This is a genomic window from Variovorax sp. 01N429, assembly GCF_056399425.1.
This window is the reverse complement of record NZ_JBFTRG010000004.1, coordinates 1-115,343: the sequence shown is the minus strand read 5'-3', so window position 1 is coordinate 115,343 and position 115,343 is coordinate 1. Positions and strand designations below refer to the sequence as shown.

The window sequence follows — 115,343 nt, the reverse complement described above, 5'->3', positions numbered from 1 at the left end:
CCGGCGACTTCGAGGCCGGAGGCGTTGATCTCCTTGATCGCCATTTCCATGCCGTTGACCACGTTCTTGCCGTACAGCGCCGCACCGCCGCTCAGCGGTCCGGTGAAGCCGATCTTGACGGTGTCTTGCGCCAACGCGCTGCCGGCTCCGAAGGCACCGGCGAGTGCGGCGGCTATCGGCAGCAGGGCCAGGCGACGACGGGGAAATGCAATTGCGTTCATGAGGGAATGTCTCCGGTTGATGGAAAGGAAAGATGGAAGCGGCTCACGCGCCGATGTAGGCAGCCCGCACCGCTTCGTTGTGCAGCAGCGATTCGCGATCGCCTTCGAGCGTGATGTGGCCGCGCTCGATCACGTAAGCCCGATCCGCAATCGCCAGTGCCGAGTACGCGTTCTGCTCCGCCAGCAGCACGGTCGTGCCTGCCTGGTTGATGCGCTGGATGACTTCGAACACCTGCTTGACGATGAGCGGCGCCAGCCCGAGCGAAGGCTCGTCCAGCAGCAGCACCTTGGGTCGGCCCAGCATGGCGCGCCCGATGGCCACCATCTGCTGCTGGCCGCCCGAGAGCGAACCCGCGGGATCGTTCTGCTTCTTCTCGAGGATCGGAAAGAGCTCGAAGACTTCATCGATCGAACGCTGGATGCCCGCCTTGTCGCGCCGATGCACATAGGCGCCGAGCGCGAGGTTCTTTCGGACGGACATCATCGGGAACAGCTTGCGACCCTCTGGACAGTGCACGAGGCCGGCGCCGACGATCTGCGCGGGCCGCTGGCCGACCAGTTCGCGATCGCCGAAGCGGATGCTGCCGGCGCTGGGCTTCTGGATGCCGCTGGCCGCCATGAAGATCGAGGTCTTGCCAGCGCCATTGGCCCCCAGCAGCACGACCAGTTCGCCGGGGCTTGCGTGCAGCGTGACGCCGCTCAGCGCACGAAAACTGCCGTAGTGCAGGTCGACGCCTTCAAACCGCAGCATGGTCCGCTCCCAGGTAGGCTTCGATCACATGCGGATCGCGCCGGATCTCGGCGGGCGTACCCTCGGCGATCTTGGCGCCGTTGTTGAGCACGACGATCTTGTCGGCCAGTCGCATGATCATGTCCATCTTGTGCTCGATCAGGCACACGGTCTTGCCGTGGTCCACCAGCTTTCGGATCAGGGCCGCGAGACCCACTGTCTCTTCGGGATTGACGCCGCCGGCCGGCTCGTCGAGCAGCAACAGTTCGGGGTCGGTGGCGAGCGCCAGCGCAAAGGCCACGCGCTTGCGCTCTTCCTGTGTGATGTCGGCCGCAATGCGATTCGCGACGTGAGAGAGCCCGACGAACTCGAGCGCCTCGCGCGCCTTCTCGCGGCACAGGCGCTCTTCTTCCTTGAGGCGCTGTGTATTCGCGAGCACGTCCCACAGGCCGGACTTCGTGCGCAGGCGATGGCCCACGATCAGGTTGTCCAGCACCGTCGCGTTGTCGAACAGGTGCGTGGCCTGGAAGGTGCGCGCGATGCCTAGCTTGGCGACGTGATCGGGCCGCATGCCGGTGACGTCCCTGCCGTTGAAAGTGATGCGGCCGGAGGTCGGCTTGTGCGTGCCTGCGACGAGGTTGAAGAAAGTGGTCTTGCCGGCGCCGTTCGGGCCGATGATGGCGCTGACCTGTCCGCGCTCGAAGCGTGTCGACACCTGGTCGACGGCGGTAAGGCCAAAGAACTGCTTCGTCAGTGCATCGATTTCAAGCATTGCCCTGCGCCTCCCTTGCGCTTGCATCGTCAGCCGTCGTCTCGCCCGGCTGCCGCCCTGCCCTCGCCGCATCGGCACGCTGCGCACGCCGCTTGAGCCACGTGCCGACGATGCCATCGGGCAGGAAGATGATCAGCGCGATCAGCACGGGGCCGAACACCACCATGCGGTAGTCCTGCAGGAACTGCAGGCTCTGCGTGAGCCACGTGACGAGGAAGGTGCCCACGAGCGGCCCGAGCAGCGTCCCGATGCCGCCGACCAGCACGAACATGATCAGGTCGAAGGTCACTGTTTCGCTTGCGAGATCCGGCCCCAGGAAGCGGACCTGCCCTGCGTACAGCGCGCCCGCGAATCCCGCATACACGACCGACAGCACGAAGGAAAGCGTCTTGGTGCGCATCAGGTCCACGCCGAGCGCTTCGGCCAGATCGTCGCTGTTGCGCACCGCCATGAAGCTTCGGCCGAGCAGCGAACCGACGATGCGCGACATGATCCAGATGCCCAGCGCGAGAAAGGCCAGCACCAGGTAGTACTGCGACAGCGGCGTTCCGAACTGCACCGGGCCGATGCCGGTGGGCGCGGGGATCCCCATGATCCCGACCGGTCCGTGGGTCAGGCTTTCCCACTTCTCGATGAGCAGGAACATGATGTAGCTCACGCACAGCGTGAAGATCGAGAAGTAATGGCCCCTCAGGCGCAACGAAAGCAGCCCGATGAAGTAGCCGAGGATGCCGGTCACCACGCCCGCCAGAGCGAACGCAATCCAGAAGGGCACGTGATGATCGACCGTCAGGATGCCGACCGTGTACGCACCGACCGCCATGAACGCGCCGTGCGCCAGGTTGAACTGGCCGGTGTAGCCGGTGATGAGGTTGAGCCCGAGCGCGGCGATGGCCATGATGAAAGCCTGCGTCGCGACCGAGATCAGGTAGTTGTTCTGCGCGAAGAGCGGAAACACGAGCGCCACGGCGGCGAGAAGCGCCCAGCCGGTCTTGCCTTGAAGCCACTTCATCAGCGCGCCCCCTTCGCCGTGAAGAGGCCCTGCGGCCGGAACGAAAGGATCACCACCAACAGCACGAAGGCGATGATGTCCTTGTAGTCCGTCGAGAAGTAGAAGCCGCCAAAGCTCTCCGCCATGCCGATGATCAGCCCGCCCACGATTGCGCCCGGAAAGCTCCCCATGCCACCCAGGATGATGATGACGAAGGCCTTGGTGATGACCAGATTTCCCATCGCGGGATAAACGAGGTTGATCGGCGCATACAGCACCGCGGCGATGGCCGCGAGCGCGCCAGAGATGGCAAACACCAGCAGCGTCACGCGCGTGGCGTCGATGCCCACAAGCGCGGCGCCGTCGCGGTTCTGCGCCATGGCGATGATGGTCGAGCCGAGCACCGTGTGGTTCAGGAACAAGTGCAGCAACACCATCAGCCCGAACGCGCCGGCGATGATCAGCAGTCGCTGCAGGGGCGCGGTGAGTCCGAAGATCTCCACCACCTGCCCGTAAGGCGTCGGCATGCGATGAAAGTCCGCACCGAACAACGCCTGCGCGCCGGCTTCGAGGAAAAGCAGGATGCCGATGGCGGCGATCATGTCGTGCAGTTCGGGGGCATTGCGCAGCGGATGAAACACCAGCCTTTGCGCGAGCATCGCAATCACCGCGACGATGGCCGCCGCTCCGGCCATCGCGAGCCAGTAGTTGACGCCCAGCTTGGCCATCAGGTAGTAGCCAGCGAATGCGCCGCTCATGTAGAACGCGCCGTGCGCGAAGTTCGGCACGTGCAGGATGCCGTACACCAGCGTCAGCCCCAGCGCGACGAGGCTGTAGACACCGCCGATGGTGAGACCGTTCAGGAATTGTTGAAAGAAGAGTTCCACATGCTTCCTCGGGATGGCCCGGGATGGCTCCGGGTTGAGACAGCGGTCATTGTGGAAGCGCGGGCTGCCGCGCGGGCTCAAGGTTTGTCCGGAGAGCGCGTCACTTGAGAGACACCCAGGAGACAGTCACTCCTACCGGCCGGTAGGTTGGGCACGGCGGGAACGGCGAATATCCCTGCAACTTTCGGGAATTGGCCCGCCCCGGGCCTGAGCCTGCTGGAAAGGCGAAAGAGGCTCAGCCGGGTGCGGCGGGGTTCCCGCTCCAGCGTGTCGCTGGCGGAATGCTTTCGCCCTTCATGACCAACGTCATCGGCCCCAGTTGCGCGCCATCGTTCACGGTCGCCCCATACAGCACCGTGCTGCGCGGCCCGATGCTCACTTTCGAACCGATGTTCACGTGATGGATCTTCATCACCCGGTCTTCGAACAGGTGGGTTTGCGGACACGTCATCGCGTTGAGTTCGCTGTAGTCGCCGATGTGGACGCAATCGAATTCGGTGAAGTCGGTAGTGTCCAGATAGACGCCGCGGCCGATGCGCGCGCCCATCAGATTGAAGGCGATGGGCAGCCAGGGCGTGCCGCGCAGATAGTGCATGAAGTTCGGCACCGCGAGCCCTTCGTACAAGTTCGTCGCCGCTTCGGAGAGCCAGACGAAAGGCGTCCACATCGGCACCGCCAACGGCCGGTAGCGGCGCAAGAAGAGCCACTTGAACATCGCCACGAAGACGAAGGTGGAGAGCCCGAAGATCAGCCCGTCGACGGTGAGATACCACGCGACGGCGCCCCAGTGCTCGGCAGCCGCGGACGGCATCACGGCCAGCACGATGCTGTAGCCGGCGGCGATCACCATCGCGTGCGGCGCGACGATGCGGAAGGCTTCGACCATGCCCCGGCCCAGGCGGCGCAGTGGCGAGGGCTTGAAAGTCAGCGATTCAGGATGGCCGCTGACGATCTCGCGCGCCGGCAACCGCAGCGCGGGCGAGCCCACCCAGGTGTCGCCACTGCGAAGCGCCGATGCTTCCGGCGCGCGGCCCAGCACCCCGATCAGCACGTTCTCGGGCAAGGTGGTGCCATCGGGCAGATAGGCGCCGTTGCCGACGAAGCTGCGGCGGGAAATGACGGTCGGCCGCATCGTCATCCAGCCGCCGTCGATCTCCTCGTCGCCCAGAAGCACCGCGTCGGCGATGAAGGTGTCGTCGCCAAGCGTCAGCATGTCAGGCACGACGCCAAGCGCGGTCGAGATCTCCGCGTTGCGCCCCACCTTGGCGCCGAGCAACCGGTACCACATCGGCGCGAAAAGCGTGGCGTACACACCATGCAGCACCTGCAGGCTGGATTCCTGGATCTGGTTGACCAGCCATTTGCCGCAGTAGACATTGCTGTGCACGGGCCAGCTCCCGCTCTTCAGGCGCGGCAAGACGCTCCAGCGGATGGCCGCGGAAATCAAGGCCGTGAGCACGATCATCACGGCCCCTGCCGGCAGCGCGAGCACGAAGTACTTGAACAGGCGCAACACCGTCGAACTCGTTTCGAGCCACGGAAACCGTTCGGTGTCGTCCAGCACGTCGATCAGCATGAAGGTCGGAAACACCGGCAGGAAGAACAGGGCCGCCACCAGCATCGCACCGCCCAGGAAGAACACGCCTTCGCCCGCGAGCCGCCGATTGCTGACCGGTGGGCGGGGACGCAACCCGGCAGCGTCGAAAGGGCCGACGTCGCGCGCGGGTGAACCGCTCCAGATGCGCCCTGCAGGCACTGTCTGCCCATCGGCGAGCGCCGACTGCCCGTCCAGATGGCCCCAGCTCCCGACGCGCGTGTTGCCTTCCAGCACGGCGTAGGAGCCAATGTGCGCCTCTGCGCCGATGTCGACGGGACCAATGATCAGTTCGCCGCGCTGCACGCGCGCGTTCTCGAAGTTCACGGCATTGCCGATGCTCGCGCGGTCGCCGAGCGTGAACAGGTCGGGTGCGCGCAGCTTGATCGAGCCGATGCTCGCGTCCTTGCCGATGCGCGCGCCCAATGCGCGCAGCCACCAGGCATGCAGCGATGAACCGCTGATGAAGTACGTCGGCGCGGCATCGACCAGCCGGTCGGCCAGCCACCAGCGGAAATAGGTCAGGCCCCAGAGCGGGTAACGACCCGGCTTGAGCCGGCCTGCGATGAGCCATTTGCCGGCGACGGCCAGTGCGAATTCAAGCAGCGTCGCGCCCAGGAACACCACGACCGACATCACCACCGCAAAGGGGATGGAATCCCCTGCCCCGCCTGTATAGAAGTGATACGTGAAAAACGGGGCGAGCCACTGCATCATGCGGATCGCGACCAATACGGGGATTGCCGCGGCCTGTGCGACTCCGCAACGCCAGCGGCGCCATGCCGAAGGCGGCGTCCAGTCCGGCACGGGCTGCGCTTGCCGCGCACCGCATGATTCGAGCGCTGCGGCAATGCCGTCCACTGTGCGGCGCTGGTAGATATCGCGCACCGTGATCTGGGCAAAGCGCCGATCGGCGCGCAGCAGGGACGCGAGGCGTGCCGCCAGCAGCGAGTGGCCGCCGAGTTCGTCGAAAAAATCCGACGTACGTCGGATCGCCAGGCCGGGAAAGAGCCCTGCCAAAGCGGCGAAGAGCGCCACTTCGACCGGAGTCTCCGGTGCATCCGAGCCTTCGGATGGCCCTTTCGCTTCGGGCAGAGGCTGCGACTTGAGCGTCTTTCGGTCGATCTTGCCGGAACTCAGGCGCGGCATTTGCGCCAACACCTCGTAGCGGCTGGGCACCATGTAGGGTGGCAGCCGCGCGCCCAGCGCGGAGCGCAACGATGACGCTGAAAGCGCCGTGCCACTGTCCGCCACGAGAAAGGCGATCAACTGGTCGACGCCCTCCACCTGACGCAGCACCACAGCGGCTGTGCCGACACCCGGCTGCTGCGCCAGCACAGCTTCGATCTCGCCGAGCTCCACCCGAAAGCCGCGGATCTTGATCTGGTCGTCCGTGCGGCCCAGGCACTGCACGCGCCCGTCTTCGTCGATGCGCGCCAGATCACCCGTGCGATAGAGCCGATCGTCGTGCGCACCGCTTGACCAAGGGTTGGGGAGAAACTTCTCGGCCGTCAGCTCGGGGCGCGCGAGATAGCCCGCAGCGACGCCGGGACCGGCAATGCACAGTTCGCCAACCTCGCCACGCGGCAGCAATTTGAGCCCCTGCTCCACGTCAGGCGCAATGACCAGCAACGCGTAATTCGGCAACGGCAGGCCGATGGTCACGCGATCGCCAGCACGCAACTCAGCCATGCTCGCCGAGACGGTTGCCTCGGTCGGGCCGTAGCTGTTGAAGATCTGCCGGTCGGCCCGCGCCCAGCGTTCGACCAGCGATGCGGGGCACATTTCGCCGCCCAGGTTGATCAGGCGCAATCCGGGGACATCGCGATCGAACAACGCAAGCAGCGTCGGTACGGCATGCAGCACGCTGATGCGCTGTTCGATCAGCGCCTTCGGCAATGCTTCCGGATCGGACGCAATGGCTTTCGGCGCAATCCAGAGCGTCGCCCCGACGAGGTAGCTCAGCCAGATCTCCTCGAAGGACATGTCGAACGCAACCGAGAAGCCCTGGTAGACGCGGTCGTCCTCCCGCACGCCCAACACGGCGTTCTCGCTGCGAAGGAAGTGGCAGATGCTTTGCTGGCTGATCCCGATTCCCTTGGGCTTGCCGGTGGAGCCGGAGGTGTAGATCACGTACGCCGGGTGATCCGGCGCTGTGCCTTCGCGGCGACGCAGCGTCTCTCGTTGAACGCCGCCCAGGAGCATCTCGTCCGTCCAGAGGGTCCGCTCGGTCGCCAGCCGCTCGGGCCCCAGGGCTGCGCAACCCACGACGCCGACAGCATCGGCGTCATCCAGGCAAGCAGCGATGCGCTCGGGCGGCGTGTCGGCATCGAAGGGCAGCCAGGCAGCGCCGCTCTTGGCGATGGCGAGCTGCATGACCAGCAGCTCGACGCCGCGTGGGAGCCACAGGCCGACGATGTGCCCCGGCCGAACGCCGGCATCGATCAGCCTGGAAGCGGCCCGACTCGCCTGGGCATCGAGTTCTCCGTAGCTGATCTCCCGCTCGCCGAAGATCAGCGCAGTACGTGCGGGAGCCCTCTCGGCAGTGGCCTCGAACAGGTCGGCAAGGGTCTCGGATCGGAGCAACTCAGGCCGGTCAGGGCCATGAATGATGTCGGGAGAATCTGCGGAAGCGGCGTGGGGACTGGGGTCGGAATTCGGGCGGAACATCGGGCGTGCGGGCTTGGCAGCGCGGCAATGCGTCTGCCGGCGACCGGGTCTGGATTGTCGTTCAAGCTTCGCCAGAGAAGGCAGCCGCCGACACCCATACAGTGCAACTTATGGCAACGCGTCGAACAATTGGCGGTCGACCTTCCATTCCGGACCGTAGGTCGCATCCGCATATGCATACACAACGGCGGAACCCAGCATTCCATGGAGTACATCGCCCTGCGCCGCGCGTCGGCTGATGACTGCGGTCAGCGCGCCCTTGCGCGCCAGGTCCTGCAACGCCAGGTCGACCCAGCGCTTCAGTTGTGCCGGTTCGAGGGCGGCGACTTCCTTCTTCATCGCCTGGATCTGCTCTCGAAGCCAAGTGCCGCTGTCCACGCTCGCGACAGCCGGCGCGGCGGGGGGATCATCCGGAGGCGGCGCCTGAATGACCGGTGCGCTCGCCGGCCGTGCGCCCTCCCCCGCGCCGTCGTGCACGGGCTCGTTGCGCAAGAGGGAACGGAGGTACGAAAAGGCGTTGTCGATGCTCCGCAACGACTTGTTGGCAGCGCGTCGTTCCAGCACCTCGATCTGCATACGCACACGCTCGTCGCCGAACTCCTTGATGAGCCCTTCAAGCTTGATTTCGCGGATGCCGAGCGTCTCGGCCCGCAGCACGAGCGTGGCATCGACGGGTTCGCCCGCAAGCTGCCGCGGCGCGATCGCCTGGCGCTTCTTGCGCACCGCAAATTGCACTTCGGTGATCACCCTGCCCTGCTTGTGCTCGACCAGGTCGATGTCGAGATCCGTCTCGGCGTTGATTTCGGCAATGGCGTCCTTGACGCGTTCGTTCTTGAACTTGCGCCATTCACGACGATCAGGCCCGGGCCCGTTGCTCAAGGCGTCCACCCACCAGTTCACGGGCTTGCGGCTGGTCACCCCGCTTGGATTCTCGCGGTAGCGCGCGCAAATCTCGTAGAGCGCGACGGCGGTGTAGGAGCCCAGCTTGGCGAGGACATCGAGGTCGATCCTCGCCCAGCGCTGCGGCTCTCTCAGCGCGGCCATGATCGTGGGGGGGTAGGACCAGCTCACCCAGTTTTCGCCGCGGCGCTGTTCCAGTGCCACTTCCGACAGCATCGAGAAGCCGCGCCACTTGACGCCGTCGCCGGGCGCGGTCGACTCCCAGTCCACCTCCAGGCTGCGCATCTCGATCAAATACTTCTTCGCTGCGGTGCGCTCGCTGCCACTGGAACCGGTCGTCCTCAGGATGGCCGCCAAGGGCGCCTCGAACATGAAGTCCGCCGCGGGCATCGCCGGCAGCGCGACCAGTCGGGTCTGAGCCACCTGCAGCAACGCGCTGTAGATGCGCCGGCCCGTGAGCGTCACGCGCGCGGAGCGAGGCATCATCACGATCATCTCGTGCGGCTTGCGCAACTCCAGGATCTCATCGACGCCCGGTCCGATGGCCGGTTTGTCGACAGGTGTGGCGGAGGGTGTGCTCATGAAGGCGAGATCTTATGTCCAAGAGCTGTTGGACACAAGATCCGCAGAAGTTCAGCGCTAAGGCGATGGAAACCTGGACAGTTCGCACGCAAAGCTGGCGCGCGACCCGATTAAAGGCTGGACATTCTCTGTTTGCTGGCGCCCGTCCATGGCTCCAGACCGCGATCAAAACCCGGACATTTGACGTGCCGGGTGCGGCTCGTACCCTCCAGCGGCCAAAAAGCAGCCGATAAATACCTGGACAGTTGCTGTTTTGCACGCCGCTGGGGCGGCGGCATGCTTTGTGGATAACCTTCGGCGGAGGCGATCAGATTCCGGACAGCGGGCGATGGAAAGTCGGACACATCCGATGAAAACCCGGACACATGCGATGAGAAGTCGGACGTAAAGGATCGAAAAAATCTCGTAAGTCATTGATTTCAATGATAAATTTCACTTCGACGGGAGTCCTTAATCTCTTAAGGTATTCAAGATGCTTTCTTAATCTCGGAGGTTTTCTGTCAAAAAAGGCATGAAAACCCGCCGATTGCACGCTTGTTCTTGCAGTGTCTACGCGATTCTTCGTTTTTTGAGGTGTGATGGGCATAATCGCACGACTGCAAAACTTTCAAGGCACAAACGCGTGGACATCAAACAAACAATCCGGCGACAGAATCTCGAAGACATCGAACAGCAAGCGCAGAAGATCGCCGGCATGATGGACCGGATCCGCGCTGCCATGCTGGCGCCGACCGCGGTGAAGTCTGCACCGACGCTCAAGGCGGTGCAATTGGCTGAGTTGTGTGGGGTCGACAAATCCAAGATCTCTTACCGATTGACCCGAGGCGACCTGCCCGCCGGGGAAATCCACGGAAACAGCCGCGAATGGTCCATGGGCGATGCGCAGCGTTGGGCGCGTGAATTGCGGTCCGAGCACCTTCGGCCGAACGGCGCCGCCGGCATCACCATCACTGTGGCCAATTTCAAGGGGGGCGTGGCCAAGACGACGTCGGCTGTCACGCTGGCGCAAGGGCTTTCCATGCGCGGGCACAGGGTGCTGCTCGTCGATCTCGATCCCCAGGGTTCTGCAACGACGTTGTTCGGCGTGCTCCCTGACGCGGAGGTCGAGACCGAGCACACCGCCATGTCGCTGTTCACCGGCGAACAGGAAAACCTCAAATATGCGGTTCGTTCGACTTACTGGCCCAACATCGACCTGGTTTGCGCGGCGCCCCTGCTTTATGGCGCGGAATTCCATTTGCCGGCCCGGCAGGCCAGGGACCCGGGCTTTGAATTCTGGCGCGTGCTGGATCGGGGCCTGGATTTGCCGCGGGAGGAGTACGACGTGATCGTGATCGACACGCCGCCCTCGCTGAGCTACGTCACCATCAATGCGCTCATGGCCGCGGATGGAGTCATCATGCCGCTGCCGCCCTCGGCCCTGGACTTCGCCAGTTCCGCCCAGTTCTGGGATCTGTTCTCGGATCTCTGCAATCAGCTGGTTCGCAGCCGAGGCAAAGACAAGAGCTTCGAGTTCATCGACGTGCTGTTGTCCAGGGTTGAAGCATCAGACACCGCGAGCTCGGTGGTCCGGCAATGGGTGCTCGAGGGTTACGGCGACAAGGTGCTGCCGATCGAAATTCCCAAGACGGCCGTGGCCGCAACGGCGAGCGCCGAATTCGGAACCGTCTATGACTTGCCTCGCGGCTCGGTCAATTCGAAGACCTTTTCGCGCGCGCGAGTCGCCTACGACCGTATGTGCGAATTGATCGAGCAGCAAATCGAAGCCGTCTGGGCGCGACAGGTGGCCGAACGGCAAGTTCTGGAAACGGCGGTTTGACATGGGACTCAAGGACAAAGCATCGAAGATCGATTTCGCCTCGCTGATGCCGGCGTCGGCGCCGAATCCGGAGGCTGCGAAGCCGAAGACGGCCCCCGGAGCCATGATGGCCCTTGCAAACGACCAGCGGTCCGAACTTCTGCGCGAAAACGACGAGTTGCGCCAGCAAGCCGCAAAAGCCGTCGAACTGGAAGGACGCCTCAGCGAGGCGGTGACCGAGCTCAGCGCTTGGGACGGCGCCAAGGCCACCCGGCTTCTCGATCCTCATCTGATTCGCCGCAGTGATTTTGCCAACCGCCACGAGTCGAGCTTTCAGAGCAGGTCGTTCGAAGATCTGAAACGAGAGATCAAGGAGGCGGGCGGCAATATCCAGCCGATCAAGGTGAGGGCGATCGCGAACTCGGGTGAGGGGCCCAGGTATGAGATCGTGTTTGGTCACCGTCGCCACGAGGCGTGCTTGCAGTTGGGATTTCAGGTTCTGGTTTTCGTCGACAACCTCGACGATCGGGCGCTGTTCGAGGAAATGGAGCGCGAAAACCGGGAGCGGGCAGACCTGTCGGCCTGGGAGCAAGGCGTGATGTACGCGCGGGCGCTGGACCGAGGGCTCTATCCATCGTTGCGCCAGATGGCTGCTGCGATCGGTGTCGATGCAACCAACTTGTCCAAGGCATTGGTGCTGGCGCGCTTGCCGGACGCCGTGTTGCGCGCCTTTGCGTCACCCCTTGATTTGCAGTTTCGGTGGTCGACCGCCTTCAAGGCTGCGCTTGAGCGCGACCCGGCGGTGGTGGAGTCGCGAGCCGCGGAGATTGCCATGAACCGTGGCTCAATGAGTGCGAAGGACATTTTCGCAAGGCTCACCTCCACCAGCGAATCGGTCATGCGTGCTCCTTCACACCCATCGATTCAGTCCTTCGCCAAGGACGGCGAGACCGTGGCGACCATGAAGATCGACAAGGATGGACGAGCCTCGGTTCGCATTCATGTGGCGCTGAGTGCCGCGCGCCAAGTGGAACTTGCACGGCTTTTAGAAGACTTCGCGGCTGCCGGTTGAGCGATGAAACCCAAAGGAAAAGGCGCCGCTTGGCGCCTTTTCTTTTGGGTTGGTCAGGTGTAGTACCGTACTACGGCGCTTCCGATCGACCGGCGCCTGCAGCGCGTAGTACCGTACTACACCCCTCAACGAGATCCACGGTTTGATGTCTCGATCCGTTCGAGCGTCGATCGAATTTGATCGATGGTCGACTTGAGGACACCCATGTCTCTGTCGCGCCGAGCTTCGACGATCGGGTCAGTGCCCGCTTCTGCTCGCGGCCCCGCAAGCAAGGACTCCCGAGAACGTGCGACCACTTCATCCAGCCGTGTGATCAGGTTGTTGCGCAAGGCCGTGAACTGCGCCATCTCGCGGCGCAGTTCACGCATGTCCCGACCCAGCAACGAAACCGCCTCTTCGATGCGCTGCTGCCATTCTTGGCTGGCACTTTGGTGCGGCGCACCGAGTCTCGGGTGTTCAACTCGTGGTGTTTGCGACGTTGAAGATGCATCGTGAATCAACGGCCGAATGGCGGCGACGAGTTGGTCCGCCGTTCGAGCGACTGCTTGCTCGAAGACAGCAGCAGGGGAAGAACTCTCCACCAATTGTGGCCATAGTTCATAGACACGCGCGATCGCTCTATCGGTGCTTAGCCGCAGACCCGGGCGCCCGGGACGTGCGCGCGGAGATGTTCCTTCCCTCTCCGTACGCGCGGGGTCTGTACGTCCTCCGAATGCATCATCTGCAGTTAGCAAGCAATTTCGAAATTCGCCGCTGGCGCTCCATTTCTTGAGCGTGGCCATCGATGGGGCATTGGCCCCATGCAGGAGCATGAGAATTCGGCCGAGGTCGACGATGCTGATCACCGGCGCCCAGGAGGGATTCTCAACCCCAGGATTCGGTCCGTTTGGAGATGGCATAGGAGCAATAGGTTATTCAGTAACCAAATTATGGACTGAACTTGGACCCATGTCCCGGCAAATAAGGTATTTGCGTGAAACATCGCCAGCGGAAAATCAAAATTGAGTGCTAACTCGTTGTTTTTGTTCAGAAAACAGCCTCATTAACTTGCCTACCGGGGCACGGAAATTGTTTCACGGCGTTGGCTTGGAAATGTCCAGCTTGTCGTGCTGTCGTGCGACATCATTCCCGTGCGAGTCGGCCAACATTCCACCTCGTTTTTTCACAAGGCGAAATCGCCGCGAGTGACATCCCACAGGGGCATCGATCACGCTGATTGGCGATCAATTCCGCTCCCCCAAACACTGAAGTAACCACGAACATCAAAGAATCCTCGATGCGGCGAGTTGAATCCTTTGGACTGACGAGTCCGGTGCCTCATACAGACGGTCCAAGGGCATCGGGTCCCAATGCCGCAAATCTGACGAGATGGTGAACTCAGGGGCTCGAACGGGCGACTAGAACAGGCGTGGTACTTTTAACCTGGCGCCAAACGAAAGACTTTCCTAACGCGGATGCCGAAGTCTCTGCCCAGACGGCGTACTGACAAGCGGCAGCTCAACTGTCCAGGTTTTAATCGGTATCATTTTCCGAATGGCCAGTCTGCCCACGTCGCGCGAGATCGCCAGTCTCGACGGGGAGCGCCGGAAACAACTCGCCGCCGCTTGCCGCGCGCAGGCGCTGCGGGGCGACAAAAACCCGTTGATGAGTGCGCGTGTTTCGAAGTCGAACGCCGAAGGCGCCTAGCGAGAGAGCGAGTTGCAGCAGCTAGAACCGCGGCAACGATCGCGCCCGTTAAACCGTCGTGAAAGTTCTTGTGAGCTGCCAAGGAGGGCGGATTCTTCAAGCAAGAAGAGTGCACGGCTGATCCCGGCCGATCCGAAGTGGTTGCCTTTCGCCGCCGCAGGCGCTGCCTGGCAGTGTCAAACGACGCGCTGAAGGCGTTCCGAAGCGAAGCAGAGAAGCGATAAGGCCGCGTAGCTTGCAGGGGCGGGGAGGGCGAGCCCCAGTGCCTCAGCCCGGCGATTGAGGCTCGCATGTTCTTGCTCACATGATGCCGATGGTGGCCACGAGGTGATTCGCTTGGTCGAGTTCAAGGCAACCGAGCAAAACCCAGCGCCAAGCGTTGGCACGTTGCGCTCATGTTGCGCAGCCGAGATCACGAACGCTGGTTGCGAAGGCTGGGTTGCCTTGGATTCGATCGAGGAATCAATGACAGTTACTGCTTCTGTTCATCGACAAGGAACCCGACACGGCCCAACCTCTTCGAATTGATGACGACGAGGTCGGCGATGAACGCGCGCGACACTACTGCTTCAAGCGGCAGGGCTAACTCAAGCTAGGCGCCCATATTGCGGCAAGCCTCGAAGCCAGATTGAAAATCAGTCCAGCTGGCCTTGGGACTCGTACGTGAAGATGAACGCGACGAGGGCTCTGCTGATCGATAGCGAATCGGCAACCAAGGTCAGAAAAACGACATGGACAAAATGCGGGATGTTGCGAAGTGAATCGCCCCGGATTTTCAGGAGGCTCAACACTCTGAGAGGATTGAGCCATGAAGAAGTCGAACAAGTTCTCACCCGAGGTCCGTGAGCGGGCGGTGAGGCTGGTGCAGGAGCACCGTGGGGAGTACCCGTCGCTGTGGGCGGCCATCGAGTCCATCGCGCCTAAGATTGGCTGCGTGCCGCAGACTTTGAACGAATGGGTCAAGCGCGTAGAGGTCGACACGGGCGTGCGCGAAGGCGTCACGACCAGCGAGGCCCAGCGGATGAAGGAGCTGGAGCGCGAGGTCAAGGAGCTGCGCCGGGCCCGGCGAGCGCGTTTTTCGCCCAGGCGGAGCTCGACCGCCGGCTCAAGTCCTGAAGGACTTCATCGACAAGCATCGCGATGCCTTCGGGGTCGAGCCGCTCTGCAAGGTCTTGCAGGTCGCCCCGTCGGCATATCGACGACATGCGGCGCTGCTGCGCGAGCCCTACAAGCGCTGCGCCCGGGCTCATCGCGACGAGATGCTGATGCCACAGATTGAACGTGTCTGGCAAGCCAATATGCAGGTCTACGGCGCTGACAAGGTGTGGCGGCAACTGGCACGCGAAGGCGTTGTCGTGGCCCGCTGCACGGTCGAGCGATTGATGCGCAAGCTGGGACTGCGCGGTGTAATGCGCGGCAAGGTCATGCGCACCACCGTCAGCGATGCCAAGGCGCCGTGCCCGCTGGACCGGGTCAACCGGCAGTTTCGTGCCGAGCGGCCGAACCAGTTGTGGGTCAGCGATTTCACCTACGTCTCGACCTGGCAGGGTTGGCTGTATGTGGCCTTCGTCATCGACGTGTACGCCAGGCGAATCGTTGGCTGGAGGGTGAGCAGTTCGATGCGAACGGACTTCGTGCTCGATGCGCTGGAGCAGGCCCTCTACGCCCGGCAGCCTGAGCGCGATGGGAGCCTGATATGCCACAGCGACCGCGGGTCGCAATACGTCAGCATCCGGTACTCCGAACGGTTGGCAGAAGCGGGCATCGAGCCATCGGTGGGAAGCAAGGGCGACAGCTATGACAACGCCTTGGCCGAGACCATCAACGGCCTGTACAAGGCCGAATTCATTCATCGCCGAGCACCGTGGAAAACGAAGGAAGCCGTGGAGCTCGCAACGCTTGAATGGGTGTCGTGGTTCAACCACCATCGCCTGCTCGAACCCATCGGCTACATCCCGCCCGCAGAGGCTGAGGCAAACTACTACCGGCAACTCGCCAGTCAGAACACCAAGGCGGTAGCCTGACTTAAACCAAACTGCCTCCGCGAATCCCGGGGCGATTCAGTCGGTCGATAGTCTCATCCAGCGCAGGCGTGTCACTTCATCTTCAACTTTAAAGCGCACGCGGACGTGTCATGCGCCAGGCGCTCAGCTTCAGTCTCGGGGTGCAGGGCTCAATTGGCCGCTCTCGATGCGATCAGCCTCCGGATTCTGAACCAATGTCCGCGGCACTGGCCGCCGCCTTGCGGGCGAGGGGGGTCGTTGAGCCGGATGCGAGCCTCCTCATGAATTTGTGCACCGCTGTCCTCCGCCTGGCAAACAACGCAAATGTGTGAAAGGGCGCGACGCCTACGTCAGGGCGTGGTGCGCGGCAACTTGGAAAAGCCCAATGTGAGCGATTTGGGGTCGATTTCGAATGAACGTTGCCGCGACGAACAGCATCCTCCAAGTCCGCCTTGGTAGCCGGATTTCCGTCGACTCGGATTGTCCAGAAAACGGGGTCGACGTCGCGGGGATCGATGTTAGGACGGAAGAGTTGTCAACTGATGTCTGGACCGGATGCATTGCTACAGCTGTGATTCGGCCGATGTGCGGAAGCTTTCCCTCGTCGTCGCAGAAGGGACCTCGCGGGTCCAGATACACACATCAGTCAAGCCGAGGTGGAGCGGCCGGCAGCACACTGTGCAGGGAACGCAGACCGTTCAGACGGAACTGGCCCGAAGATGCGCCCCGCCCACAGCGCCGGGCTTTCATACGGTTCTGGCGCTCTTCCCAGCAGGGGCGCGACCGATACGCGGTGGTGGTGCGGGCGGGGCATCCGCTCTCATTCTGAGCCTTTCGCGTCCTGCAGCAGCGGCCGTGATGGAAGGCTGGTGCTGAACTCGCCGCACTTCCTCGCGCTCTCATCATCGCGCGCACGGACTTTGCCGCTGCCATGCCGCAGGCGATCGCGCGCAGGTTCATCGCCGCGGTTACCGAAAGTCAGCCGACACCTGTACGGCTGTTGTGGCGAACTTCATGAGAATCGCGTGAGCATCGGGCGTAGGCGCAAGGTTGAGGAGCAGCCGTTCGACGCCTGCGCCTTCTTGTTCGAGGATGGTTCTGCGTCGCTGGATGCACAACGACATGATCTCCGGCGTGAATTCCGGATGAAACTGAATGGAGAAGGCATTCGGGCCGTAGCGAAGAATCTGATTTTCGTCATGTTCCGACGCGCCTAGGACCACAGCGCCGGGTGGTTTGACCAGCACTGTCTGTGAGTGCGTCAGTAACGCCGGAAACTCGCCGGGGATATGTGCCAGGAGGGGGTCGTCGATGCTCTCCCGCAGCAGTCGAATGGTCTGGAGGCCCAGTTCCCGACCTCGCGGGTGGTAGCCTACAAGTCCGCCAAGGGCGTGGGCTATGAGCTGATGTCCGTAGCAGACGCCGAGCAGCGGCACATCCGCAGCAACCAGCTGGCGGATCCACTCGGCCGTGTGTTCACTCCAGTCATGGAGATCGGTCACCATGTGCCATGAGCCAGTAACGACTGCGCCTGCAAAGCTGCCCGGTTGCGGCAACGGCTCGCCCATGTGCGGGCGCACCACCAGCACGTCGAGGTTCGCCGGAGCGAGGGCGGCGAGAAACCAGTCCGGTTGTTCGCCCAGCCTTTCACTCACGTCGTGCGGCGGGCGTCCCATCTGGACGATCAAGATCGGCAAATGGGCGCTCATTGCCGCAGGCTCAGTTGAACTCGACCGGGCGCTTCTGCCTTGTGTCCACGCTCAATGTGAAAAGGTCCGGTCGTGCGTAGTGCCCTACCACGTCGAAGTCGTAGCGCGCGCGCACTAGTTCCTCGGTATCGATCTCAGCCGCGACCAGCCCCACCGCGTTGAAGAGGGGACCAGCCAACACATCGCCGTACGGTCCGACGATCAGGCTGCCTCCGCGAATCAGGGGGCGGGATGGCTCCCAATTCGGCACCTCGATTCCAAGCTGGGATGGGGACTGCTGCACTTGACACGCACTGATCACGAAGGAGCGTCCCTCGTGCGCGATGTGGCGCATGGAACATTGCCAAACATCGCGCTCGTCCACGGTCGGTGCACACCAGATCTGCACTCCCTTCGCATACATCGCTGTACGCAGCAGTGGCATGTGGTTCTCCCAGCAGATGGCAGCACCCAGGCGACCTGCGGCTGAATCAACGATCGGAAGCGTTGAGCCGTCGCCTTGGCCCCAGATCAGGCGTTCGGTGCCGGTCGGCATCAGCTTGCGATGCTTGGCCATCAGCCCGCCCTCAGGCTCGAAGAACAGGGCGGAACAATAGAGGGTGTTGCCGCCGCGCTCGATCACGCCGACCACCAGACTCGCCTTTGTCCGGCGCGAGAGGTCCGCAAGCGCATCTGTTTCCGGCCCAGAAACGTCGATGGCATTGTCGTAGTAGCGACCATAGGCCTCACGCCCCTCCGGAAGCCGATAGCCCAGGCGCGTGCCGAAGATCTCGCCCTTCGGGTAGCCCCCCAGCAGTGCTTCCGGCATCACCACCACGGACGCGCCTGATTCAATGATCTTTCCCTCGAAGCCCAGCACGAGGTCGAGGGTGGCTTTTTTGCCAGTGGGAAGAGCGCCGATTTGAAGCGCGGCTACTTTGGTTTTGGCCATGGGAAATCGAAGTGTGCGGGAATATTGCGAGTATTGAATCCGCGGCAAAATCAATCAACACCGCTGTGCTTGTGATTGATATGACTATGATTGATATCAGGGCTGTTGACTTGAACATTCTGAAGGTCTTCGAAGCCCTGTACGAAGAGGGCGGCGCTACGCGAGCGGGGGTGAGGTTGGGGCTGACTCAATCTGCTGTGAGCGCGGCGCTTGCGCGGCTGCGCAAGACCTACGGCGATCAACTCTTCACTCGCACCGGCCGCGGGCTGGTGCCGACGCTGAGGGCGCAAGAGCTCAAACCTTTGATCAGCGAGGGGCTCAACAAATGTCGCCAGAGCTTGTCCATTAGCGGCAGCGGTGGCAATGACTACCATGGCCGCTCGATCGTTGTCGCCTTGTCAGACGACTTCGAGGTTGCGTTCGGACGGTTGTTAATCGATGCGGTGGCGGCTCGGGCAACCGGATTGCGTTTGGCGTTCCGCCAGACGCACAGCCTGATGGTAGGCAACATGCTGCAAGCGCGGCTCGCCGACGTCGCCGTGGTGTCGGGCGGCCTATCCTCGCGTCTGCTTAGCCACGAGGCGATTGGCCAAGGCCGCTACGCGTGCCTTTTGGATCCCGCGTATGCACCGTCCACACGAGACCTGACCTTGGTGGAGTACGTCCGCAGAGACCACTTGCTCGTTTCCTCCGGCGGCTTTATCGGCGTGGTGGACGAGGTGCTTGCCGCCGTCGGGCGACAGCGTCGCGTGGTTGCCTCGACTACGCACTTCGCCGCGCTTCCTCATCTTCTGTTTGGCAGCGACGCCGTCGCGACGATCCCCAAACATGCTGCCGCTGCGATCGCGGCACGAACTGGACTGCAGATGTTTGCCTGTCCGTTGACTATGCCGCGTTATGCGGTGGAAGTCGGGTGGCGAACCGATGCTCTGCGCGATGCAGCCATCGCAGAAGTGCGACACGTAGTGCTTGAGGTCCTTCAGGCCGCTCATTGGTCCTAGGCGCTGTGACGTGGACTGTCGATAGTGAGACAACTTCTTTTTTTACTCCAAAAGGGCCTGCCGGGCGGGTGCCCGCGAAAGGGTGAACGTCAAGCTCAATACGTGGGTTTGTGTGCCGCTGAGCGGCTGACTCTAGGTAGTAGCTAAACCATATTGCGCCAGCGGTGATTGCCCTAGCCAATCTCCCCGCCCTCGTCGCAGCAACAGCTTCGTGCCCGTTGGGCGGCGGCGTGGTGATCATTCCGCTACGCCTCAGTGTGATTTCTGATGGGAGACGCAGCCGTGCGCGGCAGACCGCAGCGCCCGTCGCCTTGCGCTCGGCTGCGGCGCCCCAAAGAAGAGAGCGCATCTCTTTGGCGGTACCAAATAAAGTCATCTGTCAAGACGCTGTTTTCCCTCTGCTGCCGAAAAAGATAAACTTTATAGTAATGTGCGTGGCAAGACGAATACCTCCCGTTTGCCAGCGCATTTGCACTCCGCTTCCCGAGGGCAACCACCATCGAGAGATTCCGCATGAACACCCTTGTTGCTGCGAACCGTCGCGACTTCCTCGGGGCTGCAGCCTCGTTGGCTGCGCTGTCCTTCCCCATGTCATCGGCCTTTGCTGCCGGCCCGCAAAAACGCGGCGGTACGCTGCGCGTCAGCATCAATCAGGCAGTCAACAAGCTGAACCCCTTGGTGGCGCGCGTGACGCCGGAGTACTTGGTTGCCGAACTCTTGTACTCTGGGCTCACGCGGATTGGCCCGACCATGGCCCCCGAGGCCGATCTCGCCCAGTCCTGGACCAGTTCTCCCGATCTGACCCAATGGACCTTCAAGCTGCGCCCAGGACTAGTTTTCCATGACGGCTCGGCATGCACTTCTGCTGATGTTGTCGCGAGCTTCCAGGCCATCCTGGATGCAAAGACCGCCTCGCCGGGCCGCCAGAACATCGGCCCGATCGCGAGCGTCAGCGCTCCTGACAAGAGCACCGTGGTGTTCGTCCTGTCGTCGCCCTACGCGGACCTGCCTGTCGCCCTGGCATTCCCGAGCGCCAAGATCGTTCCGGCTTCCGTGCTGCAGAAGGGTCTGGACCGACTTAATCGCGAAGCCATTGGCACCGGGCCCTTCAAGCTCGTGACCTTTGAGCCAGAGCGTATCGTGGTTGTCGCACGCGACGAGGCTTACTACGACAAGGCTCGTCCATACCTCGATCGCATTGAAGTCCGGGTATATCCAGACGCGACAGCCGAGGGCTCCGCGCTGATCGCCGGCGATACCGATCTGATGGCGCTGGTGCAGCCCGCTGAGTTCGCGCGTTTGAAGGCTGCATCTGGTGTGAATGCCCTGAAGCTGCCGTCCGGCGTGTTCTGCAACATCAATCTCGGCTGCAACCAGAAGCCATTTAACGACGTGCGGGTCCGGAAGGCGCTCGCATTGACCGTCGACCGCCCCGCAATGGTGGACTTCGTTGCCGAAGGCTACGGCACCGTTGCGAACGACAACCCCGTCAGCGCGTCCTATCCCTTCTATATGGAACTGCCCCAGCGCAAGCGGGACATTGCGCAGGCGAAGAAGCTGCTGGCAGAAGCGGGCCACGACAAGGGCCTCACCCTCACACTGATCGCTTCCGACAATCCGTCGATCCGCACGCAAATGGCCGTCGCCCTGCGCGAGATGGCCAAGCCCGCTGGATTCAACATCAATGTGCAGACGATGCCGCATGCCACTTATCTGGAGCAGGTCTGGAAGAAGGGCAACTTTTATGTCGGCTTCTACAACATGCAGCCGACGGTCGATTCGATCTTCTCCCTGCTGTATACCTCGAACGCTTCCTGGAACGAAACGCACTGGAACAATGCGACCTTTGATAAGCTGGTGGCCGACGCTCGCGCAACGGCTGACGTGAAGAAGCGCACCGAGCTGTACGCCGAAGCGCAAAGACTCATGACGGAGGAAGTGCCCTCCATCATCCCGGTGTACTTCGACCTGCTTCGCGCCAAGCGCAGCTATGTCGACGGCTACCAGGTCAATCCGCGTGGCCTGGTCTACCGTCTGGACTACGTTTCGCTGGGCGACGGCGCCCCGAAGCGCGCCTGAAGCGCGCCCTCGGTTGGAGCAACCATGTCGCTAAGCTACTTCCTCAAACGGATCGGTCTGAGCGTCTACACGCTTCTCGTCGTGTCAATCCTTGTCTTCGTCATTACGCAGGTGTTGCCCGCCGATCCTGCGGTGATGATGCTGGGTGAAAACGCCACACCCGATGCGCTGCAGGCGTTGCGAGATCAGTTGGGCCTCGATGCCCCGCTTTGGCAGCAATACCTGCAGTGGTTCACCAAAGCGATCCGGGGTGACTTCGGCGAGTCGATGCGTACTGGGCAAGCCGTCGCTCCGGTGATGATGGAGGCGTTGGGGCGTTCGCTGACCCTGGCCTTCCTGTCGATCAGCTTCATGCTGATGATCGCCGTCCCGCTGGGCATCATCGCGGCCGTGCGCCGCGGCAAGATTGCCGACGTACTTGTGAGCGTCGTGTCGTACGTCGGCGTGTCGCTTCCAGAGTTCGTGACGGCGACGCTGTTGGTGCTGCTCTTCGCCGACTTCTGGCAGATCCTTCCCGCGACAGGCTACATCCCGCTCTCGGAGAGCGTTTCCGGCGGACTGCGGCATCTGACGCTGCCTGTGATCACGGTCTCGGTCATCTTGATTGCGCACGTGTCGCGGATGGTCCGCTCCGAGCTGGTTGATGTGCTTCACATGGACTACATCCGGTCGGCCCGTCTCAAGGGCCTGTCGAAGCATGCGGTGCTCTTCAAGCACGGCTTGCGCAACTCGCTTCTACCCACGATCACGATCGTTGCCCTTGATGTGGGCTACCTCCTAGGTGGTGTCATCGTCGTTGAAGAAATCTTTGCCCTCCCTGGCATCGGACGCCAACTGATCGTTGCCATACAGAACCGTGATCTGCCCGCCATCCAGGCCGGCGCCCTCATCATGGCCGCGACCTATTGTGTCGTGAACTTCGTCGCTGATATGGCCTACGCGGCGCTTGACAAGAGGATTCAGTATGAGTGATATCGCCACACCGCTCCAAAGCGAAAAGCCCAGCGCCGCGTCCGCTTCGGCGGGAAAGCTCGGATCCAACCATTTCTTCGCGCGCCTCATGCGCTCGCCGCAAGGCAAGCTGGGGATGCTGATCATCGGGATCGTCATGGTGATGGTGCTGTTCGGCCCCTATCTGGCGCCTCACAGTCCCGACGACATGGCACCGCTGTCGCGCTACAAAGGACCCAGCGCGGAGAACTGGCTCGGCACCGACCAGTACGGCCGAGATCTTCTGAGCCGGGTTCTCTACGGAGCTCGCTCCACAGTCCTCTTGGCGTTCATGGCCACTGCGATCGGCAGCTTGATAGGCGCCTTTATAGGAACCTTGTGCGCCTTTCTCGGTGGCCGATCCGACGAAATCGTGATGCGCACGGTCGACGCTGTGATGGCCATCCCGAGCCTGCTGTTCGCGCTACTCATCGTCAACCTGATGGGCAAGGGCGAGATCAACGCAGTACTGGCCATTGCCGTCGCGTTCGTGCCGAGCATGACCCGCATCACGCGCTCCGTGGCGCTGGCGATCCGCAAGCAAGACTTCGTCAGTGCCGCGATTGCACGCGGCGAATCAAGCCTGTACGTCGTGCTGCGTGAGATGTTGCCGAACGTCGTGGCGCCCGTCGTGGTCGAGATGACGATCCGCGTGGCCTTCGCGGTCATGCTTTTCGCGACGTTGAGCTTTCTCGGCTTAGGCGCACAACCTCCCGCGTCCGAGTGGGGCCTGATGGCCGCCGAGGCTCGCAAGTTCATGCACTTGAGCCCTTGGATGATCCTCTGGCCGAGCGTCGCCGTGGCGATGGTCGCCATCGGCTTCAACCTTCTGGGCGATGGTCTTCGTGATGCCCTCAACCCGAAAACCTGAGGCCTGTCATGGATCACGTCCTTGAAGTCAAAGACTACTCGCTCGATTACGCGACCCCGAACGGTCGCTTCCATGCACTGGCCAATCTCAACCTGACGATCGATCGCGACGAAGTCCTCGGCCTGGTTGGCGAGTCCGGTTCCGGAAAGACTTCGCTGGCCTGGTCGATCATGCGCTACCTCGCGGGTAACGCCATCGAGACGAGCGGGAGCATCAAGCTGGTCGGCGAAGACCTGTTGAAGGTCGCTCCGAAGCGAATCGATTCTATTCGCGGGCGCCGCATCAGCATGGTGTTCCAGGACCCGAGTACCTCTCTGAATCCAACCCTGTCGCTTGGGGAGCAGCTGACGGAAGTGCTGGTCCGGCATCGCAACCTGACCCGCAGGCAGGCAGCCATGGAGGGCATTGCCATGCTCGACCGCGTCGGCCTCAAGGACCCAGCGGGGATGATGCGCCGCTACCCACACGAAGCGTCCGGTGGTGAAAAGCAGCGCGTCGTGATCGCCACAGCCTTCGCTTGCAGGCCGGAATGCATCATCTTCGACGAGCCGACCACCGCATTGGATGTCATCACTGGACGGCAGATCCTTGATCTTTTCGCCGAGCTCCAGGCCGAGACGCACGTGGCCTCGCTGTACATCTCGCACGACCTTGCACTGGTTTCCCAGGTGGCCGACCGGGTGGCAGTGATCCACAAGGGCGTCATCGTCGAACAAGGCGACGTGGAGCAGGTGTTCACCCATCCCGCCGATCCCTATACGAAGCGGCTGATCGGCGCCGTGCCCCGGCCCGATCACCGTCTCGTCGACGCCCCCGCGAAGACAAACGGCCAAGCGTTGGTCGAAGCCAAAACGCTGAGCGTGACCTACGGCGGCGTTTCGGCATTCGCCAGGTTGCTCGGCAAGCGCAAAGCCAGCATCGTCGGCAACCGTGCTATCAGCATTGCCATCAAGCCCGGTGAGATTCTCGGCGTGGTGGGTGAGTCCGGTTCTGGCAAGTCGACGCTGGCCAAGGCCCTGACCGGCCTCAATCCCTTCGAGGGCCAGCTCTTCTTTGCAGGCAAACAGATCGACGGCGCGAAGGACATGGGGAAGCACTACCGGCGGGATGTGCAGATGATCTTCCAGCACCCCGACGCCTCGCTCAATCCGCGCCAACGCGTCCGTGACATCCTGTCGCGCCCGTTGAAGCTGTACACCGACACGCCGTCAGGCCAATACACACAGATCATCGGCGACCTCCTGGAACAGGTACGCCTGCCGCGTGAGTACATGAACCGCTTCCCGCATCAGCTCTCGGGCGGTGAGAAGCAACGGGTCGCCATTGCCCGCGCATTTGCCTCCCGTCCCAAGCTGGTTATTTGCGACGAGATTACGTCGGCACTCGACGTTTCCGTTCAGGCGTCGGTCGTCGAGCTTCTCATCGAGTTGCAAAAGCAGTTCGGCACCGCCTACCTGTTCATCACGCATGACCTGAACCTCGTGCGCCAGATTGCCCATCGCATCGCCGTCATGTACCGGGGCGACCTGGTCGATCTCCTCGAAACCGCCGAGGTGGATTCTCCATCGCGGCATGCCTACACGCGCTCCTTGCTCGACGCTGTACCCACTCCGGTTGGCGACTACGCCAGCCTTGCTCTTGAATTGGAAGTTGCCCCATGAATGTTGATCAGTTGCTGGACCGCGTTGACGAGTCCGCTGCCCTCGAGTTTCTCTCCAAGATGGTGCAGCACAAGAGCTATCCCGAAACCGATGATGAGCGCGTGCTAGCGAGATACATGGTCGAGCAGATGCGTGCCATCGGCTTGGAGGCGGCGCTCACCCCTGTCAACGAGACCCGCGCAAACGCAATCGGAACCTGGAAGGGCACCGGAGGCGGAAAGAGCCTGCTTTTCAACGGTCATCTCGACACGAACCCCGTCTCGGAGGGGTGGACGGTCGATCCATGGGCCGGCAAGGTGGACGACAAGTTCATCTATGGCATCGGTGTGTCGAACATGAAGGCCGGCGATGCTGCGTACTTCTGCGCGGTGAAGACGCTGATCGATGCAGGCGTCAGGGTCGAGGGCGATGTCGTGCTCACCTTCGTGGTCGGCGAGCTCCAGGGCGGCGTCGGGACACTGGCGGCCATTCAGCAGGGCGTAAGTGCAGACTACTTCATCAACAGCGAGCCGACCGACCTGTCCGCGGTAACGATGCACGCAGCTTCGCTGTCGTACACGATCGAGTTGACGGGTGTGACTCGCCATCTGTCCAAGCGCGAGGAAGCAGTGGATGCCATTGCGGCAGCGTGCGTGCTGATCCCGCGAATCAATGCCATGACCTTCAGCAACGCAAAGAGCGAGGAGCATCGATCTATCAACCGCGGCCATGTCGGTATCGTCAATGGCGCACTGGGCAAGGACTTGCACGGATGGCGTCCGCCGCAGGTGTCGGACTTTGTTCGCTTGCGTGGCGTGTGTCGCTACGCACCGGGCCAGACCGAAGCCGATGCCTTGGGTGACCTGCGGCGATTGCTGGACACGCTCGAAAAAGAACACCCTGGCCTGAAAGCCACCGTCGTCGCCGAGAAGCACACGGGACGCCCGACCATGCCGCCCTTCGAGGTCGACAAGAACTCTCGCATCGTCAAGGTTGTCAACGAAGCGTTCAGGAAAGTGCGCGGCATGGAGCAACCGACTGGCGCCATCAAGCCCGCTGGCTTCTTCGGGACTGACGCGGGTCATTTGTATGCGGCAGCCGGAATGGAAGGCGTGGTCTGCGGTCCCGGCGGCCGCTATAACACGATGCCTGACGAACGTGTCGACATCTCCGATTACCTGGACATGATCCGAATCTACATGATCGCAATCCTCGAGATCTGCGGAACCGAGTAATTCACGATTTCCGATCGATCCCGATGACTTCACCGGAAAAAAGCTCTCCAAGGCGGAATCGCGACCAAAAAATGGCAGTTCTGGATTGACCGCGGGGGCACCCAAACAGGCCCCACGCCCGAGTCGGCCCCCGAGGGGCTAGGCCATCGACCGGGCACAAACGTGCGACCTATTCCTGGCAAAATATAAACATTACAGTTGAGCCACCGGACGGGAACAGATGCTCGAAGTCGAAGAACGATCCGCGCAGGCGGCAGGCGACAACTCGCCTGTGCAGCGCATCACTGAACTGTCGAGTTCGCCGCTGCACGAAGTCGTCAAGCGCCAGATTTCCGAGGCCATCGACCTGGGGGCTTGGCCACCAGGTCATGTGTTGCCCAGCGAGATCTCGCTGGCCAACACCATGGGTGTCGCAGTCGGAACGGTGAGGCGCGCTCTGCTCGATCTCGCAGCAGAGGGTCTGTTGAGCCGTCGACGCAAGACGGGAACGGTCGTTACCGGGCGCACTGCACATCGAGGACTGAGGTACTTCTTCAAGTACTTCCGACTGCACAGACGAGACGGCTCGCTGGTCCATTCCGAAGCTCGGGTGCTTGCTGTAGTGCGTGAAAAGGCGAACTCCGTGGTGCAGGAAAAGCTTGGACTCGACGCCGGTGCGGACGTTATTCGACTCGAGCGTCTTCGCTTGGTGAACGCGCAACCGGTAATGCTCGACACTTTCATTCTGGCGGCTGAACGCGTGCCGGATTTTCCCCTTAGAAACGAAGACGTTCCTCAACTCGTCTATACCTTTCTTGTCGAGCGGTATGGGATCAAAATTTCGGCAGTGAGAGAAGAGCTCAGCGCCGAACTCGCCTCGGCTGACGATGCTCGGCTTCTTGGTATACAGACACCTGCTGCCATCATGATGATCGAGGAAGTTGCTTTCGATCAGTCCAACGTTCCCACTATCGTGGGCGTGCGACGTGCGTTAACAAAGGACCACGTCTACATCAACGAAGTGCGTTAGGTACCATACGCGACTTGCGTCGTTGCGCCTCTTCGCGCTTGGCGCCGGGCAGAGCGCTCTTCGTTGATTGCCGCCGTAAATTGACCCTCGAGGGTCAGAGATCGGCGGAATCCAACAATCGTGAGGATCCTTGGCTGACATCTCAAGCATACGCCCAGCCACGCCTTAGCGTCTGTGAAGGCGCCTCGCCAAATTGCCGCCGATACGCCCCGGCAAAGTCGCCGACGTGAGCGAACCCGTACTCGAGAGCGATGTCGGCCACGCGAATTCCGCCGCGGCTCGGTTTTTGCAGCGCGCCCCGCACCGCTTCCATCCGCCTTTTCCGTAGCCAGGTCATCGGACCTGTGCCGTGGCAAGACTGAAAGGCGGCGAACAGCGTGCGGCGAGACACGCCGCATTCGATGCAAAGGTCGTTCACCGAGACGTGGGCTCGCAGCCGCCGCAGCATGAACTCCTCGGCCTGCGTGACGATCCGCGGCGAGGCCATGCAGGTTGCACCTGCGTCGAGCGTGGACTGCTGGTTGTGGGCATGCTGGGTCAGCAGAAGCGATGCCAATGCGTCTGCCAGCGATGCTTGTGCGAATTGACGCGCCTTGCCGGCTGGCGCGAGCGCCGACGCTATACCGGCAAGGGCGACGATGCCGTGCCACGCCTGGGTCAGCTGCGGGCGCGCGGGCAGGGAGGTTTGGAAGATTAAAGGTGCTATCAGCGGTCGGCCGGTCAGCCCCTGCCAAGCATCCGCAATCAATGAGCTATCAACGCGGATCAGCAGTTGGTCATATCCCTCATGCACTTCCATTGAGAAGGTGCGAACTGGACTGAAGACGCCTGGACTCTGTGCAACCAGCTGGTGCAATTCGTCGCCCTGGCGTACTTGCGCTGCTCCTCGAGTCGGCAGGCTGATCAGGTAGTAGCCCTGCAAGGCCTCCGATACAGGTTGAAGCGAAACACGCGCGCCCCAGCGTGTGCGATTGAATGACACCGGCCCCATGGGAACGCAATCGAGCGTGCCATGGAACACGTCGTCACGCCGCAGCCGCTGAAGCCGGCATTCACCAAAGAAGGGCGCGGTTTGCTTGGGTGATTCATCAACATCATGGCTGTCCGCCACACGGAGGCCGCACAGGCCTGTGCCCCCATGATCGAACTCGATGGGAGGGAAGGGTGTTATGGAGTTCACTGGAAACGACGATGGTCCGGCAGTAGTCGACTCACAAGAGGGAAAATCCCGAGTCGACGATTTGCACGCAAACCGCCGAATTGCACTGAGGCAGTAGGGCCAATGCCGCACACCACCGATGCTCCGGAACCAAATCCCACGGAGACATCGCGATGCTTCCTTCTCGACGCGCCATCATCTCTTCAGCCCTTGCGGTCTCGGGCGCGGCCCTGGCCGGGTGCGGGGGAACGCAGGCAGCACCGACGCCAGCACTCTTGCCAAAAAGCCCATACCTGCTGGTTCACGGCGCCTGGCATGGCACCTGGTGCTGGGGCAAGATCAGCCTATTGCTCGCTGCCGCCGGCCACCCGGTTCTGGCAATCGACTTGCCGGGGCATGGCCTCAATGCGGTATTCCCAGCGGCGTTCGACGTTCAACCCCGGACAGCGGCACTGGCGACTGAACGCTCACCGATCGCAGGTATCACGTTGGCCGACTACGCTCGGGCCGTGGCCGATGCTGTCGAATCCCTGCTCGCCGCCGGCTTCCCGGCGCCGATCGTCGTGGGCCACAGCATGGGCGGTGGTGCAATCCATGCTGCTGCTGAACTGCTGGGCCCCGGCAAGATTGCGCGCCTGGTCTACCTCGCGGCATTCATGCCCAAGGACGGCCAGCCGATGGTGGAATTTCCCCCTGATGAACAGGCACCGCCATCGCTTTTGACACCGCTGCTGCGCAGCGACCCTGGTGTTACCGGCGCCCTGCGACTCGACCCCGCATCCACGGACGATAGCTATCGCGCAGGGCTTATCAATTTGTTCTACGGGAAAGTGGACGCTGCAACAGCGCGCGCCGCTCTCAATCTGCTGTCGCCGGATATTCCGATCGGTGCGATGGTCACGCCAATTGCCACATCGGTTCAGCGCTGGGGAGCCATCCCGCGTACTTACATCCGGACCAGCGCGGACAACACCATCCCGCCGGCGATGCAGGACCTGATGGTGGCGCAGGCAGACGCCGCCACGCCTGCCAACAAGACGCAGGTGCTGCAACTGGACTCGGATCACAGCCCGTTCCTGTCGATGCCGCAGCAGTTGGTTCGAGCGCTGCTCTCGGCGGCTTGAAGCGGAGGCGCAAACGATGCTCCAGGGCCGAATGCATCTCCCGATCATCAATGCCTACAATGGATGTCGACCGTCATCCAGATGGTCGGATTGCATGGGGGCATTTGCCTTGGGACATTCGCAGGCCGAAAAAGCGCAAAGTCGAGAGCGGATCCTGAAGGAGGCCGCCGACCAGATTCGAGACGGCGGACTCGAGTCGGTGAGCGTGGGCAAGCTCATGAAGAGCGTGAACCTCACGCATGGCGGCTTCTACGGCCATTTTGCATCTCGTGCGGACTTGCTCGCCCAGGCGCTCAGGCGCGCCCTGGATGATGGTGTGCGTCGGTCGGCGGTAAGGCAGAAATCAGCGCGTCCGCTCGGCTTCGCGGGCTTCGTCAGCGACTATCTGAGCACCAGGCATCGGGACTCCCGCAGCACTGGGTGCGCAGTCTCGGCGTTGATCTCCGATGTCGGACGCGCCGACGCCCAGGCCAAGTCGATCATGGCGGGCTCCATCGAGGACTATATTGCCGCCGCTCGGCGACACCTTGGCGACGACGACGATTCCAGAGCGATGTTAGCCGTCAGCGCCATGGTGGGTGCTCTGGCCCTGTCGCGGGCGATGACTGACGCTGCCCGCTCGGACGACCTGCTCCGCAGCGTACGCGAGCAGCTGGTGACGCTCAACGAGCCCAATGAGCGGGCGCTCTCAGGCAACCAGGACGAAACCTGAGTCGCAGCCTTGGCCTTGCGCCTTGCCGCGTTTCCCTTGGCGCGCGCTCAGCAACTGCGGAGCATGTCAGGTCCTCGCGCTCCACGGCGAGCGCTGGCGGGTTCTCGCCGCAGGTGATGCAATTCAAACTGCCTGAGTGCTGAGTGCTGAGTGCTGAGTGCTGAGTGCTGAGTGCTGAGTGCTGAGTGCCGAGTGCTGAGTGCTGAGTGCCGAGTGCTGAGTGCCGAGTGCCGAGTGCCGAGTGCCGAGTGCCGACTCCGAGGTGCTGACCGGCACGCCCGTCCAGCTTACATAGCGCCTCCCTGTACGGTCGGCGCTCCAGCAATGCGCCCTGCCGGGGTCATGCCTTCGCATCCTGCTAGATGAATCCCGTCTCCGGGTAAACCAGTGCAGTTGAAACATCTTCTGGCGAACCAATGTGACAGACAGGATGATGGTTGTCATTCAGAATGGGGCATGAAACAGTAGACGGTGTCGGCAGTCGCCGACCCCACAGCCCACTGGACGAACAAAACTGCGCCGCCTGCTTGACGGCGCACCATGGAGTCAGCGCAATGGCCGAGGTGCGGATCTTTTCCTACTTGCCCAATCCTCGCGTGTGGAAGGCAGTCATCGCCGCGCGCATCGGCGGCGTCGAGTTGGAGGTGCGGGGCGCCGCGGGCGCCGAACTCGTAGACTGGCTCTGGCTCTGGCACTTCGACGCCCGTCCTTTGAGCGAAGTGTCCGCCGAGGAACGCGCCGCCGCTGAGCGCATGGGCCGCATCGGGTTCAAGGGCCGCAAGCTCTACAAGACCAACGCCTTTCTTATTGCGCAGCCGTTCGGAACGGTCCCCACGGCTTTCAACGGGGACGGGCAGGTCGGCATCTTCGAGTCCAACAGCATCATGCGCGCCGTCGCCCGCCAGGCGAAGCAGAGCGGTCTATATGGCCGCGATCCATTCGAGGCCTCGCGGATCGACAGCTTTCTGGATGTCAGCCTGGTGTTCGGTCGCGACACGCAGATTTACCTCCTCGCCATGCAAGGCTCCGAACTCGCAGCGGACGTCCACGCTCGCGCCGACGAGGCATTCACGACCTACATGACCGGGATCGACCGGGCCCTGGAGCCGGCCCGCCTGGCGCTGGTCGGCGAGGGGGTGAGCTTGGCCGACATCTGCTTCGCCTGCGAACTCGCCCTTTTACATAATGAACTGGACCATAGCGAAGCGCTCATCGCGCTTGGCGAGGCGCCGATCCTGGACAACGCCCCTGAGCGGTTTCCCCGGGCGATGGCGCACTTCGACCGCCTTGCGAACCATCGGGCCTTCGCGCCGGAGTTCGGCCCCATCTCGTGAAGTTCGCAACCAAGCGCGGAGCCAGCCGCAGACGCTAAACATCATTCACAACCACGGACTCTCAAAGGAACCGCCAATGAAAACGATCGACTTCTACTTCGACTATCGCAGCCCCTACAGCTTTCTTGCACTGTCTCAGGTCCGGAAGATGGATGTCGAGATCGCCTTCCATCCGTTCGAAATTGGGGCGCTGATGAGAGCGGTAGGGAACGTGCCGACGAGTATCACCTGCGCCCCCAAAGGGCGCTACGTGATGACCGACATGGGCCGATGGGCTGCCCACTATGGGGTTCCACTCAACCGGCATCCCCAGGGTTCGGAGATCGACGCCAGCCGCCTGCTGCGCGCCACGCTCGTGGCTGGGCAACTGGGCGCCATGCCCGCGGCGGTGCACGCGATCTTCAACGCGTTTTGGTCGACTCCGGCGCCGCTGGCGACAGCGGCCGAGGTCGCAGCCCTGCTGGGTGTCGCGGGGTTCGACGCTGAGGCGCTTGAAACGCAAATGGACTCGCCGGCCGCGCAGGCCCTCCTGGACGAGGCAACAGCCGGGGCAGCAGCGCGGGGCGTGTTTGGCGCGCCGACCCTGTTCGTGGAGAACGATATGTTCTTCGGCAATGACCGCCTGCACTTCGTGCAAGCTCGCCTGGAGCAGGCCGCATGAGGCCGCTTGTCATCATCACCGGCGTAGGGCCTGGCACCGGCTCGGCAATGGTCCGGCGGTTCCACGATGGCGGCTATCAGGTGGCCATGCTCGCGCGCACCGTCGAGCGCTTGACCGATCTCGAGGGCGAACTTCCAAACGCCTTTGCGGTCCCCTGCGATGTGGCCGACCCTGCGGCACTCACGGCCGCCCTCGATGTCATCGAGCAACGTGCCGGCGTCCCCAAGGTGGTGATCCACAACGCCGTGGGTGGCGCCTTCGGAAACTTCCTCGACATCGAGCCGCAAGTCCTCCAGCAGAATTTCCAGATCAATGTCATGGCGCTGCTGCACCTTGCCCAGTGGGCGGCGCCGCGGATGGAGGCAGCAGGGGGCGGCGCCTTGCTGGTGACGGGCAACACCTCGGCCGTTCGTGGCAAGGCTGCTTTTGCCGGCTTTGCGCCGAGCAAGGCTGCGCAGCGCATCCTGGCCGAGTCCATCGCCCGCGAGATGGGGCCGCGGGGCGTGCACGTGTCCTTCATGATGATCGACGCGGTCATCGACGTGCCTTGGGCCCGCGCGCGGATGGCCGACAAGCCGGATGAGTTTTTCATCAACCCATCCGACATCGCCGAAGAGGTCTGGCACGTCACCCACCAGCCGCGTTCGGCCTGGTCGTTCCTGACCGAAGTGCGGCCGTTCCGCGAGTCCTGGTGATCGGAGGCGTTCAGCTTCCATGAACCCGCTTTCGTCCAACTCACGAGACACCCCCATGCCACTGCAACTCCGCTCCATCGTCCGTACCGGCGGCGAGCTTGAACTTTCGCTCGCCGAGGTGCCGATGCCCGAACCGAAAGTCGACGAGGTGCTCGTGCGCATCGACGCGGCCCCGATGAATCCGTCGGACCTGATGGTGCTATTCGGCATGGCCGACATGTCGACCGCGAGGGCCTCCGGCACGGCCGACCGGCCGGTCGTCACTGCCACCGTGCCGCCGCGCATGCTGCCGGCCGTGGCGGGCCGTCTGGACGAGTCGGTGCCGGTCGGCTACGAAGGCGCCGGCGTCGTGGTCGGCGCCGGGCGCTCACCGGCCGCGCAGGCCTTGCTCGGCAAGACTGTGGGCGTGATCGGCGGCGCGATGTATTCGCAGTACTGCGCGGTCAACGTCGCGCAGTGCCTGCCACTGCCCGAGGGCACGACAGCCGCCGAGGGTGCCTCATGGTTCGTCAATCCGGTCACCTCCCTGGGCATGATCGAGACGATGAAGCGGGAAGGCCACACCGCGCTGGTCCACACCGCGGCGGCGTCGAACCTGGGGCAGATGCTCAACAAGGCTTGCCTGAAAGACGGGATCGGCCTCGTCAACATCGTGCGCAAGCCCGAGCACGAAACGCTGCTGCACGAACTCGGCGCGAAGTACGTCTGCAATAGCACCTCATCGGCCTTCATGGACGACCTGACGAACGCGCTGGCTGAGACCGGCGCAACACTGGCCTTCGACGCCATCGGCGGCGGCAAACTGGCGGGCCAGATCATCATGGCGATGGAAGCCGCCGCGAACCGCAGCGCGAAGGAATACAACCGCTACGGCTCGACCGTTCACAAGCAGGTCTACATCTACGGCAGCCTCGATCGGGGGGCGACGGAATTCACCCGTGGCTTCGGCATGTCATGGGGCATGGCCGGCTGGCTGCTGTTCCCGTTCCTGCAGAAGGTCGGCGCGGCCACGGTTGAGCGACTGAAGCAACGCGTGGCATCCGAACTCAATACAACGTTTGCAAGCCACTACACGCGCGAGGTGTCGATGAGTGAGGCGCTGCAGCTCGACGCTATCGCGGCCTACGGCAAGGCGTCCACCGGCGAGAAGTACCTCGTCAATCCGAACAAGGATCTGGGCTGACCAAGACTGCAACCATCTGGTGCCAGCGACCGGGGGCTTGGAGCATGATTCCGAGCCATCGCAGGAACTGCAAGCTGTCCATGGGGGGAGAAGGGCAAAGAAAAGGCCGCAAGCGCGGGTCAACAACAGCCCCGAGCACGAATGGTGGCGAGCGGCGAGGCAGCCGCTGAGTGATGCGGACGAGCGTGTTAGGTTCTCAGCCGCCGAACTCGTCACCCAGTTCCGTGGCGCGCTGTTCCGCCGCCCGCATCGCCGCAATGAAATGAGCCGCCACACCGCTGGCGTGCATGCTTTCCAACGCGGCATGGGTGGTGCCCCCTTTGCTGGTGACGCGCTCGCGCAGCACGCCCGGCGGCTCGCTGGCATGCGCCGCAAGATGCGATGCGCCGACGAAGGTCGCGACAGCCAACTGGTGCGCCTGGTCGGCAGACAGGCCCATGTCTGCACCTGCTTGCGCCATGGCTTCCAGAAAGTAGAAGACATACGCCGGACCGGAGCCAGACAGCGCGGTGACCGCGTCCAGATGCGCTTCATGCTGCACCCACAGGAACTGGCCGGTGGCGCCGATGACCTGCTCGACAAGCAGCTTCTGCACATCGCTCACGCCCGCACGGGCGAAGAGCCCGGTCATGCCCGACCCGACCAGGGCGGGCGTGTTCGGCATCGCTCGCACGATGTGCTCCGTGCCCAGCCACTGCGCCATGCTGCCGGTTCGAATGCCAGCGGCCACGCTCAGATGCAGGGCATGCGGTGTGTACGGCGCAACCGCAGTTGCAGCGTCATGGAACGCTTGCGGCTTGATGGCCCAGACCACCATGGCAACGCCGTCCAGCGCGCTGCTGGCCGATGCCAGCAGCCGTACGTCGAACTGTTCGCGCAATCGCTGGCGTGCTGCTTCGAAGGGCTCGACCACCGTGATGCAGTCGGCAGGTAGGCCCTGTCGGACCAATCCGCCGACGATGGCGCTGCTCATGTTGCCGCCGCCGATGAAGGCGATGGAAGGGAAGGAGTCGGGGGCTGGCTCGTGAAGAGGGGGTCGTCATGGGTGGCAGGCAGGCTGCGTGATGGGGGGCGCGGTCCCAAGGCCTTTCGACGCCGGGACTCGCCCCAGCGCGGCGGATGGCTTTCTATCGTCCTCTGAAGACCGGTGGCCGCTTCTGCGCGAAGGCTTGCGCCGCCTCGCGGAAATCTTCACTGCGGTCGGCGCGCAGGACCATGGCGTCAAGGCGCTCGCGCTCCCGATCGACCTGGCCGGCCAGCACGGCATTGAGCTGCGCCTTGGAACCCGCGATGGACAGCGGCGCGGCCCGGGCCATGCCCACACCGAAGGCGAAAGCGGCTTGCGTCACGTCGCCGTCGGTGAGCGCGTCGAGGTAGCCGACGCGGTGCGACTCGGCGGCGCCGTACAGCGCGGCCTCGTACACCCAGCGCCGCGCATTCGACGCGCCGATCAGCCACGACAGTCGTTGCAGCTGGATGGTGGGATACACCAGGCCGAGCTTGGCCACGGGCACGCCCACGCGCGCCGTGGCGTCGCCCACGCGGAAGTCGCAGCACATGGCCAGGCTGCACCCTCCGCCCACGCACACGCCGGAGATCGCTGCAATGACCGGCTTGGGCGCCGACTGCACCGCCGCGTAGCACGCCTGGATGCGCGCACGCCAGACGTCTTTTTCCGCCTCGTCGGTGACGGCCGAGAAGGCGACCACGTCGTCGCCCGCGCAGAAGTGCCCGCCCGCGCCGGTGAGCACGATGAGCTTGACCGCCGGATCGGCGCCCAACGTCTCGAAGGCGTTTTTCAGGTCGGTCCAGGCCGCGAAGTTGCAGGCGTTGCGTCGAAGCGGCCGGGAGATGGTGACCAGGGCGTGGCCCTCACCGCGTTGTTCGACATGGATGTCGGAGGAAGAAGAGGAAGGAGAAGGCATGCTGTCAATCCACCTTGACGGAACTGTCTTTGATCGCCTTGCCCCACTTGGTGAGCTCCTGGCCCAGGCGCTGCGTGGCCTCCTCGGGCGTGGAACCGGCGCGCTCGATGCCCAGAACCTGGAAACGCGCCTGCACGTCGGGCATCTGCAGGATCTTGGCGATTTCCTGGTTCAGGCGCTGAACGACGGGCCGGGGCGTGGCTGCCGGTGCAAGGATGGCGTAGGTGGATCCGGCCTCAAGACCGGGATAGCCCGCTTCGCGCGCAGTGGGCACATCTCGCAACGCGCCGATGCGCTCGGGCGTCGTCACGGCCAGGACGCGCAGTTTGCCGCTCTTCAAGTTGGCCACAGCCGTGGGCACGGTGGCAAACATCAGGCTCAGTTGCCCGGCCATCACGTCGGTAATGGCGAGCGACGCGCCGCGATAGGGAATGTGAACCATGCTAATGCCGGCTTGTTGCTTGAACATTTCGCCCATCACATGCTCGATAGAGCCGTTGCCTGATGAGCCGTAGTCCAGACCGCCGGGCTTGGCCTTGGCCGCCTTCACCAGGTCGGCCACCGAACGGGCGGGCAGCGCATCGTTGACCACGAGCACCAGTGGCAGGTAGCCCACGACCGAGACGCCTGCGAAGTCCTTGTCGAGCTGGTAGCCCGCCGTGGCGGGGTAGAGCAGCGAGTTCATCGCATAGGTGGTGACGGGCGCCATCAAGAGCGTGTGGCCGTCCGGCTGAGCCTTGGCCACGAACTGGGCGCCGATGTTGCCCGAAGCCCCCGCCTTGTTGTCCACCACCACGGGCTTGCCCAGCGCCTCGCCGAGCTTCTGCGACAGCAGGCGCGCCACGGCGTCCACCGCGCCACCGGCCGAGTAGCCCACGACCATCGTCACTTGGCGGGCCGGGTAGTCCTGCGCGGAGGCCGACACGCCGGCCAGGGCCACCGCGCAGGCGACCATGCAGGGCTTGATGTACTTCTTCATCATCATCAGGGTTGTCATGCTCAGCTCCGGGGTTGCTCGGCGTCCCATGCGCCAGAGAGATTGCGGGGCAGCTCGTTCTTGCGGATGCGCTGCGTCGGGGTCTTGGGAAACTCTTCGATGAAGGCGATGAAGCGAGGCACCTGAAAGGCCGGCATGCGCGGCTTGCACCAGTCCACCAGCGTTTGCGGCGCAAGCTGCGCACCGTCGGCCAACCGCACGAAGAGCTTCAGCTCTTCATCGCCCAGTTCGCTCGGCACGCCGACCACCGCGCACTCGGCGATGGCGGCATGCTCGCCAATCACGCGCTCGACCTCCCAGGCCGAGATGTTGATGCCGCGTCGGCGCACCATGTCCTTCTTGCGGCCGGCGAAGTAGTAGTAGCCGTCACTGTCGCGCCGTGCCAGGTCGCCGCTGCAGAACCACTCGCCGCGCTGCGCGGCCTGCGTGGCCTCCTCGTCGCGGAAGTAGCCCAGGAACTGCAGCCCTGGTACACGCGAGCGCACGCAGATTTCGCCCGGCTGACCGACGGGAACCTCGTGGCCGGCTTCATCCGTGAGCTGGAGTTCGAAGTACGACAGCGGCTGGCCGATGGAGAACTTCGGCCCCTGCGGGTTGACCGTGACGAAGGTGATCATTTCCGACAGGCCATAGCCCTCGCGAATCTCCACGCCGAAGCGATCGGCGAACACGTCCCAGACTTCGGGCGGGCAGCCGCCACCCCAGGCGATCTGCACCTGGTGATCGCGGTCGTCTTCCCTGGGCGGCTGCTTGAGCAGCATGGGCAGCACACCGCCGAGGTAGTGAACGTGCGTGACGCCGTACTGGCGGCACTGGTCCCAGAACCGCGAGGCGCTGAACTTCTCCACCATTGCCAGCGTCAGCTTCTGCAGGATGGCGGCAATGCACACCGCCACGCCCGCGCCGTGGTGCAGCGACTCCCAGAGCAGGAACACATCGCCCGGCTGCGCGCCGGTGAGGCGCAGCGTGCCCATGGGACCCGCGCGCAGCGTGCGGTCCGACTTGTTCACGCCCTTGGGAGCGCCGGTGGTGCCCGAGCTGGGGGTGAGGGCGATGATGTCGTCCGGCCCCGGCTCCACCGAAGGCGGCGAGCTGTCGGCGTGCGCCAGCAGGGCGGCGAAGTCGTCTGCCGCGCCGCCGCGCCACAGCGTCATCTCGACTGCGTCCGCGGGCAGTGCCTCTGCCAGCACGTCGGCGTGGGCGTTGTCGGCGATCAGCGCACGCGGCGCGAAGGCTTCGAACGGATAGGCAAGCGACGCGCCCTTGAAACTGGTGTTGACCGGCACCCGAACCAGTCCGACCTTAGCGAGCGCCAGAATCGCCACCAGATGGTCCGGATGGCTGGGCAGCATTAGCGCCACGCGGTCGCCGGGCACCAGGCCCCGAGCCAGCAGGGCGTTGGCCACGCGGTTGACCTGGGCGTCGATCTCGCCGAACGTGTGGTCGCGGTCCTGGAACTTCAGCAACACGTGGCCCGGATCTTCCAGGGCCCTGCGGTCCATGATGCGGCGCAGCGTCTCGTCGCCCACGGGCGGCATCTCGATCATCGCTGGGCTCCTTCCAGCGCGTGGCCACGCGCAGCCATGAAGGCTTCCATCTTGCGCGCCGGCTCGCCGGATGCATACGACTCGCGGTGCGCGCGAATGGCCGCGTTGATGGTCTCGCGGAAGCCCGCCTCGGTCATGTCGGCGAACCAAGCGCGGTCAAGGCGCATGGCCAACGGCGCCTTGGCCGCAAGTTGCCCGGCAATCTCCAGCGCCTTCGCCAGCACCTGTTCGCGTGGGACGAGGTGGTGGATCAAGCCGATCTCGCGGCACTCCTGCGCGGGCATCATGCGGCCGCTCAGGGTCAGTTCGATGGTGCGCGACATGCCGAGGATCTCTTTCATGATCCATGGCCCCGTGATGCTGGCAATGCCCGAGTTGATCTCGGGCTGGCCCATCGTGACCTGGTCGTGGCCCACACGGATGTCGCACAGCAGCGCCACCTGGAAAGCCGACCCCGCGGCCACGCCATTGAGCGCGGCCACGATGGGCTTGGTCAGGCGTCGCAGCGTGCCGTAGAAGGTCTCCCACTCACGGATCCATGCCTCCGCCCGGTCGGCGTCGAAGTCGTGCGCCTCGGCGAAGTCCTGGCCTGCAGAGAACGCGCGCTCACCCGCGCCGGTCAACACCACGGCACCGATGGCTGCGTCGGCGTCGAATGCACGAAGCGCCGCCACGATGGCGTCACGCATGGGTTGGTCCCAGGCATTGAGCTTGGACGGCTTGTTGAGCGTGATCAGCCCCACGGGTCCGCGGTGCTCGATAAGGATGTCTGAAGATGTCATGGGATGGCTCGTCTGGATCGAAAGGTTGTTGCGTTTCACCGAAAGAATAGAAGCCGCATGGCATATCGGCAAATGAGAGTTTTTGGTAGGTTAATATCCATTTGGATATGCTCTCTCCTCACAAGCAAGGAGCCGAAAACATGCGCTGGAAACTGATCGAAACCTTCCGGGCCGTGATGCTCACGCGGTCGATGACGCTGGCTGCGCATGAACTGCACACCTCCCAATCCAACGTGAGTCGGGCCATCGCACAACTGGAAGCAGCGGTTGGTTTCCGGCTGTTCGTGCGGCTCAGCGGTCGCCTGGCGCCCACGCCCGAGGCAGAGGCGTTCTTTCAGTCGGTGCAACGCTGGTTCCTCGGCATGGAGGCACTCACCGACAGCGCCAAGCAGATTCGCGAAGTCGGCACAGGCACGCTGCGCATCGGCGCCGTTGCTTCGCTGGCAATGACCGTCATGCCAGAGGTCATGCGCGCATTTCGCCGCCGGTACCCGGACACGCCCGTCTCGATTCACACCGGCGACTCGCCTACCGTGGCGAAGTGGACGGCAAACCGTTATGTGGACCTCGGTTTGGTGACCAACCTGGACGACGCGCCAGGCCTGCAGTCCACGCTGTGGGCAGAGGAAAACGGCGTGTGCATCGTTCCGTCAGGTCACCGGCTGGCGCGCAAGCGCGTGGTCTTGAGTTCGGATCTTGACGACGAGTCTTTCATCTCGCTCACCAAGGGTGACGGCACGCGCGTGCCGATCGACGCGGCGTTCAACCCCGACAGAAGACGCCAGACGATCGACGCACCCTACTCAGCGGTCATCTGTCGCATGGTGAGCTTCGGACTGGGCGTGAGCGTGGTCAATCCACTGGTGGTGCGACACCTGGATCTGGCGGGCGTCAAGGTTCTGCCCTTCAAGCCGGAGGTGAAGTTTGCACGGTACATCATCTCGGCGCAGCAGCAGGCGCAGTCCGCGTTGATGAGCGAATTCGTGGCGTGCTTGGACGGGATATAAGGCAACAATCCGGCCAGAAGGAGTCGCTGGAGCAGGCTCGTGTCGTTCAAGCGCATTGCGCAAGCGCCCAACCCATCTGCGCAAGCGGCCGCGCACCGGCGCTTGCTTGCTTTGCCTGTGCGCTCGATGCCGTCCCCGTCTCCACACGTTTGGCAATTCCTTGCAGGATGCCGGCGAGGCGGAACATGTTGTAAGCGAGATAGAAGTTCCAATCGGCCATCACTGCGTCGGGGTCGGCGCGGCCAGTCCGCTCGCAGTAGCGGCGTACATAACTCTTCTCATCGGGGATGCCGAGAGCAGCGTGGTCGAGACCGCGAATGCCTAGGGTAGGGCCCGGCTGGATGTGCCACGACATGCAGTGGTAGCTCAAGTCGGCCAGCGGATGGCCGATGGTCGAGAGCTCCCAGTCGAGAACCGCGATCGCACGTGGCTCGGTGGCGTGGAACATCAGATTGTCGAGCCGGTAGTCGCCGTGCACGATTGACACCTGACTCTCGTCGCGCGCGCTGGCCGGTATGTGCACAGGGAGCCAGTCCATCAACCGATCCATCTCGGGGATCGGCTGCGTGATCGAAGCCTGGTACTGCTTCGTCCAGCGGCCGATCTGGCGCTCGAAGTAGTTGCCCGGCTTGCCGTAGGTCTCGAGACCCGCCGCCTTGATGTCTACGTTGTGCAGCGCCGCGATCACGCGGTTCATCCCGTCGTAGATTCGGCTCCGTTGCGCGCGGTCGGCATCGGGGATCGATTGGTCCCACATCACGCGGCCGGCCATGTACTCCATCACGTAGAAGGCGCAGCCGATCACGGATTCATCTTCACACAGCAGGTACATGTCCGGGACCGGCACGTCGGTTGCGCGCAGCGCCCGCATCACGGCGAATTCACGATCGATCGCATGCGCCGAGGCCAGCAGCTTCGCCGCCGGGCCGGGCTTGCAGCGCATCACGTAAGAGCGCTCCGGCGTGTTGAGCTTGTAGGTCGGGTTCGATTGCCCGCCCTTGAATTGCTCGACCGTGAGTGGGCCCTGGAAGCCATCGACCCGCGGCTCGAGATAGGCCCGCAGCGCAGTCACGTCGAATGCATGAGACTCGGGGATGGGCTTGGTGCCGGTTTGAGCTTCTGTCATGTCTATAGTCTCGTGGTCACCGTTCATTCAGGTAGGTGCTGGGGAGCAGCTTCCAGGAAGGCAGTTCAGCCTCAGGTCGTCCGAAGGTAGACGCCCGGCTCGGCCGACAAGCCCTGCTTGACTTGCCGGGTGATCTCGTCGGCCAGCACCTCCTCGGCCCCGGCTTCGAGGGCATCGAGGCTGCGGCGCACCACCTCGTCCGGGCTGGACTTGGGCTGATCGTTGCCGCGCGCCATGTCGGTATCGACGAACCCCATGTGCAAGCCCAGCACTTGGGTGCCCTGGGCGCGCAACTCATGGCGCAGGCTGTTGGTCAGTGACCAGGCGGCCGATTTGGTGGCGGCATAGGTTGCGAGGCGGGGCGCAGTGATCCAGCTCGCGAGCGACAGGACGTTCAGGATCGCACCGCCGCCGCAGCCGGCGAGCACCGGCGCAAAGGCGAGCGCCATGTGCAGCGGCCCGAAAAAATTGGTCTCGAATTGGGCACGGGCGGCCTCGACGCTGCCCTCGGCAAGGAAGCCGCCGAGCGTCGCGATACCGGCGTTGTTGATCAGCAGCGTAACGTCGCCGCAATGGCGTGCCGCCGCGGCAATGTCATCGGGCTGAGTGACGTCGAGGCGGATCGGTTCAACGCCGGCCAACGTGACGCTGGCCGGGTCGCGCGCTCCCGCGTAGACCTTGCGCGCGCCGCGGGCCAGAGCGGCGCGGGCGAAGGCGAGACCGATGCCGCGGTTGGCGCCGGTGACGAGGACGGTGGCGTTGTCGAGTTTCATGGTCGAGTCCTTGCAGGAAGTTGAAGAGGCTGCGATGCAGCGGTAGAGCGCCAGATGGATACGCTATTCGTCATATTCCGTGTCCGAAAGAAGTTGGGAGCCTGCACGAAAGGATCCTCCGGCCACGAGGTTCAGGCCAATCCGATGGGCGACAACGGTTGCTCTGCAGCCGACCAATAGCGTGCACCCGAGGAAAGTCGGTTGCCTGGCCGACATGATCGAAGTGGTAGTGACCGGCCTCGATCGTTCCGCCGCGCTCGGGCCTGAGGCCAATGAACTTCAATCGGTAGACGAAGCTGGCGCACTCGGCCGCTGCCACCGAAAGTGCAGTCTGGCCGAGTCCGGGCGCTGCAGCCAAGGCCTGCGCACTGAACAGGTTCAACAGCTTCATTGCCCTAGATCTGCGCGATGCCGCCGTCGACGAACAGCTCGATGCCGGTGACAAAGCTCGACGCGTCCGAGGCCAGGAAGACCGCGACCTTGCCGATTTCATCCGGCTCCCCGACTCGGCCCATTGGGACCTGAGCGGCAAAACCATCAAGCAACCCCTGCTGGTGCTCGACTGGCACCAGGCCTACCAGCCCAGGCGTCTTCGTCGGTCCGGGACTGAGGACATTGATGCGAATGTTGCGACCTTTGAGGTCCAGAATCCAGCTACGAGCGAAGTTCCGAATTGCCGCCTTCGTTGCGCTGTAGACGCTGAATGCGGGTACGCCATGTATCGAACTGGTTGAACCGACCAGGATGACCGCCGCGCCATCCGCGAACAGGGGAAGTGCCTTCTGAACCGTGAAGAGCACCCCCTTCACATTGGTGCTAAACGTCTTGTCAAACAGCTCTTCCGTTATCGCGCCAAGAGGAGCCATGCTGCCGCCTCCCGCGTTCGCGACCAAGACGTCGATGCGTCCATGTCGTTGCTTGACGGTATCGAACAGGGTATCGAGATCCTGCAAGCTGGAGGCGTCGGCGCGCACGCCGGAGGCTTGATCCCCAATGTCGGCGACCGCGACGTCAAGTTCTTTCTGGCGTCGACCGGTGATAACGACGCTTGCGCCTTCGGCTGCAAACCGTTTGGCAATGGCCAAGCCTATGCCGGTGCTTGCGCCAGTCACGACGGCGATCTTGCCTTGAAGGGAGAGGGGCATTTTTTGGGCCTTTGTAAATGGTCCGGCTCGGGATGCGCTGGACGGGATAGATGAAGCGCGAGGTGGGGCACTGAGGGCGCTATCGGACGAAGTACCGACCATGGCGGCCTGACCGCGCGGTGTGCTCATCCCGTGTACCGTGATGGTCAGTAGCGCATTGCCTTTCACCTGCAAGGCGCTGAGAAGAGGGGACCCAATCCACCGCTGCCCAAGCTTTGGCCCTAGCCAAAGTTGACGGGAGCACCGCTTTCGAGTCACCACCGCACTGTGTTGATGCGTTTATCAGGAAAGGCTTTACTCGATGGCCTTGCCCATGTCCTCGACGACCTTCTTGGCGTCGCCAAAAACCATCATGGTCTTGTCCATGTAGAACAGCTCGTTGTCCAGGCCGGCGTAGCCCGCGGCCATGGAGCGCTTGTTCACGATGACGGTCTTGGCCTTGTAGGCCTCCAGAATCGGCATGCCGTAGATGGGGCTGCCCTTGGTGTGCGCGGCAGGGTTCACCACGTCGTTGGCGCCCAGGATGATCGCCACGTCGGCCTGGCCGAACTCGCCGTTGATGTCTTCCATCTCGAACACCTGGTCGTACGGCACCTCCGCCTCGGCCAGCAGCACGTTCATGTGGCCGGGCATGCGGCCCGCCACCGGGTGAATGGCGTACTTCACGGTGATGCCCTTCTCGGTGAGCTTGGCGGCCAGTTCCTTCACCGCATGCTGCGCGCGCGCCACCGCCAGGCCGTAGCCCGGCACGATCACCACCGTCTCGGCATTGCCAAGCACGAAGGCCGCGTCGTCGGCGCTGCCGGTCTTCACCGGGCGCTGCTCCTTGGCCGCGCCGCTGTCCGTGGAAGCCTCGCCGCCGAAGCCGCCCAGGATCACGTTGAAGAACGAGCGGTTCATCGCCTTGCACATGATGTAGCTCAGGATTGCACCTGAAGAGCCCACCAGCGAACCGGCCACGATCAGCATCGCGTTGTTCAGGCTGAAGCCGATGCCCGCGGCCGCCCAGCCCGAGTAGCTGTTGAGCATCGACACCACCACCGGCATGTCGGCCCCGCCGATCGGGATGATGATGAGCACGCCCATGACGAACGCCAGTGCCAGCATCGCGAAGAAGGCCGGCCAGCTCTCGGTGAAGACGAACGCCAGGCCCAGTGCGACGGTCAGGAGACCCAGCACGAGATTCAGCATGTGCTGGCCCGAGAACTGTACCGGCGCGCCTTGGAACAGGCGGAACTTGTACTTGCCCGAGAGCTTGCCGAAGGCGATGACCGAACCGCTGAAGGTGATGGCGCCGATGGCTGCGCCCAGGAAGAGCTCCAGCCGGTTGCCCGCGGGAATGGCATAGCGCACGAAGCCGTCGAGCACGACCGCGCCGTCCGGCGTCTGCGCGCCGATGAGCGCGGCCACGGGCGCAGCGGCGATGCCGAAGGCCCAGGGCTCGGCCACCGCGGCCACGCCGATGAAGACCGCAGCCAGGCCGATCATGCTGTGCATGAAGGCGACCAGCTCGGGCATCTTGGTCATCTCGACCTTGTTGGCCATGAAGGCCCCCAGGCCCCCGCCGACCACCACGGCCGCGAGCAGATAGGCGATGCCCGTGCCGAAGTCGACGTTGAGCGAGCGCGCCTGTCCGTGGATGAGCGCGATGGTCGTGAGCACGGCGATGGCCATGCCGGTCATGCCGAAGACGTTGCCGCGGATCGAGGTGGTGGGATGGGAGAGGCCCTTCAAGGCCTGGATGAAGCAGACGCTGGCAACGAGGTACAGCAGCGTGACAAGGTTCATGCTCACTTGGAAGCTTCCTCTTCAGCCTTGGACGCAGCCGCTTTCTTGTCCTTCTTCTTGAACATCTCCAGCATCCGCCGCGTGACGAGGAAGCCGCCGAAGACGTTCACCGCGGCCAGGACCACCGCGAGCACGCCCATGGTCTTGCCCAGCGGCGTGGTGGTGAGCGCGGCGGCCAGCATGGCGCCCACGATCACGATCGCCGAGATCGCGTTGGTCACCGCCATCAGCGGCGTGTGCAGCGCGGGCGTGACGGTCCACACCACGTGGTAGCCCACGTAGATGGCCAGCACGAAGATGATCAGGTTGATGACGGTATGGGAAACGGGGTCCATGGCGCTTGTTCTCCTCGCGTGTTCGCTGTTCGCTTTATTTCTTCGTGACCTGGCCGTCGTGCGTGACGCGGCAGGCGGCGACGATGTCGTCTTCCAGGTCGATCTTGAGTGCACCTTCCTTCGTGACGATGAGCTTGAGGAAGTCGAGCACGTTGCGCGCATAGAGCGCCGATGCATCGGCCGCCACGAGCGCCGCGAGGTTGGTTTCGCCCACGATGGTCACGCCGTGCTTGACCAACGTCTTGTCGGCTTCAGAGAGGGGGCAGTTGCCGCCGACGCCACCCTGGCCCTTGCCGGCGGCGATGTCCACGATCACCGAGCCGGGCTTCATCGACTTGACCATGTCCTCGGTGATGAGCGTGGGCGCGGCGCGGCCGGGAATGAGCGCGGTGCTGATGACGATGTCGGCCAGCGCCACGCGCTTGGCGACCTCGACCTGCTGGCGCGCCAGCCAGCTTGCGGGCATCGGCTTGGCGTAGCCGCCCACGCCGACGGCGGCTTCCTTTTCTTCATCGGTGTCGTAGGAGACCTCGATGAACTTGCCGCCGAGCGATTCGATCTGCTCCTTCACGCTCGGGCGAACGTCGGAGGCTTCGATCACGGCGCCCAGGCGCTTGGCGGTGGCAATGGCCTGCAGGCCCGCCACGCCCACGCCGAGGATGACCACGCGTGCCGCCTTCACGGTGCCGGCGGCGGTCATGAGCATGGGGAAGAAGCGCTGGTACTTGTCGGCCGCGATCATCACGGCCTTGTAGCCCGCGATGTTGGCCTGCGAGGAGAGCACGTCCATGCTCTGGGCGCGGGTGGTGCGCGGCGCCGCTTCGAGCGCGAAGGCCGTGAGGCCGGCCGTGGCCAGGCGCTGCAGGCCGGCCGCATCGAAGGGGTTGAGCATGCCGATGACCACGGTGCCGGGCTTCATGAGCGCGGTCTCGGCATCGGTGGGCGTGCGCACCTTGAGCACCATGTCGGCCGCGCAGGCGGCGTTCATGTTGACGATCTCGGCACCGGCGGCCTCGTAGGCGGCATCGGTGACGTTGGCTGCAATGCCGGCCCCGGACTGCACGCGCACGGTGTGCCCGGAAGCGGCCAGTTTCTTCACCGTCTCGGGCGTTACGGCCACGCGGGTTTCGCCGGCCATTGTCTCGGCAGGCACGCCTATCTTCAACCTCACAGCGCGGCACCCAGCGAGGAGCGAAGCAACTTCCCAACTACTGACCGGGGGAGCTTTGTCCGAAATTCAATGATCTTCGGGCGCTTGTACGCAGTCAGGTTTGCCTTCATGTGTTGTCTTATCGATTCTTCGGTTAACGCGTCACTTCGAGGCACCACAACCAGTTTCACGGCTTCTCCAGTGAGCTCATCAGGAACGCCAACGGCCGCGCACTCAAGCACTTGTTCCATTTCGATAGCGACAGCCTCAATCTCGCTCGGATAAACGTTGAAACCGCTCACCAGCATCATTTCTTTCTCGCGGCCAGAAATGCACAGATAGCCTTGTTCATCAATGCAACCGAGATCACCGGTAAGGAAAAAACCATCCTTCGTCATGAAACGAGCAGTTTCCTCGCCGCGCTGCCAATAGCCCTTGAATAACTGCGGGCCACGAACCGCAATTTGTCCAATTTTTCCCAATGGGAGGGCTTCAAATTTCTCGTCAAGGATCAACACTTCTGTTGACGGTGCTGGCGGGCCGACGGTCCCTTGGCGAATATTGCCGTGAGGTGGGTTGCAGCTCACCGTTCCGGATGTCTCGGAAAGTCCATACCCCTCACTGATGGCGCAACCCGTTCTTTCGAGCCACCGCGCGGCGACTGGACGCTGGGTCGCCATTCCGCCAGCTGTTGTAACCTTCAGATGTTTCCAATCGACTGTGTCGAACTCAGGATCATTCATCAAGTTGCTAAATAGCGTATTGATGCCAGGCAACATGTGAAAGGGAGCTTCACGCAACTTCGCCAACATCTTCGTCGAGTCACGAGGATCGGTGATCAAGAGCATAATCCCCCCCAATTTAATGCTCGCCAGGAGTGTTATGAAAGAGACTATGTGGTACAGAGGCAATGCACACGCGAATACCGGGATGGGTATGTCTGCCAATGCGGGGTAGAACCAGGCGGAATTTTGCGCAGTGTTGGCCAGAAGGCTTTCATTGGAGAGCATTGCCCCCTTGGAAACCCCCGTGGTCCCGCCGGTGTATTGCAGAACCACGGTGTCACCTTTGGCGAGCTTGGGCGTCGAATACGTCGCGGACAACCCAAGCGAGAGCGCCTCAGGCATATCGATGACCGATTTGGCGACATTGTTTGTCCCATGGCGTTCTCGCCAAGACTTCAAATCACTGCACAGGTTGCACAGAATTGAATGGTCAACCCGCGTCTGGGATAGTCCATCCTTCACCGCTTCGAACTGACTTTCGAGCAATATGACCACCTCTGCTTCGGCATCCGATACTTGCAGCAGAAACTCTCGAGGGGTGTAAGCAGGATTGACGTTGACCAATACCATGCCCGCTCGAATCACGCCGATTGCCGCTATTACATATTGCGTTGAATTGGGAAGCGCGACGGCTACTTTTGCTCCCGGCTGGAGCCTCAGCGTCTGTAGATGCGCCGCAATTCCCAAACTCAACGAATCTAGATCTGAATAGCTGAGTTCACTGCTTTCGTGACGAATTGCAATGCGATCTCTCAAACGATAAAACGAATCACTGAAGAAATCAGCAAGGGTCTGGTATTCCTTCAGGGGGTCTATGGTGTGCGGAACTTGAGGCGGATACCACTTCAACCACGGGCGATTGTTCATGAGTTGCCCCGCTACTTCGCAGTTGCCGCAAGGCCAGCGCTTGCTGGGAGCTTGATAAGCATTTTTCCGGTATTTCCCCCCTCAAACATGCGCTGCAGGGCCGTGGGGAAAGTCTCGATGCCCTCGAGCACATCTTCGTAAGACTTGAGCCAGCCGGCAGCTAGCCAAGCTCGCAATGCATGCAGTGCCTCGGGATAGCGTTTTTCATAATCGAAAATCACAAATCCTTCCATCGTGGCTCTGTTCATGAGCAGAGACATGTAGTTTTTGGGTCCGCTGCCACGGGTCAAGTTGTTGTATTGAGAGACAGCCCCACAAACCACAATACGCGCGCCGCGGCGAATGCGACCGAGAGCCAGATCGAGTACTTCGCCACCGACGTTGTCGAAGTAAACGTCGACACCTTCCGGGCATGCTTTTGACAACTGCGCACGTGCGTCGGGCTGTTTGTAGTCGACCGCAGCATCAAACCCAAGGTTGTTGACGAGGTGAGCGCATTTCTCTGCGCCGCCCGCAATACCAACGACGCGACACCCCTTGATCTTGGCGATTTGCCCGACAACTGAACCCACGGCACCTGCGGCGCCGGACACCAGAACCGTTTCGCCGAACTTGACCTTCCCTATTTCCAGAAGACCGAAGTACGCCGTAAAACCCGGAGTGCCAAGGGCGCCCATATAAGCCGTTGCTGGCACGTTGGAGATATCAATCTTCGTAAGATCATTGGGGTCCATGGTCGCGAACTCCTGAACACCAAAAGCTCCGAGCACAGCGTCACCGACGCTGAATCTCGCATCGTCGGACTGCAAGACCAAGCCGGCCCCGGCGGCCCGCATGACATCGCCGATGGCGATTGCCTCCATGTAGGACTTACCTTCATTCATCCACGACCGCATGGCGGGATCCACAGAGATGAAAGTGACCGCCACGAGTACCTTTCCTTTTTCCGGTGCCGTTACGCCCGTCTTTACCTGCTGCCAGTCACTTTCTTTTGGCAGCCCACTGGGTCGCTGCCGGAGAATGAACTGGTTATTAGATAGTTGCGGAAAGTTGGTCATGGATATCTCCAAAGTTCGGATTGTTTAAAGTTGTCGATTGGTCGAAAGATTCGCGAATTCAACGACCTGGCTTGCCATCAGTTGAATTTGCTGTACCACTGAAATCGATTGGCAGATGCCTTCGGAATCGAGCGGGGCTTCAGCGATGTTGATGGCGACGCCCATCGGGGTAGGCCATCCTCTCAGCGCATGCACGATCTCCCTCAAGGACGCCATCGTTCCAACCGCTGCCTGCCATCCACCAGCCACGGCCATGCACCCGACCGCTCGTTCGCTGAAATAGGGGCGCTTGTCGCTTCTGGTTTCCTCGGCATAGTCAAGCGCGTTCTTCATGAACCCGGACACTGTGCCGTGATATCCAGGCGAAGCGATGATGATTCCGTCTGCGCTGCGCAGCTCTTTAACAAGCTGCTGTGCGGCAACGTCTGCCGCGGCGCTAGGTTCATAGAGCGGTAAACGAAGCGAACTGGCACCGAGGAAGCTTGTGGTTGCCCCTGCCTTTTCAGCGGCGCTGAGCGCAAGCTGCAGATAGCGCTCGGCACTCGAACCGGGTCTTGTCCCACCTCCGATGCCGAGGATGCGTGGCGAGGAACTGGTCATCATGCGGCCTCGAAATGCTGCAGTCGAGATCCGCTTTCAACGGCGGACCAGTACTCGCGGGTTAGTCGGTCCATCAAAGCGGCCGTTGGCTCAATCGCATTGAGCGATCCCACACCATGGCCGGCTGACCACACCTTGGTCCAACGCTCAATGTCTCCGTTGCGCACCGGCTCTGCGGACTCGAGTTCGTTAGCATTGATGCCGACTGCGGTCAAACTTTTGCGCAGCCAATACGCCGGCACTCCGGAAACGGCTCTGGTCAAGATCAGATCGTCAATGTCCGAATCCAGCAGCATTTGACGGTATGCGTCGCTGGCCATCGACTCCGGGCAGGCGATAAATGCCGTACCCATCGAGGCAAGGTCGGCGCCCAGCGTTTCCGCGGCTCGAATGCCCGATCCATTGATGATTCCCCCACCTAAGACTATCGTCCCGCCGAAAAACTCTCGAATGGCGGGGACCATTGCAAAGGCGCTCATCATCCCGGTATGCCCCCCTGCGCCAGCAGCGACCAGGACGAGCCCGTCGACTCCGAGCGATACGGCTTTCCGGGCATGTTGCACCGAGTTCACATCAGCGAACACCCGTCCGCCGTACGAGTGCACGCATTCAATTACCTCCTTGGGACTGCCGAGAGCCGTAATGATCAGTGGTGGCCGATAGCGCGCCACTACATCAAGGTCTTGGTTGAGCCGCTCATAGCTCTTATGAACCAGCAGGTTCACGCCCCACGGCGCGTCAGTCGGCGCAAGCTGAGTTGAAATTCGATGAAACCACTCATCCAAGATTTCCACAGTCCTGGCATTCGCCGCCGGCACGGTCCCAATGGCGCCTTTACGACATGCAGCAACTACCAGCTCGACGGTAGACACGAGAAACATCGGTGCAATAAGGAGCGGCAATTTCAACCGTCTGAGCCAGTCTTCAGGCATTGTCATTTGCGTCCTCAAAGCATTGCGGAGTTCGTCGGAAGGCCGAGATACAGCCGGCCCGTGAGTTCGTACGTGGACTCGCTGACCATCATGTGCTGGGACGCAGTCAAGACATCGCGCAGGCAGCGCTGTAGCTGAGAGTCGTCAAAGATCGCGCTGCCGCCTGCGCAGGAATACACCCGGGTGACGACTTGGACGGCCTCTTCGCTTGCGTGGGTCGTCGCCAGTCGAAGGTCTCGGCGGAGCGCCACAGAAATCTCCCCCGAGTCGGTCGACGCCGCCCATGCACGGTCAACTGCATCAATCAAGAAAGCCCGAGCGGAGCGAAGCTGGGCTTCCGCCCTTGCGACATGCTGCTGAGTTGAGGCGCGCTCTGCCAAAAGACGGGCGCTGCCTTGGGGCGTCTTTTTTGTTGCGAGCTCTATCAAGCTGTCGATGGCCAGACGTGCAATGCCGAGCGCCACCGCCGCAATGCCGACGCCCAGAATGCAAAACACCGGAAATTTGAACAATGCACCGGGGATTGGTACGTCGGTAAGTATCGATGCCGACAGGCCGGCGGGGACGAACGCATCCTTTACGCTGTATTCATTGCTCCCTGTTCCGCGCAAACCGAGCGTGTGCCACGTGTCAGCTACCGATACTTGCTCCGCCCGAAAAACCATGGAACGATTTTCAAGTGTTCCGTCCGCCAATTTTTCTGGTTTTCCGTCCTCGCCCAAAATCACGCACCCGCCGGTGATGAAATCAGCGTTGTAAGAGGCTGATCCCCACATCCAGCTCCCATTCACCACGAAGCCGGATACCCCATCGACAACGGTACGGACCGCAGTCCCGCGCGGCGCGAATACCCCGGCCATTTTAATGTTCGGATTCTCGAACAGTAGTTTTGCTTCGGGACCGGGAAGATAGCCCCCAATGATGGTCGACGTGTTCGAGATAAACGTGCACCATGCCGCCGCAGCATTGGCTTGCGCCAGCTTTTCTACGACGGCCACGAATGTATGCACATCCGCCTCCAGACCCCCGAGTGCGCGTGGAATGAAAATTCGATAGAGGCCGGCCTGAGCCAGTCTTTCGGCAAGTTCATTCGGCAGGTGTCGTTCTTTTTCTACGGTGTCGTTTGCCGCTTGCAAGATGGGGGTCAATTCTTGGCATGCGTAGAGCAGTTCATCACGCTGCGTCAACTCTGATGATTCGTAATCAAACGTCATGGGTAATCTTTCGTTCATTGGCGAATAGAGATCTCTGCATTCACGCGCCGATCACCGCACTGGTGCCGCCATCGACGACAATGGCATGACCGGTCATGTGTTTTCCAGCTGCAGAAGCCAGCAAAAGAGCAGCGCCTTTGAGGTCGTCTGGATCGCCCAGTCGGCCAAGAGGCGTGGTGCTGATGATTCTTTCCTCACCGAATGCTGCAATCACCCCATCTGCCATCTTGCTTGGGAACAGCCCGGGAGAGATCGCATTGACGTTGATGCCATGCTTGCCCCATTCGGCGGCAAGTGCACGGGTGAACGTGATGACCGCTCCCTTGCTGGTGTTGTAGGCGACGCATTCCATTGGCGCCGGATTTCCACCGAGCCCAGCAATGGAAGCGATGTTGATAATGCGACCCCGCTGGCGCGGGATCATGCTTCCCACGGCAGCTTGTTGACTAAAAAGAAAAAGACTTCTGATATTCAGGTTCATAACGCGGTCCCATGCTTGAAGCGTGTGGGTCTCAGCTGAGGCGCCCCAAGAGGTTCCCGCGTTGTTGATCAAAATGTCCAAATGGCCGAGCGTGTCGAGAGTTTTGCTGCAAACGCGTTGAACTTCGGACGGCTCGCTTGAGTCGGCCGCAATCCAAGAAGCGTCGATCCCGAGGCTTCTCAAATGGGCAGCGGCGGCCTCGAGTTCGGCCTCCTTCCTTGCGGTCAGCATCAGCCGCGCCCCCGCACTACCGAGCGCTTCCGCAATTTGGAGGCCGATGCCCCGAGACCCGCCGGTAATAAGAGCGGTGGATCCTTCGAGGTCGAAAAGAGTGTTGGAATAGTGATTCATAACTTTTCCTTAGTTCTCCAAGTGGAGTAGTTGAGGTTAAATTTTTTTTTGGCTTGGGAAGTCGGCCGTCGCTCAGGGGCGAGACATCCGACATGTGGAGGGTCTGGAAACTTCTTCGGCGGTGAACTCCCGAATAGGAGCAAATGTCTTACCGGTGCCTTCGGCGCTGTAGGGAACTTGAGCACTTACGCTAGTCCACACAGTTACGAACAAGGGCTGCTGGAGTTGATGGTCCGATCTTCTCATTTCAACCAAGCCATTGAAGCCTTTGAATTTGGCTCCCTCCATTTGCTCTGCGACGCGAAGCACCTCCGCAGATTGCGCCTGTTGGATTGATTTACTTAACAGCTCGAAGACAAGAGCGACACCATGCGTATAAAAATCCTCGTTGAATCGCTTCTGGAATTCTTTCATCCAGACGTTCATTTGACCGCCCATGTTGTAGTGGCTGTAAGCTACTTGAAAAACGCGATTGTCCTCAACTTGGCGGAGTGCTGTTGGAGTACCTGCGACTACGGCGTAGTAGGTGTAAAAAGTGCCCTTCCAGCCACTTTCTTCTGCGGCTTTGATAAGCAGCGAAAGGTCTGTTCCCCAGCTACCTGTAATGATCGTGTCCGCTCCGGATGCGCGAACTTTCGTCATGTAAGGAGCAAAATCACGTATTTGCGCGAGCGGATGGCGGTCGTCTCCAACAATTTCGATATCAGGCCGCTTCTCCCGTAGTCGGGTCTTCGCGGCCTCTGCGATTTGGATGCCGGAGGAGTAATTCTGGTTGATCAGGTAAACTTTTTTGACCTTGGGCTGGTCCTTAATGAAGCTTGTCAACGCCTCCATTTTCATTGCGGTGTCAGCCTCAAAGCGGAAGTGCCAATAGCTGCAGTTGGCGCCAGTCAGTTCCGGATCGGTCGCGGCGTGATTCAGGTATAGGACTTCTTTTCCTGGATTGCGTTGATTGTGCTTTTCGATTGCGTTGATAAGCGCCAGCGCCGGCGCAGAACCAGTGCCTTGCGCGATGAATCGAATATCCTGATCAATTGCACTCTTAAGCGCTCCGAGGGTTTCGGTGGGGCTCAATTTGTTATCGAAGCCGATGATTTCGAACTTCACGCCCGCTGGATTGGAGGCGCTGAATTGTTCCGCCAAGTACTGATAGGACTTCAGCAGGCTTGTGCCTACGGAACCCATCAGCCCCGACAAGGGTTCGATCACTGCGATCTTCACCACTTGGCCCTTCAGCACCGGCTTCTGGTTTTGCGCGAGCGCGTGTCCCGAAAGACCCAGCCCAGCCACGGCCCAGGTCACGATGCGGGCGAAGTGCCTCCGCGTGAAGGTTGTTGGTGTCATCTGGAAAGTACTCCAAGTGGATAAGTTCGGTCCGGCTAATCTAGCTGCCGAGGGGGCGGGCGGAACTAGTACTTACCCGAGAAGAGTCGCGCAGGTGATCAAGGCAGGGCTCCGCGTGATCCACAACTCGGTGCCCGGATCCGGCCCTCGAGCCCAAAAGCTCTGGCCGAGGGTGCGACTCCCGATGTTTCAGTAGCCGGCATCGCGGTGGCTCGAGGGCCGACGCGACGGCCTAGTGCGCTGGGTGCGGAGGGCCGTGGCCTCAGCAGCGCGCAAGACTCGTGAGCGCCGGGCGTACTCTCCATCTCATCGTGCAGCGTTGATCTTTTGGTGCTGTGTGGCTCGCGAGGCGGAACTGCACGCTCTCACCGTGACGGCGAGGGCTTCATCGCGCCTGACCTCTACGGTAACCGGCAAGCCAATCGGATTGTCCTTGTGCGAGACGGTCTCGCTATGCAGGCGGCAGCGGAGTCAAGGCCGCTTCCTCTGGGTCGAATGTGGACCTGCGACGCAGATGGCCCGTCGCGTGAACAGCAAAGTGCATTTGTGCTCAGGCAGTACGGCGGCGCTTGGGTGATGGAAAAGGGCACATCAACGTCGCGCTCCCGGCAAGTGGTCAAGCAGCAATTGGGACGTTTGCCAATCGGCCGCGTACCGGAGAGTTCGGAAACTGACGCCGATGCTCTCAGCGACGAGCACCTTCAGGGCTTCGGCGAGGCCGAACTGCGCGGCTGGCGCAGGACTGGCGGCACGAAGTCGTACTCAGGCGAGCCCAGCTTACGCAAGCCGAGAGCAAGATGCTGATGCGGACTCAAGCACATCCGAAGACGTGGGCGAGGAGCTCGAGTACATGCCAGATTTGTCCGCTGTTCTACCACTTGAGGCCCGATGATCGAACGTCCTCTTCTGCTAAGCTGAGGACCCAGACGACTTTTAAGAGCCTTCCGTGAGCGCCTTTGCTGAACCCGATTTGCCACTAAGCGCGCGTGGAAGTCAGCGTCACAAAGACTTGATCGCAGCGGCGCTTCGTGTGCTGGTTCGCGATGGCCATCATGCTGTAACTTTGCGAGCGGTATCAGTCGAAGCTAGTGCAAGTCATGGGGCGATCAACTATTACTTCGGCTCCCGAAGCGCCCTGATGTGCGCACTCGCCGAAGATGTTTGCCGTCGAATTGCAAACAACATTACCCTCGTCACACCAAAACTTGCGAAGTGCGCGGACGACGCCGATCGGTTCGCTACCATCCTTGCGGAACACAATATCAAGTACATGGTCAATGATCATGCGATGGGCATGGCGATCACCGAACTTACGCTCGCGGGATCGCGCGACTTAGAGTTAGGTAGCGTACTGGTGAAATGGGGAAAGATACATGCCCGTCTGATGCGGGACAGCTTTCTGAAACTTGGGTCCAGTGATCCAGATCTGGACTATGCGTTTGTGTTGAATTGTGTTAACGGACTTATCATGGCGCAGCTCGCAATACCACGCCGCGATTTCGAAGCACGTATTCTGCAGCCGTCATTGCTTCGGCTTGTTCGCGCCATCGCCAGTGAAAAATCGGCTGATCGCTCCGGCGACATTTCTTGATCAGTAGGGGGTCGGGATCCAGTTGAATCGAGACGGTTTCCTTGACGCAGTGGCCGGTGGCGAGTCAATTGACCTCGGCCACAGATAGTCGGACTACTCAGGCCGGGTGCCCTTAAAGTCGATTTGGGTACGCCCACGGAGGGTTTCGATGCGATTGCACTCTGTCTCCACGGTTGCGTTCAGACGGAAAGTTTGGACAGTGCTGAGGCGGACTTGCTGGCATCCTTGCACACTCTGGTTGGCCCAAGTATTCCCATCGTCGCTGGGTTCGACCTGCATGCCCACGCCGGTGGCGGAATATTGCAGCATCTGGATTTCGCGACAGCCTACAAGACTAACCCTCACCAGGACGCGGGGGCTACTGGGGAACGGGTGGGCGCAGTGTTGTCGCAGATTCTGAACGCAGGATTGTGGCCGGTTGCTGCGAAGGTGACGGTACCGATGCTTACCCGTGGCAACGACGAGACAGCGCACGGCCCGCTCGAGCGGCTTCACAACCTGGCCCGCGATCGGATGGTGGCGGACCGTCGTCTGCTGGACGCGTCGATCTTCAATGTCAACCCATTCATCGACGGCAAAGGCGTCGGGCAAACTGTCGTCGTATATGCCCGGGTTGAGGAGGCATTTGTTGAGGCAGCGCGCCTCGCCGAAGAGCTTGGAGATGGTCTCTGGGCGGCGCGCGACGAGTTCCAGCACAACTTGCCTAGCCTCGGCGAAGCCCGCGAGCAGACGGCCGGAAGGTTGGTCGACGTTGCGGCTCGGCGGACGGCACACGCCCAAGGCGGAAAGCCTGAGTCTGAACGGGGTGGTGCGCTCAATTGGCGACGGTACCTACCGCAACCGCGGAGCCTTCATGAGGCGGGCAAGCCTGCGTATCGGACCGTTTGCCACATTTGAGGGCGAGAACTTTGTGTTGCTCATCACGAAGGAGTCTTTAATGAGTCAAGACCCCGGGTGCTTCTTGGACTGCGGTATTGACCTGACAACGGCAGATGTCATCGTTGCGAAGTCAGGCTATCACTTCAAGCTTGCCTTTGATGATCTGGGGGCATGTGTCTGTGCGGCCGCGCCCGGTCTTACAACGTACGACGCCCGTGCCTTTCGTATTGAGAAGGCCCGCCCTCTCTATCCGCTCGACGACTTCGACTACGTGGCGGCGGCCACGCGAGTAAGGACTGGGTCAATGTGACCACGTGCTCTCTGAAGGCATTCCGAATCATCCTATGGAGGCTCAACACTCTGCGAGCATTAAGCCATGAAGAAGTCCTCATCTTAGGTGGGTGAGCGTGCGGTGAGGATGGTGCAGGAGCATCGTGGGGAGTACCCGCTATGGGCTGCGATCGAATCGATTGCACCGAAGATCGGCTGCGTGCCGCAGACATTGGTGGAATCGGTCAAGCCCGTCGAGGTCGATGCCGGCGTGCAAGCCGTCACGATCAGCGAGGCCCAGCGAAGGAAGGAGCTCGAACGCGAGATCAAGGACCTGCGCCGGGCCAACGAGATCCTGAAGTTGGCGAGCGCGTTTTCCGCCTAAGCGGAGCTCGACCGTCGACTGAAGTCCTGAGGAATTTCATCGATAAACATCGCAACACACTTCGGCGTCGAGCCGATCTGCAGGACTTTGCAGATCGCCCCGTCGGACTATGCGCGACACGCGACACGCGGCGCTGCTGCGCGAGCCGCGCAGGCGCTGCGCCAGGGCGCAACGCGACGATGCCCTCGCGCCAGAGATACAACGCATCTGGCAGGTCAACATGCAGGTCTACGGCGCCGGCAAGGCCTGGCGGCAGCTGGCACGCGAGGGCGCTTCGGTGGTGCGCTGCACGGTCGAGCGGATGACGCGGCGCGGGGCCGCGAGGCGTGATGCGCAGCGAGGTGGTGAAGACCAGGTTCAGCGATGGCAGAGCGCCGTGTCCTCCGGATCGGGTCAACTGGCAATTCCGAGCGCAGTGACGGAACCAGTTCTGGGTCTCCGACTTCAATTGCAAGTCGACTTGGCAGGGCGGCTGGCTGTATGTCGGCTTCGTGATCGACGTTTATGCCCGGCGCATTGTGGGCTGGCGGGTCAGCAGTTTGATGCGCACGGACTTCGTGCTCGATACGTTGGAGCAAGCGCTGTATGACCTTCAACCCGAACGCGACGGCAGCTTGACTTGCCACTCCGATCGCGGCTCGCAATGTCAGGATCCGCAGCCTTGAAAGACCAAGAGGCGGTGGAGTTCGCGACGTTCGAACGGTTCAACCACCAGGGCTTGGTCGAACCGATCGGCTACTTCCCGCTTGTAGAGGAGCTGAGGCAGACTACAGCGGCAAGTCGCTTGGCGGTCCGCCACAGCGGGGACCGGACTTATGTCAACCGGCCTCCACGAAATCCGGGGCGATTTACTTGGCGACGGAGTTCACGTCGACCGGGGCTTTATTGATGTCTGCCTCACGAATCAGCTGTAGAGCCTGAGCCTCGATGGACTTAGGAGTATGAGAGATCATCTTTCCTCTCGGGGTTCGTCAAAGTTTTTTCCAGAGCCTGTCCTAGAAGAGAGTGGCCGCTGGTGGTCCACGCTTCAACATTGCTGCAAGTAACAAATACGCAGCATCGTCTCGATCGCAAAAGGCGGCCGGCCAGTCTTGGACCGAGGGCTGTGAGGCTCAACGATCTGCACCAGCGCACTCCAGGGCACCACTCCATGGTCTCTGTTGCATATTCAGGCAGGCTCTACAACTTGCTGAGCGTTTGAATCATTTCTTCCCGTAGCCACCGGTGCGCTGCGGAGCCCTCTGACCGCACGTGCCAGTGCAGTCGAACTTCGAACCCGGGCAACTTCACCGGTATCTCCGCCACCTGTAGTTTTCGTTCCCTGGCAAATAGCTTGGCCACGCGCTCAGGCAACGCGACAAAGAGGTCGCTGCCTTCAACAAGGGTCGGAAGCACCGAGAACTGCGGGACCAATGCGACGACGTTGCGCCGGACGCCCCGCTGAGAGAGAGCGCTTTCTATGAGCGCGTGTCCGGAAACCGGCGACGTCACCATTACGTGTCGCGCCTGGACGAAGTCGTCCAGCCTCAGACCGCCGCTTGGCAATGGATAGTCGCTGGACAGAAGGCAAACATACCGCTCATGGAACAGGAGCGCTTCACGGGTGTGCTCGTGCAGATGGGGGAGATTCCCCAGGGCGAAGTCCAACGAGCCCGTTGCGAGGTCATTCATGACCGTTTCGGACAACTGCATGAACTCGGCCTGCAGCCGCGGTGCGACAGACTGAAGCCGGCGCAGCAGTGGTGGGATGAAGAACAGCGCGCCGATGTCAGAAGTGGCGAACCGGAAGCGTCTAGATGACGTCCCTGGGTCGAAGTCTTGCTGGGCCTCGAGGGTGCCGTCAATTGTCGAGAGTGCAACGCCCAACTGCTCGTGCAGCCGTTCGGCGAGAGCGGTGGGAATCAGACCCTGAGCGCCGCGAGCGAACAAGCGGTCGTCGTACAGCTCGCGAAGCTTGGACAGTGAATGGCTTACGGTTGGTTGGGTAAGGCCCAGGCGCTCCGCGGCTTGGGTAACGCTGCGCGTCTCGAAAATGGCGGTGAATGCCCTGACCAAGTTCAAGTCAAAACGGACCGGCGCTCTGCTGTGAGTGTTCATCGGCGTCTTCTATGTGTAACACGTATTTTATCGATAGGAGGAATGAAGGGTCAAACATAGCATTCCTTCAACCACGAATTGATAAACAGGAGACAAATAGCTATGGAGCGTTCATTCGCCGGCCAAGTGCGGTCGCTCGCACTCGGAGAAGGCCAAACCTTCCACGGAGAAGGTATCTTGGCCGTGACGAAAGCCCTGCTGCAATCCGGGGTCAGCTACATCGGTGGCTATCAAGGCGCGCCCGTCTCCCACCTCATTGATGTCCTGGGCGATTCCAGAGACCTCCTGAAAGAGCTGGGCATCTATTTCGAGGGAAGTGCATCTGAGGCGGGTGCCGCTGCCATGCTCGGCGCTTCCATCAACTACCCCGTTCGTGGGGCCGTGACTTGGAAGAGCACCGTTGGCACCAACGTGGCCTCCGACGCGTTGTCCAACCTGGCCTCGGCCGGCGTGAAGGGCGGAGCGCTCGTCATCTTGGGCGAAGACTACGGCGAGGGCTCCAGCATCATCCAGGAGCGCACCCACGCGTTTGCGATGAAGTCGCAGATGTGGCTGATGGACCCCCGACCGAATCTGACCTCCATCGTGAATGCGGTGGAACGCAGTTTCGAACTCTCCGAGGCCAGCAACACGCCCGTCATGCTTCAGCTTCGCATCCGGGCCTGCCATGTCCACGGTACCTTTGAATGCAAAGACAACCGTGGTCCAAAAATCTCGACGCGTGATGTCATTGATGCGCCCACCTTCGACTATTCGCGCATCAATCTTCCGCCCTCCATCTACGAGCACGAACGCCAAAAGATCGAGGAGCGTTGGCCAGCGGCGGTGAAGTTCATCCGCGAGAACAAGGTGAATGAGCACTTCGCCGGTGACCTCTCCGACATCGGCATAGTCCTCCAAGGTGGGCTATACAACAGCACCATACGCGCGTTGCAGCAGCTCGACCTCGCCGACGAATTCGGTATGTCGCGCATTCCGCTCTACGTCCTCAACGTCGTGTACCCGCTCATACCGGACGAGTTCCTGGAGTTCTGCAGCGGCAAGCGTGCCGTGCTCCTCGTCGAGGAAGGGCAGCCCAACTACATCGAGGAATCACTGCAAGCCGCGTTGCGCCGGGCGGACGTGCCCACGCGCCTTCATGGCAAGGACGTGCTGCCGATGGCTGGTGAGTACTCCGGCGAGGTACTGCTGCCAGGTATCGCCCGCTTCCTGAAGGATGCGCAGCCGGAAGGCCTCGACACCCGCGATGCGACAGCGGTTGCCAATGCGATGGTCGACGACAAGGAGCGCTCCAAGCAAGCACTTGGAGTTCCTGTCCCCAACCGTCCCCCGGGCTTTTGCATCGGTTGCCCGGAACGCCCGGTGTTCTCTGCAATCAAGCAACTTCAGGCAGAGGTTGGGAACGTGCACGTGAATGCCGACATCGGCTGCCACACGTTCGGAACGCTTCCTCCGTTCAATGTCGGCAGCACCGTGCTCGGCTACGGTCTCGGACTCGCAAGCTCTTCGGGCATCGGCCCGCTTCTCCCCAACCGGACCATCAGCATCATGGGCGACGGGGGCTTCTGGCACAACGGTTTCACCAGTGGTGTCGTCAACGCCGTCTACAACAACCAGGACTCGGTCTTGGTCATCCTGAAGAACGGCTATACGTCCGCGACGGGCACGCAGGCAATTCCCTCGTCACCAACCCAGCCCTCATCCAAGCCCCTCACACTGGACATTGAAAAGGCACTTCGCGGCATCGGCGTGAAGTGGATTCGCACGGTCGTCAGCTACCGCGTGGAGGAGATGGTCGACACCCTCCGCGAAGCGATGACGACTCGTGAACGCGGCCTCAAGGTGATCCTCGCGGACGGCGAGTGCCAACTGGAGCGCCAGAGGCGAATCAAGCCGCAGATTGCCAAGCAGTTGAAAGCGGGAGAGCGCGTCGTTCGCACCAGGTTTGGCATCGACGACGACGTTTGCACCGGGGACCACTCTTGCATCCGCCTGTCGGGGTGTCCTTCACTCACCATCAAGCCGAACCCCAGTGCCTTGCGCACAGACCCGGTCGCAACCGTCAACACTGGCTGCGTAGGCTGCGGCCTGTGCGGGGAGAACGCCCACGCCGCTGTGCTCTGCCCATCGTTCTACAAGGCCGACGTTGTCCAGAACGCCACGCGCTTCGAGCGCTTCATGGCAAAGGTGCGCGGTGCAGTGGTCGAGGCGCTTGCGGCATGACCCGCCCTGTCTGCGTTCTTGTCGCCGCAATGGGTGGCGAAGGTGGGGGCGTCCTGGCTGACTGGCTCGTTGACGCCTCTACTCATGCAGATTTTCCGGTGCAAAGCACTTCGGTTCCGGGCGTAGCGCAGCGGACTGGCGCGACTACCTACTACATTGAAATCTTTCCGCGCTCGCGCTCTGAACTGGCCGCGCAAGAGCCGGTGCTGTCTTTGACGCCAACGCCTGGTCAGGTCGACATCGTGGCCGCGTCTGAGCTCGTCGAAGCTGGCCGTTCAATTCAAAACGGCTATGTCGACCCCCAACGAACGACGCTGGTGACGTCGACCCACCGCGAATACGCCGTGTCGGAGAAGACGGCCATGGGCGACGGGCGCATCGACAGCAGCCGCATCATCGACGCGGCGACTCAAAGAAGCCGCCGGGCAGTCATCTTCGATATGCGTGCGTTGGCACAGCAGAACGGTACTGTCATCAACACCGTGATGTTCGGCGCCATGGCAGGAGCAGGTGTTCTGCCGTTTGACCGAGCCGCGTGCGAGGAAGCCATCCGTTCTTCAGGCAAGGCCGTGGAGGCAAGCTTGAAGGGTTTCGCGGCTGGATTCGACGCTGCTGAGGGGCGTCGTACTGCCCTGGAAAAGCTTGACTCGGCTATTCGCGCGAAGCCGGAGATGCCGCTACGCGTCCGGCGCCTACCGGAATCGTTGCACGAGGTGGTCGGCGCAGGTGTCGCGCTCACCGAGGAATATCAAGACCAGCGCTACGCAGACCTCTACCTCGACCGTGTCGAGCGATTGATGGCGCGTGCCTCCCAACGAAGCGAAGTTGCTCTGAACGCTGTTCGTGAAGCAGCCAGATACCTCGCCCTCTGGATGTCGTATGAGGACGTGATTCGCGTTGCTCACCTCAAGACTCGACGCGAGCGACTTGATCGGGTGCGTCGGGAAGTTGGGGCGCGCAGCGGCGAGCCCATTCAGATGACCGAGTACCTCAAGCCAGGCTTGGATGAGATGGCGTCGGTTCTCCCGCCCAAGCTTGCCGCCTGGCTGCGCCGCAAGGCGGCTGGCAAAGACTGGCACCGGGGTATGTACATCCGTACGGACACCATCAAGGGTTTCCTAATGCTTTGCGGCCTGCGTAGTCTGCGCCCGCTGCGCAGGCGTATGTCGAGATACGTCGAGGAGCAGGCTGGCATCGAGAGGTGGCTGTCCGCCGTGGAGGGCGCAATGCCTGAGGCCCTTGCCGTTGAGGTGGCCCTGTGCGGCAACCTGGTTAAGGGCTACGGGGAAACGAGTCGCCGCGGCCATCGGAATCTCGACGCGATTCTCAACCAGGTCAGCGAAGGGGCCGATGCCGAGAAGGTACGAACCGCTCGGGTTGCTGCCTTGGCCGACCCGGAAGGCAAGCAACTCTCTGCCGCCATCGGGCAACCCATCGTCCGCCCCATCCAAATCGTGAGGCGGCGCCCCCCGAATTGATTTCATCACCCATCAACACAAAGGAGACAAAGAAATGAACGAGATTCGACGCAAACTGGTGGCAGCCGCCGCACTGCTTTCCATTGCAGCAACTGCAGCCGCGGCAGATGGCCCCATCAAGATTGGCGCCATCGTGTCAGCCACTGGCCCGGCGTCCTTCCTTGGCGACCCGCAGCAAAAGACGCTGGAGCAGTACGTTGAAAAAATCAACGCAGAGGGTGGTGTGCTGGGGCGCACGGTCAGCCTCGTCCTGTACGACGACGCTAGCGATGCCAACAAAGCAAATGCATTCGCCCGTCGCCTGATTATTCAGGACGAAGTGGACGTCATCATCGGGGCATCGAGCACCGGCTCGACCATGGCAATGGTTCCCCAGATTGAATCGGCAAAGATTCCCGCCATCTCTCTGGCTGCTGCGTCCGTCATCGTTGAGCCGGTGAAGCCCTACGTCTTCAAGATGCCTCACTCGGACCGCATGGCGGCATACAAGGTACTGGAGGACATGAAAAAGCGTGGTTTCACGCAGGTCGGCCTGCTCTCCGACACCGGCGGCTTCGGCAAGTCCGGCCGCACGGAAACGCTGAAGGCGGCTGAAGCACTCGGCATGAAGGTCGTTGAGGACCAGACGTACGGCGAGAAGGACACCGACATGACGCCGCAACTGACGCGCATCAAGTCGTCGTCTGCTCAGGCCATTCTTGTATTCGGCACGGGTCAAGCCCCGGCCATCATCGCCCGCAACTACCAGCAGCTGGCCGTGAAGCAGCCGCTTTACACGACTCATGGCCAGGCTTCCCTCGAGTTCGTTCGAATCGCCGGCAAGGCATCTGAAGGTATTCGCATGCCTTCTCCGGCGCTGCTGATTGCATCAGCCCTGAACGCAGAAGACCCGCAGCGCAAGGTGAGTGTCGACTACGCAAAGAACTTCGAGGCGAAGTACAAGATGGACGTTTCTACCTTCGGTGGCTACGCGCATGATGCGCTTCATTTGGTCGTTGATGCCATCAAGCGAGCCGGCAGCACGGACAAGGAAAAGGTTCGCGCTGCCATCGAGAGCACCAAGGGATTCGTTGGTGTCAGCGGCATCTACTCGATGACTCCCCAGGACCACATGGGTCTCGACAACACCGCTTTCCGGATGATTGAGGTCACGAACGGCGCCTTCAAGGAAGTCCGGTAAGTTTCATCGATGATGCTTCGGATATCTGATTTCCGGACGCGCGCCCGCTCTCGGCTACCCCGTTTCGTCTTCGACTACGTCGACGGAGCAGCCGAGGACGAGGAATGCATCGTCCGCAATGAAACTGACCTGCGCTCGCTCCACCTTCTGCCTACTTGCCTACGGGACACGACCAAGCTCGACGCCGCGATTGATGTGTTCGGGCAGAGGTGGACGTCACCTATCGGCATCGCGCCGGTCGGCTTTGCAGGCCTGGTGCGTCCGCGAGCGGATAGCACGTTGGCAAAGGCGGCCGCGTCTCTAGGCCTTCCGTTTGTCCTGTCCACTGCCTCCAATGAGCGGTTGGAGGCGGTACGAGACGCTGCTCTAGGTGGGAATCAGTGGTTGCAGCTCTATGTCATGTCAGACCGGAGCATTGCCGAACAGATGGTCAAAAGAGCCAAGCGCGCCGGATATGGCGCGTTGGTGCTTACCGTCGACGTGCCGGTCAGTGGAATGCGTGAACGTGACTTGCGCAACGGCTTCAAGCTTCCATTCCGTCCAGGATTGGGCACGCTTGCTGACCTAGTCTCCCATCCGGGCTGGTCGCTTTCCATGGCTGCTTCGGGGTCACCGGGCTTCGTGAATCTGAGCGCAGATAACGCAAAGGCATCACCTCAACTGCAAGCGGCGCTTCTGGCCAGAACGATGGACCGTAGCCTCTCCTGGGAGTCACTGACCTGGCTGCGCTCGCTTTGGGACGGGCCCCTCCTGGTCAAGGGCCTGCTCCATCCCGAAGACGCGAAGCTCTCGGCCAAGCACGGGGTCGACGGAATCATCGTGTCAAACCACGGGGGAAGGCAACTCGACGCTGCGCCGTCAACCATTTCTGCGCTCCCCGCGGTCGTAGACGCAGTGGACGGCCGTGTGCCTGTGTTCGTCGACAGTGGCTTCCGCCGAGGCAGTGACGTTGTCAAGGCGCTGGCACTAGGTGCCCGCGGCATATTCATTGGTCGGCCTGCAATTTGGGGACTTGCTGCCGGCGGACAGGCGGGCGTTGTGTCGACCCTTCGCCTTTTCTCTGAAGAAATCACCCGAACGATGACCCTCCTCGGAGCGTCTCGCACTGACGACCTCAAACCGCTCCACGTACAGAAAAATGTCTGACCTATCCCAGTTCCTCTTCTCAGGACTGACGACGGGCGCGGTCTACGCGCTGGCAGCCCTGGGTTTCTCGCTCATCTACAACGCGAGCGGCGTCATCAACTTCGCTCAAGGCGATTTCCTCATGCTTTCGGCGATGGTCACCGCATCATTGCTAAGCAAGGGAATGGCGCTTCCTGGCTCGCTCGCTATCGGCATCGCTGTGACCGTCCTTGTCGGTGTGGTGCTCTATCGACTGGCAATTCAACCCGCAGGAAACGCCGATGTCGTGTCGCTCATCATCATCACCATTGGTGCCTCCGTTTTCATCCAAGGCGTCGTGCAAGTGACACTTGGCAAGAACCAGCAGGTTGTGCCCGCATGGACTGGCGACTCGCCACTGCAAATTCTCGGCGCCTATGTGTTGCCTCAGGCACTTTGGGTACTCGGGATTGCAGCAGTGCTGGTCACCGCTTGCGCCGTGTTCTTCAAGGCTTCTCTGACCGGTAAGGCCATGCTTGCGGTGGCTGCGAACCGGATGGCCGCGATGGCGGTCGGGATTCCCGCGCGCCGCGTTCTACAACTCTCGTTCGGGCTATCAGCCCTGCTGGGGGCGGTGGCGGGTGTGGTCTCAGCTCCAATCACGACGACTGTCTACGACATTGGTCTGATGCTGGGCATGAAGGGATTCGTAGCGGCAACCTTGGGTGGCCTGGGCAGTGGAGTCGGTGCCGTCGCAGGTGGGCTGCTCGTGGGTATCCTCGAAGCGCTCGTAGCCGGCTACATCTCCTCCGCATACAAGGACGCTGTGCCTTTCGTGCTCATCATCATCATCCTGCTGTTCATGCCCCACGGCTTGTTCGGCGCGAAGAGGACGGACCGGGTATGAAGCTAGGATGGTCCCTGTTGGTCACGGCGGCGTTGCTTGCTGTTTTGCCGTTCGTGCTGCCCAACAACTACACGCTAGACATCGCAATCCGCATTGCTTTGGCCGCGGTAGCGGTCATCGGTCTGAACCTCCTGATGGGATTCGCAGGCCAAATCAGCATTGGGCACGCCGCCTTTGTCGCCATCGGCGCATACGGAAGCGCAGTTGCCGCGACCCGGTTCGAATGGAATCCGGTCATCTCGATTCCAGCGGCCGCGGTGGCTGCCGCGCTGGTGGCTTGGCTGATAGCCAAGCCAATTCTTCGGTTGAAGGGCCACTCGCTCACCATGGCCACCCTCGGTCTGGGCGTCATCGTCAATATTATTTTGATTAACGAGGTTGGGTGGACAGGCGGTCCTGACGGGATGGCTGTTCCGCCGCTTACTTTCGGCAGCTTCACTCTCCAGAAGCTGACGCACTGGTATGCACTAGCCGCCATCGTTCTCTTCCTGGCAATCGTGTTGTCGCTGAATCTATTCTCTTCGCCTGCCGGCCGAGCCCTTCGTGGCTTGCACGGGTCGGAGTACGCGGCGCGAGTGGTTGGCGTTGACGTGAGCGCGTTCAAGGTGCGCGTCTTCATCGCCTCTTCGGTATTTGCCACCATCTCTGGCAGCCTGACTGCGCACTACTTGGCCTTCATCAGCCCGTCTCTCGCGTCTTTCGCACACTCTGTCGAGCTGGCCACCATGGTCGTGCTTGGCGGCATGTCCAGCACCTTTGGCTCTGTTCTGGGTGCAGCCCTGTTGACTATGTTGCCGCAGCTCGTTGGCGGCTTCCATGGGTACGAGGCCATCATCTTTGGCCTGGTGCTGATGCTCACGATGATTTTCCTGCCCAAGGGCCTCGTGCCTTCCATCGCTCTGTGGTTGAAGAAGAGGAGTAGCTAGTGCTTTCTGTCAAATCGCTATCTAGAAGCTTTGGTGGCGTGGCCGCCGTGGACAACGTCTCGTTTGACGTCAAGCAGGGCCATGTTCATGCTGTCATCGGACCCAATGGAGCTGGCAAGACAACGCTGTTCAATCTCATTAGCGGCGTCTATGAGCCGAGCTCCGGTCAGTTGTATCTCGATGGAGATGAAGTCACAGGTGTGGCTCCGGAAGGTCTCGCCAAGCGCGGCATGTGCAGAACCTTCCAGAACCTCCAGGTTTGCATGAACATGACGGCATGTGAGAACGTGATGCTCGGGGCCCACTTGAGCAGCAATCCGAGCCTTTGGTCTGGATTTTTCGGGTGGACCCGTACTGCGGACCGCAAATTGGCGGACAGGGCACACGAACTCATGGACTACGTTGGTGTTGGAAGCGCACGAGGCGCTCACGCGACGCAGCTCTCGTTCGGTGTGCTCAAGCGCCTGGAGATTGCGCGGGCGCTCGCCGCGAGTCCGCGTTTGTTGCTGCTGGACGAACCAGCGGCCGGCCTCAACGACAGTGAAACTCACGCGGTCGGTGAACTCATCCGGAAGATTGCCGCCGGCGGCACCACCGTTCTCCTCGTCGAACACGACATGAAGATGGTGATGTCCATCTCCGACCACATTGTGGTTCTTGACCAAGGCAAGAAGCTTGCAGAAGGTACGGCGCAGCAAGTGCGCACGAACCCCAACGTGATTGCAGCCTACCTGGGAGTCGACGCATGACTGCTACCGTTCTCAAGGTGACCGGGCTTGCGGCCGGGTACGGCCGAATCGAGGCCGTGCGGGGTGTCGACATTGAGTTGCAGGCAGGTCATCTGGTGGCACTTGTCGGCGCAAACGGCGCGGGTAAGACGACGCTGCTTAGGACAATCTCTGGCCTCATCCACGCCTGGGGCGGTCGTGTGGAACTGCTGGGAAGGGACATCACGAAGCTTGCGCCGGAGCAGCGTGTCCGCGAAGGCCTCGCGCAAGTGCTCGAGGGGCGCCAAGTGTTCGGTCCGTTGTCGGTTCTCGATAACCTCAAGCTGGGAGGCTACACGCACAAGCCTGACCCTGGCCGAATCGAAGAGATGTTCAATCTCTTCCCGATTCTGCGGACGAAGAAGGACCAGGGCGCATGGCAGCTCTCGGGCGGACAGCAACAGATGCTCGCCATGGCGCGTGCCTTGATGAGCCGTCCAAAGGTTCTCCTGTTGGATGAGCCTTCGATGGGCTTGGCGCCGTTGCTCGTCAAGGAAGTCTTTGAGGTTATCGTGAGGCTCAAGGACGGCGGCGTTCCCATTCTCCTTGTTGAACAGAACGCCCGAGCCGCGCTGGCTATTGCTGACCATGCTTACGTGCTGGAAACTGGGCGTGTGTCGCTATCGGGTCCGGCCTCGGAACTCGCGGCCGATGAGCGAGTGCGCTCCGCCTACTTAGGAGTATGAAATGGATGTTCCAAAGATTGTTGAAGTCGTCGCGCGTGCAGTGAACGTCCCGCTGGAGTTTCCTGTGCGAACGAGCGTAGGCATCGTCGACACAGCGCCTCTAGTGTTAATTGATATGAAGACCGATGCGGGCGTCACTGGTCGGAGCTACGTCTTCACGTACACGCCGCTTGCGCTTTCGGCGACGCTTGAGATGATACGTTCGTTGGGCAAGTTGGTCGTAGGACAACCTGTTGCACCGGTCGCGTTGGACGCGCTCTTATCGTCGTGGCTGCGTTTGCTGGGAAAGACCGGCCTGGCGCAGATGGCGACCGCTGGGCTGGACATGGCCGCGTGGGATGCCTGGGCACAGCACTTGAAGCAAGCCCTTGCACAGGTGCTAGGGGGCTCCATCAAGCCGATTCCCACCTATGACAGCCACAGCATGGATGGGATTGAGCTGGGTTGTCGGCGCGCCGAGGGTGCGGCACAAGCAGGATTCAAGGCCATAAAGACCAAGATTGGCTATGCAACTCTGGAAGAAGACCTTGCAGTTTTGCGTGCTCTCCGAAAGACGGTTGGCCCCGAGGTGCGCATCTTGGCGGACTACAACCAGGGTCTCACCGTCTCGGAGGCTGTTCGGCGAATCCATGTCTTGGAGGCCGAAGACCTAGGCTGGATTGAAGAGCCGACCGTCCAAGAGAACTTGAAGGGATACGCCGAGATTCGCAAACGGACCCGCGTGCCCGTTCAGATGGGCGAGAACTGGCTTTCGCCCGATGACATGCAGCGCGCTCTTGAGGCTGGTGCGTGCGAGCTGGCAATGCCTGATGTCATGAAGATTGGCGGTGTCACCGGGTGGCTGAAGGCTTCTGCCCTGGCGCAGACCTACGGGATTCCGATGTCGGCGCACATCTTCCCGGAGTTCAGTGCCCACTTGCTGCTTGTGACACCCACTGCGCATTACCTGGAGCGCATGGACTTGGCCGGCCCGGTGCTCGCCCGCTCCGTCAAGTACGAGAAGGGGAATGCTGTCCTCGACGACACCCCTGGCGTCGGAATCAGCTGGGACGAATCAGCGGTGTCTCGCTTCGCTGCCTGAGAACTCGAGTCGCGAACGCAGAAGGGGTTATTGCGTTTTCTGCGGAAACGGCTGGCACCAGGATGGCCGTCTGAGAACCCCCGTTCTCTTGGTGTGCCAGTAGCGCGCGCACCCGCCCTACGAGCGTAGCTCTGTTGGTGACGCGGAGCTTCTTGAAGGCGTTGCCAAGATGGAAGCGTACGGTCGGATATTCCAGGCCGAGCCTGCTCTGAATCTCCTTGTCCGGGCAACCACAACTGACAAGCCACGCCACCTCGGCTTCACGCTTGCTCAAGCGTCCTTCCCGCTGCAATGTTGACTCTGCGGACTCATTCGCCTCGGTAGCGGGCGCTGTCTCGCTCCACTTCAGTCGCGCAAGCGCTGCGGTGATGGCCGGCTCAATAAGGTTCAGGATATCGACTTCACTCACGTCGAAGTTACCGCGCTCTCGATTGCGCCAAATTCGAATGTCGCCAACGCACTGCTCGTGGTCATAGAAGTAGACGTTCACACCCCAGTACATGCGGTCCCGAAGGAGGAAGTCGTTGAAAAATTCCGTGCGGGAGAGGTTGGACTGGCACACGACCTGGGTTGCCACAGTCGGCTTGCGGCGTTGCATCATGGGGTACGTCAACGGGTCGACGAATCGGAAATAGTTGTCCCATGACCGAAGGTTCTCTTCGGACATGTTCAGCGCGGTCATGCGACCGAAGCGCTGTCGCTCCCCATCCCACACCATCGATACGTAGGTGTCCGCACGAAGAAGGTCAAGCATTGGAAGTGCCATGCGTTCTCGCAGTTCGTCACCCTCAGTCGATGTTGCGATTAGCCGCATGAGGTCGGACAGTGCTCTGGTTTGTACGGTGGAGAGGTGCATGGTCATTCCAAGCCAGCTTCATGCGCGGGACATCAATGCTAGGCAGTACGGCCGCTTTCACAAGTCCGGTCCGACCCTACGTTTGACCAACCCGGAGTGAGAACCCTAACGATTTCTATAGGTCCCGCGCCAAGCCGCGCTGCGTACATTGAATCGTCACGAATCGTCGAACGAGCCATGCACGCAATTGACCTCCCCCTCTCTGCCATTCGGAAGCTCCTTGATGGGGCGACCGTTTCAAGCCTTGACCTGGCCGAAGCCTGCATTGCGCGGTCGGAAGCCAACTCCGATCTCAATGTGTGGGTTTGCTTCGACGCTGAAGTCCTTCGCGACGAAGCGCGCAAGGCTGATAGGCGACTTGCGGCCGGTGAGCGTTTGCCGTTGCTTGGTATCCCTATCGCCCTGAAGGACAACATCGAAGCGGCCGGCATGACCTGTGGGGCCGGTACGGCGTCATTGAGTGGCAAGCAGCCCCAAGGCGATGCTGAGCTGGTGGCGAGCCTGCGGGCGGCGGGGGCCGTCATTGCGGGCAAGGTGGGCATGCACGAGCTGGCGTTCGGCATCACGAACAACAATGCGGTGACTGGTGCTGTCAGGAACCCTTGGGACACCTCCAGGATTCCCGGGGGCAGCAGCGGTGGGTCGGGCGCGGTAGTTGGTGCACGGATTGTCCCCGCCGCAATCGGCACGGATACCGGAGGGTCGGTTCGCGTTCCGGCAGCCCTATGTGGGGTCAGTGGCTTTCGGCCGACGGTCGGGCGCGTGCCGGGGCAGGGCATCGCACCAATTTCGTTCACTCGCGACACCGCAGGGCCGCTGGCCTACACCGTCGCGGACTGCGCACTCCTCGATGAGGTGATGACGGGTGCGCAAGGCGGCCAAGCGAAGGTTGCACTCAAAGGGCTCCGCGTTGGTGTCCCAAGGGTTCCGTTCTGGATCGACTTGGAACCGGGACTCAAACAGGTCGCTGAATCCGCCTTGGAGACGTTGCGGCAAGCTGGTGTTGAGCTCATCGATGTCGAAATGCCCACGTTGAGCAAGCTTAACGCCAGTGTCGGCTTCCCGGTGGCACTCTTTGAGTTTGTGCGCGACATGCGCGAGTACCTCGAGGTGCGCGGCCGCGGCGTCACGCTTGAGCAAATGATTGCAGCCGTTGGTAGTCCAGACGTGCGCGGTGCTGTCGGTACGCTGCTGACCGGCGGAGGCATTCCTGAGGATGCCTACAAGAGCGCACTCCAGGCAAGAGTGCAGATGCAAGCCCTCTACAAACAGACATTCGACTCGCATCGAGTCGAGGCACTGGTCTTCCCGACGACCCCACGCACTGCCGCGCCAATAGGTGAGGACGAAACGGTCGACCTCAATGGGGTGCAGCTGCCGACGTTCGAAACGTTCATCCGCAACACCGACCCAGGGAGCAACGCGTCGTTGCCTGGCGTAACCATCCCAATCGGGCTCGCTCACAAGTTGCCCGTCGGCTTGGCGTTGGATGGCCCCATCAACTCTGACCGCCGCCTTTTGTCAATTGCTGAAGCTGTCCAGTCAGCTCTTCCGTCCGCCCCTCAACTCAAAACTTCTAACTGAAACACCGAAGGAGCATCTCATGGACCGTCGTCATTTCCTGCAAGCAACGCTGGCCGCCGGCGCAGCTTCTGCAATGCCTAGTGCCTTTGCGGCCGACCCGCTCAAGGTGGCTGTGATGATTCCTCAAAGCGGGCCCGCCGGCTTGTTTGGCCCGTCATCCAAAGCTTGCGCCGAAATGGCCGCAGTCGCTTTGAACAGCCGTGGTGGCGTCCTTGGCCGAAAGGTGGAGCTCCTGTTTGGAGATGCGGGCCTTGCGCCTGCAGAAGCCGGCCAAGCGGCGCTGAAGCTTTGGAAGGGCCAGAAGGCAGGCGCCGTAGTCGGAATGCACGACAGTGCAGTGCGTGGCGCGCTCGTCGGCTTGTTCAAAGGTCAAGTGCCATACTTCTATACGCCCGTCTATGAGGGTGGAGAGTGTGCAAAGGGTACGTACGTTAAGGGCGAAACGCCGCAACAGCAGCTCGAGCCTGCCATTCCTTGGCTGGCAGCTGAGCGCAAGCCGACCAAGTGGTACATGATTGGCAACGACTACATCTGGGGCCGCAATACGAACGCTGCCGCCAAAGGCTACATCGAGAAAACCGGGGCAAAGGTTGTCGGAGACGAGTACCTCCCGTTCACTGTCGACAACTTCGATGCGAGCCTAGCGCGCATTCGCGATAGTGGCGCCGACGCCGTGCTTGTGTCACTGGTTGGTGGTGCCTCGGTGACCTTCAACAAGTCCTTTGCCAGCTTTGGTCTTTCGGACAAGGCGATTCGCTTGGGCACGTTGATTGAAGAGAACACCCTCGCCGGCATCGGCTTCGCAAACGCGCGCAATCTGTACTCGAGCTCCGGCTACTTCTCCAACATCGATACGCCGGCGGCGAGGGCGTTCGCTGCGGACTATGCCGGGGCCAACGGCGCGAATGCTCCGGCACTGAACGGTCTCGCCGAATCGACCTACGAAGGTTTCCTCATCCTTGAAGCGCTGGCGAAGAAGGCTGGCAGTCTGGATCCGGCGAAGATGGATGCCGCCTCCGAAGGAACGACTTACAACGGTCCACGAGGCGATGCGACCATCAAGGCGCGCCACGTGGAGCAGGACATCTACCTAGCTGATGTCACGGACAAGGGCTTTCACGTGGTGAAGACATTTCCGAAAGTCGGTTCCGGCCAATCTTGCAAGGTCTAACTATGCTTGATGGCAGCCTCCTGCTGCACGGCCTGAATCTCGCTTACGAGTTGGCCACGCTCGCGCTCACGACGCTGGGCTTGGCCATCGTCTTCGGTCTCCTCGGCGTCATGAACATGGCGCACGGGGAGTTCGTGATGCTCGGAGCCTATTCGGCGGTGGCAGTGCAGAAACTGGGTCTGCCGCTTCTGGCTGCGGTTCCTCTGGCGGTAGTGGTGTGCGGCGTGCTCGGATACGTGGTGGAGCGCTGGCTCATTCGGCCGCTCTACTCGCGACCTTTCGACACGCTACTTGCGACCTGGGCCCTGGCGATGTTGCTCCGAAAACTCGTCGAAGCAGTTTTTGGGAGAGAGTACCGAAACGTAGAGTCGTCGCTAACCGAACCGATGAGGGTTTTCGGCTCGCAGTATCCGGTGTATCGCTTAGCGCTGATTGTCCTGGCGGTCGTCGTGATGGCTGGGCTCTACCTTTGGTATCGACGAAGTGCTGCCGGTCTTCGAGTGCGCGCCATGACCGCGAATCCCGTTCTTGCGCAGGCGTTGGGCATCAATACCCGGCGACTCGCTTCGCAGGCCTTCATTATTGGCGTGGTACTTGCCGGACTCTCCGGAGTCCTCCTGGCGCCGTTGATTCGAATTGAGCCCGGCATTGGTGTCGACTACCTCTTGGATGCCTTTTTCGTGCTGGTTGTGGGTGGCCTGGGCACGTTAGGCGGCCTCTTTGGCGGTGTCGGGATTATTGGCGGCTCGCAGGCAATCGCCAGCAGCGTAGCAGGTCAGACCAGCGGCTACGCAGTCGTGTTAATGCTCTCAATCCTCTTCCTGTGGCTCAAACCCAATGGTCTTTTTACGCGACGCTAAATCGGCGGCCTTTCTGGCCGTGGTCCTGGTTGCGCTGCCGTTCGTGTCCAGCGAGTTTGCGGCGTACCAGATTGCGCTTTTCCTAATTTACGGGATTGCTGCGCAGGGCGTGGCCCTGTGTTGGGGACGCCTTGGGTTTCTGCCATTGGGGCACGCGCTCTTCTTTGGACTAGGTGCCTACCTGTTCGGGGGGATGCTCAAGGGAGCTGAGTCGAACCCCGCGATGTACCTGGCGCTGCCCCTTGCGGTGTTGGCGCCAGCACTGCTCGCCTATGTCATTGCTCGATTGGTCTTCGCTAGAAGTTCGCGTAGCGGACCCTATTTCTCACTCATCACCCTTGCGCTGACCATGCTTGGCTTCCTCGCAGCGCAGCAGTGGGGCCACCTCACCGGTGGCTTCAATGGCATGGCGAACATTCCCGATATTCCTGGCACGTCTCGCTACGAGACGTTGTACTGGCTCGTGGCCGTAGTCGGCGTCATCTCGACTCTTGTTCTTGCGATGCTGGCGGCGCGACCCATCGGAGTAATTTGGGAGGCGGTGGCACAGAATGAGGAGCGGCTCCAACTTCTCGGCTATGCGACCGACCGGGTGAAAGCAAACGCCTTCGCGTTCTCAGCGTTGCTCGCCGCGGTGGCAGGTGCTCTGTTTTCTGCACACCAAGGAATCGTTACCCCCCAGGCGATGAGCTTCGTTCTCTCGACCGAGTTTGTCATCTGGGCGGCTGTCGGAGGAAAGGGGAGCGCGTTGGGGCCGCTACTTGGTGCCACCGTGGTCGGCTACGCCTCCGCCGAACTTCGTGAGCAGTTTCTCTATTGGGAAGTCGTGGTGGCTGCCCTCTTCATCGTTGTGGTGCTGTTCTTCCCCAACGGGGTTGCGGGTCTGCTGAAGCGAAGAGCTGACCCGAGGCACGGCGAGGATTTGCCGGCTCCCGTCGCGCATGATGCGGACAAGTCCACAGTTCCCGTTTCTCTGACTCTGGATGGAGTGAGAACAGTCCAGTCGGGTGTGACTATTCTTGATGGGCTTTCCCTTGCGCTTAGCGGGCCAGGCATCCGTTGCGTTATCGGACCTAACGGTGCGGGGAAAACCTCTTCGTTCAACGTCATCACGGGGCGGCTTCCGCTTCTCGGCGGTGGAGTCATGTTCAACGGCCACGACATCGGTGGGCTGGCTGCCTGGCGCGTGGCGCGCAAGGGCATCGGACGCAAGATGCAAGTACCATCCGTTTTTTCTGACCTCACGGTTCGGGAGAACCTCAGTTTGGCCGTTTGGGCTGGGCGGGCGTCCGGCGTCGACACGCTGAAGCTGGTTACTCTGGGATGGCATACCAAGCTGCTCGACGACATCCTGAAGAAGTTTCCGGCCCTCGCGTCGCAGCTCGATTCGCCAGCTGGTACCTTGGCTCAAGGGCATCGGCAGGCGTTGGAACTGGCGATGACGCTTCTTCCCGAGCCGAAGCTGGTGCTTTTGGACGAGCCCTGCGCAGGACTCTCTCCAGGTGAAACCCATCAAATGATTGACGCCATCAAGACTCTAGTGAGGCAGATTGGTGCGGCCGCGCTGCTGATTGAGCATGACATCACGGCCGTGGATGCGATGGGCGGCGACGTGTATGTGCTGCACCAGGGGCGTCTTCTCGACAAGGGCTCGCTCGCGGAGATTCAGGCCAGCGCGGCGGTGCGGGCAGTCTACGCAGGAGGACGGAGATGACACTCGCGTTTAAAGAACTGGTTTGTGGCTACGGTGACACCGTCGTGATCCGGGGAGTCTCTGGCGAAATTCAGCCTGGTCATGCACTAGCGGTCGTGGGAAGAAACGGCGTTGGAAAGAGCACGCTGCTGAAGGCGCTAGCTGGCCAGTTGCCGCTCACGAGTGGTGACATCGTTTGGAATGGTGAAGCGCTCGGTGGAAGGCCACTTCACACCCGCCTCGGCTTGGGAATCGCGTTCGCGCCTCAGGAGAACGTCGTATTTGGCGAGCTGACGGTTTCAGACAACCTATGGCTCCACCTCAACGACTGGAACGCCGAGCGGTACGAAGAAATTTTCGAACACTTTCCTCTTCTGCAGCACAGACTGAATCAACGGTCGGGGTCTCTGAGCGGCGGCGAGCGCAAGCTTCTTTCCTTCGCTCGAACCATCGGTTTGCAGTCAAAGTTGGCGATGCTAGATGAACCGACGGAGGGCGTTCAGCCCGAGAACATCGACCGAATGGCGTCGATGGTGAATCGACGGAAGGCCGGTGGTGCTTCTTTCATCATCGTCGAGCAGAACTTGGAGTTCGTCGCTGCGTTTGCCGACTCTGTCATCGTTCTCGAACACGGGGAAGTGGTACTGCAGGGGCGCTTTACCGACCTCGGACGTGAGCGGATTGAGCAGCACATGGTCGTCTGACGGCGCTAGCCCTTACCGCTTTCCTCAAGCACCCAAGCACCTGCGGTTCTGCGCCGATTAAGTCTTGCGCGTACCGATGGCGCTTGCCATCTTGCCATCTTGCCTAGCAGGATGCGGAAATACTCCCCTCCAAAGCGAGTCATCGTCTAGGTGTGATGTTTCGATAGGTTGTTCACCCGGAAGAGTCTGGGAGACTGGAGTTACGACGCTTCAGAACTCTCAAAGGAAATCAACCAAGTGAACAGCCATAAGAATGCCGGATTGACCATCGAAGGACGCAAGTTGCTCATTGAACGTATTGCGGGCATCAGCCACCAGACGGCGCGCAAGTGGCAGCGGCGCTTCGAGCACGGAGGCCAGCAGGCCCCGCAAGATCGCAGCTCGCGCCCCGGATCGGACGCGCAGCACCGTGGACGGCGAGCTTGCCCAGCGCATTGAGCAACTGCACCGAGCACGCATGCCCATGCGCCGCATTGCTGCCGTGGCGGGGCGCAGCGTGGCCACGGTCAGCCGCTTGCTCGCCGTGCTGGGCCTGTCCAGCCTGAAGGCGCTCGAGCCGGCGCAGCTGGTGGTTCGCTATGAACGCGAAGCGCCGGGCGAACTCCTGCACATGGATACCAAAAAGCTTGGGCGCATCGAGCGCGAAGGCCATCGCATCAACGGCGGCAGGACCACGCGCAGCCGCGGCGCCGGATGGGAGTTTGCCCACGTAGCCATCGACGATCATTCAAGGGCCGGCTTCGCCTGGATGAGGGTGCCATCGACGCTGAAGTGTTCTCCCGGCAGCCAGCTTCTGCGACCAGCTGTTTCGACGATGCGGTTGAACAGTTCGATGATGGCGTCGTTCTCGATCAGGCGCTCGCGGTTCTTGGTGAAGACGCTGGGAATCCAGACCGCATCGGTTATGGCCAAGCCGACGAACCAGCGATACAGAGGTGTATTGGGTCTGTTCCATGAGCTGGCGCTCCGAGCGAACGCTGAAGAAAATCTGCAGCAGCATCGCGCGCAGCGGCTTCTCTGGAGCGCCCGCCCTGCCGGCCTCATACATGCCGGCGAACAAGTCATCCATCTTGAGCAGCGCTCATTGACCATCGCACGGTTGGGACGCAGCGGATGATTCGCGGGTACGAAGTCCTCCAGGCCGCGCATCGTGAACAAGCTCTCGGTGAAGGTGTCGGCTCCGCGCATCGTCTGGGTCTTGGTTTGCAACTGTCGGAATCAACTTCCACCGTTTGAGGCCTCACGCGTCGACCGATGGCAGAGGTATTTCAGCACACTGCTAGGCGTTTGATTGCGGCATTCACCCGCGGGTCTGGAGGCGCAGGTAGTGAACGAATCGCCCCTGGCGCCGCCGGACTGGACGACGGCCGTTCAGCTCGAGGGAAAGAAGTTGGCGGTGATGCACTCGGGAGTTGTCGTGTGCAGGCTGTCGATCTCCCGTGCTGGGGGTGACGAGATTGCCGTTAGGGCCGAGCTTGCCGAAGGCGCGGTACTGGATTCAAGACTACCTGGCCAGGAGCCGCGGTGGTCGGCGAAACTGACCAAGAATAGTTTTGAAGCATCTGCCTACACCTCCGGACATGAACGATGCCACCACGGCGGGGCGAGTTGTGGGCATGGCGAGAAACTCTCGAGGCAGAGGCGGTTTCGCAGCTGGGTCACATGTTTTTGGCTTCTAGCATGTCAACAAAAGCAAGGTTGTGAACATCATTGGAGTGCCGACTGGCGACAAACAACTCTCGACTGAATACAGCCTCGAAGAACTGGCTGCGGTCAATGAAGAGTTGCAGGCGCTCTTGAAGGAACTTGGCCGCCTGGGGTTTTAGTGGCCTGTTTGAGGGTCCGGTAGCGTACCTAAGGTCCTGACGCCGATGTCGGGATGGATATCCGCGCTGCGGCGCCGCCCGGCTCTGAGGGCTCGCCGTCCTCGTGGTGCACTCAATCGGTCTTCTTCGGCAAGCCTTCCTCGTCAAGTTCGACCGCGGGTTTGCTGCTCTGTGGCGCAGACCTTGCCGTGCTGTCATACCCCGTGCCGGTCCCTCCGCCGCACCCCAAAAGCGCAAAAGCCGCTGCCGTGGTCGTGGCAAGCCCTGTCAGCCTGTATAGCCAGTGTCTTGACGTCATGAATGTCTCCGTTCCTTTTTGACCGCACAGCTGTCGCGCGGTTTGCTGGACTCTAGAAGACGTGACCTGCCTGCACTCATCGAAACAGTCACTGTTACTCATTGACGTTTTCGCGCATAGATGAAGTCGATGCGTAACAGCCAAAGGATGGATAGGTCATCGATGTTGACCTAGATAGGCTGCGAACGGACCTAGGCCAGTTTTCACGCGCGGCCAGGTCGATAACCTTAAGGAGACACCTCGATGAGAAAAGTTCAACGCAGCAGTCGCGAACGCGCGCTGCCATGCACTCTCGCAATGAGAAGGAGCGCCTTTGGAGGTGCTTTGCTTCTGGCAAGCGTGGCAGCAAATGCAGGCCCTGGAGCGGGCTCATGTTCGGCACTAACGCAGCTCAAGATCGATAACACCACCATCACGAGCGCCCAGTATCTTTCGACGCCGGAAGGCATGCAGTACTGCGAGATTGCTGCGACAGTCGCGCCACAGCATGACATCAAAATGCGCCTGCCAGAGAACTGGAAGGGTAGGTACGTTCAGTACGGCGGCGGCGGGTTCGATGGAAGCATTCCGAACCTAAGTGTCCCTAGCAGCCCAATTGTGTCGACGAGCAAAGACCCAGTGAACTTTGGTTTTGCGGTCATTGCTTCCAACGGCGGTCATCGGAACACGGAGTACCCGGCGGCAAACTTCGCGGTAGACCGCGGGCTGACGTTGAGCTATGCCACAGCGAAGATGTACGACACGGACTTGGTCGGACGAAATATCGTACGTGCCTACTACGGCCACGACGCAAATTTTCACTACTTCGCGGGGTGTTCCAACGGAGGCAAGAACGCTTCTGTGGTGGCGTCTAGATTCGGCGATTATTACGACGGCGTCATCGGTGGCGACGGCGTCTGGGGTCACGCTGACGACGACGTCAAAGGGGCCGACATGCCTGGCCTCACGGCGAAATGGAGCAGGACGGTTCAGCTAGGTATTGGCCTGTCGAGGGCGAAAGGCGATGCCCTCTACGAGAAGTCCATCGAGGCGTGCGACGCATTGGATGGCGTCAAGGACGGCTTGATTAGCAATGTGGAAGCATGCCCCTTTAAAGAGGTTGCACGGTCTATGCAGTGTCGTGGACAGGATGGTGACAACTGTCTCACGGGGGCCGAAATCGCCAACATCGATGCACATGCCAGCGAATTGGTACTGAATGGCAAGGTCATCGGCGCGCCTTGGTCAAGGGCCGGTAACTACGGCCGCTGGGGCAATGTTGTAGCGCTCCCTTCCGGCTTCCTTCAAATGGCTTTCCGCCGCCCCGCTGCAGTCGACCCGCTCACCTTTGACATCCCGAACCAATTTGCTCAGGTCAAGACCGTGTTGGATGACGTCTACAACATGACGGGCGACCAGCCCGGCGTCATGAAGTACCTTCGGAAGGGGAAGAAGCTGATGCTGTTCCATGGCTGGGAAGACATGGAAGTGCCGCCGTACACGAGCCTGAACTTCTACAAAGCTCTTCGCAAGGCAGACCCTGGAGCTACCCAACGAAACGCCAAGTTGTACATGGTTCCGGGCATGCCGCATTGCCGAGGAGGCCGTGGCGCGGACGCGTCCGACCTTCTTCACGTGATGGCCAAGTGGGTCGAGGAAGGAGTTGAGCCAGGCTCATATCGGAACCAGGTCGTTGCATGGGAGCGCCCCAGTAATGACAACACCGGTCCTCAAGGTATTCAGACGGCGCTCTTTTCCAGGCCCCTTTGCGCGTACCCCGAGTACGCGGCATACACAGGGCGAGGAGACCCGAAGGATGCACATAGCTATGTGTGTCGCCAAGGGCCCGGGCGCGCTCACGACCGAGACCGAGACGACGACTAAGGAGTCAACGTGAGTGGTCCGCACTGGCATGAAGCGAGTTCTGCAGGCGGACCCTCTGTGATTTGTGTGCCTCGGTTTAGGCTGACGAGTCAAGTACCGTTGCCAACCATGCTTGCTAGGCGCTTGTATGCACAAATAATACGCAAATCTGTGGGGCCTGCTCGCAGTTGCCGGGATCGGCGCTGCGACCGCACCGGCCCCCGCGGTACGGCCCGGCCACAGCAGAATCCTTCGATCTCCGTTGGCTGCGTGCGATCGGCCGTCTCCAGGGCATCGAGGTAGCGTTGGATGCTTTGCTCGATCTGCCGCTGACGCGCGTCGATCTTGCCGGTGGTGAAGTTGCGGTCGCGGCTGTTGACCGCCTTGAACTTGCTGCCATCGATGGCCACGATGGCGTGCGTGAACAGCTTGAGCTCTCGGCACATGCCAACGAATCGCTTGCAGACCTTGCGGATGCCAGGACCGTTGTCGTGGCGGAAATCGGCGATGGTCTTGAAGTCCGGGGCCAGCCGGCCGGTGAGCCACATCAGTTCGACGTTGCGCTGGGCCTCGCGTTCCAGCCGGCGACTCGAGTGGATGCGATTGAGGTAGCCGTAGATATAGAGCTTCAGCAGGACCGACGGGTGGTATGAAGGGCGACCGGTCGCTGCAGGTTCAACGCCTTTGAAGCCCAGTGCCTGCAGATCCAGTTCCTCGACGAAGACGTCGACGACTCGCACCGGATTGTCCTCGCCGATATAGTCCTCCAGGCACTCTGGCAGCAAAGTGACCTGCTGACGGTCCTCGCCTTCGATGAATCGCTTCATGTGGCCGCCCATTCAGTAGCGTTGCCACAATCTAGGCGAGCACCGCCATCTATTCAACCCGTTTTCACACAACCTTATATGGACACCGCCCGGTTTGCCAAGCTGATTCTCACGTGACCTTCTCAACAGGTATCGGCTGCAGTCTTATATCCGGCCTTGTCATGCAAGCCGAAGCCTGCGGGCCCTGATGGAATTCGCCAAGAACGTCCTCATCTCGGCCACGCGCTTTGTGGCGCAAGGCTGTGTTCAGGTTTGCGTTCTCGCGGTCCGACCTGTCTTGCCATCACATTGAATCGACCTCAGCAACCAACCAGTGCTCCCTTGCATCCTCTTTCCTTCTACGCTGGCTTCACGCTCACGAAGTGCCTTTGATAGGTCTGACCTCGCGCCAGAATCGCCCAAGCCGTGCGAGCCATCTTGCTTGCGAGTGCAACCGCAACGACGTTGGCTGGTCGCCTCGCCTGTATTTCCTTTTGCCAAGGCGTCGGCGCCTTCGTGTGATACATGACCGACCGCGCCCCGTGAATCAACAGCGTTCGCAAGTACGGATCGCCTCGCTTCGAGATCGAGCCCAATCGAACCTTGCCTCCCGTGCCGCTTTGGCGGGGCACCAGGCCAAGAAATGCGGCGAACTCACGTCCGGACTTGAACATCGTGGCGTCACCCATTGTCGCGACCAGCGCAGTCGCGGTCAGCCTACCTATGCCTGGTACATCGGCGATCGCGCGGCAAGCCTGATCCTGCTTCTGCCAAACGGCTATTCGCGCCTCCAGTCGATCAATGTCTTGCTGGATTCCATCGATACGCCCGACCTGCTCTTGCAGACAGGACATGATCGTGCTTGGTAGTTGGCTCTTGAGCTCGAACATGCGAGACCTGATCTCGGCGAGACCGGCGACACGACCCGCTCTGAACGTGGCTCCGAACTCGTAAAGCAATCCTCGCAACTGGTTCACTTGCATCGTGCGGAATTTGAGCAAGAGCGTGCGCATCCGATGAAGACTCAGCATCGCTTGCTGTTCCTCCGACTTCACCGCCACTGAGCGCATACCTGGCTGATGCACGGCAGTCCAGATCGCCCGCGCATCCGCAGCGTCGGTCTTGTTTGTTTGCACGAAGGGCCGGATGAACTTCGCATGCGGAAGGACAACCTCGTGACCCAGCGCTCTGATCTTTCGCGCCCACCAATGCCCACTTCCGCAGGCCTCCAACGCCACGCGACCGGGCAGTCGACATGACAAGAACTCGATAAGCTCCCCCCGGGCAAATCGGCGATTCACGATCTCGCCGGTCTCCGCGTCGACCCAGTACAGCTGAAACACGCGCTTTGCAACATCCAATCCATAGGTCGTAGCATTCATGTCGGGCCTCCAGTCGGAAGTGAGGGGTGGAATCCCCACTCTGACACACCAGCTTTTCGGTGGCCTACGCGGTCAAAAATTGGCGGTGTCCATGCCATCTCGGCCATCTCCAGACGTTCGTGTCGCCGTAGTCGATGGCCGCTTTTTCCGCAAACCGACCTCGGGCGCCGTTGATCAATTTAGGCGATCGCAGCGGTGCTCCGAATCTAGGAGGAAAGGCCCGGATCGTCGCAGCCGCTTAGGCCTCAAGACTCTGTTGGGGCAATCTTCGAGAGGAGATGCAACAGTTGCTTGCGCTCATCGGCGGTGAGAGCAACGGCGATTTCGGCTTCGAACGTCCTGACCAGCTGTTGATAGCGATTTAGCTCAGTGACGCCCTGATCGGTCAGGACAAGCGCGTAGTTGCGGCGGTCGTCCATGCGCTCACGACGAAGGACGCCCATCCCCTCGAGATCGTCGATGACCTTCACCACGCTGGGGCCCGCGATGTTCAGCATCGCGCCGAGCGCAGACTGGTTGATGCCTGGATTCACCCCGACCGTTGCCAAGGCGCTTAGCCGAGCAGGTGACATCGGAGGGACCAGGTACTTCGCAAATGCTCCGTCGCTCCGCACCAGGGCGCGGCGTAGCGCGTAACCAACTGAATCCTCCAAGAGGTATTTACCCATAACGAGAGCCGACTGCTTTCGGTTCGCCGTAGGGGAGTTGGAAAGCACTTTCGAAGGTTTGCTTTTCGTATTGGGAACAGATGCTTCGCTCATGGGGAACTGTAGTCCTTCGGCCGGAACGCCTTCAAGCAGTGTAGCGCAAAAACCGAACGATTAGTGTGGCAAATGATTAGCTAAGCGAAACGGTTTTCGGTCCGGTTTCCCGCCCGATTTTGCGCGCCTGACGCGGGCACGCCCCGATGCTGGGCTGCCGCGCCGTAGGGAAAGTACCAATCGAATCGCCTTGAAAGCGCATTGACCTGCTGGCCTTAGCCTCCTACATTGTTAGCTAGGCTAACGATTAGCCATCTGAGGCAAAATGAACGACTTCTCGCCATCTTCGTCGCAGCTTTCTGACCGCGAGTCCTACTACACCGAACTCGGCAACCATAGCTTGGCTCCGCTCTGGGCATCGCTTGCACGGCTTGTGCCTCCCTCGCCGCAACCCGTTGCGCAGGCTTTCGCCTGGAAGTACGCTGAGATTCGACAACATCTCTTGACGGCCGGCCGGCTAATCACCGCCGAAGAGGCCGAACGACGGGTCCTGGTCCTGGAGAACCCGAGCCTGACTGGCGAATCTCGCATCACGGACACGTTGTATGCGGGTCTGCAGCTGATCCTTCCGGGCGAGGTCGCACCTGCCCACCGCCATGTCCAGTCCGCGCTTCGCTTCGCGATTGAGGGCGAGGGTGCCTACACCGCTGTCAACGGCGAGAGGGTGTCCATGTCGCCGGGAGACTTCATCATCACTCCGGCGTGGACGTGGCATGACCACGGCAGCGAATCGCCCGGCCCCGTTGTCTGGCTTGATGGTCTGGACGTTCCGTTCATCCACTTCTTAAAGGCTGGCTTTCGCGAGCAGTACGAGCATGCGTCCCAGATCGCACACCGAAGCGAGGGCGAAGCCCGCCTGCGTTTCGGCAGCGGAATGCTTCGCCCTTCCGACAAGCCCACCAATAGCTCGCCGCTGTTCAAGTATTCGTACGACCAGACCAAGGCGGTCCTGACTCTGATCTCCAGGACGGAAGAGATCGATGCCCACCGAGGCTTTGAGATCCGCTATATCAACCCGACCACTGGGGGCGATGCGCTGCCCACCATCTCCGCAGGCATGCGACTCCTGCCGGACGGCTTCAAGACGGCTCCCTACCGTTCCACAGATGGCAGCGTCATCGTCCTGGTCGAAGGCAGCGTTCGGGCGACCGTAGCAGGCAAGGAAATCACCTTGTCGCCGAAGGACGTCCTGGCCATCCCCGCCTGGGCCTCTGTGACCCTGGAAGCCTCGGGCGAGACCGTCCTCTTCAACTTCTCAGATGCCCCGGTTCATCAGAAGCTGGGCCTCTGGCGCGAAGAACGAAGCTGATTTCCATCGCATACCCCAACCAAGAGACTCCAAATGAAAATCTGCCGCTTCAACAACGACTGCATTGGCATCGTCGACGGGGATGGCGTCATCGATGTCACCGACTTGTTCGATCGCCAGCAGACTTGGCCGGTGCCTCCGGGCGACACGATCATTCGCCAGATCGACGGCCTGAAGGACAAGCTTAGGGCTGCCCTCGGGAGCGATCAGACACGCATCCCCTTGTCTTCGGTTCGATTGGACAGCCCGGTCGCGAACCCGTCCAAGATTGTCGGCGCACCAATCAACTACAAGGCGCACATAGAGGAAGCCAACGCGGATTCGGAGATCAGCCACGGACATGTCTACACCTCCCTGGACCAGTACGGCCTCTTCCTCAAGGCGAACACTTCGCTGATTGGCGTTGCCGACGAAGTCGAGGTTCGATTCGCGGACCGTCGCACCGACCACGAGGTTGAACTCGCCGTTGTCATAGGCCGCGAGGCGCGGATGGTGACGAAGGAAGAAGCGCTCGACTACGTCTTGGGTTACGCCGTCGGCCTGGACATGACGGTGCGAGGAAAGGAGTTTCCGACCTTCCGCAAATCGGTCGATACGTACTGCGTGCTCGGGCCCTGGATCATCACGACCGACGAAGTGGCCGATCCGAACGCGCTCGAACTGACCCTTACGGTGAACGGGCAGGCGCGCCAAAGTTCGAACACCAGCAAGCTGATCTTCAACGTACAGCGTTTGATCGAGTACGCCTCGTCGTTCTACACGCTCTACCCCGGCGACGTGATCATGACCGGCACGCCGGATGGCGTTGGGCCGGTGGACCCTGGAGATGTCATGGATGCGGAAGTGGCAGGCGTCGCCAAGATCCAGGTGCGCGTCGCGGCTGGGTACGCAACGCCGGCTCGGAGCTGAGCCATGCGGACCTATCGCTACGACCGATTGATGCAGTGGAGCGAGTGCGATGCGGGCGGGATCATCTTCTTCCCGAACTACGCGCGCTGGATGGTCGACGGCCTGAACCAGATGTTCCTGTCGCTCGGCATCGACCCCAACGCCATCCTCGATACGGAGACCCGTGGCGGGCTGCCCGTGCTGCAGCTCTCGATGCAGTTTCATCAGGCGCCAAAGCTCCACGAAACAGTGACGCACGAGATCCTGGTCGAAAAGATTGGCGGCAAGTCGTTGAACTTCAAGCATCGCTTCCTCGTGGGTGAAGTTCTCTGCATGGAGTCGACCGAGACCCGGGTCTGGGCCACGCACTCGCTCACGCAACCACCAGTCCTCACCACGCTGCCCGTGCCAGATCAGGTGCGAACGGCCCTTTCAGTCGAAAGCTGACAACCCGGGCATCTGCCCAACGGAGACTCTCATGGCAAGCAACAAAGTAATCGTGACCGTCGCCCCCACGGGGGGCATGGCGAAGAAATCTCAAAACCCGAATCTTCCTACGCAGCCTCAGGAGATCGCGGAATCGGTGCATCGCTGCTACAACGCTGGCGCCTCGGTGGTTGCCATCCACGCGCGCCGCTCTGACGACCAAGCAACCTGCAATGCGGACATCTATCGCAGGATCAACCAGCTGGTGCGCGAGCGCTGCAACATCGTGATCAACAACTCCACCGGCGGGGGCGTCGACGGGGACATGCTGATTGAACGACCGGACGGTATGTACGACGTGAACTTCGAGGAGCGTCTGAAGGGTCTGGACGCCGGCGCCGAGATGGCCACATTCGACGGCTTCACCGTCGCTGCGATACACGGCAAGCGGGAGATGATTGTCAGCACGACACCGAGCCAGTGCGATCGACTGGCCTCGCGCTTTATCGAGCGCGGCATCAAGCCCGAATGGGAAGTGTTCAGCCCTGCGCACATTCTCCAGGACGCCACCCGCCTCATCAAGGTCTGCGACAAGCCGCCGTACTTTTTCAACTTCGTGCTGAATGTAGACCGCGGCTTTCAGGGTGCCATGCCCTACACGCCCGACATCCTGCAGATGATGGTCAAGCTGTTGCCGCCGAACTCGATCTTCAATGTCTCGGCTGCCGGAACGGCGCAGCTTCCGGCCACCACGCACGCACTCCTGCTCGGCGGACATGTCCGGGTCGGCCTGGAGGACAACCTTTACTACAGCAAGGGCGTGCACGCCACCAACGAGATGCTGATCGAGCGGCAGGTTCGTATCATCCGTGAGCTCGGATTTGAGCCGGCCACTCCGGACGAAGCCCGCCAAATGATGGGCTTGGCGTAGGGCATATCGTGGCACTCCTCGCGCTTGAAAACATCCGTGTGGCCGGCCTTGCAGGGGCCGGTTCTGTGGGCACCGCCTGGGCGGCCCTGATGATGGCAAAGGACATGAAGGTTGTCGTGTACGACCCTTCGGAGGGCGCCGCAGAGCGACTTCGTGCGGGAGTAGAGGCGGCATGGCCCGCCCTGCGTGCACTCGATAGCGCGAGCCAGGCAAACCCTCCGTTCGAGGCCCTGAGCTTCGCCGCTTCTCTGGAAGACATGGCTCGCCAGAGCGACATTGTTCAGGAGAACGTGGCCGAAGCCTTGGAGATCAAGCGCGATGTGATCGCCAAGATTGACAGCGTCGTCCCATCCGACCGCCTCATTCTGTCGAGCAGCGGTGGGGTTCCTCCTTCGCAGCTGCAGGCCTTCTGCATCCATCCGGAGAGATTGCTGCTCGGGCACCCCTTCCACCCCGCGTACATCGTTCCGCTGGTCGAAGTGGTGGCGGGGGAGAAGACGTTGCCAGAGGCGGTGACGCTGGCGCGGCGCTTCTACGAGAAGCTCGGCAAGCATCCGATCACGCTGCAGAAGGAAATGACGGGCCATCTGTCGAACCGTCTGCAGTTTGCGCTCCTGCGTGAGGCGATCTTCTGCTTGAGCGAGGGCGTAGCCAGCGCGGACGACATCGATGCCGCCATGCTCTTCGGCCTTGGCCCCCGTTGGGCGGTCATGGGTCCGTTGATGACCTTCAATCTTGCTGGTGGTGACGGTGGAATGGAACAGATCCTCGCCCGTTTCCGCACGGATGTCGAAGGCTGGTGGTCGTCTTTGGGGCAGCCAACGCTGACGCCCGAGGTTTGCGACTCACTCAAGGCGGGTGCCCAGATGTTGCGTAAGGGACACTCGAATGCCGAATGGTCGGCCTGGCGCGACCGGGAACTCGTCGACTTCCTCTCGTACCGGATTGCGCATCCGTATGCCGGCGACGATCTTGCGATTTTGGGCGCACGCGCGCGAAGCAAGGTGGCGCGATGAACGACACCAACTACGGATTTCACGCGGACGTGATCCGAAAGCACATCGAACTCGTGCCGGGCTATAGGCCGTTGGCAGAGCGCCTTCTTCGAGGCATCGATGTTTCGCCGGATTCGATTCAACAAATCCTCGATGCAGCTGCGAAGTTCGCCGAGGAAGTCCTCGTTCCGATCAACCGGATCGGCGACGAAGAGGGTTGTCTGACCTTGAACGGCCGGGTGAGGACGGCCCCGGGCTATCGAGAAGCTTGGAAGAGCCTGGCCGCGGCGGGTTGGAACAGCGTCGACCAGCCGGAGGAATATGGCGGTCAAGGCTTGCCAACCTTCGTGAACGCCGCGTGCCGCGAGCTCTTCGACCGGGCATGCATGGCAATCGGAATGGTCAGTGGCCCAACTCGCGCGGCAACCCAAGTTCTGATGCAGTTTGCTTCGGATGCGATCAAGGAAGAGTGGATCCCGAAGTTCGTGACCGGCGAATGGGCCGCAACGATCTGCATCTCAGAAGCGGACGCGGGCTCCGATGTCGGACGCATACGTTCTCGCGCCTCGCCGTCCGATGACGGCACATGGCGCCTGACCGGGGAGAAGATGTGGACCACCTTCGGCGACAACGATCTTGTCGAGAGAATCGGGCACTTGGTGTTGGCGCGGACGCCTGACGCGCCTCCTGGCAGCGCCGGCCTCAGCCTTTTCCTGGTGCCCAACTTCGTTCACGACGCGGCGGGCGAGCTGGCTTCAAACGGCGTGCAGGCGCGCCGGATCGAACACAAGCTAGGCCTGCATGGCTCCCCGACGTGCGCCATGGGATTCGAAGGAGCGCAGTGCTACCTGCTCGGGAAGCAGCATCGTGGCCTGACTCAGATGTTCGTGATGATCCAGACGATGCGCCAGATGGTGGCAATCGAAGGAGTAGGGATGGCGTTCGGCGCCGAACAGATCGCCCTTGGCCATGCCGCCGAGCGCCGCCAGGGCGGTGATCCGTCGAAGCCGCCGATCGCCATCTCGAATCACGCCGATGTTCAGCGCCAGCTCTTGACGATGGCGAGCCGTGTGGAAGTACTTCACGGGCTGGTCTACGAGCTGGTCATCCGCATCGACGCTCAACAGCTGGATTCCGCGAGGGCCGAGGGCAATCGGCCGGCCACGGACAACGTTGCGCAATGGCTCCTTCCCGTCGTCAAGGCCTCGTGTGCAGACGCAGGGCACGAGGTTCCTGACGAAGCCATCCAAGTGCTGGGTGGCGCCGGCTACACGACCGAATGGCCCGTCGAACAGTGGATGCGCGACGCCCGGATGATGTCGATCGCCGAGGGAACGACCGGGGTTCAGGCGCTCGACCTGGTGCACCGCCGGCTCTGGCGCGACAACGGAAAGGGGCTGGGGGAGTTTCTGCAGGTCGCCTCCGCCGAAGTCGCGGCCGCCGACTCATCCCTGGCCGCGCCGGCGGTTGCCACCCTCGCCATCCTCAAAGCTACGGGGGACGCCGTTCTTAAGCTTCAATCCTCCCCGCGTGACGCGGAGGCAGGAGCCGTTTCCTTCCTTCGGCTGGCGATGCTAGGCGCTACAGGCTGGATCGCCGTGCGGCTCGCAAGCGCGCCAGGCGAAGACCGAATCACCAGAAGACTCGCAGCAGCGGGCAAGTATTGGTTGAGCGATCTTGAAACGCGTGCTGCCCATGCAGCCAAACAAGCCACCGCCGGCGCCTCGTCGCTGGATCTCTTCGAACACATCTGACCGCCATTGCGGAACTTCTCATGACCGAATCTGAAGCAATCTCCTACGAGCTTCGAGGCAACATCGCCCTCATTGCGATCGATCGTCCTTCCAAGCGCAACGCGATGAACCAGGCCATGTTTGAAGCCTTGGGGAAGGCCGCGCAGCGCGCCCAGGAAGAGGCGCGTGTGGGGATCATCTACAGCCGCAACGAGAACTTCTCGGCGGGCCTCGATCTTGCCGAGCACATGGGCCGAACGCCGATCGATGGCCTCCATGATTCGCGCGCCCAGCATGCGCTGCTCAACATAGTCGAGCAGGGAAAGATCCCCTTCATCGCAGCACTTCAGGGTGCGACGATTGGTGCAGGGCTCGAGATCGCCGCTTCGGCCCACATCCGTGTCGCTGATGCCACCACGTACTTTGCGCTGCCGGAAGGCAAGCGCGGCATCTTCGTTGGCGGTGGTGGCTCGGTTCGCGTGGCGCGCTTGCTCAGTGTCACGCGAATGGTCGAGATGATGCTCACGTCTCGCGTCATGAAGGCGGATGAGGCGCTCGCGGCCAACCTGGTGAACTTTGTCACCGCGGAAGGCGGCGCTCTCGACAAGGCACTGGAGCTCGCGTCCGGAATCGCGACGAATTCTCCGATTTCCAACTACGCAATCATCAACGCCCTGCCTCGCATTCACGACATGTCGCACGACGACGGCCTGTTCGTCGAATCGCTGATGGCTGCAATGACCCAGACCAGCCCGGAGGCCCGGGCTGGGCTCAAGCAGTTCATCGACAAGAAGGCCGACAGGCTCAAGCCAGTCGCTGCCCAAGCTTCCAAGTCCTGACAGGAGATAACCATGCGAGTCAAGATCCTCGGCGGTGGGCCAGCAGGCCTATACGCAGGCTTTCGAATCAAGCGCCAGTTCCCGGCTTCTGAAGTGGTCGTCTACGAACAGAACGCTGTCGGCGAGACGTTTGGGTTCGGCGTGGTGTTCTCGGACAAGGCCCTCGAGTTTCTGAGCGCCGAAGATCCTGAAACGCTCGCAGCCATCACGGCAGGTCTGGAATCCTGGAGCGACATCGAGCTGCGCATCCATGGGGAGTCCATCCGGATTGACGGCGTGGTCTTCACCGCGATTGCGCGGCTTCGGCTGCTGCAGGTGTTGCGCGAACGTGCTGAGTCCGCCGGCGTCGTGCTCGTGAACAGCAAACTCATCACCGATCTGGCCGAACTGGGAGAGGCCGATCTCGTCATTGGTGCCGATGGTGTGAACTCGCTCGTGCGGAGGACCTACGAGAAGGAGTTCGGGACCAAGCTCGACCTGCTGAACAACCGGTTCGCGTGGTTCGGTGCGACCAAGCCGTTCAACTTCCTCACGCAAACGTTCAAGGCGACGCCTGACGGCAACTTCAACGGGCACCACTATCGGTACTCGCCCGACATGAGCACGTTCCTTGTCGAGGTGAATGAGCAAACCTTCGAACGGATTGGCTTCGCGTCGATGTCCGAAGACCAGTCGCGCGTGAAGTGCGAACAAGTCTTTGCCGAGGAGCTGGAGGGCGCAAGCCTGGTGACGAACAAGTCGCTCTGGAGGCGCTTTCCCAATATCAGCAACGCACACTGGTCGTCCGGCAAATACGTCCTGGTCGGCGATGCGCTGCGGACCGCGCATTTCTCCATCGGGTCCGGCACACGTCTCGCCTTGGAAGATGTGCAGGCCCTCACCAAGGCGCTTGCCGAGAACCCCAACAGCATTCCTGACGCGCTTGCCGCTTTCGAGGCCGGTCGCCGACCCATCGTCGACAAGCTGATTGCGGCGTCGGCCAGGAGCGCCGGTTGGTACGAGAAGTTCGAAGACTACATGAAGCTTCCTGCGTGGGAGTTCGCCATGAGCTACATCGGCCGCTCGGGTCGCATCGATCCCGAGCGCCTGAAGGCCATGTCTCCTCGATTCGTCGCCGGCTTCGAGGCGTGGCGCGCCGCGCACCCGGAATTCGCGTGAGCGAAGCAACCTCACCGACGGGAGCAACCATGTCATTCCCAGACGCAAAGGTCTTCGGCGACATTGTGCGGGCTCAAAGCTCGCTGGGCGCCAAGATTGCCTTTCGCGACGACGTCGCGGAGGTCAGCTTCGAGGATTTCGGCCGACGGGTAGAGCGCCTTGTCCAAGGTCTTCTGGCCGCCGGGATTCGACCAGGTCAACGGGTTGCACTGCTCGGCCGCAACAGCGTCGCCTTTGCCGAATGGGTCGCAACGTGCTCGGCTGGCTTCATCCCAGTGCCTCTGAACTGGCGGCTGTCCCGTCCAGAGCTCGAGCAACTGCTGGCGGATTGCACGCCCGCGGTGATCGTCGCGGACTCAGTATGGATTGACGTCGCTGACGAGATGGCCAAGGCCGTCTCGTCTGTGAAGATGCGGGTCGCGGCAGCCGATGGACGCGACGGATGGATCGGTCACGAGGACTGGATCCGACGCAGCGAGGGATGCGCGACCTATCCGGCAGTGCAGCCCGATGACGTCGCATGTCTTATCTACACCAGCGGAACGACGAGCGCGCCCAAAGGCGCGTCGATCAGTCATCGCGGGCTGGTGGAGAACTGCAAGGCGTCAGCTACCCAAGCCATCGGCGTAACGGCGGCAGACGTTGTCCTCTGTGTGATGCCGATGTTTCACGTAGGGGGACTCTGCTACTACCTCCTGCCGAGCTACAGCACCGGCGCCACCATCGTCTTGCGGCCGATGTTCGATCTCGCCGACCTCGTGTCGAGCTTGAAGAGCCATGCGGTGACGAATGTTCACCTTGTGCCGACGATGCTCGGCGACCTGATCGGTCATCCGGAGGCGCCCGCAGCAGCTGCCGCGCTTCGCAGGATCGTCTACGCCGGTTCTGCCATGCCCGTTGCACACCTGAAGCGCGCGCTTGCCGTGCTCAGCGGCTGCTCGTTCTCTCAGTCCTATGGATCAACCGAAGGCGGAATCATCTCCACGCTGACTCCCCAGGACCACGAGCAGGCGATCGCCGATTCCGGCAGCGCACATCTGCTCGCATCCTGCGGTCGACCGTTGGGGGCAGACGAGATCCGCATCGAGACCGTCAACGGCGATCCTGCAGAGATTGGTGAACCGGGAGAAGTGCTGGTTAGAAGCGCTCGCACGATGGTTGGATATTGGAATCTTCCCGAGAAGAGTGCAGCGGCCTTTGCCGGCGGATTCTTGCGGACTGGCGACATCGGCTATCAGGATGCGCAGGGTTATCTGTACCTGGTCGACCGCAAGAACGACATGGTCGTGAGCGGCGGGGAGAACGTCTTTCCGTCCGAAGTCGAGCAAGTGCTCCACCAATCGCCCGACGTGAGCGAAGCCGCTGTGTTTGGCGTCCCAGACCCGCGCTGGATCGAGAGGGTGGTCGCCGCTGTCGTGCTGCGTGCGGGCTCCCAGGCCTCCACCCAGGACCTCATTGCATTCGCCAAGCTTCGTCTCGCGGCCTACAAGTGCCCCAAGGAAATCTTCTTCGTGACGGAACTGCCGAAGAGCGGCGCGGGGAAGGTGCTGCGAAAAGCGCTTCGAACCAAGTTCGGTGTGGCGTCACCACCGCCGAAGTAGTCGTCATCAGGATTGGTCGCGGGGCAAACGCTGCTGCGGCTCGAGTTCATCGTGCTTTCGTCTTTTTCAACGTTACTGGAGACAAAATGAAATTCAAGCTTGCAACTTCCGCCGTCGCCTTTGTAGCGCTCGCCTGTTTGCTCGGCACCGCATCTGCACAGATCAAGGTGGGCATCATCACCGGCGCGTCGGGGCCGGGCGCCTCGCTGGGCATTCCCTACAAGAACACTTTCGCTGCCACTCCGAACACGCTCGGGGGTGAACCGGTGACCTACATCGTCGTCGACGATGCGACCGACCCAGCCAATGCAGCGCGCCTCGCCCGCAAGCTCATCACGGAGGACAAGGTTGATCTGATCATCGGTTCGGGCAATGTGCCGACGGCGTCCTCGATCAGCTTCGTCGCCTCCGAGACAAAGACGCCGCAGATCGCGCTGTCACCACTGAGCGGCGAGCCGGCTAAGAACCCGTGGGTGTTCTCTATGTCGCTTCCCACATCCCTGCAAATGGGTGCAGTGGCCGACCACATCAAGGCGAAAGGGGCGAAGACTGTCGGCTACATCGGCTTCAGTGACTCCTGGGGCGATCAGGTCTACACCGCCCTGACGGCGCAAGCACCGGCCGCTGGCTTCAGCGTCACCACAAACGAGCGCTACGCACGGCTCGATACGTCGGTGACCAGCCAGGCGCTGAAGGTCGTTGCCTCCCGCCCGGATGTCGTCGTGCTGGGCGGCTCCGGAACGCCCGGGGCCCTGCCGCACACCGCGTTGGTGGAGCGCGGCTACAAGGGGCAGATCTATCACAGTGCTGCGGTGGTCAATCCGGAGTTCCTGAAGATCGGCGGGAAAGCGCTTGAAGGTGCCTTGGTCTCGGCGGGACCAGTGGTCGTCGCGGAGCAACTGCCTGACACGAATCCGGTGAAAAAGCAGGGGCTCGAGTTCACCAAGGCCTACGAGGCGAAGTATGGACCGGGGACCCGGAACTCATTCTCTGCGTACTCATGGGACGCGTATCTGCTTGCCGACAGGGCCGTCGCGGTCGCAAAGACCAAGGCCAAGCCGGGGACCACTGAGTTCCGCCAAGCACTGCGCGATGCACTGGAGGCCACCAAGGATCTCGCAGGTGCTCAGGGCGTCTACACGATGTCTCCGACCGATCACGCCGGCGCCGACAAACGTGCTGTTGTTCTCCTGCGCGTCGAGAACGGCGGCTGGAAGCTAGCGAACTGAACTGACCCTTAACTCAACGATTGAATTGGAGCGAGACAAATATGAGCAACAAGACCATGCGCGCCGCACGCCTTCACGATGTTGGCGGCAAATTCCAAGTTGACGAGGTCCCGGTCCCGGAGGTTCGGCCAACCGACGTCCTGGTCGAGGTGAAGGCGGCGGGCGTCGTCCCGAACCTTCGGAACGTCATCACGAACTATCCGACTTGGTTCCCCTACCTGCCCCTGCCGAAGCTGCCGGCCATATATGGACTCGACACGGCCGGTATCGTGACGGCGGTTGGCAGCCAGGTGCGCTCTGGCGTCAAACCCGGTGACCGGGTGTACGTCAATCCCGGACTCTCATGCGGTGGATGCGTGGCATGCCGAAGGGGCGATTCCTTGAACTGCACGGCATACACCTTCATGGGCTACTTCGGCTTCGGCCCCGGCTCCCAGCAGCTGTTCGAAGACTATCCGTACGGTGGGTTTGGCCAATATCTCGTTGCCCCGGTCGCGAACCTCGTGAAACTCCCGGAAAGCATCACCTTCGAGCAGGGGGCGCGGTTCGGCTACCTTGGGACCGGCTACTCGGCTCTTCGCAAGGCGCAGTTTGCTCCGGGACAGACTGTCTTGGTTGACGGGGGCACCGGAACCCTGGGGGTTGGAACCGTCTTGCTTGCGCTCGCGATGGGCGCCTCGAAAGTCTTTTCGACCGGTCGCAATAAGACGCTTCTCGAAAAGCTGCAGGCGCTGGATCCGAAGCGAATCCATCCGGTCGCGGTGGGCGAAAAATCGGTCGCGGAGATCGTGATGGCGGCGACCGACGGCCTCGGTGTCGACGTTGTGATCCAGGCGCTTGGCGCGAACGCTCCGGCCGCCGCCGTTTTGGACTCTTTCAACGCGCTGCGCCGCGGTGGCAAAGCGATCAACGTGGGCGGCGTTGCGGAAACCCTCGCCCTCGAACCCATCCCCCTGATGGTCCAGCAGAAGTCCCTCATTGGATCGCTCTGGTTCACCACTGCGGAAGGAGAGGACATGGCAGCCATGGCTGCTTCTGGGCAGCTCGACCTGAGCGTCTTCGAGCACGAATCTTTTCCTCTCGAGAAGGTGAACGAGGCGTTGGATGCCGTCGATCAACGCACCGGCGGGTTCACGAACATCGTGATCGCTCACTGACGCATCCCCAATCCCATATTGGAGAACTCCATGCAAGTTCGACGCATCGTCACCGGCCATAGCCCGTCGGGCAAATCGGTCTTTATCTCTGACGGCACGCTTCCGCGCTACTCAGCGTTCAAACACGTGCCTGGCATGAGCGCAGGTCTGGGTTGGGAAACGCCCCCAAATCCGCAGGTGCCAGCGCTTTCAGCGGACCCCACCGCAACCGCGACCTCTTGGCTGCCGCAGGCCGGAGGAACCAATGTCATGGTCGTCACGCTACCGCCCGACTCGGTCATGGCAAGCGCCGACTTCGACCCCGCCGCAGCCGGCGGCGAATACATGCAGGTACTGCCGGGTTTGGCTGAGCGCTTTGAGATGGACAGCCCAGGCATGCACACCACCGACAGCGTCGACTACGCGATGCTTCTCGAGGGGGAACTGCATCTCGAACTTGACGATGGCGCTTCCAAGGCTCTGAAGGTTCACGACCTGATCGTGCAGAACGGCACGCGCCACGCCTGGCGCAACAGGAGCGATCGTCCAGCCACGATCCTCTTCGTGCTGATCGGCGCCAAGCGCAACGGCTGAAAAAAAGAAAGCCCCCATGGACCTCTCCATTGCATCCCTACTTTTCGTTGACGGCGCAGTCAACGGGGCGGTCTATGCCCTGATGGCGATCGCCATCATCCTGGTGTTCACCGTCACACGCGTACTGTTCATCGCCCAGGGCGAATTCGTCGTCTTCGGCGTGGTGACCTTGGCGCAACTCCAACTGGGGAAGGTCCCATCTGCAGTCTGGCTCGTAGCGATCATGGCCGTGGCCTGCGTCGTCCAGGAGATATGGAACGGCATCCGCTGGGGCAGCGTTCTTCAGGATGTTGCCATGGCGTGCGGCAGGGTGCTTGCCGTGCCAGCGATCGTAGTGGCGCTGGCTGCGTGGCTCGGACCGGTGAAGGCGCCTTTGGCCGTGCAGGTTCTTCTGACGCTGGCCATCATCACGCCCATGGGGTCGATGCTCTATCGGCTGGTGTACCGATCGCTCGCGACCTCCACGGTGCTTACGCTTCTGATCGTCTCGGTCGGCGTTCATTTCGCGCTCACGAGCCTCGCTCTGGCTTTCTTTGGGCCCGAGGGGTTCAGGACTCCATCGTTCTTCGACGCCACGTGGTCTCTGGGTGACATCTCGATCAACAGCCAGAGCGCGATCGTCATCGGTGTGGCTACGGTTCTCATTGCGCTGCTGTTCTGGCTCTTCACCCGGACGTTTCGAGGGATGAGCCTGCGGGCAACCGCCGTGAACCAGCTCGGAGCCCGGATCGTAGGCATCTCGGCGGAGAAGGCAGGCATGCTGAGTTTCGCCCTCGCTGCGGGCGTCGGCGCTCTCTCGGGCGTACTCATCGGCCCCACAACGACGGTGTTCTACGACACGGGGTTCCTGATCGGTCTGAAGGGCTTCGTTGCTGCTGTCTTCGCTGGCCTGGCCAGCTTCCCTGGTGCGCTCGCTGGCGCCATCGTCGTCGGCTTGATCGAATCGTTCGGATCATTCTGGGCAAGCGCTTTCAAGGAGTCGATCGTGTTCGCCGCAATCATCCCGATACTGCTGTGGCGATCGTTGCTGAGCCGTGGTTCGGAGGAGCATTGAGATGGCTATCGCTGAAATACTCCCTATGACAGCGACGCCAGCGCGAATGAAAAGCGCCAACGTTCGACGCGTCGGCATCATCGCGTTCGTTGTCCTGGTGCTTGCGCTCCCGCTGCTTCCCATCCCAGCGTTTCTCATCACCCAGATGAACTACATCGGCATCGATGCCTTGGTTGTTCTCGGCATCGTGCTGCTGACGGGCGTGGTTGGTCTGACGTCTTTTGGCCAGGCAGCTTTTGCCGGTATTGGCGCCTACACGACGGCCTATCTTTGTGCGACGATGGGCTTGCCGCCCTGGCTTGGCCTCGTGGCCGGCCTGGCGCTCACCGGTGTGGTCGCTATTTGCCTGGGATGGGTCACGCTTCGGATGTCCGGCCACAACCTTCCGTTGGCAACGATCGCCTGGTGTATCGCGCTCTACTACGTGATCGGCAATCTGGATGCGCTCGGGAAGTACGACGGGATCAACAACGTTCCGCCGATCAGCATCGGCGCCTACAGCCTCCAAGGCGGACGGGACTTCTACTATCTGATCTGGGGCATCGCGCTAGCCGCGGCTCTGGGCATGCATCACCTGCTGGACTCGCGAACAGGCCGCGTGCTGCGCGCCATGAATGTGGATCACGGAGGCGGCGAGACGATGCCGGCGTCCATCGGTGCCTCGACCTTCCGATACAAGCTGACCGCCTTCGTGATCGCCGCGCTGCTTGCGTCGGTTTCGGGATGGCTTTTCGCTCACATGCAGCGTGCCGTGACCCCGTCTCCTTTCGGGATCGGCAAGAGCCTGGACTACCTCTTCATGGGAGTTCTTGGCGGTGTGGGCCACATCTGGGGAGCATTTCTCGGCGCCGGGTTCTCCACAGTCCTGAAGGACGCGCTGCAGGATTGGATGCCGGCACTCTTCGGCGCCGGAGCGAACTATGAGGGTGTGATCTTCGGCTTGCTCTTGATCATCGTCCTCAAGGTGGCACCGCACGGTCTGTGGTCGTTGGTTGGACGGGTGCTGCCGAGGTCGCAGCGGAAGAACGACTGGAGCGAAGCGGGCCCCTTGCCGGCGCGCGAGAAGGTTGCCAAGGGCGAACGTCTGCTGGACGTGGACGCCATTCGCAAGCAGTTTGGCGGCTTGACCGCGGTGCACGACATCACCTTCGCGGTGAAGGGGGGCGAAATCGTGGGTTTGATCGGCCCGAATGGCGCCGGAAAGTCCACGACCTTCAATTTGATCTCGGGCGTGCTTCCCCTCACCAGTGGGCAGGTCATGGTCGCGGGCGACCGCGTCGACGGTCGGCCCTCTCGTGAGATCGCTGGGCGCGGCTTGTCGAGGACCTTCCAGCACGTCAAGCTGGTTCCCAATATGACGGTGCTCGAGAACGTCGCTATCGGGTGCTATCTCCGGACCTCCTCCGGCATTGCATCGTCCGTCCTTCGAATGGATCGGGGCGACGAGAAGCGGGTATTGCGGGAGGCACAGAAGCAGATCGAACGCATTGGCCTCGGGGCATCGATGTACGAGCTCGCTGGGAACCTCTCGCTTGGCGCTCAGCGGCTCGTCGAGATAGCTCGCGCCCTCGCGTCGGATCCGACCCTTCTGCTTCTCGATGAGCCAGCCGCTGGTTTGCGCCACGGGGAAAAGCAGGCACTCGCGAACGTTCTGAGCCAGTTGCGCGGCGAAGGTCTGAGCTTGCTCCTGGTGGAGCACGACATGGAGTTCGTCATGAACCTGACGGACCGAATCGTAGTGATGGAATTTGGCAAGAAGTTGATCGAGGGCACCCCGGCGGAGGTCCAGGAAAGCCCGCTTGTGCGCGCCGCCTACCTCGGAACGGAGCACTGACATGACGACCACTCTTCTGGAGATTTCGCAACTGCGCGCGGGCTATGGCAAGGCCGAGGTTCTGTCCGGCCTTGCCCTGACTGCCGCGAAAGGCACTATCGTCTCCGTCCTCGGCCCCAACGGAGCTGGGAAATCCACGCTCCTGAACTCGCTGAGCGGCGTGATCGGAAGTCACGGCGTCCAGCGCTTCGAAGGCGAGGACATCTCCAGGTTGTCGCTCGAACAACGCGTGATGCTAGGCATCTCGTTGGTGCCGGAGAAGCGCGAGCTCTTCACGACCATGACCGTCGAAGAGAACCTCTTGCTCGGCGGCCATCGGCCTCGAGAACTGCGGGTCGCAGCGTGGCGGGACACGACAGATCTTGTCTACGGACTCTTCCCTCGTCTGAAGGAAAGACGCAAGCAACTTGCCGGCACGTTATCAGGCGGCGAGAGGCAGATGCTTGCCGTGGGCCGGGCCCTGATGGGGCAGCCCAAACTGCTCATGCTTGACGAGCCGAGTTTGGGCTTGGCGCCGCTGATCGTCGCCGAGATGATGAAGGCGATCAATAAGCTCAAGGAGGCAGGACTGACTGTGCTGCTCGTAGAGCAGAACGCGCGAGCCGCTCTGGAGATTTCGGACTGGGCCTACGTACTCGAAGGAGGTGCGTTCCTCATGCAAGGAAGCGCCCAAGAGATGCGCTCCGACCCACGGCTCATTGAAATTTACCTTGGCACCCGAAAGGCCGCCTGAGCGCGATGCGCAAGACGGGCCACACGTTGCATCCGTGCTGCTCCATTCCAGAAGACGAGAAGTGACCGTCTGCGAAATCGCTTGCTCCATCGAGCGAAACTGAAGTGGTTCGAAACTCGCCGGCGTGTTCGGGTCCGACGCCACCTGGAGCGCCGCGGCGCCGCTGCCCCAGTCGAGAGGCGGTGGCATTGCCTGCGCCCGGTCGGTACAGACGTTCCCGGCGGGCGCTTGCGCACGCAACGGACTCGCAGCCCTCTCGGACGTCCAAGCTCACTTCGACCATTCCCATCTAGCATTCGTTGCCTCCAGGTCGCCCTTTCCTCTCGCAGTATCGCGCTTGACGGAAGGCCGCCGGGCGAAACGCCGGGCGAAATATGGTCGCGAGCGACTTTGCATCCCTCAATCACCGAATGGACACATGAATCGATTGCTCGAGATCGGTTTCGAGCCTGCGGGTCACTGGCTCCTGCAAGGCGAGGAACTCACCTATGCGTTGACCCGGCATGCCACTCAACGCAACATCCTCTATGCGTTCGTCTGCGATGGTCAGGTGATGTACGTCGGGAAGACCACGCGGCCCTTGCAGCGGCGCATGCGCGGCTACAAGCGGCCTGGCGCCACCCAGGCAACAAACGTGCGCAACCATGCGAGCCTGCGCGAGCAGCTCGTTCAGGGCGCGGCAGTGGAGATCCTTGCGTTGCCGGACAATGGCCTGCTGCACTACGGGCAGTTTCATCTGAACCTGGCAGGGCTGGAGGACGATTTGATACGCGTGATCGACCCGGCATGGAATGGTGGGCGCGTCGATGACGGCGTTCATGCGCCGGCGCTGCCGCTGCAACCAGATAAGGGCGACGCCGTGGAGGATACGCCGCCGGAGCGCCCCGTCGGCAGCTTCACATTCGTGCTTCGCCCGGCCTATTTCAACCAAGGCTTTTTCAACGTCGGCGTTGCAGCCCAGGCGCTGCTGGGCGCCGGCGCTGAGGCGATCGACATCTACGTTGGGGAGCAACAACAGGCGATCGCAGGAATGATCAACCGCCGCGCGAACGGCAATCGCACGCCTCGGATCATGGGCGGAGTTGGGTTGCGCAGGTGGTTTCAAGAAGTCGGCTTCGTCGGCGCGAAGATGCCAGTCGAAGTCCTGTCACCCACATCCATACGACTGCTGACGCCGGTAAGATCGAACTAGTTTGAGAATCGACAAACGCTGCCTCCGGGCCTGAGCCGACATTTGATGTCGGGGTTCATCTGCCCGATAGCCGCCTTGCCGACGTGCCTGATTGGGGGTATATCGGCAGGCGTGAGGCATTCACCCAGTTTTCGTGCGATCGAGTTGCAGACCAGGAAGGAGCGTCCGTGAGGAAAGCTGCCGTGTTTTCGCTTTTGGCCGCGGGCACCCTCTTCGCCGGTTGCGCCTCGAATCCACTGGGTTCCACATCCGCACGAACTGAAACCTGTAGGGCAACTAGCGAGCAGGAGGTTGCCGCGCTGTTTGACCGTTGGAACCAGTCATTGCAAACCGGCGACCCGCGCAAGGTGGTTGAGAACTACGCGGATAAATCCGTTTTACTTCCCACCGTTTCCAACACACCGCGTCTCAATGCGGCGCAAAAGCAAGACTACTTCGAGCACTTCCTTCAAGACAAGCCGTTCGGGCGCATCGACTCCAGAACCATAGAGATCGGTTGCACCACGGCCGTGGACGTTGGCTTGTATACCTTCACCTTCGCCAAGACGGGCGCTGTCGTCAAGGCGCGGTACACGTACACCTACAAGTGGGACGGTAGTCGGTGGCTGATCACCAGCCACCATTCTTCAGCCATGCCGGAGAAGTAGAGGCTGGCAATTGTGCAGCGGGAACCGACCAACGAGACTCGACCTCGAACTGTTACTGACGGGCCAATACCGGTCACTTGCCACCGAAGTCCAGTTCGCAAATTGGAGCGTTCGCCGCGCTGAGGGGGGCCTTCAGTCGCGGTCGATGAAGACCCCTACGCAAAGGGCCACGCCCACGACGTAGAGCAGCCAAGTTTGCGGAATCGCATAGGGATAGAACATCAGGGCGACACCTAGCCATTTGCTCCGTGGACGACCGGTCCGCCTTCCGTAGCGGTAGGCGACGATTCCGATGAGCCCGAACAGAACGCTACCAGCGACGTAGGCAGGGCTTGGAAGCGAGATTCCGAGCGACTGCAGTGTCTGCAAGCTGTCCATGGAAGTTTGGCCAAGATTTGAGAGCGTTCCTCTGAACGCCCGCAGCTTACCCGTGGCCATGAGGAGGCGTTTCGACTGAACATTCCTGTTGAGCAAAGAAAAACCCGCCGGAGCGGGTTAACAGCAGCCCTTGAGGGAGGGTGGAGGAGGAGAAGAGCGGGCTGCCGAAAATCAGTGTGTGTCGTGGAACTTAAAGGAAACTTAAATCGTTGAGCATTTGGTACCGGCGACGAAGGAGGTCCGCCGTCGGTGACCGCCGAGTTCATGCGGCGGGGGCGGCCACGCGTCGGGGAACGGCGCCTACCGGCTACAGTCGGCTACAACCAGACCTTCAAGGCGACCAGATGAGTGGCATGGCAGTATCAGCAATCGAGGGCGATCAGCGTCATGTCTCGCCGTACAAGGGATTCTGCTGCGCTCACCGCGTGCATACTGGCGGCGCTTCCTGTTCGCAGTTTGCTAGACGAGCAATCGCTCGCTCATGTGAAAGCTACTCGTCGCCGGTTTCGACACCGTTCACCAAGGACATCCAACTGGAGTTCCCGAGCTGCTGATGAACGGCGACTTCGATGGTGTCCAAGATTCGGTAGAAGGTCTTGAGCTCTGATTCGGTCAGAGCCGAGGTGATTCTCTTTTCGACGAGGTTGGACAGCTTCTCGATGTCAGCATTGACCTTCGCCCCCTTCGTGGTGACACGTACCAGGGCGCGGCGTCCGTCCATCTGATCGGGTATGCGCTCGATCAGTCCTTGCTCGGTCAGATAGCCGATGTTGCGTGCAACCTTTGGCGAGTCCGAGGAAGTGCGCTCGATCAATTCCCCCGGAGAAATAGGCTGGTAGCAAGCGATGACGGATAGCACCTTCATCGCCGCAGGGTTCAGCCGATATTTCGCCCGCGCCATGGAAACGACCAGTGCGCTCCAACGATCAGAGATTCGGTTCAGCCTGTAGTTGATGCGCCTGTCAAGAGGGGTTGTCGCCATGCCGGTCATTGTAGGCCGCGGAGCTTGACTTGCCGAGACAATAGCTGCAAAGTGCAGATAAATGGCAGACAAGGAGACGACTTTTGGAACACGACGTGGTGATCATCGGAGGCGGTGCCTCAGGGCTGACCGCAGCACGGATGCTGGCGGCCGAGGACCTGCGGATAGCCTTGGTGTCTGATGGGTCGCTTGGCGGCGATCTTCCAAACCTCGAATGGCTGAATGACTTCCCATGCGATGGACAGAGGGTGAAGGGTTCTGAGTTTGCTGCACGCTTGATCGATGATGCCCAGGCTGCAGGCGTTCGATTCATCGAGGGACGGGTTCAGGAACTCGAAAGCTATTCGAGCTCTCATGCTGCGGTGCTCGCCGACGGTCGCGCGCTCACCGCCACCTCCATGGTGCTCGCACCGGGGCGAAAGAGGCGGCAAATCGAAGCCACGTCGCTGGATCAGTTCAAGGGAAGAGGCCTGATCGATTGCGCCGCCTGCGAGGCGGTTTTCTACCGAGGCCAATCCGTGATTGTTTGCGGCGGCGGGCAAGGTGCCGCTCTGGACGCATTGCACCTGGCGCGCTTCGCCGCAGACGTCACTTTGGTCGAGATGGGGTCGCAGTTGAACTGTGGCCCTGATCTGGAAGCGCGATTGGCGCTTTCGACCAACATTCGCGTGGTCAGGGACACCGTGCTTAGCGGCGCGTCGGGGTCAAGCGGGCTCGAACTCATACAGCTTCGCCATTCGTCCGGCTCGGCGACGTCATTGGCAGCCCATGGACTGGTGGTTCAGGTCGGCCGCACTCCAGCGACGGATTTCCTGAACCATACGGTTCGCCTCGATGCGCGCGGGTACATCGAGGTGGACGAACGCATGCAGACAGATGTGCCGAATGTATTTGCGATAGGCGACGCTCGACGTGGGGCCCGATTCACTGTATCGAACGCCGTTGCCGATGCGGGGACAGTCATCGATGCGATTCGCAAGTCGCATCTGGCCGATGCGTAGATTGCCAAGCGCCGACAACGTCGACAACGCCGTAGGAGACAAACTTGAACGTTACCCGTCGAACACTGCTTGGTGCCGGTGCAGCGCTTGTCGCTGCGCACGGTTGGGCATCGGAATTTCCAGTTCCCGGCCGTCCGCTGCGGATCATCGTGCCTGCGGCGCCCGGTGGGCCGGCGGACCTTATGGCGCGGGCTCTAAGTCCGACGCTGACCTCACATTTCGGCGGAGCGCCAATTGTGGTCGAGAGCAAGCCCGGGGGCGCGACCGTCCTGGGAGCCGGCCTAGTCGCCAAGGCCCCACCAGACGGCCACACGCTGCTGTTGACCATCAGCAGCACGCACACCCAGGTTCCGCACCTACTGGCCAAGTTGCCCTACGACCCGCTCAAGGATTTCACCCCGATCACGCAGCTCTTTCGCAGTGGGGTAGTCGTATGCGCTCAGCCGTCGCTCAAGGCAAAGGATCTGAGGGAACTCGTTGAACTTTCCAAGTCGGAAGGGCCGATTTCCGCGGCATCCGCTGGCATTGGAACGAGTGGGCATCTCTACATCGAGATGCTGAACCGGCTGTACGGTGCTCGGCTGAATCACATTCCGTACAAGGGCGCCTCAGAAGGTCAGCGCGATCTTCAAGGCGGCATCGTTCAGGTCTACTTCGACTCGGTGTCTTCGGCGATTCCACATGTCAAGTCAGGGCGCGTGAAGGCGCTGGCCATCACGGGATCGACGCGAATTGAAGCGCTGCCGGACGTTCCTCATTGCGTCGAACTCGGTCTCGGCGCTCTCAATATCTCAGGTTGGTTCGGCGTCTTTGGGCCTGCGGGCATGGATCGATCGACCGTCGCTGCGCTCAACAAGGCGCTGGTGGCGGCTGTCAGGTCGCCGGAAGTTCAAAGGCAGTTTGTGCCGCTCGGGGTCGAAATCACGGGCACCAGCCCCCAGGAGTTCGAGGCAATCATTCAACAGGACTACGCCGTCTGGGGCAAGGTCATCAAGGATGCGGGAATCCGCATCGAATGAGGCCCAACATCACCAAAGGAACCGTATGGACCAAGTCGTCGTCGATCGTTCAATAAGCTACGAAGTTCTCAGTCCCGCGGGAGAGCCCAATCACCGAGCCGTCGCCGTGCCGCAAGCAAGGCTGAGCGACCTGAGCGGCAAAGTCGTCTTCTGTATCAGCCAGGTGATCGGAGGAGCCGATTCATTCATGAATTGGATGGCCGAGTACCTCCCTGAGGCGGCTCCTGGTGTGACCTCCGTGTTCATCCGCCGCCAAAGTACCTATATGTCCGACGAGCCCGAGCTGTGGGCGCGTGTTGAGTCCGAAGCCGATGCGGTGATCTATGGTTGCGGCGCATGCGGATCTTGCTCGATGTGGGGAACGCACTGGTCCGTGGAGCTGGAGAGACGCGGCATCCCTTGCGTGTATGTAGTTGACGAGCCGTTCCGGTCGGACGTCGAGCATACGTGTGAGAAGGAGGGCATGCCGGCGTTGAGGCGGGTGCATGTGCCGCATCCTTGCGACATGATTGCTGAGCCTGCCATGAGGCAGATCGCTTCGGAATTGGTCGCTGGCCTCACCAGACCGCTTTCGCCATCGGAAATCGCAACCGGCTCGCGGACCGAGCAACGGGCAGGACGCATCGCGTTTCGCGGCACCTTGGAAGATGTGAACCGATTCTTCACGCGTCGTGACTGGACAGACGGCCTGCCGATCTTTCCGCCAACCGAAGCCGCGGTCAGTCGCATGCTCAACGGCACGTCGAAGTCGCCGGAACAGATTGTGGTCGAACGGTTCCACCCCGAGGGCTATCGGGTCACAGTCGAGAAAGTGGCGGTTGTGGGCGCAATGGCGAACTGCAGCCCACAGCAGATGCCGGTTCTTCTTTCGATCGTTGAAGCGGTCAGCGCTCCCGCCTTCGCATCGTGCGTGCGATCGACGACCTCGTTCTCGTTGGCAACTCTCGTCGGCGGTCCGATTGCGGCAAAGCTCGGAATGAACGTCGGTGCCAACGCCTTGGGTGCCGGAACAGGCAACGCCGTCAATGCATGCATGGGGCGCTTCTTGCGCTTGGCCTTGATCTGTTTAGGGGGCTCCAAAACGGGCGTGAGCGACCTGAGCAGCATCGGAAACCCCACGAAGTACAGCTTGGCTTTCAGCGAAAACGTGAAGGAAAGTCCTTGGCCGTCGTGGCACGAAAGCCATGGGTATTCGGGCGATGAAGATGTGGTGACCGTCATGTACGGAGGTTGGAACTTCCTGTCGCCCTTCGCGCGCTTCATGTCGGACGTGAAGCTGGGACTGGACTCGATGGCGCGGGGACTGGCCCAATTCGAGATGCCGCGTGGAGCGTTGCTGCTGCTCGATCCCATCGTGGCCGACAAGCTCGCCAACGCTGGCTATACGAAGGATGACGTAGCCGAGTATCTGTGGACGCGCGCAACCCGAACAGCGCGAGATTTCAGAAGCGACTACTTCTACACCGCGTTCATGGAGCAAGGCATCAAAGGGCAGGGCGCTTCATACCAGACGAAGCGTTGGCCAGAGTCCTATCTGACTGCGCCGGACGACCAGGAGATTCAGGTCTATCCGAAAAAATCGATCGAGATCGTTGTAGTCGGCGGCCGCACCAATCCGATGTCTCAAGCATGGCAGTTTTACAACCCTTCGTCCGTATGCATAGACAAGTGGAAGTAGCGAGATGCGGGTGCGCTGCTCTGAGGTGTCGGGCGGCCCTATCCGGCTTCTCGCTGTCGAATCTCTTCCAGATAGTTGTAGATCGTAAAGCGTGACATATGCAACGCCGCTGCCGCCCGGCCCACTGCGCCCTTGACGATGAAAAGGCCCCGCCTGAGCATCTCTTCGACGGCGTGGACCTTCTCGTCCTTTGACATGAACTGCACGGGCTTGCCAAAGTTCTGAACGGCGGACTGAATGATCTCGCCCATCAACGCGTCCATTTCGAGCGGTTCGCTTTGCACCTCGTTCGCCGCGGCCGAGGGCGGCCGGCCATGAATGGATTGCTCAAGCCAGGCGTGGGCAAGCTTCAGCACCGTGAGGTCGGCATTCACGCACAGCGCAGCAAAGGGGATGCCCTTCGCGTCCCTGTAGACGACGGTCGCAGATCGCAAGGGTGTGCCCCGTGGACTGAGGGTTGGATAAGCATCGACGACCGAATGACCACTTTGCGCTGCGTGAGTGGCGGCCGTCAACGCAGCAGAGAACGCACGGTCATCCTTCGGTCCGGTCAGGATGGGGCTGCCAACATCGCGACCCGAAACATGGCCATTCGCAATCGCGATGACCGATGCGCCGGGATTGGTGAGGTCGTGGAGGACCAGCTCGGTGTTTGGGCCCAGCATTGAACTCATCATGTGCACCACGGGCTTGAGAACTTCCATGATTCGCCGACGCTCTTCCTTGAGCGCTGCGGGAACAGACGCAGCTTCGGCACTGCTGGATGTTTGTCGCGTGATACGGCGGGGCTTTGCGATAGCCGTCCGCGGGGTCGGGGTCTTTGTGTTGCTTGGGGAACGGGGCATAGCGAGTGGAATCCCTAATCGACGATTCAACAAACTGTAGAACAATAAAACGTGGTGTTGAATTTGACATACGTCTTGCTCAACCCCCAGGTCGGCCTTGGACGGGTCGCCCACCACTGTAGGGCACTTCCGCACCAAGATTCAACAATCTGTTGACTTTCTCAACATGGAGTTTCAACTATGAGCGATTCTGAAAACGAGACCGCACCCGCTACTTCAAGGCGTCGCTGGCTGAAGACCGTGGGCGGCGCGTCTGTTGCAGGCGTACTGGGCGGACAACTTACCGCTTGCGGAGGCGGGGGCGGGGGATCAGGTGGAATTCTGCCGATCGGCACAGCAACAGCGGCCGAGCCCCCCGCGTCCACGCCGACGCTGCCGGCGAAGGCGCTTTTTCCTGGCGTGGCTGACCGCATCTTCCTCAACGGAGCCGCTGATCACCCATGGAACACCTATGCCAAGGATGCTCTGGTGTCGTATGCGCAATCGAAAACAACGCTTGCGGGTGGAAGCGCTACGGCCACGGCAAAGTTCGCGTCCCTGATCAATGCCGACGCAGATGAGGTCACGTACGTTCCTAGTACGTCGATGGGTGAGTACCTCGTCACCAAGGCCCTCGGGTTGCCGGAGTCTGGTGGGCGTGTAGCGACCGACGCGCTTCACTTCGTCGGGTCCTTCTACATGTACGAGCAGTATCGGCTACGAGGAGTGAACGTCATCACCGTTCCAATGGACGCAGACTACCGCATCTCCCTTTCCGCCCTGGATGCGGCAATTTCGCCCGGGACCAAGCTTGTTGCGATTTCGCATGTGTCGCTGTACAACGGATTCACCCATGACCTCAAGGCCGTCTGCGACCTGGCGCACTCGCGTGGGGCCCTCGTGTACGTCGACCTGATTCAGTCCGCCGGCAACATGCCGATCGACGTCAAGGCGGCAGGGGTCGACTTCGCCGCATGCGGAACGTACAAGTGGCTCATGGGCGATTTCGGCTTCGCATTTCTATACGTGCGCAAGAGCCTTCTGCCCCAACTTCAGCGCCCATGGTATGGCTACCGCCAGACGCGCAACTTCGCGGCTCCTATTCTTCATGTGTATCCGCTTGACCCGCCGGGCAGCGTCCCCTACGAGAGCGTTCAGATCGACTCGGTCGCCGGGTATTTCATGGGGTCCTTCCCGGCTAGTGCGATCGAGGCTGCCTGCGCGGCATCGATCGACTGGATTCAGAGCGTAGGCCCCGACAAGATCCAAGCCTATCGAAAGCCCATGACCGAAGCCTTGCAGAACGGCTTGAGGGCCAGGGGCTTTCAGGTGGTGACGCCGACCGATTCCAACTCGGCCATCGTGACATTCGCCTATCTCAATGCATCCCAGTTGGCGCCTCGCCTTGCACCGGCGAAGATCGAAATTACCTTGCGCGCAAATCACGCACGCATCTCGCCCTCCGTCTTCAACGATATGAGCGACATCGATAAATTTCTCGCCGCGATCGGTACCCCATGAGTTCCAAGCACTTTCAAGCCCTTCCAATGTCTCGCGGTTTTGGCGCTGCCGGTCGTCTTCCCGTAGCGCTTGCTGGCCTGGCGATCGTTCTACTCAGCGGCTGTGCGGCTCCGAAACACTTGAACTCCGGAAAGGTTCTTCCCACAACACTGCCGTTCTCCGAGGCCGTGCAAGTTGGCTCGACGCTCTACCTATCAGGCCAGATTGGGAACATCCCCGGCAGTCTCAAGCTGCCACCTGGTGGCATTCAGCCGGAGGCCAAACAGGTCATGGAGAACATCAAGACATCGCTGGAGGCGCATGGATATACGCTTGCCAATGTTGTGAAGTGCACCGCGATGTTGGCCGACATGAATGAATGGAACGCTTTCAACGACGTTTACAAGAACTATTTCGCAGCCGGGAAATTTCCAGCACGTAGCGCGTTCGGTTCAAGCGGCTTGGCCTTTAATGCTCGTGTCGAAGTGGAGTGCATCGCTGCGCGATGAGTCTGCGAGTTTCAATGTGCTTCAGCGCCTCTTTGGCTGGCGAGTCGCCGCCTTGAATCTGACCGTCGCAGCGCTTCGCAGCAACGCCGTTCATCTGGTTTTTCAAACGTTCGCGCCTGAGCACAACGAGGACTGCGTAGGGCGGCACTTTCTCCAGGTCCTTCTCGGTCCGTTCGGGCTTCAGTCCTGCGTGAGAGATGAGAAGCGTGAATGTCTGTTGTGGGCTGCCGGCTTACAGCAGACGTCAAGTCTGCGAATCTTGCCTAGAAGCAGCCGTTTTATGTCAGATTCCCGGGCCAACAACTTTGAAAAGCCGACCGGCGCAACTTTGAAAACGGCGCTCGCAAGCTGTTGATTTCCTTGGGTAACCAGGTGAGACAACCTTGAGGAACTCAGGTCCCCAGCAGCTGTGTCTTGCCTCCGCGGGAGTTTTGATGCGGCACCGAGCCGATCCATGCTGCGGACTGGCGCGCGTTCTTGAAGTTGCTGGAGTCGCCGGCGCTGGCCACCGGCGCGCTTGCGGTGCTGGGGCCGATGCTTGGAATCGTCCAGGCGAAGGCTGACCTCGTTGCCGCGATGCCATACCTCGATCTCCCTCTCGAGTTCACGCACCTGCCGGTCCAATTCCTTGAGGTGCTGCAGCAGCCGATCAATCAGCAGCCTGAAGCGTCCGGGCAGTTCGTTTTGCCGGCATCCTCGATCAACTCTGGAATCCTCTCGCAGACATGACGGATGCCTTGGGGAACGATCAGTCCAAACTCAAGCAGCAGGGGATCTGGTTGGCCTGGGCGCTGCGTGCACGGACAAAGCTCTCGCGCGCCGTGTGCAGCGCCAGACTGCTGCTCGGTTGACTTCGCCGGAACGAATCGCATGTTCGGTCGCAAGACGGCCTCGCAGATTGCCTCCGCATCGAGCGCGTCATTCTTGTTGGTCTTGACATGCGCGGGTTGACGAACTGAGGCGCCATCATCGCTCACGCGATGTCCGAATGCTGTGAGACTCCTCATGAGATGGGCCGGAATGAGTGCTTCCTAGGCGTCAACATGGCGATGCGCAACACGGTCAATGCCATCCCACCGACTGCAGGAATCGTCTGGAGTGCGCCGCGTTCTGAAAGATGTACCTCAAAGAGTTCCCCGATGTGGGGCGCGTTTCCTCGATACCGACCGACGTCGTCGGGTTCCTTGTCAGCATCCGGGAGTCGTGGTTCACGGCCGTCGACCATCTCCTTTCAAAAGCGCCCGACGTCCACCACTGCTGCTACGAATGCTTCGGGTGCTTCCTGGGGCAAGTTGTGTCCGATGCCGCCCTTGATGAGCCGATGTGCGTAGGGGCCCGAGAACTTCATGGCATAGCTGCTCGATTCAGGGTGAGGCGCGCCATTCGCATCGCCTTCTAGCGTGATGGTCGGAACTGCAATGACCGGTCCTTTTGACAACTGCGCTTCAAGTTCGGAGTACTTCGCCTCGCCTTCCGCCAAGCCCAGTCTCCACCTGTAGTTGTGGACCACGATGCTCACGTGATCGGCATTGACGAGGGCCTGCGCGCTGCGCTCGAACGTGGCGTCGTCGAAAGCCCATTTGGGCGAAGCACTCTGCCAGATCAACTTGGCGAAGTCGTGACGATTCTGGTCGTAGCCTGCACGCCCGCGCTCTGTGGCGAAGTAGTACTGGTACCACCATTGCAGTTCGGCCTGTGGCGGCAAAGGCATCCTGCCTGCTTCCTGGCTGCCGATCAGGTAGCCGCTGACGGACACCAGTGCGTTCACGCGAGCGGGCCACAGTGCAGCCATGATGCAGGCCGTCCGCGCCCCCCAGTCGCATCCGGCGACGGTGGCCTTTTCGATCTTGAGGGCATCCATGAATGCGATGATGTCGACCGCGATGACAGCCTGTTGACCATTGCGAACCGTGTCGCTCGAAAGAAATCGGGTGGTACCGTATCCGCGCAGGTAGGGAACGATCACGCGGTAGCCCGCCGCGGCGAGGGATGGCGCAACGTCGGCATAGGTATGAATATCGTAGGGCCAGCCGTGCAGAAGAATGACGGTCATGCCGTTGGCCGGACCTGCCTCGAAGTACCCAATATTCAGATCGCCGGCATCGATATTCCTAAGTGTTTCGAGTCGCGTTTGTGATGCCGGTCGACGTAGCGCTGTTGCACGCGGGTTCGCCGCGGGGGAGGGCTGCGCGTAAACAGGCCTGCCCGGGGCCCATTGAGAAGCAGCCACTCCGATGGCCGCGGTGCCCAGGAACGAGCGCCGGAGAAGATTGCGTGTGTCAGACATTGATGTTCCTCTTGCTCTCTTGCCGGGCGACATCGGATCACAACAGATTCGACGAAATTGATCCATTGGACTAAGGTGTCAGTCGTGATTGGGACCTTGGTGCAATGGGCAAGGCCGGCATCCTCTGGTTTCATCGGCCGGACCCAAGGGCAATCTCAAGATGCATTCATTCAGAGTCCGGAGGTATGTCAATGGCCCAGTTGCTCTCAGTCTGCGTGGGTCTTCCGCGTGACATCGAATGGCGTGGAAGGGTCGTGCACACGGGCATATGGAAAGAGCCTGTAGATGGCCGCCGGCGCGTCCTGACGCTCAATGTCGAGGGCGACGGACAAGGTGATCTCGCCGGCCACGGCGGCGAGCAGCGCGCCGTCTTCGTTTATCAGCTCGAGTCGTATCGCTACTGGGAACAACGGCTGAACCGCGACGATTTCACGCACGGCCAGTTTGGCGAGAACTTCACGGTCGACGGACTTCCAGACGACGAGGTGTGCATCGGCGACCGCTATCGGATCGGGACAGCACTTTTCGAGGTCACCCAGCCCCGGGTGACCTGCTACCGCGTCGGGATTCGCACGAACGAACCGCAAATGGCGGCGCTGCTGACTTCCAGCGGGCGGCCCGGCTTCTACATGCGCGTGGTGGAGGAGGGTGAAGTCGGTGCCGGCGACCCGATCCGTATGCTCCATCGCGAACCGGAGCGTATGACCGTTGCGGAGGTGAATGCATTGCTCTATTCGGGTCACCATCCCGAGGATCGGCTCCAGAGTGTGCTGCGTATTCCAGCCTTGTCCCCAGGCTGGCGATGGTCCTTCGAGAAGCTGCTGCGAAGCGAGCAGGCGTACCCCGGCGCGACAGGAAACGCCGGCCTGATTCCGGCCGCCGCCGCACAAACTGCCGCGCCTGGCTTTCGGCCACTGCGCGTAACGCACGTCGTTCATGAAAGCGCAGACGTGCTCTCCTTGACCCTCGTGCCGGCGGATGGCAGCCGACTTGCCAAGCCGCTGGCCGGTCAGTTCGTCGTCATCCGGTTGCGCGCAGGGCGCGACGAGGCCTTGCTCTTTCGCAGCTATTCGCTTTCAGGGCCACCTTCTGTCGAGAGCTATCGCATTAGCGTGAAGGTCGAGCCCGACGGCGCTGCAGGAAGGTACCTGAACGGCAGCGTTGCAGCAGGCGACATCCTCGACGTGAGCGAGCCCAGAGGCGCCTTCACCTTGCAGCCTGGAGATGGGCCGGTGGTTCTTCTCAGCGCCGGAATTGGGGCGACGCCAGTCCTGGCCATGCTGCACGGATTGGGCGACGACGCTTCACCGCGTGAAGTTTGGTGGCTGCACAGCGCCCGCAACGGCAGGTCGCATCCCTTTGCTCAGGAAGTGCGACGACTTCTGGGCTTGCTGGCGCGTGGGAGAAGTCGCATCTGGTACAGCTGTCCCGACGCCGACGATCGTGAAGGGCGGAACCACGACGCGACCGGCCGTATTGCGGTCAAGGAGTTCGACGGACTAGGCGTCCCTCGCAACGGTGACTTCTATCTCTGCGGGCCCGCAAGCTTACTCAGCGACCTGCAGGCGGCGTTGATCAGTTGGGGCATCGCCGCAAAGCGAATCCATTCCGAAACGTTTTCGGGTGGACCTTCCATGACGCCCGGCATCGCCGTCAGGTCGGTACCCGTGCCGCATCAGCCAACTGGGGATGTTGGCGCGGGCCCTTTGGTGTCCTTTGCACGCAGCGGATTGACGGTCCGCTGGCGTCCAGCGAAGGATCAGAACCTCCTTGAACTGGCGGAAGCCTGCGACGTGCCCGTCCGCTGGTCGTGCCGCACCGGTGTCTGCCATAACTGCGAAAGCGGACTGATCAGCGGGTCGGTTGCGTACGCGCCTGATCCTCTCGACCCGCCAGCCCAAGGCAATGTGCTCATCTGTTGTTCGCATCCTCAGAGTGACATCGTGATTGACCTTTGACCGACAGGTTGATCGGAACGTCCGCCGCTGCCTCCATTCATCTGTCATCTCTCCCTTCGGATAGGGCCGCCGTTCCTCCGGGCCTATCCGATATCCCGATGGGTGGCGTACGCAGCGGTTTGCCGTATCCGAATCCGAAACCTATCTCAAAAAGAACGGGCGTCCTTGCTATCGCCGGCGTCCGCTGCGGCGCGTCGGAGATCGCTTCGACGCTCAAACTTGCGCGATGCCGCCTTCGGCAAACAACTCGATGCCGGTAATGAACGACGAGTCATCCGAGGCAAGGAACACCGCAGCCCTGGCGACATCTTCGGGTCGCCCGATGCGCCCGATGGGAATGCGAAGTCAGGTGTTCGAGCAGACCGTGCTGCTGCAGAGGGTCGGGCCCGGCGAGTTCGACCAGACCGGGCGTGTGGATCGGTCCTGGCGAGAGCGTGTTGACGCGAATCGCGCGACCCTTGAGGTCCATCACCCAACTGCGTGCGAGGTTGCGGACCGCGGCCTTGGTTGCGCTGTATATGCTGAAGTTCGCAGTTCCTGTGCTGCTCGTGCTCCAGTCGGCCAGGATGACGGATGCGCCGTTGACCGCCCTGTCGAGCAGCGGGAGCGCCTTCTGTACTGTGAATATGACGCCCTTGACGTCGCTCGTGGGCCGAAGAATTGCCGACCTCGCTTGGGTCACGTGTGCGAGCCCGCTTTACCTCGGCGCGCGCGGTGTCCCCAAGCATCCTTCCGAACTGGTGCCACTCGAGCAGGGCTCGAACGACGAGACTCGCGTGCCGGGTCACGCCGTTCTCGGCTATTTCTCGTCGCTCACTGAAAGAGCCTATCCGCTCGAGTTTCGCAGGGGGCCGAGCATGTGCTGGTGCAAGGGGAAGCCGTCGCTTTGGAATGACCGGAACCGGCGTCAAACCGTGACTTCACGGAGCGGTAGAGAAGGTGAAGGGCGGCAATTGGTTGCGGATTCAACCGGTCGATGCAACCCACTGATGACTGCCGTAGGCAGAAGGAGTGTTGCAGATGGCTTACCGGACGCGAACCTACTACACGGACAGCCAGAAGGCATTGATGTGGGAGCGATGGAGGCAGGGATGGACCCTGCATC

97 protein-coding genes, 8 pseudogenes and 2 other annotated features (1 of these 107 running past the window's edge) are annotated in these 115,343 nt (G+C 61.3%); of the genes and pseudogenes, 62 read left to right on the top strand and 43 right to left on the bottom strand.

Going from position 1 to position 115,343, the window contains the following annotated elements; translation table 11 throughout:
* The 7 genes from AC1DSF_RS08820 to AC1DSF_RS08790 all read right to left on the bottom strand — a co-directional run.
* On the bottom strand, nt 1-221 hold the start of the coding sequence (locus AC1DSF_RS08820; RefSeq protein ID WP_478124362.1) for an ABC transporter substrate-binding protein. Its footprint begins 964 nt before the window's first position; only the first 221 of its 1,185 coding nucleotides appear in the window; it begins with the start codon at nt 219-221; the stop codon falls past the left edge of the window.
* Nucleotides 222-264: 43 nt separating this feature from the next.
* Nucleotides 265-972 carry an ABC transporter ATP-binding protein gene (locus AC1DSF_RS08815; protein ID WP_478124361.1) on the bottom strand — a complete coding sequence of 236 codons (708 nt, stop codon included), beginning with the start codon at nt 970-972 and terminating at the stop codon, nt 265-267.
* Nucleotides 959-1,723: an ABC transporter ATP-binding protein gene (locus AC1DSF_RS08810; RefSeq protein WP_478124360.1), complete on the bottom strand. Its 765-nt coding sequence runs from the start codon at nt 1,721-1,723 to the stop codon at nt 959-961. The genes AC1DSF_RS08815 and AC1DSF_RS08810 overlap by 14 nt, the downstream gene beginning before the upstream one ends.
* The gene (locus AC1DSF_RS08805; protein ID WP_478124359.1) at nt 1,716-2,735 is read right to left on the bottom strand and encodes a branched-chain amino acid ABC transporter permease; all 1,020 of its coding nucleotides are present in this window, start codon (nt 2,733-2,735) and stop codon (nt 1,716-1,718) included. The genes AC1DSF_RS08810 and AC1DSF_RS08805 overlap by 8 nt, the downstream gene beginning before the upstream one ends.
* Nucleotides 2,735-3,601: a branched-chain amino acid ABC transporter permease gene (locus tag AC1DSF_RS08800; protein ID WP_478124358.1), complete on the bottom strand. Its 867-nt coding sequence runs from the start codon at nt 3,599-3,601 to the stop codon at nt 2,735-2,737. The genes AC1DSF_RS08805 and AC1DSF_RS08800 overlap by 1 nt, the downstream gene beginning before the upstream one ends.
* A 235-nt stretch (nt 3,602-3,836) precedes the next feature.
* Nucleotides 3,837-7,865 carry a Pls/PosA family non-ribosomal peptide synthetase gene (locus tag AC1DSF_RS08795; protein ID WP_478124357.1) on the bottom strand — a complete coding sequence of 1,343 codons (4,029 nt, stop codon included), beginning with the start codon at nt 7,863-7,865 and terminating at the stop codon, nt 3,837-3,839.
* 108 nt (nt 7,866-7,973) lie between these two features.
* A complete protein-coding gene (locus AC1DSF_RS08790) occupies nt 7,974-9,347 on the bottom strand; it encodes a hypothetical protein (protein WP_478124356.1) in 1,374 nt (457 codons plus the stop codon).
* Nucleotides 9,348-9,858: 511 nt separating this feature from the next.
* Here AC1DSF_RS08790 and AC1DSF_RS08785 point away from each other — a divergent pair.
* Both AC1DSF_RS08785 and AC1DSF_RS08780 read left to right on the top strand, forming a co-directional pair.
* Nucleotides 9,859-11,166: a ParA family protein gene (locus AC1DSF_RS08785; RefSeq protein WP_478124355.1), complete on the top strand. Its 1,308-nt coding sequence runs from the start codon at nt 9,859-9,861 to the stop codon at nt 11,164-11,166.
* A 1-nt stretch (nt 11,167) separates the two neighbouring features.
* On the top strand, nt 11,168-12,217 hold the full coding sequence (locus AC1DSF_RS08780; RefSeq protein WP_478143680.1) for a ParB/RepB/Spo0J family partition protein: 1,050 nt from the start codon (nt 11,168-11,170) through the stop codon (nt 12,215-12,217).
* A gap of 125 nt (nt 12,218-12,342) precedes the next feature.
* Here the strand turns inward: AC1DSF_RS08780 and AC1DSF_RS08775 are convergent, their stop codons facing one another.
* Nucleotides 12,343-13,062, bottom strand: coding sequence for a hypothetical protein (locus AC1DSF_RS08775; protein ID WP_478124353.1), 720 nt, complete (start codon nt 13,060-13,062; stop codon nt 12,343-12,345).
* 688 nt (nt 13,063-13,750) lie between these two features.
* Here AC1DSF_RS08775 and AC1DSF_RS08770 point away from each other — a divergent pair.
* Complete coding sequence (locus tag AC1DSF_RS08770; protein ID WP_478182681.1) at nt 13,751-13,903, top strand: hypothetical protein; 153 nt, start codon at nt 13,751-13,753, stop codon at nt 13,901-13,903.
* Between the two features lie 808 nt (nt 13,904-14,711).
* A pseudogene (locus tag AC1DSF_RS08765) lies at nt 14,712-15,927 on the top strand (IS3 family transposase).
* Nucleotides 14,974-15,090 (top strand) — a sequence feature (AL1L pseudoknot). It overlaps the preceding pseudogene by 117 nt.
* Nucleotides 15,928-16,874: 947 nt before the next feature.
* Here the strand turns inward: AC1DSF_RS08765 and AC1DSF_RS08760 are convergent.
* Together AC1DSF_RS08760 and AC1DSF_RS08755 are read right to left on the bottom strand one after the other, a co-directional pair.
* Complete coding sequence (locus AC1DSF_RS08760; RefSeq protein ID WP_478182680.1) at nt 16,875-17,615, bottom strand: glutamine amidotransferase; 741 nt, start codon at nt 17,613-17,615, stop codon at nt 16,875-16,877.
* Between the two features lie 10 nt (nt 17,616-17,625).
* Nucleotides 17,626-18,546, bottom strand: a complete 921-nt coding sequence (locus AC1DSF_RS08755; protein ID WP_478182679.1) for a carbon-nitrogen hydrolase family protein — start codon at nt 18,544-18,546, stop codon at nt 17,626-17,628.
* A gap of 80 nt (nt 18,547-18,626) precedes the next feature.
* On the opposite strand from AC1DSF_RS08755, the gene AC1DSF_RS08750 reads away from it, so the two are divergent.
* From AC1DSF_RS08750 to AC1DSF_RS08720, 7 genes are all read left to right on the top strand, one after another.
* The gene (locus AC1DSF_RS08750) at nt 18,627-19,547 is read left to right on the top strand and encodes a LysR family transcriptional regulator (protein ID WP_478182678.1); all 921 of its coding nucleotides are present in this window, start codon (nt 18,627-18,629) and stop codon (nt 19,545-19,547) included.
* Between the two features lie 513 nt (nt 19,548-20,060).
* Nucleotides 20,061-21,626: an ABC transporter substrate-binding protein gene (locus tag AC1DSF_RS08745; RefSeq protein WP_478182677.1), complete on the top strand. Its 1,566-nt coding sequence runs from the start codon at nt 20,061-20,063 to the stop codon at nt 21,624-21,626.
* A 24-nt stretch (nt 21,627-21,650) separates the two neighbouring features.
* Entirely contained in the window at nt 21,651-22,598 is a 948-nt protein-coding gene (locus AC1DSF_RS08740) for an ABC transporter permease (RefSeq protein WP_478182676.1), read from the top strand.
* Complete coding sequence (locus AC1DSF_RS08735) at nt 22,591-23,487, top strand: ABC transporter permease (RefSeq protein WP_478182675.1); 897 nt, start codon at nt 22,591-22,593, stop codon at nt 23,485-23,487. Before AC1DSF_RS08740 ends, AC1DSF_RS08735 begins: the two co-directional genes overlap by 8 nt.
* Before the next feature lie 8 nt (nt 23,488-23,495).
* Nucleotides 23,496-25,148 carry a dipeptide ABC transporter ATP-binding protein gene (locus AC1DSF_RS08730; RefSeq protein ID WP_478182674.1) on the top strand — a complete coding sequence of 551 codons (1,653 nt, stop codon included), beginning with the start codon at nt 23,496-23,498 and terminating at the stop codon, nt 25,146-25,148.
* Nucleotides 25,145-26,362, top strand: coding sequence for a M20 family metallopeptidase (locus AC1DSF_RS08725; protein WP_478182673.1), 1,218 nt, complete (start codon nt 25,145-25,147; stop codon nt 26,360-26,362). The genes AC1DSF_RS08730 and AC1DSF_RS08725 overlap by 4 nt, the downstream gene beginning before the upstream one ends.
* A gap of 220 nt (nt 26,363-26,582) precedes the next feature.
* The gene (locus AC1DSF_RS08720; RefSeq protein WP_478182672.1) at nt 26,583-27,371 is read left to right on the top strand and encodes a GntR family transcriptional regulator; all 789 of its coding nucleotides are present in this window, start codon (nt 26,583-26,585) and stop codon (nt 27,369-27,371) included.
* A gap of 142 nt (nt 27,372-27,513) precedes the next feature.
* Here AC1DSF_RS08720 and AC1DSF_RS08715 read toward each other — a convergent pair whose 3' ends face one another.
* The gene (locus tag AC1DSF_RS08715; protein WP_478182671.1) at nt 27,514-28,482 is read right to left on the bottom strand and encodes a cupin domain-containing protein; all 969 of its coding nucleotides are present in this window, start codon (nt 28,480-28,482) and stop codon (nt 27,514-27,516) included.
* A 221-nt stretch (nt 28,483-28,703) separates the two neighbouring features.
* Between AC1DSF_RS08715 and AC1DSF_RS08710 the strand changes: the two genes are divergently transcribed.
* From AC1DSF_RS08710 to AC1DSF_RS08685, 6 genes are all read left to right on the top strand, one after another.
* Nucleotides 28,704-29,654, top strand: coding sequence for an alpha/beta fold hydrolase (locus tag AC1DSF_RS08710; RefSeq protein WP_478182670.1), 951 nt, complete (start codon nt 28,704-28,706; stop codon nt 29,652-29,654).
* Nucleotides 29,655-29,748: 94 nt separating this feature from the next.
* Entirely contained in the window at nt 29,749-30,366 is a 618-nt protein-coding gene (locus AC1DSF_RS08705; protein ID WP_478182669.1) for a TetR/AcrR family transcriptional regulator, read from the top strand.
* A 554-nt stretch (nt 30,367-30,920) separates the two neighbouring features.
* Nucleotides 30,921-31,700: a glutathione S-transferase family protein gene (locus AC1DSF_RS08700; RefSeq protein ID WP_478182668.1), complete on the top strand. Its 780-nt coding sequence runs from the start codon at nt 30,921-30,923 to the stop codon at nt 31,698-31,700.
* 76 nt (nt 31,701-31,776) lie between these two features.
* Complete coding sequence (locus AC1DSF_RS08695; protein WP_478182667.1) at nt 31,777-32,361, top strand: 2-hydroxychromene-2-carboxylate isomerase; 585 nt, start codon at nt 31,777-31,779, stop codon at nt 32,359-32,361.
* Nucleotides 32,358-33,056 carry an SDR family NAD(P)-dependent oxidoreductase gene (locus tag AC1DSF_RS08690; RefSeq protein WP_478182666.1) on the top strand — a complete coding sequence of 233 codons (699 nt, stop codon included), beginning with the start codon at nt 32,358-32,360 and terminating at the stop codon, nt 33,054-33,056. Before AC1DSF_RS08695 ends, AC1DSF_RS08690 begins: the two co-directional genes overlap by 4 nt.
* A gap of 55 nt (nt 33,057-33,111) precedes the next feature.
* Complete coding sequence (locus AC1DSF_RS08685) at nt 33,112-34,239, top strand: zinc-binding dehydrogenase (protein WP_478182665.1); 1,128 nt, start codon at nt 33,112-33,114, stop codon at nt 34,237-34,239.
* Between the two features lie 196 nt (nt 34,240-34,435).
* Here AC1DSF_RS08685 and proC read toward each other — a convergent pair whose 3' ends face one another.
* The 5 genes from proC to AC1DSF_RS08660 form a co-directional block, all read right to left on the bottom strand.
* Nucleotides 34,436-35,212 (bottom strand): pyrroline-5-carboxylate reductase, encoded by a 777-nt coding sequence (proC, locus tag AC1DSF_RS08680; protein ID WP_478182664.1) that lies wholly within the window; start codon nt 35,210-35,212, stop codon nt 34,436-34,438.
* A gap of 154 nt (nt 35,213-35,366) precedes the next feature.
* On the bottom strand, nt 35,367-36,164 hold the full coding sequence (locus AC1DSF_RS08675; RefSeq protein ID WP_478182663.1) for an enoyl-CoA hydratase/isomerase family protein: 798 nt from the start codon (nt 36,162-36,164) through the stop codon (nt 35,367-35,369).
* Between the two features lie 4 nt (nt 36,165-36,168).
* Nucleotides 36,169-37,161: a Bug family tripartite tricarboxylate transporter substrate binding protein gene (locus AC1DSF_RS08670; RefSeq protein WP_478182662.1), complete on the bottom strand. Its 993-nt coding sequence runs from the start codon at nt 37,159-37,161 to the stop codon at nt 36,169-36,171.
* A 2-nt stretch (nt 37,162-37,163) separates the two neighbouring features.
* On the bottom strand, nt 37,164-38,708 hold the full coding sequence (locus AC1DSF_RS08665; protein ID WP_478182661.1) for an AMP-binding protein: 1,545 nt from the start codon (nt 38,706-38,708) through the stop codon (nt 37,164-37,166).
* Entirely contained in the window at nt 38,705-39,490 is a 786-nt protein-coding gene (locus AC1DSF_RS08660) for an enoyl-CoA hydratase/isomerase family protein (RefSeq protein ID WP_478182660.1), read from the bottom strand. The genes AC1DSF_RS08665 and AC1DSF_RS08660 overlap by 4 nt, the downstream gene beginning before the upstream one ends.
* 140 nt (nt 39,491-39,630) lie before the next feature.
* Here AC1DSF_RS08660 and AC1DSF_RS08655 point away from each other — a divergent pair, with 140 nt between their 5' ends.
* Nucleotides 39,631-40,497 carry a LysR family transcriptional regulator gene (locus tag AC1DSF_RS08655; RefSeq protein ID WP_478182659.1) on the top strand — a complete coding sequence of 289 codons (867 nt, stop codon included), beginning with the start codon at nt 39,631-39,633 and terminating at the stop codon, nt 40,495-40,497.
* Nucleotides 40,498-40,543: 46 nt separating this feature from the next.
* On the opposite strand, the gene AC1DSF_RS08650 is transcribed toward AC1DSF_RS08655, so the two are convergent.
* The 13 genes from AC1DSF_RS08650 to AC1DSF_RS08590 form a co-directional block, all read right to left on the bottom strand.
* Complete coding sequence (locus AC1DSF_RS08650) at nt 40,544-41,623, bottom strand: phosphotransferase (protein ID WP_478182658.1); 1,080 nt, start codon at nt 41,621-41,623, stop codon at nt 40,544-40,546.
* Nucleotides 41,624-41,694: 71 nt separating this feature from the next.
* Nucleotides 41,695-42,396, bottom strand: a complete 702-nt coding sequence (locus AC1DSF_RS08645) for an SDR family oxidoreductase (protein ID WP_478182657.1) — start codon at nt 42,394-42,396, stop codon at nt 41,695-41,697.
* A 395-nt stretch (nt 42,397-42,791) separates the two neighbouring features.
* Complete coding sequence (locus tag AC1DSF_RS08640) at nt 42,792-43,541, bottom strand: SDR family NAD(P)-dependent oxidoreductase (RefSeq protein ID WP_478182656.1); 750 nt, start codon at nt 43,539-43,541, stop codon at nt 42,792-42,794.
* A 294-nt stretch (nt 43,542-43,835) separates the two neighbouring features.
* Nucleotides 43,836-45,335 (bottom strand): NAD(P)(+) transhydrogenase (Re/Si-specific) subunit beta, encoded by a 1,500-nt coding sequence (locus AC1DSF_RS08635; protein ID WP_478182655.1) that lies wholly within the window; start codon nt 45,333-45,335, stop codon nt 43,836-43,838.
* Nucleotides 45,332-45,664, bottom strand: coding sequence for an NAD(P) transhydrogenase subunit alpha part 2 (locus AC1DSF_RS08630; RefSeq protein ID WP_478182654.1), 333 nt, complete (start codon nt 45,662-45,664; stop codon nt 45,332-45,334). The genes AC1DSF_RS08635 and AC1DSF_RS08630 overlap by 4 nt, the downstream gene beginning before the upstream one ends.
* A 34-nt stretch (nt 45,665-45,698) precedes the next feature.
* The gene (locus AC1DSF_RS08625) at nt 45,699-46,829 is read right to left on the bottom strand and encodes a Re/Si-specific NAD(P)(+) transhydrogenase subunit alpha (protein ID WP_478182804.1); all 1,131 of its coding nucleotides are present in this window, start codon (nt 46,827-46,829) and stop codon (nt 45,699-45,701) included.
* 2 nt (nt 46,830-46,831) lie between these two features.
* A complete protein-coding gene (locus AC1DSF_RS08620; RefSeq protein ID WP_478182653.1) occupies nt 46,832-48,466 on the bottom strand; it encodes an AMP-binding protein in 1,635 nt (544 codons plus the stop codon).
* Nucleotides 48,467-48,477: 11 nt separating this feature from the next.
* Nucleotides 48,478-49,524, bottom strand: coding sequence for an NADP-dependent oxidoreductase (locus AC1DSF_RS08615; protein WP_478182652.1), 1,047 nt, complete (start codon nt 49,522-49,524; stop codon nt 48,478-48,480).
* A 24-nt stretch (nt 49,525-49,548) separates the two neighbouring features.
* Nucleotides 49,549-50,127: an NADPH-dependent FMN reductase gene (locus tag AC1DSF_RS08610; protein ID WP_478182651.1), complete on the bottom strand. Its 579-nt coding sequence runs from the start codon at nt 50,125-50,127 to the stop codon at nt 49,549-49,551.
* Nucleotides 50,124-51,062, bottom strand: a complete 939-nt coding sequence (locus AC1DSF_RS08605; protein WP_478182650.1) for an NAD(P)H-dependent flavin oxidoreductase — start codon at nt 51,060-51,062, stop codon at nt 50,124-50,126. Before AC1DSF_RS08605 ends, AC1DSF_RS08610 begins: the two co-directional genes overlap by 4 nt.
* 8 nt (nt 51,063-51,070) lie before the next feature.
* Complete coding sequence (locus AC1DSF_RS08600) at nt 51,071-52,270, bottom strand: acyl-CoA dehydrogenase family protein (RefSeq protein WP_478182649.1); 1,200 nt, start codon at nt 52,268-52,270, stop codon at nt 51,071-51,073.
* 40 nt (nt 52,271-52,310) lie between these two features.
* On the bottom strand, nt 52,311-53,102 hold the full coding sequence (locus AC1DSF_RS08595; RefSeq protein WP_478182648.1) for an SDR family oxidoreductase: 792 nt from the start codon (nt 53,100-53,102) through the stop codon (nt 52,311-52,313).
* Nucleotides 53,103-53,174: 72 nt separating this feature from the next.
* A complete protein-coding gene (locus AC1DSF_RS08590; RefSeq protein WP_478182647.1) occupies nt 53,175-54,446 on the bottom strand; it encodes a branched-chain amino acid ABC transporter substrate-binding protein in 1,272 nt (423 codons plus the stop codon).
* 946 nt (nt 54,447-55,392) lie between these two features.
* On the opposite strand from AC1DSF_RS08590, the gene AC1DSF_RS08585 reads away from it, so the two are divergent.
* The 4 genes and pseudogenes from AC1DSF_RS08585 to AC1DSF_RS08570 all read left to right on the top strand — a co-directional run bounded on the left by AC1DSF_RS08585 (nt 55,393) and on the right by AC1DSF_RS08570 (nt 58,460).
* Nucleotides 55,393-56,037 carry a TetR/AcrR family transcriptional regulator gene (locus AC1DSF_RS08585; protein WP_478182646.1) on the top strand — a complete coding sequence of 215 codons (645 nt, stop codon included), beginning with the start codon at nt 55,393-55,395 and terminating at the stop codon, nt 56,035-56,037.
* A gap of 123 nt (nt 56,038-56,160) precedes the next feature.
* A complete protein-coding gene (locus AC1DSF_RS08580) occupies nt 56,161-56,934 on the top strand; it encodes a M81 family metallopeptidase (protein ID WP_478182645.1) in 774 nt (257 codons plus the stop codon).
* Nucleotides 56,843-57,226: an MlrC C-terminal domain-containing protein gene (locus AC1DSF_RS08575; RefSeq protein ID WP_478182644.1), complete on the top strand. Its 384-nt coding sequence runs from the start codon at nt 56,843-56,845 to the stop codon at nt 57,224-57,226. Before AC1DSF_RS08580 ends, AC1DSF_RS08575 begins: the two co-directional genes overlap by 92 nt.
* A 108-nt stretch (nt 57,227-57,334) precedes the next feature.
* Nucleotides 57,335-58,460 (top strand): annotated as a pseudogene (locus AC1DSF_RS08570) (IS3 family transposase).
* Nucleotides 57,556-57,673 (top strand) — a sequence feature (AL1L pseudoknot). It overlaps the preceding pseudogene by 118 nt.
* A gap of 144 nt (nt 58,461-58,604) precedes the next feature.
* Here AC1DSF_RS08570 and AC1DSF_RS08565 read toward each other — a convergent pair.
* Nucleotides 58,605-58,718: pseudogene (locus AC1DSF_RS08565) on the bottom strand (transposase); the annotation flags it as partial.
* Between the two features lie 32 nt (nt 58,719-58,750).
* Nucleotides 58,751-59,668, bottom strand: coding sequence for a LysR family transcriptional regulator (locus tag AC1DSF_RS08560; protein WP_478182643.1), 918 nt, complete (start codon nt 59,666-59,668; stop codon nt 58,751-58,753).
* Nucleotides 59,669-59,770: 102 nt separating this feature from the next.
* On the opposite strand from AC1DSF_RS08560, the gene AC1DSF_RS08555 reads away from it, so the two are divergent.
* From AC1DSF_RS08555 to AC1DSF_RS08515, 9 genes are read left to right on the top strand one after another with little or no spacing between them, the layout of a single operon-like run.
* A complete protein-coding gene (locus AC1DSF_RS08555) occupies nt 59,771-61,891 on the top strand; it encodes a thiamine pyrophosphate-dependent enzyme (protein WP_478182642.1) in 2,121 nt (706 codons plus the stop codon).
* Nucleotides 61,888-63,369, top strand: a complete 1,482-nt coding sequence (locus tag AC1DSF_RS08550) for an indolepyruvate oxidoreductase subunit beta family protein (protein ID WP_478182641.1) — start codon at nt 61,888-61,890, stop codon at nt 63,367-63,369. The genes AC1DSF_RS08555 and AC1DSF_RS08550 overlap by 4 nt, the downstream gene beginning before the upstream one ends.
* 58 nt (nt 63,370-63,427) lie before the next feature.
* Nucleotides 63,428-64,549, top strand: a complete 1,122-nt coding sequence (locus AC1DSF_RS08545) for an ABC transporter substrate-binding protein (protein ID WP_478182640.1) — start codon at nt 63,428-63,430, stop codon at nt 64,547-64,549.
* A 9-nt stretch (nt 64,550-64,558) separates the two neighbouring features.
* The gene (locus AC1DSF_RS08540) at nt 64,559-65,695 is read left to right on the top strand and encodes an alpha-hydroxy acid oxidase (protein WP_478182639.1); all 1,137 of its coding nucleotides are present in this window, start codon (nt 64,559-64,561) and stop codon (nt 65,693-65,695) included.
* On the top strand, nt 65,688-66,560 hold the full coding sequence (locus AC1DSF_RS08535; protein ID WP_478182638.1) for a branched-chain amino acid ABC transporter permease: 873 nt from the start codon (nt 65,688-65,690) through the stop codon (nt 66,558-66,560). The genes AC1DSF_RS08540 and AC1DSF_RS08535 overlap by 8 nt, the downstream gene beginning before the upstream one ends.
* A 17-nt stretch (nt 66,561-66,577) precedes the next feature.
* On the top strand, nt 66,578-67,486 hold the full coding sequence (locus AC1DSF_RS08530; protein WP_478182637.1) for a branched-chain amino acid ABC transporter permease: 909 nt from the start codon (nt 66,578-66,580) through the stop codon (nt 67,484-67,486).
* The gene (locus AC1DSF_RS08525) at nt 67,486-68,235 is read left to right on the top strand and encodes an ABC transporter ATP-binding protein (protein WP_478182636.1); all 750 of its coding nucleotides are present in this window, start codon (nt 67,486-67,488) and stop codon (nt 68,233-68,235) included. Before AC1DSF_RS08530 ends, AC1DSF_RS08525 begins: the two co-directional genes overlap by 1 nt.
* Nucleotides 68,232-68,939, top strand: a complete 708-nt coding sequence (locus AC1DSF_RS08520) for an ABC transporter ATP-binding protein (protein WP_478182635.1) — start codon at nt 68,232-68,234, stop codon at nt 68,937-68,939. The genes AC1DSF_RS08525 and AC1DSF_RS08520 overlap by 4 nt, the downstream gene beginning before the upstream one ends.
* A 1-nt stretch (nt 68,940) precedes the next feature.
* Nucleotides 68,941-70,020 carry an enolase C-terminal domain-like protein gene (locus tag AC1DSF_RS08515; protein ID WP_478182634.1) on the top strand — a complete coding sequence of 360 codons (1,080 nt, stop codon included), beginning with the start codon at nt 68,941-68,943 and terminating at the stop codon, nt 70,018-70,020.
* Here the strand turns inward: AC1DSF_RS08515 and AC1DSF_RS08510 are convergent.
* Nucleotides 69,980-70,882, bottom strand: coding sequence for a helix-turn-helix transcriptional regulator (locus AC1DSF_RS08510; RefSeq protein WP_478182633.1), 903 nt, complete (start codon nt 70,880-70,882; stop codon nt 69,980-69,982). The genes AC1DSF_RS08515 and AC1DSF_RS08510 overlap by 41 nt on opposite strands.
* A gap of 171 nt (nt 70,883-71,053) precedes the next feature.
* Between AC1DSF_RS08510 and iaaH the strand changes: the two genes are divergently transcribed.
* The 6 genes and pseudogenes from iaaH to AC1DSF_RS08480 all read left to right on the top strand — a co-directional run.
* On the top strand, nt 71,054-72,460 hold the full coding sequence (gene iaaH, locus AC1DSF_RS08505) for an indoleacetamide hydrolase (RefSeq protein ID WP_478182632.1): 1,407 nt from the start codon (nt 71,054-71,056) through the stop codon (nt 72,458-72,460).
* Nucleotides 72,402-73,631: a substrate-binding domain-containing protein gene (locus tag AC1DSF_RS08500; protein ID WP_478182631.1), complete on the top strand. Its 1,230-nt coding sequence runs from the start codon at nt 72,402-72,404 to the stop codon at nt 73,629-73,631. The genes iaaH and AC1DSF_RS08500 overlap by 59 nt, the downstream gene beginning before the upstream one ends.
* A 2-nt stretch (nt 73,632-73,633) precedes the next feature.
* On the top strand, nt 73,634-74,491 hold the full coding sequence (locus AC1DSF_RS08495) for a branched-chain amino acid ABC transporter permease (protein WP_478182630.1): 858 nt from the start codon (nt 73,634-73,636) through the stop codon (nt 74,489-74,491).
* Nucleotides 74,469-76,205, top strand: a complete 1,737-nt coding sequence (locus AC1DSF_RS08490; protein ID WP_478182629.1) for a branched-chain amino acid ABC transporter ATP-binding protein/permease — start codon at nt 74,469-74,471, stop codon at nt 76,203-76,205. Before AC1DSF_RS08495 ends, AC1DSF_RS08490 begins: the two co-directional genes overlap by 23 nt.
* On the top strand, nt 76,202-76,888 hold the full coding sequence (locus AC1DSF_RS08485; protein WP_478182628.1) for an ATP-binding cassette domain-containing protein: 687 nt from the start codon (nt 76,202-76,204) through the stop codon (nt 76,886-76,888). The genes AC1DSF_RS08490 and AC1DSF_RS08485 overlap by 4 nt, the downstream gene beginning before the upstream one ends.
* Nucleotides 76,889-77,125: 237 nt before the next feature.
* Nucleotides 77,126-77,642 (top strand): annotated as a pseudogene (locus tag AC1DSF_RS08480) (leucine zipper domain-containing protein); the annotation flags it as partial.
* Here AC1DSF_RS08480 and AC1DSF_RS08475 read toward each other — a convergent pair.
* Nucleotides 77,630-78,076 (bottom strand): annotated as a pseudogene (locus tag AC1DSF_RS08475) (transposase); the annotation flags it as partial. The pseudogenes AC1DSF_RS08480 and AC1DSF_RS08475 overlap by 13 nt on opposite strands.
* A 512-nt stretch (nt 78,077-78,588) precedes the next feature.
* Here AC1DSF_RS08475 and AC1DSF_RS08470 point away from each other — a divergent pair.
* The gene (locus tag AC1DSF_RS08470; protein ID WP_478182627.1) at nt 78,589-78,714 is read left to right on the top strand and encodes a hypothetical protein; all 126 of its coding nucleotides are present in this window, start codon (nt 78,589-78,591) and stop codon (nt 78,712-78,714) included.
* 112 nt (nt 78,715-78,826) lie between these two features.
* On the opposite strand, the gene AC1DSF_RS08465 is transcribed toward AC1DSF_RS08470, so the two are convergent.
* Nucleotides 78,827-79,012, bottom strand: a complete 186-nt coding sequence (locus AC1DSF_RS08465) for a hypothetical protein (protein ID WP_478182626.1) — start codon at nt 79,010-79,012, stop codon at nt 78,827-78,829.
* Between the two features lie 243 nt (nt 79,013-79,255).
* On the opposite strand from AC1DSF_RS08465, the gene AC1DSF_RS08460 reads away from it, so the two are divergent.
* Nucleotides 79,256-80,875, top strand: a complete 1,620-nt coding sequence (locus AC1DSF_RS08460) for a tannase/feruloyl esterase family alpha/beta hydrolase (protein WP_478182625.1) — start codon at nt 79,256-79,258, stop codon at nt 80,873-80,875.
* Nucleotides 80,876-81,117: 242 nt separating this feature from the next.
* Here the strand turns inward: AC1DSF_RS08460 and AC1DSF_RS08455 are convergent.
* The 3 genes and pseudogenes from AC1DSF_RS08455 to AC1DSF_RS08445 form a co-directional block, all read right to left on the bottom strand.
* Nucleotides 81,118-81,681: pseudogene (locus tag AC1DSF_RS08455) on the bottom strand (transposase); the annotation flags it as partial.
* Nucleotides 81,682-82,019: 338 nt separating this feature from the next.
* Nucleotides 82,020-83,042, bottom strand: coding sequence for an IS110 family RNA-guided transposase (locus AC1DSF_RS08450; RefSeq protein ID WP_478182624.1), 1,023 nt, complete (start codon nt 83,040-83,042; stop codon nt 82,020-82,022).
* Between the two features lie 245 nt (nt 83,043-83,287).
* Nucleotides 83,288-83,803 carry a MarR family winged helix-turn-helix transcriptional regulator gene (locus tag AC1DSF_RS08445; RefSeq protein WP_478182623.1) on the bottom strand — a complete coding sequence of 172 codons (516 nt, stop codon included), beginning with the start codon at nt 83,801-83,803 and terminating at the stop codon, nt 83,288-83,290.
* Nucleotides 83,804-84,068: 265 nt separating this feature from the next.
* Between AC1DSF_RS08445 and gtdA the strand changes: the two genes are divergently transcribed.
* The 17 genes from gtdA to AC1DSF_RS08360 all read left to right on the top strand — a co-directional run bounded on the left by gtdA (nt 84,069) and on the right by AC1DSF_RS08360 (nt 102,102).
* A complete protein-coding gene (gtdA, locus tag AC1DSF_RS08440; RefSeq protein WP_478182622.1) occupies nt 84,069-85,112 on the top strand; it encodes a gentisate 1,2-dioxygenase in 1,044 nt (347 codons plus the stop codon).
* A gap of 33 nt (nt 85,113-85,145) precedes the next feature.
* Nucleotides 85,146-86,021: a fumarylacetoacetate hydrolase family protein gene (locus AC1DSF_RS08435; protein WP_478182621.1), complete on the top strand. Its 876-nt coding sequence runs from the start codon at nt 85,146-85,148 to the stop codon at nt 86,019-86,021.
* A 3-nt stretch (nt 86,022-86,024) separates the two neighbouring features.
* Nucleotides 86,025-86,447, top strand: a complete 423-nt coding sequence (locus AC1DSF_RS08430; RefSeq protein WP_478182620.1) for an acyl-CoA thioesterase — start codon at nt 86,025-86,027, stop codon at nt 86,445-86,447.
* A 31-nt stretch (nt 86,448-86,478) separates the two neighbouring features.
* Nucleotides 86,479-87,357: a beta-keto acid cleavage family enzyme gene (locus AC1DSF_RS08425; protein WP_478182619.1), complete on the top strand. Its 879-nt coding sequence runs from the start codon at nt 86,479-86,481 to the stop codon at nt 87,355-87,357.
* Nucleotides 87,358-87,365: 8 nt separating this feature from the next.
* Nucleotides 87,366-88,373, top strand: a complete 1,008-nt coding sequence (locus tag AC1DSF_RS08420) for a 3-hydroxyacyl-CoA dehydrogenase NAD-binding domain-containing protein (protein WP_478182618.1) — start codon at nt 87,366-87,368, stop codon at nt 88,371-88,373.
* The gene (locus tag AC1DSF_RS08415) at nt 88,370-90,106 is read left to right on the top strand and encodes an acyl-CoA dehydrogenase family protein (RefSeq protein ID WP_478182617.1); all 1,737 of its coding nucleotides are present in this window, start codon (nt 88,370-88,372) and stop codon (nt 90,104-90,106) included. Before AC1DSF_RS08420 ends, AC1DSF_RS08415 begins: the two co-directional genes overlap by 4 nt.
* Nucleotides 90,107-90,126: 20 nt before the next feature.
* Nucleotides 90,127-90,924, top strand: a complete 798-nt coding sequence (locus tag AC1DSF_RS08410) for a crotonase/enoyl-CoA hydratase family protein (RefSeq protein ID WP_478182616.1) — start codon at nt 90,127-90,129, stop codon at nt 90,922-90,924.
* 12 nt (nt 90,925-90,936) lie between these two features.
* The gene (locus AC1DSF_RS08405; RefSeq protein WP_478182615.1) at nt 90,937-92,082 is read left to right on the top strand and encodes an FAD-dependent monooxygenase; all 1,146 of its coding nucleotides are present in this window, start codon (nt 90,937-90,939) and stop codon (nt 92,080-92,082) included.
* Nucleotides 92,083-92,111: 29 nt separating this feature from the next.
* A complete protein-coding gene (locus tag AC1DSF_RS08400; protein WP_478182614.1) occupies nt 92,112-93,683 on the top strand; it encodes a class I adenylate-forming enzyme family protein in 1,572 nt (523 codons plus the stop codon).
* A 167-nt stretch (nt 93,684-93,850) separates the two neighbouring features.
* On the top strand, nt 93,851-94,912 hold the full coding sequence (locus tag AC1DSF_RS08395) for an ABC transporter substrate-binding protein (RefSeq protein ID WP_478182613.1): 1,062 nt from the start codon (nt 93,851-93,853) through the stop codon (nt 94,910-94,912).
* Between the two features lie 56 nt (nt 94,913-94,968).
* Nucleotides 94,969-96,069, top strand: a complete 1,101-nt coding sequence (locus AC1DSF_RS08390; protein WP_478182612.1) for an alcohol dehydrogenase catalytic domain-containing protein — start codon at nt 94,969-94,971, stop codon at nt 96,067-96,069.
* Nucleotides 96,070-96,099: 30 nt separating this feature from the next.
* Nucleotides 96,100-96,642: a cupin domain-containing protein gene (locus AC1DSF_RS08385; RefSeq protein WP_478182611.1), complete on the top strand. Its 543-nt coding sequence runs from the start codon at nt 96,100-96,102 to the stop codon at nt 96,640-96,642.
* 16 nt (nt 96,643-96,658) lie between these two features.
* Nucleotides 96,659-97,696, top strand: coding sequence for a branched-chain amino acid ABC transporter permease (locus tag AC1DSF_RS08380; protein WP_478182610.1), 1,038 nt, complete (start codon nt 96,659-96,661; stop codon nt 97,694-97,696).
* Nucleotides 97,697-97,742: 46 nt separating this feature from the next.
* Nucleotides 97,743-99,530, top strand: a complete 1,788-nt coding sequence (locus tag AC1DSF_RS08375) for a branched-chain amino acid ABC transporter ATP-binding protein/permease (RefSeq protein WP_478182609.1) — start codon at nt 97,743-97,745, stop codon at nt 99,528-99,530.
* A 1-nt stretch (nt 99,531) separates the two neighbouring features.
* Nucleotides 99,532-100,263, top strand: a complete 732-nt coding sequence (locus AC1DSF_RS08370; RefSeq protein ID WP_478182608.1) for an ABC transporter ATP-binding protein — start codon at nt 99,532-99,534, stop codon at nt 100,261-100,263.
* A 418-nt stretch (nt 100,264-100,681) separates the two neighbouring features.
* On the top strand, nt 100,682-101,455 hold the full coding sequence (locus AC1DSF_RS08365; RefSeq protein ID WP_478182607.1) for a GIY-YIG nuclease family protein: 774 nt from the start codon (nt 100,682-100,684) through the stop codon (nt 101,453-101,455).
* Nucleotides 101,456-101,637: 182 nt separating this feature from the next.
* On the top strand, nt 101,638-102,102 hold the full coding sequence (locus AC1DSF_RS08360; RefSeq protein WP_478182606.1) for an SgcJ/EcaC family oxidoreductase: 465 nt from the start codon (nt 101,638-101,640) through the stop codon (nt 102,100-102,102).
* Nucleotides 102,103-102,234: 132 nt separating this feature from the next.
* Here the strand turns inward: AC1DSF_RS08360 and AC1DSF_RS08355 are convergent, their stop codons facing one another.
* A complete protein-coding gene (locus tag AC1DSF_RS08355) occupies nt 102,235-102,480 on the bottom strand; it encodes a hypothetical protein (protein ID WP_478182605.1) in 246 nt (81 codons plus the stop codon).
* A 490-nt stretch (nt 102,481-102,970) separates the two neighbouring features.
* Nucleotides 102,971-103,534, bottom strand: a complete 564-nt coding sequence (locus AC1DSF_RS08350; RefSeq protein WP_478182604.1) for a MarR family winged helix-turn-helix transcriptional regulator — start codon at nt 103,532-103,534, stop codon at nt 102,971-102,973.
* Nucleotides 103,535-103,545: 11 nt separating this feature from the next.
* Between AC1DSF_RS08350 and AC1DSF_RS08345 the strand changes: the two genes are divergently transcribed.
* From AC1DSF_RS08345 to AC1DSF_RS08335, 3 genes are read left to right on the top strand one after another with little or no spacing between them, the layout of a single operon-like run.
* Nucleotides 103,546-104,463, top strand: a complete 918-nt coding sequence (locus AC1DSF_RS08345; RefSeq protein WP_478182603.1) for an NAD(P)/FAD-dependent oxidoreductase — start codon at nt 103,546-103,548, stop codon at nt 104,461-104,463.
* 44 nt (nt 104,464-104,507) lie between these two features.
* The gene (locus tag AC1DSF_RS08340) at nt 104,508-105,482 is read left to right on the top strand and encodes a Bug family tripartite tricarboxylate transporter substrate binding protein (RefSeq protein ID WP_478182602.1); all 975 of its coding nucleotides are present in this window, start codon (nt 104,508-104,510) and stop codon (nt 105,480-105,482) included.
* Nucleotides 105,460-107,160 (top strand): UGSC family (seleno)protein, encoded by a 1,701-nt coding sequence (locus AC1DSF_RS08335; RefSeq protein ID WP_478182601.1) that lies wholly within the window; start codon nt 105,460-105,462, stop codon nt 107,158-107,160. Before AC1DSF_RS08340 ends, AC1DSF_RS08335 begins: the two co-directional genes overlap by 23 nt.
* 38 nt (nt 107,161-107,198) lie before the next feature.
* On the opposite strand, the gene AC1DSF_RS08330 is transcribed toward AC1DSF_RS08335, so the two are convergent.
* A complete protein-coding gene (locus AC1DSF_RS08330) occupies nt 107,199-108,119 on the bottom strand; it encodes a helix-turn-helix transcriptional regulator (RefSeq protein WP_478182600.1) in 921 nt (306 codons plus the stop codon).
* A gap of 66 nt (nt 108,120-108,185) precedes the next feature.
* Between AC1DSF_RS08330 and AC1DSF_RS08325 the strand changes: the two genes are divergently transcribed.
* Both AC1DSF_RS08325 and AC1DSF_RS08320 read left to right on the top strand, forming a co-directional pair.
* Nucleotides 108,186-109,505, top strand: coding sequence for an aminotransferase class V-fold PLP-dependent enzyme (locus AC1DSF_RS08325; protein WP_478182599.1), 1,320 nt, complete (start codon nt 108,186-108,188; stop codon nt 109,503-109,505).
* Nucleotides 109,502-109,993, top strand: a complete 492-nt coding sequence (locus tag AC1DSF_RS08320; protein ID WP_478182598.1) for a RidA family protein — start codon at nt 109,502-109,504, stop codon at nt 109,991-109,993. Before AC1DSF_RS08325 ends, AC1DSF_RS08320 begins: the two co-directional genes overlap by 4 nt.
* A 398-nt stretch (nt 109,994-110,391) precedes the next feature.
* On the opposite strand, the pseudogene AC1DSF_RS08315 reads toward AC1DSF_RS08320, so the two are convergent.
* Nucleotides 110,392-110,963: pseudogene (locus tag AC1DSF_RS08315) on the bottom strand (IS110 family RNA-guided transposase); the annotation flags it as partial.
* A gap of 261 nt (nt 110,964-111,224) precedes the next feature.
* Nucleotides 111,225-112,280 (bottom strand): alpha/beta fold hydrolase, encoded by a 1,056-nt coding sequence (locus AC1DSF_RS08310; protein WP_478182597.1) that lies wholly within the window; start codon nt 112,278-112,280, stop codon nt 111,225-111,227.
* Between the two features lie 191 nt (nt 112,281-112,471).
* Here AC1DSF_RS08310 and AC1DSF_RS08305 point away from each other — a divergent pair, with 191 nt between their 5' ends.
* Complete coding sequence (locus AC1DSF_RS08305) at nt 112,472-114,238, top strand: MOSC domain-containing protein (protein ID WP_478182596.1); 1,767 nt, start codon at nt 112,472-112,474, stop codon at nt 114,236-114,238.
* 213 nt (nt 114,239-114,451) lie between these two features.
* On the opposite strand, the pseudogene AC1DSF_RS08300 reads toward AC1DSF_RS08305, so the two are convergent.
* A pseudogene (locus AC1DSF_RS08300) lies at nt 114,452-114,881 on the bottom strand (SDR family oxidoreductase); the annotation flags it as partial.
* Between the last annotated feature and the right edge of the window lie 462 nt (nt 114,882-115,343).

Bases quoted from the DNA above. Each gene is read 5' to 3' on its own strand.
- AC1DSF_RS08815 (WP_478124361.1), bottom strand. From the start codon at position 972: ATGCTGCGGTTTGAAGGCGTCGACCTGCACTACGGCAGTTTTCGTGCG.
- AC1DSF_RS08810 (WP_478124360.1), bottom strand. From the start codon at position 1,723: ATGCTTGAAATCGATGCACTGACGAAGCAGTTCTTTGGCCTTACCGCC.
- AC1DSF_RS08805 (WP_478124359.1), bottom strand. From the start codon at position 2,735: ATGAAGTGGCTTCAAGGCAAGACCGGCTGGGCGCTTCTCGCCGCCGTG.
- AC1DSF_RS08795 (WP_478124357.1), bottom strand. From the start codon at position 7,865: ATGTTCCGCCCGAATTCCGACCCCAGTCCCCACGCCGCTTCCGCAGAT.
- AC1DSF_RS08790 (WP_478124356.1), bottom strand. From the start codon at position 9,347: ATGAGCACACCCTCCGCCACACCTGTCGACAAACCGGCCATCGGACCG.
- AC1DSF_RS08785 (WP_478124355.1), top strand. From the start codon at position 9,859: ATGAAAACCCGCCGATTGCACGCTTGTTCTTGCAGTGTCTACGCGATT.
- AC1DSF_RS08780 (WP_478143680.1), top strand. From the start codon at position 11,168: ATGGGACTCAAGGACAAAGCATCGAAGATCGATTTCGCCTCGCTGATG.
- AC1DSF_RS08770 (WP_478182681.1), top strand. From the start codon at position 13,751: ATGGCCAGTCTGCCCACGTCGCGCGAGATCGCCAGTCTCGACGGGGAG.
- AC1DSF_RS08760 (WP_478182680.1), bottom strand. From the start codon at position 17,615: ATGAGCGCCCATTTGCCGATCTTGATCGTCCAGATGGGACGCCCGCCG.
- AC1DSF_RS08755 (WP_478182679.1), bottom strand. From the start codon at position 18,546: ATGGCCAAAACCAAAGTAGCCGCGCTTCAAATCGGCGCTCTTCCCACT.
- AC1DSF_RS08750 (WP_478182678.1), top strand. From the start codon at position 18,627: ATGACTATGATTGATATCAGGGCTGTTGACTTGAACATTCTGAAGGTC.
- AC1DSF_RS08745 (WP_478182677.1), top strand. From the start codon at position 20,061: ATGAACACCCTTGTTGCTGCGAACCGTCGCGACTTCCTCGGGGCTGCA.
- AC1DSF_RS08740 (WP_478182676.1), top strand. From the start codon at position 21,651: ATGTCGCTAAGCTACTTCCTCAAACGGATCGGTCTGAGCGTCTACACG.
- AC1DSF_RS08735 (WP_478182675.1), top strand. From the start codon at position 22,591: ATGAGTGATATCGCCACACCGCTCCAAAGCGAAAAGCCCAGCGCCGCG.
- AC1DSF_RS08730 (WP_478182674.1), top strand. From the start codon at position 23,496: ATGGATCACGTCCTTGAAGTCAAAGACTACTCGCTCGATTACGCGACC.
- AC1DSF_RS08725 (WP_478182673.1), top strand. From the start codon at position 25,145: ATGAATGTTGATCAGTTGCTGGACCGCGTTGACGAGTCCGCTGCCCTC.
- AC1DSF_RS08720 (WP_478182672.1), top strand. From the start codon at position 26,583: ATGCTCGAAGTCGAAGAACGATCCGCGCAGGCGGCAGGCGACAACTCG.
- AC1DSF_RS08710 (WP_478182670.1), top strand. From the start codon at position 28,704: ATGCTTCCTTCTCGACGCGCCATCATCTCTTCAGCCCTTGCGGTCTCG.
- AC1DSF_RS08705 (WP_478182669.1), top strand. From the start codon at position 29,749: ATGGGGGCATTTGCCTTGGGACATTCGCAGGCCGAAAAAGCGCAAAGT.
- AC1DSF_RS08700 (WP_478182668.1), top strand. From the start codon at position 30,921: ATGGCCGAGGTGCGGATCTTTTCCTACTTGCCCAATCCTCGCGTGTGG.
- AC1DSF_RS08695 (WP_478182667.1), top strand. From the start codon at position 31,777: ATGAAAACGATCGACTTCTACTTCGACTATCGCAGCCCCTACAGCTTT.
- AC1DSF_RS08690 (WP_478182666.1), top strand. From the start codon at position 32,358: ATGAGGCCGCTTGTCATCATCACCGGCGTAGGGCCTGGCACCGGCTCG.
- AC1DSF_RS08685 (WP_478182665.1), top strand. From the start codon at position 33,112: ATGCCACTGCAACTCCGCTCCATCGTCCGTACCGGCGGCGAGCTTGAA.
- proC (WP_478182664.1), bottom strand. From the start codon at position 35,212: ATGAGCAGCGCCATCGTCGGCGGATTGGTCCGACAGGGCCTACCTGCC.
- AC1DSF_RS08675 (WP_478182663.1), bottom strand. From the start codon at position 36,164: ATGCCTTCTCCTTCCTCTTCTTCCTCCGACATCCATGTCGAACAACGC.
- AC1DSF_RS08670 (WP_478182662.1), bottom strand. From the start codon at position 37,161: ATGACAACCCTGATGATGATGAAGAAGTACATCAAGCCCTGCATGGTC.
- AC1DSF_RS08665 (WP_478182661.1), bottom strand. From the start codon at position 38,708: ATGATCGAGATGCCGCCCGTGGGCGACGAGACGCTGCGCCGCATCATG.
- AC1DSF_RS08660 (WP_478182660.1), bottom strand. From the start codon at position 39,490: ATGACATCTTCAGACATCCTTATCGAGCACCGCGGACCCGTGGGGCTG.
- AC1DSF_RS08655 (WP_478182659.1), top strand. From the start codon at position 39,631: ATGCGCTGGAAACTGATCGAAACCTTCCGGGCCGTGATGCTCACGCGG.
- AC1DSF_RS08650 (WP_478182658.1), bottom strand. From the start codon at position 41,623: ATGACAGAAGCTCAAACCGGCACCAAGCCCATCCCCGAGTCTCATGCA.
- AC1DSF_RS08645 (WP_478182657.1), bottom strand. From the start codon at position 42,396: ATGAAACTCGACAACGCCACCGTCCTCGTCACCGGCGCCAACCGCGGC.
- AC1DSF_RS08640 (WP_478182656.1), bottom strand. From the start codon at position 43,541: ATGCCCCTCTCCCTTCAAGGCAAGATCGCCGTCGTGACTGGCGCAAGC.
- AC1DSF_RS08630 (WP_478182654.1), bottom strand. From the start codon at position 45,664: ATGGACCCCGTTTCCCATACCGTCATCAACCTGATCATCTTCGTGCTG.
- AC1DSF_RS08620 (WP_478182653.1), bottom strand. From the start codon at position 48,466: ATGAACAATCGCCCGTGGTTGAAGTGGTATCCGCCTCAAGTTCCGCAC.
- AC1DSF_RS08615 (WP_478182652.1), bottom strand. From the start codon at position 49,524: ATGACCAACTTTCCGCAACTATCTAATAACCAGTTCATTCTCCGGCAG.
- AC1DSF_RS08610 (WP_478182651.1), bottom strand. From the start codon at position 50,127: ATGATGACCAGTTCCTCGCCACGCATCCTCGGCATCGGAGGTGGGACA.
- AC1DSF_RS08605 (WP_478182650.1), bottom strand. From the start codon at position 51,062: ATGACAATGCCTGAAGACTGGCTCAGACGGTTGAAATTGCCGCTCCTT.
- AC1DSF_RS08600 (WP_478182649.1), bottom strand. From the start codon at position 52,270: ATGACGTTTGATTACGAATCATCAGAGTTGACGCAGCGTGATGAACTG.
- AC1DSF_RS08595 (WP_478182648.1), bottom strand. From the start codon at position 53,102: ATGAATCACTATTCCAACACTCTTTTCGACCTCGAAGGATCCACCGCT.
- AC1DSF_RS08590 (WP_478182647.1), bottom strand. From the start codon at position 54,446: ATGACACCAACAACCTTCACGCGGAGGCACTTCGCCCGCATCGTGACC.
- AC1DSF_RS08560 (WP_478182643.1), bottom strand. From the start codon at position 59,668: ATGAACACTCACAGCAGAGCGCCGGTCCGTTTTGACTTGAACTTGGTC.
- AC1DSF_RS08555 (WP_478182642.1), top strand. From the start codon at position 59,771: ATGGAGCGTTCATTCGCCGGCCAAGTGCGGTCGCTCGCACTCGGAGAA.
- AC1DSF_RS08550 (WP_478182641.1), top strand. From the start codon at position 61,888: ATGACCCGCCCTGTCTGCGTTCTTGTCGCCGCAATGGGTGGCGAAGGT.
- AC1DSF_RS08540 (WP_478182639.1), top strand. From the start codon at position 64,559: ATGATGCTTCGGATATCTGATTTCCGGACGCGCGCCCGCTCTCGGCTA.
- AC1DSF_RS08535 (WP_478182638.1), top strand. From the start codon at position 65,688: ATGTCTGACCTATCCCAGTTCCTCTTCTCAGGACTGACGACGGGCGCG.
- AC1DSF_RS08520 (WP_478182635.1), top strand. From the start codon at position 68,232: ATGACTGCTACCGTTCTCAAGGTGACCGGGCTTGCGGCCGGGTACGGC.
- AC1DSF_RS08515 (WP_478182634.1), top strand. From the start codon at position 68,941: ATGGATGTTCCAAAGATTGTTGAAGTCGTCGCGCGTGCAGTGAACGTC.
- AC1DSF_RS08510 (WP_478182633.1), bottom strand. From the start codon at position 70,882: ATGACCATGCACCTCTCCACCGTACAAACCAGAGCACTGTCCGACCTC.
- iaaH (WP_478182632.1), top strand. From the start codon at position 71,054: ATGCACGCAATTGACCTCCCCCTCTCTGCCATTCGGAAGCTCCTTGAT.
- AC1DSF_RS08495 (WP_478182630.1), top strand. From the start codon at position 73,634: ATGCTTGATGGCAGCCTCCTGCTGCACGGCCTGAATCTCGCTTACGAG.
- AC1DSF_RS08490 (WP_478182629.1), top strand. From the start codon at position 74,469: ATGGTCTTTTTACGCGACGCTAAATCGGCGGCCTTTCTGGCCGTGGTC.
- AC1DSF_RS08485 (WP_478182628.1), top strand. From the start codon at position 76,202: ATGACACTCGCGTTTAAAGAACTGGTTTGTGGCTACGGTGACACCGTC.
- AC1DSF_RS08465 (WP_478182626.1), bottom strand. From the start codon at position 79,012: ATGACGTCAAGACACTGGCTATACAGGCTGACAGGGCTTGCCACGACC.
- AC1DSF_RS08460 (WP_478182625.1), top strand. From the start codon at position 79,256: ATGAGAAAAGTTCAACGCAGCAGTCGCGAACGCGCGCTGCCATGCACT.
- AC1DSF_RS08450 (WP_478182624.1), bottom strand. From the start codon at position 83,042: ATGAATGCTACGACCTATGGATTGGATGTTGCAAAGCGCGTGTTTCAG.
- AC1DSF_RS08445 (WP_478182623.1), bottom strand. From the start codon at position 83,803: ATGAGCGAAGCATCTGTTCCCAATACGAAAAGCAAACCTTCGAAAGTG.
- gtdA (WP_478182622.1), top strand. From the start codon at position 84,069: ATGAACGACTTCTCGCCATCTTCGTCGCAGCTTTCTGACCGCGAGTCC.
- AC1DSF_RS08435 (WP_478182621.1), top strand. From the start codon at position 85,146: ATGAAAATCTGCCGCTTCAACAACGACTGCATTGGCATCGTCGACGGG.
- AC1DSF_RS08430 (WP_478182620.1), top strand. From the start codon at position 86,025: ATGCGGACCTATCGCTACGACCGATTGATGCAGTGGAGCGAGTGCGAT.
- AC1DSF_RS08425 (WP_478182619.1), top strand. From the start codon at position 86,479: ATGGCAAGCAACAAAGTAATCGTGACCGTCGCCCCCACGGGGGGCATG.
- AC1DSF_RS08415 (WP_478182617.1), top strand. From the start codon at position 88,370: ATGAACGACACCAACTACGGATTTCACGCGGACGTGATCCGAAAGCAC.
- AC1DSF_RS08410 (WP_478182616.1), top strand. From the start codon at position 90,127: ATGACCGAATCTGAAGCAATCTCCTACGAGCTTCGAGGCAACATCGCC.
- AC1DSF_RS08405 (WP_478182615.1), top strand. From the start codon at position 90,937: ATGCGAGTCAAGATCCTCGGCGGTGGGCCAGCAGGCCTATACGCAGGC.
- AC1DSF_RS08400 (WP_478182614.1), top strand. From the start codon at position 92,112: ATGTCATTCCCAGACGCAAAGGTCTTCGGCGACATTGTGCGGGCTCAA.
- AC1DSF_RS08390 (WP_478182612.1), top strand. From the start codon at position 94,969: ATGCGCGCCGCACGCCTTCACGATGTTGGCGGCAAATTCCAAGTTGAC.
- AC1DSF_RS08385 (WP_478182611.1), top strand. From the start codon at position 96,100: ATGCAAGTTCGACGCATCGTCACCGGCCATAGCCCGTCGGGCAAATCG.
- AC1DSF_RS08380 (WP_478182610.1), top strand. From the start codon at position 96,659: ATGGACCTCTCCATTGCATCCCTACTTTTCGTTGACGGCGCAGTCAAC.
- AC1DSF_RS08375 (WP_478182609.1), top strand. From the start codon at position 97,743: ATGAAAAGCGCCAACGTTCGACGCGTCGGCATCATCGCGTTCGTTGTC.
- AC1DSF_RS08370 (WP_478182608.1), top strand. From the start codon at position 99,532: ATGACGACCACTCTTCTGGAGATTTCGCAACTGCGCGCGGGCTATGGC.
- AC1DSF_RS08365 (WP_478182607.1), top strand. From the start codon at position 100,682: ATGAATCGATTGCTCGAGATCGGTTTCGAGCCTGCGGGTCACTGGCTC.
- AC1DSF_RS08355 (WP_478182605.1), bottom strand. From the start codon at position 102,480: ATGGACAGCTTGCAGACACTGCAGTCGCTCGGAATCTCGCTTCCAAGC.
- AC1DSF_RS08335 (WP_478182601.1), top strand. From the start codon at position 105,460: ATGCGGGAATCCGCATCGAATGAGGCCCAACATCACCAAAGGAACCGT.
- AC1DSF_RS08325 (WP_478182599.1), top strand. From the start codon at position 108,186: ATGAGCGATTCTGAAAACGAGACCGCACCCGCTACTTCAAGGCGTCGC.
- AC1DSF_RS08320 (WP_478182598.1), top strand. From the start codon at position 109,502: ATGAGTTCCAAGCACTTTCAAGCCCTTCCAATGTCTCGCGGTTTTGGC.
- AC1DSF_RS08310 (WP_478182597.1), bottom strand. From the start codon at position 112,280: ATGTCTGACACACGCAATCTTCTCCGGCGCTCGTTCCTGGGCACCGCG.
- AC1DSF_RS08305 (WP_478182596.1), top strand. From the start codon at position 112,472: ATGGCCCAGTTGCTCTCAGTCTGCGTGGGTCTTCCGCGTGACATCGAA.